Source organism: Enterobacter sp. (genome assembly GCF_977039595.1).
On sequence record NZ_CDRQYH010000002.1, the window covers coordinates 56,579 to 162,265 of the forward strand.

Consider the following 105,687-nt stretch of genomic DNA (forward strand, 5'->3'; position numbering starts at 1 on the left):
CAGCCGCCTGCAAACCATCGTCGAACGCGGCTTTGGTTTGCAAATGCGTGAACTGGACCGCGAGTTTGGCGAGCTGAAAGAAGAAACCTGCCGCATCGTGATCGACATTATGGAGATGTATCACGCTCTGCACGTGTCCTGGACGAATCTCAAAGATCGGCAGTCCATTGACGAGCGCCGCGTGACCTTTTTAGGCTTTGATGCCGCAACGGAAGCGCGTTATCTGAGCTATGTTCGTTTTATGGTGAATACGGAAGGGCGTTATACCCACTTTGACGCGGGCACCCACGGCTTCAACGCGCAGACCCCGATGTGGGATAAGTATCAGCGCATGCTGAGCGCGTGGCATGCCTGTCCGCGTCAGTACCATTTAAGCAGCAACGAAATTCAACAAATCATTAATGCCTGACGGAGGTGCGTGTGCAGTGTAGAGGTTTTCTGTTTGATCTGGACGGTACGCTGGTGGACTCGCTGCCGGTTGTGGAGCGTTCATGGTGCCATTGGGCTGACAGACATGGCATCGACCATCAGGACGTGTTGAATTTTATCCATGGCAAACAGGCCATTACCTCGCTACGGCACTTCCTGGCCGGACGCACTGAGGACGAAATTCAGGCGGAGTTCAAATACCTGGAGCATATTGAAGCCACCGATACTGACGGCATCACCGCATTACCAGGCGCGCGCGAACTGCTTGAGCATTTGAACGAGGCGCAGATCCCGTGGGCTATCGTCACCTCCGGTTCCGTACCGGTTGCCCACGCCCGACACAAGGCGGCAGGGTTGCCGACGCCTGACGTGTTTATTACGGCGGAGCGCGTGAAGCGGGGTAAACCGGAACCTGATGCATTTTTACTGGGCGCTGAACTGCTGGGCCTCGACCCGGCAGAGTGCGTGGTGGTGGAAGATGCGGCGGCTGGCGTACTGGCCGGGCTGAACGCAGGGAGCCACGTCATCGCCGTTAACGTTCCGGCGGGATCTCCCCGCCTGGAGGAGGCAGATTTGGTGCTCGATTCACTGACGGCACTGGCTGTTTCGAAAGCCTCTGATGGTGTTGTAACCCTCTCGCTAAAAATGTAAACCCATGATATAGCCCCACGCTGATGGGGCTTTTTTATGGCAAAATTTCTCATCTCCCACTGACAAGGACATGTTGTGAACGGTGAACTGATTTGGGTCCTGAGCCTGCTTTTAATCGCCATCCTTCTTTTTGCAACGGGCAAGGTACGCATGGACGCCGTCGCCTTGTTTGTCATCGTCGCGTTTGTGCTGAGCGGTACGCTCACGCTGCCGGAAGCCTTCTCCGGGTTTAGCGATCCCAACGTTATCCTGATTGCAGCCCTGTTTATTATTGGTGATGGGCTGGTGCGCACCGGCGTGGCGACCATTGTGGGGTCGTGGCTAGTGAAAGTGGCGGGCAGCAGCGAAACCAAAATGCTGATCTACCTGATGGTGACCGTCGCCGGACTGGGGGCGTTTATGAGCTCCACGGGCGTGGTCGCCATCTTTATCCCGGTGGTGCTGAGCGTTTCCATGCGGATGCAGAGCTCGCCGTCGCGCCTGATGATGCCCCTGAGTTTCGCCGGTTTGATCAGCGGAATGATGACGCTGGTGGCAACGCCGCCGAACCTGGTCGTCAACAGCGAGCTGATCCGGGAAGGATTTGAGGGCTTCAGTTTTTTCAGCGTCACCCCGCTTGGGCTGGTTATTCTTGTAATGGGCGTGGTCTACATGCTGCTGACCCGTTTTGCCCTTAAAGGTGAAAAACAGGACAAAAATAAAGAAGGATGGAAGCGACGCACCTTCCGCGATTTGATTAAAGAGTACCGCCTTACCGGGCGCGCGCGCCGTCTGGCTATTCGCCCCGGATCGCCGATGGTTGGGCAGCGGCTTGATGATCTGAAACTGCGTGAGCGCTATGGCGCGAATGTGATTGGCGTAGAGCGCTGGCGACGTTTTCGTCGAGTGATCGTTAACGTCAACGGGGTGTCGGAATTCCGCGCGCGTGACGTCCTGCTGATTGATATGTCCACCGCGGACGTGGATCTGCGCGATTTTTGCAGCGAACAGCTGCTGGAACCTATGGTGCTTCGCGGGGAGTATTTCTCCGATCAGGCGCTGGATGTCGGCATGGCCGAGGTATCGCTAATCCCGGAGTCGGAACTGTTAGGTAAAACCGTGCGGGAAATGGGATTCCGTACCCGCTATGGCCTTAACGTCGTGGGGCTGAAGCGCGATGGAGTGGCGATGGAAGGGGCGGTAGTCGATGAGCCGATCCTGCTGGGCGACATCTTCCTGGTTGTCGGTAACTGGAAGCTGATAAGCCAGCTCGGGCAAAAAGGGCGTGATTTTGTGGTGCTCAACATGCCTGTTGAGGAGAGCGACGCGTCGCCTGCGCACAGCCAGGCACCTCACGCTATTTTTTGTCTGGTGCTGATGGTGGCGCTGATGCTGACCGATGAAATTCCCAATCCGGTCGCGGCAATCATCGCCTGCCTGTTGATGGGTAAATTCCGCTGTATTGACGCCGAAAGCGCCTATAAAGCCGTTCACTGGCCGAGCATTATTCTCATCGTCGGGATGATGCCTTTCGCCCTGGCGTTGCAAAAAACCGGTGGCGTGGATCTGATCGTTAAAGGCTTAATGGACGTTGGCGGCGGGTATGGGCCGTACATGATGATGGTCTGTTTATTTATCATGTGCGCCACCATCGGTCTGTTTATCTCGAATACCGCGACGGCGGTACTGATGGCGCCTATCGCGCTGGCGATGGCAAAGTCCATGGGCGTATCGCCGTACCCGTTTGCGATGATGGTGGCGATGGCCGCTTCCGCGGCATTTATGACGCCGGTCTCTTCACCGGTGAACACGCTGGTGCTCGGGCCCGGGAACTATAAGTTCAGCGATTTCGTGAAGCTGGGCGTGCCGTTCACCGTGCTGGTGATGGTGGTGTGCGTGGTATTGATACCGGTCCTGTTCCCGTTTTAAGCGTGAGTGCAGAAACGTAGGCCGGGTAAGGCGAAGCCGCCACCCGGCGAAAAATTACAACGGCGAATCCTGACTGATCTCATCCAACGATAAATGGAAGCTCGGTACGAACACCTGCATAAAATAATCCATCTCTTCGCTGCGGCGGGATTCCAGCGTTTTTTCCAGGCGCGTTTTTGCCAGTAAAAATTCGTTATTCCCTGCGGACAACTCTTCGAGACACTTCAGATAGGCGCAGAGCGCGTCGGCCTGTTTGACCAGCGACTTTTCATCTTCCGTGTACTGATGCTCATCGATGAGCGGCTCAAAGATGTCGCGCAACTCATCCGGCACCATGTCGATCAGCTTCTGCTGGGCAATCTTCTCGATGGCCTTATATTCCTGCGCAATTTGCGAGTTGAAATATTTCACCGGAGTAGGCAGGTCGCCGGTCAGCACTTCTGACGCATCGTGGTACATCGCCAGCAGGGCGATGCGCTCTGCATTGACCTGACCGTTGAATTTGCGGTTTTTAATGGCGGCCAGCGCGTGAGCGACCATGGCAACCTGCAGGCTGTGCTCTGACACGTTCTCTGTGCGCACGTTGCGCATCAGCGGCCAGCGGTTGATGAGTTTCAGGCGGGAGAGGTGGGCAAAGAAATGACTCTGACTCATAGGATACCTTTTGTCTTCACTGCGACAGGCGTTCATTGTGCGGGGAGGGGAGGGAAGATGCAAATCAGGCTACCGAAGTAGCCTGATTTTAAGATTACTGATGGTAACCAGAGAGGAAGCGACCAAAGCGGCTGATGGCCATTTCGAGGTCATCTTCGCGCGGCAGCGTCACGATGCGCACATGATCCGGCCACGGCCAGTTAAACGCCGTGCCCTGGACCAGCAGCACTTTTTCCTGCAGCAGGAAATCAAGCACCATTTTCTGATCATCGTGAATATTGAAGCGCTTCGCGTCAATTTTCGGGAACATATAGAGCGCCCCATTCGGCTTCACGCAGGAAACCCCCGGAATATCGTTGATCAGCTCCCACGCGCGGTTACGCTGTTCGTACAGGCGACCACCGGGCACGATAAACTCGCTAATGCTCTGATAACCACCCAGCGCCGTCTGGATTGCGTGCTGTGCCGGAACGTTGGCGCATAAACGCATGGAAGCCAGCATCTCCAGCCCTTCAATATAGCCTTTGGCGTGCTTTTTCGGACCGTTCAGTACCATCCAGCCCTGACGGAAACCGGCCACGCGGTAGGTTTTGGACAGGCCGTTAAAGGTGACGGTGAGCAGGTCCGGGGCCAGCGCGGCGATTGAGTGGTGCTGCGCCGCGTCGTACAGAATCTTGTCGTAAATTTCGTCGGCGAAGATGATCAGGTTGTGCTGGCGGGCGAGCTCGACTATCTCCATCAGCAGCTCTTTTGAGTAGACCGCGCCCGTCGGGTTGTTCGGGTTAATAATGACGATACCGCGCGTGCGGGGCGTAATTTTTGCACGAATATCATCGAGGTCAGGGAACCAGTCGGAGGACTCGTCGCAAAGATAGTGCACGGCCTTACCGCTGGACAGGGATACTGCAGCCGTCCACAGCGGATAGTCCGGTGCGGGAACCAGCATTTCGTCCCCGCTGTTCAGCAGTGCCTGCATCGCCTGCACGATCAGTTCGGAGACGCCGTTGCCAATATAAATATCTTCAACGGTAACATCACGCATGCCGCGTGCCTGGTAATGCTGCATGATGGCCTTACGTGCGGAGTAAAGTCCTTTTGAATCGCAATAGCCTTGTGCAGTAGGAAGGTTGCGGATCACATCAACCAGAATTTCATCCGGCGCTTCAAAACCAAATGGCGCAGGGTTACCAATGTTGAGTTTCAGAACCTTGTTGCCCTCTTCTTCAAGGCGTTTTGCCTCTTTCAGAACCGGGCCGCGGATGTCATAACAGACGTTATCTAGCTTGCTGGATTTTTCGATAGGGGACATGAACCTTTAACCTTTTCGCTATTATTGCCGCTCCCTGCCGTGGAAGTCAGCACGGAATAATGTACTCCCCCCTCGCTTCGTTTTGAAGGGTGTGCAGTAGAAGATTTTGTGCCGGCAGCAAAAAATTGATAAATCTTTTTCGCTGCACATTCGCTTTTATACTGGCTTAAAGTTGCACTTACGGTACCAGGATGGGGCGAATGTGCTATTAATTTGTCAAAATACTGTATATTGTGCTGAATAAAATAAGTGGTGAGCCGGACGACGGTAGCAATCACCCTGAGTGACTTTTCGTAAATCCTGAATGCTTGAGGAATGTTCCTGTAAAAGCATAATGTGGCTAAAAGTTACTCATGTGAAATTAATGTTAAGTGCCATTAATGAATGGTCTTAATCTAAATTAAAATTTATTTATTATTAACCTATAAAATGCAACTTTAGTTAATTTTAATAAAATTAGTTTAGAAGCTTAACATTCTTCTTTAATCCTCAATATTGCAATAAGACTTATAAATAAAGTGGATTTGGGTTAAGATGTCTTACAGGAAAGCAGGGGGCAGATACACGGCTTTTGTATATCTGTAACTGATTTTCCGAATTAATTGATTGTTATTGTTGGAGTTATCTCTGGCTGGAATGTGTCGAACATCTCCTGCTACGTTGACAGCGCTGCGATAAAGATGGCAGAAAAGGTGTTATACCTTTAATGTAATTTACATAAACCTGCGAACATCTAAATATCCTGAACGTTTAAGAGAATAAAAATAACGTCATGAAACGTGCTTTCTGACTGTTGATATAAAGCAGCACAATAACTATCTGTCAGGCAGTCTGCCGGGCCGGGATGCGAGGGAAAACCTTCAGAGGGAATTGCTTAACTGTTACACACAGCTTCAACCCGGGCAGCTCCGCACGAGCAACCTGAAAGTGAATAGATATGATAAATGCAAATCGTCCGATAATGAATCTCGACCTCGATCTGCTGAGAACGTTTGTTGCGGTCGCCGATCTCAACACTTTTGCAGCAGCTGCTGCCGCCGTTTGCCGAACTCAGTCCGCCGTCAGCCAGCAAATGCAGCGGCTGGAGCAACTGGTTGGTAAAGAGCTTTTTGCGCGTCATGGGCGTAATAAGCTCTTAACGGAACACGGTATTCAGCTTCTGGGTTATGCCAGGAAAATTCTTCGCTTTAATGATGAAGCATGTATGTCATTAATGTTTAGCAACCTACAAGGGGTGCTAACGTTAGGCGCATCTGATGAGTCAGCGGATACAATATTGCCGTTTCTTCTCAACCGTATTAGTTCGGTTTATCCGAAGCTTGCACTGGACGTTAGCGTAAAGCGTAATGCTTTTATGGTTGAGATGTTAAATGAGAATAAAGTCGACCTGGTGGTGACTACGCATCGTCCCGGGCAGTTTGATTGCCTGACGCTGCGTACATCGCCTACGCACTGGTATTGCGCAGCCGAATACGTGCTGCAAAAAGGGGAACCGGTTCCGCTGGTCTTGCTTGATGATCCGAGCCCGTTCCGCGATATGGTGCTCACGGCGCTGAATGAGGCCAACATTCCGTGGCGTCTGGCGTATGTGGCTTCCACGTTGCCAGCGGTCCGTGCAGCCGTGAAGGCCGGTCTGGGTGTAACGGCGCGTCCGGTAGAGATGATGAGCCCCGATCTGCGCGTTCTGGGAAAATCCGATGGCCTGCCTGCGCTGCCGGATACGGAATATCTGCTCTGCCACAATTCGTCCAGCCATAACGAGCTGGCAAAGGTGGTGTTCGACGCGATGGAAAACTACCATAACCCGTGGCAGTTCGAGCGCGTTACCTCCGAAGGGGGGGATGATTCCCTGATCGTTGAAGGGGATTTTGAGTGATCGCCAGCTCAAAATTCTGGTAACAAAATGTAAGTGTAAAAAAAGGCCACTCGTGTGATTTTCGCATGCAGTGGCTTTTTTTTAGCAATAATATCCGCTTATAGCATATGGATTTTCAGGATACTCTCTATTTATCAATCAGCTAAATGATTTTGCTTACATATTGTCCGTTTTCCGTTCTAACTTCATCCATATCCCTCTCATGTTAAAAAAACAGGAAATATGTTGCCGTTTTCCTGGTTGAATTAACAAAAGCGTGTCACAGATCAAGAAAATACTCCTATTTGGGGGGAGGAATCGTTGGCAAATCCTGTCAAAATAGGAGGGTTATTTTTTTTACTTCCGAAACGGACACGATTCAACAACATACATTTGACGGAAAGTCATGCACCCACCAGGGTTAAAGGGCACCAAATGTTAATGAGAATCGCTCGATGTAATTTAATGTGAAGAAACCTTTGTTAAAGTTGACAATAGGTTATAGAAAGGAGTAAAAAACCCCATCATTTTGCTGTCTACGTCTCATTTCTGACAGTTAGTGTAAGGTTATTTGTTCCTCCCCATGAATCGATGTGATGCCCATCTGCCAGCAAGAGCAGTGTCGTTGGTATCACTTTTGATGAGTAAGCAATGAGTATGTCAACATCCACAGAAGTCATCGCTCATCACTGGGCATTCGCAATCTTTCTTATTGTAGCCATTGGCCTGTGCTGCCTGATGTTAGTCGGCGGCTGGTTCCTGGGCGGTCGCGCCCGTGCAAGGCACAAAAACACACCTTTCGAATCAGGTATTGATTCAGTAGGTTCCGCTCGCTTACGCCTGTCTGCCAAGTTCTATCTGGTAGCCATGTTCTTCGTCATCTTCGACGTGGAAGCGCTTTACCTTTTCGCATGGTCAACGTCCATCCGCGAAAGTGGTTGGGTGGGCTTTGTCGAGGCCGCAATTTTCATTTTAGTGCTACTGGCCGGTCTGGTTTATCTGGTGCGTATTGGCGCGCTTGACTGGACGCCTGCGCGTTCACGTCGTGAACACATCAACCCGGAAAACAGTATCTCTAATCGTCAGCAGTAACAGCGAGGCAATAAGATGGATTATACGCTCACCCGCATAGATCCTAACGGTGAGAATGACCGTTACCCCCTGCAAAAACAGGAGATCGTAACCGACCCCCTGGAGCAAGAAGTCAATAAAAGCGTGTACATGGGCAAACTCGAACATGCCATGCACGATATGGTCAACTGGGGTCGTAAGAACTCCATCTGGCCTTACAACTTTGGCCTTTCTTGCTGCTACGTTGAAATGGTGACGTCATTCACTGCGGTGCATGACGTTGCGCGTTTTGGGGCAGAGGTACTGCGTGCTTCCCCACGTCAGGCTGACCTGATGGTGGTAGCCGGTACGTGCTTTACCAAAATGGCACCTGTTATTCAGCGTCTTTATGACCAGATGCTGGAGCCTAAATGGGTTATCTCCATGGGGGCATGTGCTAACTCTGGCGGTATGTACGACATCTATTCCGTCGTACAGGGCGTAGATAAATTTATCCCAGTGGATGTGTACATCCCGGGTTGCCCGCCACGTCCGGAAGCTTACATGCAGGCATTAATGCTGCTGCAGGAGTCTATCGGTAAAGAACGTCGCCCACTGTCGTGGGTTGTTGGCGATCAGGGTGTGTATCGCGCGAACATGCAGTCTGAGCGCGAGCGTAAACGTGGTGAACGTATTGCCGTCACCAATCTGCGTACGCCTGACGAAATTTAAATTGCGCCTGTAGGCCTGGAGAACACCTTCGCATATCACTACTCAAATAGCGCGAAGCCAGGCTCAACAGTCACCACGGACCATTTGCAATGGTGAACAATATGACCGACTTAACCGCGCAAGAAGCCGCCTGGCAGACCCGGGATCATCTGGATGACCCAGTCATTGGCGAACTGCGCAACCGTTTTGGGCCGGATGCCTTTACTGTTCAGGCTACCCGCACCGGGGTACCCGTTGTTTGGGTGAAGCGTGAGCAATTGCTGGAAGTTGTCGATTTCCTCAAGAAATTGCCAAAACCATACGTCATGCTGTTTGACTTACACGGCATGGATGAACGTCTGCGTACCCACCGCCAGGGGCTCCCTGCTGCGGACTTTTCCGTTTTCTACCACCTGATCTCAATAGACCGTAATACGGATATCATGCTCAAGGTGGCATTGTCTGAAAACGACATGCATCTGCCGACAATCACCAAACTTTTCCCGAACGCGAACTGGTATGAGCGTGAAACCTGGGAAATGTTCGGCATGACCTTCGACGGCCACCCGCATCTGACTCGCATCATGATGCCGCAGACCTGGACCGGCCACCCGCTGCGTAAAGACTACCCGGCACGTGCAACCGAATTCGATCCGTTTGAGCTGACTAAAGCGAAGCAGGATCTGGAGATGGAAGCGCTGACCTTCAAACCGGAAGACTGGGGCATGAAGCGCGGTACCGACAACGAGGACTTCATGTTCCTTAACCTCGGTCCGAACCACCCGTCTGCGCACGGTGCATTCCGTATTATTCTTCAGCTTGATGGCGAAGAGATTGTCGACTGCGTTCCGGACATCGGCTACCACCACCGTGGTGCTGAGAAGATGGGCGAGCGTCAGTCCTGGCACAGCTACATTCCGTATACCGACCGTATCGAGTACCTTGGCGGCTGCGTCAACGAAATGCCATACGTGCTGGCCGTTGAGAAACTGGCGGGTATCGTTACGCCGGATCGCGTTAACGTGATTCGCGTTATGCTGTCAGAACTGTTCCGTATCAACAGCCACCTGCTGTACATCTCCACGTTCATTCAGGACGTCGGCGCGATGACCCCGGTCTTCTTCGCCTTTACCGACCGTCAGAAAATCTACGATCTGGTAGAAGCCATTACCGGTTTCCGTATGCACCCGGCCTGGTTCCGTATCGGCGGTGTGGCACACGATCTGCCTCGCGGCTGGGACCGTTTGCTGCGTGAGTTCCTCGACTGGATGCCAAAACGTCTGGCGTCTTATGAGAAAGCCGCGCTGCGTAACACCATCCTGAAAGGCCGTTCCCAGGGCGTTGCTGCCTACGGCGCGAAAGAAGCGCTGGAGTGGGGGACAACAGGTGCAGGTCTGCGTGCGACCGGTATTGATTTCGACGTGCGTAAAGCCCGTCCTTACTCTGGCTACGAGAACTTCGACTTTGAAGTCCCGGTGGGCGGCGGTGTTTCCGACTGCTACACCCGCGTGATGCTTAAAGTGGAAGAGCTGCGCCAGAGTCTGCGCATCCTTGAGCAGTGCCTCAACAACATGCCGGAAGGCCCGTTCAAGGCGGATCACCCGCTGACGACGCCACCGCCGAAAGAGCGCACGCTGCAACATATCGAAACCCTGATCACCCACTTCCTGCAGGTTTCCTGGGGGCCGGTCATGCCGGCGCAAGAATCCTTCCAGATGATTGAAGCGACCAAGGGTATTAACAGTTACTACCTGACCAGTGACGGCAGCACCATGAGCTACCGTACCCGCGTGCGTACGCCGAGCTTTGCGCACCTGCAGCAGATCCCGTCCGCCATCCGCGGCAGTCTGGTCTCTGACCTGATTGTGTATCTGGGTAGTATCGATTTTGTTATGTCAGATGTGGACCGCTAATTATGCACGAGAATCAACAACCACAAACCGAGGCTTTTGAGCTGAGTGAAGCAGAACGTGCCGCCATTGAGCACGAGATGCACCACTACGAAGACCCGCGTGCGGCGTCCATTGAAGCGCTGAAAATCGTACAGAAACAGCGTGGTTGGGTGCCGGACGGGGCGATCTATGAGATCGCAAAAGTGCTGGGTATTCCGGCAAGCGACGTAGAAGGCGTCGCCACGTTCTACAGCCAGATCTTCCGTCAGCCGGTTGGCCGCCATGTGATCCGCTACTGTGACAGCGTTGTCTGCCACATCACCGGTTATCAGGGCATCCAGGCTGCGATTGAGAAGAAGCTCAATATCAAGCCGGGCCAGACCACGTTTGACGGCCGCTTTACGCTGCTGCCAACCTGCTGCCTGGGTAACTGCGACAAGGGGCCGACCATGATGATTGATGAGGACACTCACAGCCATCTGACGCCGGAAGCGATTCCTGACCTGCTGGAGCAGTACAAATGAAAACTGTAATTCGTACTGCTGAGACGCATCCGCTGACCTGGCGTCTGCGTGATGACAAACAGCCGGTATGGCTCGACGAATATCAGAGCAAAAACGGCTATGCCGGTGCGCGTAAAGCCCTGGGCGGCATGGCGCCGGACGACATCGTTAACGCGGTAAAAGAGTCTGGCCTGAAAGGCCGCGGCGGCGCGGGCTTCTCCACCGGTCTGAAGTGGAGCCTGATGCCAAAAGACGAATCCATGAACATCCGTTACCTGCTGTGTAACGCCGATGAAATGGAGCCGGGTACCTATAAAGACCGTCTGCTGATGGAGCAGCTGCCGCACCTGCTGGTGGAAGGCATGCTGATTTCCGCGTTCGCGCTGAAAGCGTACCGTGGCTACATCTTCCTGCGCGGTGAGTACATCGAAGCGGCAGAAAACCTGCGTCGCGCGATTGCCGAAGCCACCGAAGCGGGCCTGTTGGGTAAAAACATCCTGGGCACCGGGTTTGACTTCGAACTGTTCGTGCACACCGGCGCCGGGCGTTATATCTGCGGTGAAGAAACCGCGCTGATTAACTCCCTGGAAGGCCGCCGCGCGAACCCGCGTTCCAAGCCACCGTTCCCGGCAAGCTCCGGCGTATGGGGTAAACCGACCTGCGTAAACAACGTCGAAACCCTGTGTAACGTTCCGGCTATCCTCGCCAACGGCGTGGAGTGGTATCAGGGCATCTCCTCAAGCAAAGATGCCGGTACCAAGCTGATGGGCTTCTCCGGTCGCGTTAAAAATCCTGGCGTCTGGGAGCTGCCGTTCGGTACCACCGCACGTGAAATTCTTGAAGACTACGCTGGCGGCATGCGTGATGGCCTGAAATTCAAAGCCTGGCAGCCGGGTGGGGCAGGGACAGACTTCCTGACCGAAGCCCACCTTGACCTGCCGATGGAATTCGAAAGCATTGGTAAAGCAGGCAGCCGTCTGGGTACGGCGCTGGCGATGGCCGTCGACCACGAGATCGGGATGGTATCGCTGGTGCGTAACCTGGAAGAGTTCTTCGCCCGTGAGTCCTGCGGCTGGTGCACACCGTGCCGTGATGGTCTGCCGTGGAGCGTGAAGATCCTGCGTGCAATCGAACGTGGCGAAGGCCAGCCTGGCGATATCGAGACGCTTGAGCAACTGTGTCGATTCTTAGGCCCGGGTAAAACCTTCTGTGCCCACGCACCGGGTGCCGTCGAACCTCTGCAGAGCGCGATCAAATATTTCCGCGACGAGTTCGAAGCAGGCATCAAGCAGCCGTTCAGCAATACCCATGCGATTAATGGGATTCAGCCGAACCTGCTTAAAGCGCGCTGGTAACGACAAGAATTTTGATTAACGCTCGGTTTCGACCGAGCCAACTGGAAGCATGCTAATGGCTACGATTCATGTAGACGGCAAAGAATACGAAGTTAACGGGGCGGACAACCTGCTGGAAGCTTGTCTGTCTCTTGGCCTCGATATTCCGTACTTTTGCTGGCATCCGGCGCTGGGCAGCGTCGGTGCTTGCCGCCAGTGTGCGGTGAAGCAATATCAAAACGCGGAAGACACGCGTGGTCGCCTGGTGATGTCCTGTATGACGCCAGCTACCGAAGGCACCTTTATTTCGATTGATGACGAAGAAGCCAAACAGTTCCGCGAAAGCGTGGTGGAGTGGTTGATGACCAACCACCCGCACGACTGTCCGGTCTGTGAAGAGGGCGGTAACTGCCACCTTCAGGATATGACCGTGATGACTGGTCACAGCTTCCGTCGCTATCGCTTTACCAAGCGTACCCACCGTAACCAGGACCTGGGGCCGTTCATCTCTCACGAAATGAACCGCTGCATCGCCTGCTACCGCTGCGTGCGTTACTACAAAGACTATGCAGACGGTCAGGATCTGGGCGTGTATGGCGCGCATGACAACGTCTACTTCGGTCGTCCGGAAGACGGCGTGCTGGAGAGCGAATTCTCCGGTAACCTGGTAGAAATCTGCCCGACCGGCGTCTTTACCGATAAAACTCACTCCGAGCGTTACAACCGTAAATGGGACATGCAGTTTGCGCCAAGCATCTGCCAGCAGTGTTCCCTCGGCTGTAACACCAGCCCGGGTGAGCGTTACGGCGAACTGCGCCGTATCGAAAACCGTTACAACGGTACCGTTAACCACTACTTCCTCTGCGACCGCGGTCGTTTCGGCTATGGCTATGTGAACCTGAAGGACCGTCCGCGTCAGCCGGTTCAACGCCGTGGCGACGACTTCATTACCCTGAACGCTGAACAGGCGATGCAGGGCGCGGCAGACATTCTGCGCCAGTCGAAGAAAGTGATCGGTATCGGCTCTCCGCGCGCCAGCATCGAAAGCAACTTCGCCCTGCGCGAGCTGGTTGGGGCGGAAAACTTCTATACCGGTATCGCCCAGGGCGAGCAGGAACGTCTGCAGCTGGTACTGAAAGTGCTGCGTGAAGGCGGTATCCATACCCCTGCGCTGCGCGAAATCGAATCCTATGATGCGGTCCTGGTGCTGGGTGAAGACCTGACGCAGACCGGCGCACGCGCGGCTCTGGCGGTTCGCCAGGCGGTGAAGGGTAAAGCACGTGAAATGGCAGCGGCGCAGAAAGTGGCTGACTGGCAGATTGCGGCAATCCTGAACATCGGCCAGCGCGCGAAGCATCCTCTGTTTGTGACCAACGTCGACAACACCCGTCTGGACGATATCGCCGCGTGGACCTACTGCGCACCGGTTGAAGATCAGGCGCGCCTCGGCTTTGCTATTGCCCACGCGCTGGACAACAGCTCACCGGCCGTTGAGCTGGATCGCGACCTGCAAAACAAGGTCGACGTGATTGTTCAGGCCCTGGCAGGTGCGAAGAAGCCGCTGATTATTTCCGGTACCAACGCCGGTAGCGCAGAGATCATTCAGGCGGCAGCCAACGTTGCCAAAGCCCTGAAAGGCCGTGGTGCGGACGTCGGCGTGACCATGATTGCCCGTGCGGTGAACAGCATTGGTCTGGGCATGATTGGCGGCGGCTCGCTGGAAGAAGCCTTAAGCGAACTGGAATCCGGTGCCGCTGACGCCGTGGTGGTGCTGGAAAACGACCTGCATCGTCATGCTTCTGCCGCTCGCGTAGACGCCGCGCTCTCCAAAGCCCCGCTGGTGATGGTCATTGACCATCAGCGCACCGCGATTATGGACAAAGCGCACCTGGTGCTCTCTGCGGCAAGCTTCGCAGAAAGCGACGGTACCGTTATCAACAACGAAGGCCGCGCACAGCGTTTCTTCCAGGTTTATGACCCGGCGTACTACGACAGCAACACCGTGATGCTGGAAAGCTGGCGCTGGCTGCACTCCCTGCACAGCACCGTGCAGAGCCGTGAAGTGGACTGGACGCAGCTCGACCACGTTATCGACGCGGTAGTCGAAAAACTGCCTCAGCTGGCAGGCATTAAAGATGCCGCGCCTGAAGCAAGCTTCCGCATTCGCGGCCAGAAACTGGCGCGTGAACCGCACCGTTACAGTGGCCGTACTGCGATGCGTGCCAACATTAGCGTGCACGAACCGCGCCAGCCGCAGGATAAAGACACCATGTTCGCTTTCTCTATGGAAGGGAACAACCAGCCGTCTGCGCCGCGTTCGCAAATCCCGTTCGCATGGGCACCGGGCTGGAACTCCCCGCAGGCATGGAACAAGTTCCAGGCTGAAGTGGGCGGCTCCCTGCGCCACGGCGATCCGGGCGTACGTCTGATTGAAGCCTCCGAAACCGGTCTGGACTTCTTCACCACCGTACCGGCGAGCTTCCAGGCGCAGGACGGTAGCTGGCGTATTGCCCCGTACTACCACCTGTTCGGTAGCGACGAGCTGTCCCAGCGTTCACCGGTCTTCCAGACCCGTATGCCGCAGCCGTACATCAAGCTCAACCCGGCGGACGCCGCGAAGCTTGGCGTTAACGCGGGTGCAAACATCGCCTTTAGCTATGACGGCCAGACCATCAGCCTGCCGCTGATTGTCTCCGAAAGTCTGACAGCAGGGCAGGTCGGTCTGCCGATGGGTATGCCTGGCATCGCGCCGGTTCTGGCGGGTGCGCGTCTTGATAATCTGCAGGAGGCAAAAGCATGAGTTGGTTAACGCCGGATCTTATCGACATCCTGCTGAGCATTCTGAAAGCGATTGTTATCCTGCTGGTGGTGGTCACCTGCGGCGCGTTCATGAGCTTTGGTGAACGTCGTCTGCTCGGTCTGTTCCAGAACCGTTACGGACCGAACCGCGTGGGCTGGGGTGGTTCACTCCAGCTGGTCGCGGATATGATCAAGATGTTCTTTAAAGAGGACTGGATCCCGCGCTTCTCGGATCGCGTGATCTTTACTCTGGCACCGATGATCGCCTTCACCTCGCTGCTGCTGGCGTTTGCTATCGTTCCGGTCAGCCCGACCTGGGTGGTCGCTGACCTGAACATCGGCATTCTGTTCTTCCTGATGATGGCAGGTCTCGCGGTTTACGCGGTCCTGTTCGCAGGCTGGTCCAGTAACAATAAATACTCGCTGCTGGGTGCGATGCGTGCTTCCGCGCAGACCCTGAGCTACGAAGTGTTCCTGGGGCTTTCCCTGATGGGCGTGGTGGCGCAGGCCGGTTCATTCAACATGACCGACATCGTCAACAACCAGGCCGACATCTGGAACGTTATTCCGCAGTTCTTTGGGTTTATTACCTTTGCCATCGCGGGCGTGGCGGTGTGTCACCGTCACCCGTTTGACCAGCCGGAAGCCGAACAGGAACTGGCCGACGGTTACCACATCGAATATTCCGGTATGAAATTCGGTCTGTTCTTCGTGGGCGAGTATATCGGTATCGTCACCATTTCCGCGTTGATGGTAACGCTGTTCTTCGGTGGCTGGCATGGCCCGTTCTTACCGCCGTTCATCTGGTTCGCGCTGAAAACCGCGTTCTTCATGATGATGTTCATTTTGATTCGCGCAGCGTTACCGCGTCCGCGTTATGACCAGGTAATGTCCTTCGGCTGGAAAGTGTGCCTGCCGCTGACGCTCGTCAACTTGTTGGTAACGGCCGCTGTCATTCTCTGGCAGCAGCCATAAGGGGCAATAGACCATGACCTTAAAAGAATTACTGGTAGGCTTCGGTACCCAGGTACGCAGTATCTGGATGATCGGCCTGCACGCGTTTGCCAAACGCGAAACCCGGATGTATCCGGAAGAGCCGGTATATCTGCCGCCGCGCTACCGTGGCCGTATCGTGCTGACGCGCGACCCGGACGGTTCCGAGCGCTGCGTTGCCTGTAACCTGTGTGCGGTAGCGTGTCCGGTAGGCTGTATCTCTCTGCAGAAAGCCGAGACGGTAGACGGCCGCTGGTACCCTGAGTTCTTCCGCATCAACTTCTCACGCTGCATTTTCTGCGGTCTGTGTGAAGAAGCGTGCCCAACCACGGCGATTCAGCTGACTCCAGACTTCGAGCTGGGTGAGTACAAGCGTCAGGACCTGGTGTACGAGAAAGAGGATCTGCTGATTTCCGGTCCGGGCAAATACCCGGAATATAACTTCTACCGGATGGCGGGTATGGCAATCGACGGCAAAGATAAGGGTGAAGCAGAGAACGAAGCTAAGCCTATCGACGTCAAGAGCCTGTTACCGTAAGGAGAGGGCAATGGAATTCGCTTTTTATATCTGTGGCCTTATCGCCATCCTGGCTACGCTGCGAGTGATTACGCACACCAATCCGGTGCATGCGCTGCTGTACTTAATCATCTCGCTGCTGGCCATTTCCGGGGTGTTCTTCGCACTGGGCGCGCACTTCGCCGGTGCGCTGGAAATCATCGTCTACGCCGGGGCCATCATGGTGCTCTTCGTGTTCGTGGTGATGATGCTGAACCTGGGCGGCTCTGAAATTGAGCAGGAACGTCAGTGGTTAAAACCGCAGGTGTGGATCGGCCCGGCAATTTTGTCGGCCATCATGCTGGTGGTGATCGTGTACGCCATTCTGGGTGTTAACGATCAGGGCATCGACGGCACGCCAATTGGCGCGAAAGAGGTAGGTATCACGCTCTTTGGCCCATACGTTCTGGCGGTTGAACTGGCCTCAATGCTGCTGCTGGCAGGTCTGGTTGTTGCTTTCCACGTTGGCCGCGAAGAGCGTGCTGGCGAGTTGCTGAGCAACCGCACTGACGACCGCGCGAAAAGAAAAACGGAGGAGCGCGCATGATCCCCTTAACACATGGACTGATCCTCGCTGCGATTTTATTCGTTCTGGGTCTGACCGGTCTGGTTATCCGCCGCAATCTGCTGTTTATGCTGATCGGGCTGGAAATCATGATTAACGCCTCCGCGCTGGCCTTCGTGGTCGCCGGAAGCTACTGGGGCCAGACCGATGGTCAGGTGATGTACATTCTCGCCATCAGCCTCGCGGCTGCCGAAGCGAGTATTGGCCTGGCGCTGTTGCTGCAGCTCCATCGTCGCCGCCAGAATCTGAACATCGATTCAGTAAGTGAGTTGCGTGGATGAACATGCTTGCCTTAACCATTATTTTTCCGCTGATTGGCTTCGTGCTGCTGGCGTTTTCTCGCGGCCGCTGGTCTGAGAACCTGTCTGCCACCGTCGGCATGGGCTCTGTTGGCCTGGCTGCGCTGGTGACGGCGTATGCGGGTATCGACTTCTTTAACAACGGGCGTCAGCCTTTCAGCGTGCCGCTGTGGACCTGGATGTCGGTCGGTGATTTCAACATCGGCTTCAACCTGGTGCTGGACGGCCTCTCGCTGACCATGCTCTCCGTGGTCACCGGCGTCGGCTTCCTGATCCACATGTTCGCCTCCTGGTATATGCGCGGTGAAGAGGGGTACTCCCGCTTCTTCGCCTACACCAACCTGTTTATCGCCAGCATGGTGGTTCTGGTGCTGGCCGATAACCTGCTGCTGATGTATCTGGGCTGGGAAGGCGTAGGTCTGTGTTCTTACCTGCTGATCGGTTTCTACTATACCGATCCGAAGAATGGCGCAGCGGCCATGAAAGCATTCGTCGTGACCCGCGTGGGTGACGTCTTCCTCGCTTTCGCGCTGTTCATTCTTTACAACGAACTGGGCACGCTGAACTTCCGCGAAATGGTGGAACTGGCGCCGGCGCACTTCGCCGCAGGCAACAACATGCTGTGGTGGGCAACGCTGATGCTGCTGGGTGGTGCCGTGGGTAAATCCGCGCAGCTGCCGTTGCAGACGTGGCTGGCCGACGCGATGGCGGGTCCAACCCCTGTCTCCGCGCTGATCCACGCTGCGACCATGGTAACCGCCGGTGTTTACCTGATTGCGCGTACCCATGGCCTGTTCCTGATGACCCCGGAAATTCTGCATCTGGTGGGTATCGTCGGTGCGGTCACGCTGGTGCTGGCAGGCTTTGCCGCGCTGGTGCAGACCGACATCAAGCGCGTTCTCGCGTATTCCACCATGAGCCAGATTGGTTACATGTTCCTGGCGCTGGGCGTTCAGGCGTGGGACGCGGCCATTTTCCACCTGATGACGCACGCGTTCTTTAAAGCGCTGCTGTTCCTCTCATCCGGTTCCGTGATTCTGGCCTGCCACCACGAGCAGAACATCTTCAAGATGGGCGGACTGCGTAAGTCCATTCCGCTGGTTTATGTCTGCTTCCTGGTGGGCGGCGCGGCGCTGGCGGCACTGCCGCTGATCACCGCGGGCTTCTTCAGTAAGGACGAAATCCTTGCGGGTGCCATGGCGAATGGTCATATCAATCTGATGGTTGCAGGTCTGGTCGGTGCGTTCATGACCTCCCTGTATACCTTCCGTATGATTTTCATCGTATTCCACGGTAAAGAACAAATTCACGCTCACGCAGGGAAGGGGATTACCCATCACCTGCCGCTGATTGTGCTGCTGGTACTGTCCACCTTCGTTGGCGCGATGATTGTGCCACCGCTGCAGGGCGTACTGCCGGACACCACCGAGCTTGAGCACGGTCGCGTTCTGACGCTTGAAATCACCTCCGGTGTGGTCGCTATCGCGGGCATCCTGATCGCAGCATGGCTGTGGCTGGGCAAACGTACGCTGGTCACTGCCGTGGCCAACAGTGCGCCGGGCCGCCTGCTGGGCACCTGGTGGTACAACGCGTGGGGCTTCGACTGGCTCTACGACATGATCTTCGTTAAGCCGTTCCTGGGCATCGCGTGGCTGCTGAAGCGCGACCCGCTGAACAGCTTGATGAACATCCCGGCGATCCTTTCCCGCTTTGCAGGTAAAGGCCTGCTGTACAGCGAGAACGGTTACCTGCGCTGGTATGTGGCGTCCATGAGCATCGGTGCGGTTGTCGTGCTGGCGCTGCTGATGGTGTTGCGTTGATCGTTAAGTGAATTTTATTCGAATTCGTTGAAAATCAGGCCCCTGCTGGGGGCCTTAAAAAGGAATGTAAATCGCCATGTTACTACCCTGGCTAATATTAATTCCCTTCATCGGCGGCTTCCTGTGCTGGCAGACTGAACGCTTTGGCGTGAAGATGCCGCGCTGGATCGCGCTGATCACCATGGGATTGACGCTCGCGCTTGGCCTGCAACTGTGGTTGCAGGGCGGTTACTCACTGACCCAGTCTGCGGGCATTCCGCAGTGGCAGTCTGAGTTCATCCTGCCGTGGATCCCGCGTTTCGGCATTACGATCCACCTGGCGATTGACGGTCTGTCTCTCCTGATGGTGGTGCTGACCGGTCTGCTCGGCGTTCTGGCGGTACTCTGCTCCTGGCGAGAAATTGAAAAATACCAGGGCTTCTTCCACCTGAACCTGATGTGGATCCTGGGCGGCGTAATCGGCGTGTTCCTTGCCATCGACATGTTCCTGTTCTTCTTCTTCTGGGAGATGATGCTGGTGCCGATGTACTTCCTGATCGCGCTGTGGGGCCACAAGGCGTCCGACGGTAAAACGCGTATCACGGCGGCAACCAAGTTCTTCATCTATACCCAGGCGAGTGGTCTGGTGATGTTGATTGCCATTCTGGCGCTGGTGTTTGTTCACCACAACGCGACCGGCACCTGGACCTTTAACTACGAAGACCTGCTGAAGACCCCAATGTCGCACGGCGTTGAATATCTGCTGATGCTGGGCTTCTTCATCGCGTTCGCGGTGAAAATGCCGGTCGTTCCGCTGCACGGCTGGCTGCCAGACGCGCACTCTCAGGCACCAACGGCGGGTTCCGTTGACCTGGCGGGCATCTTGCTGAAAACGGCGGCCTACGGTCTGCTGCGTTTCGCTCTGCCGCTGTTCCCGAACGCCTCCGCAGAGTTCGCACCGATTGCCATGTGGCTGGGTGTGATCGGTATCTTCTACGGTGCCTGGATGGCCTTCACGCAGTACGACATCAAGCGTCTGATTGCCTACACCTCCGTTTCCCACATGGGCTTCGTGCTGATTGCTATCTACACCGGCAGCCAGCTGGCGTACCAGGGCGCGGTGATCCAGATGATTGCGCACGGTCTGTCTGCAGCCGGCCTCTTCATCCTGTGCGGTCAGCTGTACGAACGTCTGCATACCCGCGATATGCGTATGATGGGCGGTCTGTGGAGCAAAATTAAGTGGCTGCCAGCGCTGTCCATGTTCTTCGCGGTGGCTACCCTGGGGATGCCGGGTACCGGTAACTTCGTCGGCGAATTTATGATTCTGTTCGGCAGCTTCAAAGTGGTACCGGTGATTACCGTGATCTCCACGTTTGGTCTGGTGTTCGCTTCCGTATACTCGCTGGCGATGCTGCACCGCGCTTACTTCGGTAAAGCGAAGAGCGAAATTGCTGCACAAGAACTGCCGGGGATGTCGCTGCGTGAGCTGTTCATCATCCTGCTGCTGGTCGTACTGCTGGTGCTGCTGGGCTTCTTCCCGCAGCCAATTCTGGATACCTCGCACAGCGCGATGGGTAACATCCAGCAGTGGTTTGTTAATTCTGCTTCTACTACAAGGCCGTAATTCGCCATGACAATAACTCCACAACAACTGATCGCGCTGCTACCGCTGCTGATCGTCGGATTGACGGTGGTGGTTGTGATGCTCTCCATTGCGTGGCGACGCAATCACTTCCTGAATGCCACGCTGTCGGTCATCGGCCTGAACGCCGCGTTAGTCTCTCTCTGGTTTGTTGGTCAGGGTGGGGCGATGGACGTCACCCCGCTGATGCGCGTTGACGGTTACGCCATGCTGTATACCGGACTGGTGCTGCTGGCAAGCCTGGCAACCTGTACCTTTGCGTACCCGTGGCTCGAAGGCTACAACGACAATAAAGAAGAGTTTTACCTGCTGGTTCTGATTGCCGCGCTGGGCGGCATTCTGCTGGCGAATGCGAACCACCTGGCCGCGCTGTTCCTCGGCATTGAGCTGATATCTCTGCCGCTGTTCGGCCTGATTGGTTACGCCTTCCGTCAGAAGCGCTCCCTGGAAGCAAGCATCAAGTACACTATTCTGTCTGCTGCTGCATCCTCGTTCCTGCTGTTTGGTATTGCGCTGCTGTACGCACAGTCCGGTAATCTCTCCTTCATGGCGCTCGGCAAGAGCCTCGGCGACGGCATGCTGCATGAGCCGCTGCTGCTGGCGGGTCTGGGCATGATGATTGTTGGCCTTGGCTTCAAACTCTCTCTGGTGCCGTTCCACCTATGGACGCCAGACGTATACCAGGGCGCTCCGGCTCCGGTGTCGACCTTCCTGGCGACGGCGAGCAAAATCGCTATCTTCGGTGTGGTCATGCGTCTGTTCCTGTACGCGCCGGTAGGTGACAGCGAAGCGGTTCGCGTGGTGCTGGGCATTATCGCGTTCGTCTCCATCATCTTCGGTAACCTGATGGCGCTGAGCCAGACCAACATCAAGCGTCTGCTGGGCTACTCGTCTATTTCTCATCTGGGCTACCTGATGGTGGCGCTGATTGCGCTGCAGAGCGGCGAGATGTCGATGGAAACCGTGGGCGTGTATCTGGCCGGTTACCTGTTCAGCAGTCTCGGCGCCTTCGGCGTGGTGAGCCTGATGTCCAGCCCGTACCGTGGTCCGGATGCCGATTCACTGTTCTCCTACCGTGGCCTGTTCTGGCACCGTCCGATCCTGTCTGCGGTGATGACCGTGATGATGCTCTCTCTGGCAGGTATCCCGATGACGCTTGGCTTTATCGGTAAATTCTACGTGCTGGCCGTCGGTGTGCAGGCGCACCTGTGGTGGCTGACCGCGGGCGTGGTGATCGGTTCCGCGATTGGTCTCTACTACTACCTGCGCGTGGCCGTGAGCCTGTACCTGAGTGCGCCTCAGCAGCTCAACCGTGATGCCCCAACCAACTGGCAGTACAGCGCCGGTGGTATCGTAGTGCTTATCTCGGCGCTGCTGGTGCTGATCTTCGGTATCTATCCGCAGCCGCTGATTGATATCGTGCAGCGAGCGATGCCGCTGATGTAAAACAAAAAACCCGCCTCGGCGGGTTTTTTTTAAGGTTTTTGCCCTCTCCCTGTGGGAGAGGGACGGGGTGAGGGCACCAGCCCGCACCAAACTTAAGCCAGCTGCTTCCTGCTTATAAGCGGCCCGTCAATCTTCTTCATCGAGCGGTCCAGCACTTCCTCAATCACCGACGACAGCTCGTTCAGCTCAAACTTCGCCACGTAACCGTCCGCCTTCACCTTACGAATATGATCTTCGTTGGCGTTACCGGAAAGGGAAGAGTGGATCACCACCGGAATGTCCTTTAATACCGGGTCGGTTTTGATTTTGCGCGTCAGCGTAAAGCCGTCCATCTCCGGCATTTCAAGATCGGTCAGCACAAGCGCGATCTTATCGGTGATGGGAACTCCCTCAGCCTGCGCCTGAGCGGCCAGTACGCCAATTTTCTCCCACGCATCTTTGCCGGTGATATGCAGCTGCGCGGGGATCTCCATCGCCTGCAGACCTTTCTCCAGCATCGAGCGCGCAACCTTGGAATCTTCCGCAACGATGGCGACAGCGCCCGGCTTAATATGGAATTTGGTGGTCTTCAGATTCGTGGCGTGCAGATCGTGATTGGCCGGAGTGATGTCGTACAGGATCTGCTCAACGTCCAGCACCATCGCCAGATCGTTGGTATCCGTTTTCTCATCCAGGCAGGCGATGCTGGTGATGTAGCGACCGCTGACGGCGGTTTCCGCCGCGTGCACCTGCTTCCAGTCCAGACGCATGATGTTCTCAACCGACTCCACGGCAAACGCCTGCACGCTGCGCGCGTATTCGGTGATCAGCAGGATATTCAGCCCGGTGGTGGGCTTACAGCCCGCCACGGCGGCCAGGTCGATCACCGGGATCACCTGATCGCGAATATTCACCATTCCCATCAGCGGTGATTTCATCCCGGCGGGTTTCGTGAACTCCGGCATCGGCACAATTTCACGCAGCTTAAAGACGTTAATACCAAACAGCTCAGATTTATTTTCGTTAAGAGAAGTGCCAAGACGGAACAGCAACAGTTCAAAACGGTTCGACAGGGTCAGATTCGCCCTGTCATCAATATCTTTCTGGAAATTATCCATTCTACCCTCGAGAGAAATGCTGACCTTTTAATCGTTATCGGCATCCTGAGGGAAAAATGAAGGACTAAACGCTGACCTGAGCGAAATCTTCGGCCAGCTCACATTCCGGGAACAGCGCGCGGCACTCTGCCAGCAGCTTTTCACAGCCCCGCGCGTCGTAGCGCGAGCTGACATGGGTGACGATGAGTCTCCCGACGCCAGCGTCACGGGCAAGCTGCGCCGCCTGACGCGTAGAGCTATGGCCCCGGCCGTTGGCTTTTTCTTCCATCGCTGTTTCAAGCGTTGCTTCATGCACCATCACATCCACGCCCTGGGCAAGCTGAAGCGCTGCCTGGCACGGGGCCGTGTCGCCAAATATCGCCAGCTTTTTGCCGGGCTGCGGTGCGGCGAGATAATCCTGGCCGTTGATGACGCGCCCATCCTCCAGCGTGACGGCCTCACCGTGCTTCAGGCGCTGGAACAGCGGTCCGGGTTTTACGCCATCGGCCATCAGCGCGGCGGCGTCCAGCGCGCCGGGTTTGTCATGCGCGTCAATGCGGTATCCATAGCACTCGACAGGATGACTGAGCGGCTGAGCGCTCACCTTATAATCGTCGTCATCGAAAACCAGGCCTTCGCTAATTTCAACGACCTCCAGCGGATAATCCGTCCATGACCCGCTAAGGCGCAGCGTGGTTTCAACAAATTCACGAATACCCGCAGGCCCGTAAATCGTCAGCGGGCTGGCGTTACCGGCCATCGAGCGGCTGCACAGCAGGCCGGGAAGGCCAAACAGGTGGTCGCCATGCAGATGGGTGATAAAAATTTTATCCAGCTTGCCGGGGTGGTAAGCGGTGTGTAACAGCTGATGCTGCGTCCCTTCACCGCAGTCAAACAGCCACAGCCCGCCGCGGGTGGGATGCTTAAGATCCAGCAGGATCGCCGTCACGTTTCGTGAGCGGGTTGGCACGCCAGCGGACGTACCCAGAAAAATCAGTTCCATAACGTAATCAGCCCTTTGCCGAACGGGGAGGGGTTTAGTATAACGTGATGAACCCCAGGAAGGAGACTGACATGATCCAGTGGCAAGATTTACATCATAGCGAACTCACCGTTCATTCACTTTACGCCCTGCTGAAACTGCGCTGCGAAGTTTTTGTGGTTGAACAGACCTGCCCGTATCAGGACGTCGACGGCGACGATCTCGTTGGCGAGAACCGCCATATACTCGGCTGGCGGAATAACGAGCTGGTGGGGTATGCGAGGATTCTGAAAAGCGAAGACGATTTTGAGCCTGTCGTCATTGGCCGCGTCATCATCAGCGGCAAAGCGCGCGGCGAAAAGCTGGGCTATCAGCTGATGGAAAAAACGCTGGAGGCGTGCCGGAAACAGTGGCCTGACAAGGCGTTATACCTGGGCGCGCAGGCACACCTGCAGTCCTTCTATGGCCACTTTGGTTTCGTGCCGGTCACCGATGTGTACGATGAAGATGGCATTCCCCACGTCGGCATGGCGCAAGAAGCGAAGCAGGCGTAATAGCGAGTCGTTGGCTATAGTTAGCGGACTGGTGTACTAACATGGAGAAAAATATGTCATTTCAATCCTGGGATACCCGTATCGACGACGACCTGGCCTTACTGAGCGAAACGCTGGAAGAGGTGTTACGTTCCTCGGGCGACCCTGCCGATCAGAAATATATTGAGCTAAAAGCCCGTGCCGAACAGGCGCTGCATGAAGTGAAAAACCGCGTCAGCCATGCGTCTGATACCTACTACTACCGCGCAAAAAAAGCGGTGTATCGTGCCGATGATTACGTGCATGAAAAACCGTGGCAGGGTATTGGCGTGGGGGCTGCCGTAGGGCTGGTACTGGGGCTGCTGCTGGCCCGTCGCTAAACCGCTTAACCACTCCCTATACGTGGGTACTGCTATTTATCGTCAGTACCCCGTATAATACGAGGTTTTAACAGGGAGAGGTTCGCGTGAATTCGATTTTCCTCGCGCTGGAGCAATTGCGTACCCAGCTTTCGCAAGCGTTACCCGCAACACCCGGCTTACGTCATTTCGACGTCTCTTTCCCGTTAAACGACGCCTTCGACCCTCTCGCCTGGCTTGGGGCTCAGCAGTGCTATCCGCAGTTTTACTGGCAACAGCGTAACGGCGATGAAGAGCTGGCTGCGCTGGGGGCGGTTACCCAATTTTCCTCTCTGGCGTTAGCCACGCAGTTTTTGCGCGAGCAAAATGCGGCACAAGATACCCGTATCTGCGGTCTGAACGCCTTTAATCCGGAGCAGGGGAGCCTCTTTTTACCCCGGCTGCTCTGGCGACGTATCGCCGGCAACGCTACGCTGCGCCTGCAGTTGTGGAGCAATTATTCTCTTCAGGAAGATGCCCGCGCCGCGCTGGGTTTTTTACAGCAGCTCCGTCCTGCAAGGCCTATCCGCCCGCTGTCCGTTCAGATAGAGCACGAAACCCATCTGCCGCAGCAGGCCGAATGGCTGACGCTTATCCGCAGGGCGACAGAGACCATTGCGTGCGGTGAATTTGAAAAAGTGGTTCTCGCCCGGGCAACCGATATCCAGTTCACGCAGCGCGTAAACCCCGTCGCGCTGATGGCAGCCAGCCGGGCCCTGAATTTACATTGCTACCATTTCTGCATGATTTTCGACGCCAGCAACGCGTTTCTCGGCTCTACGCCCGAGCGTCTGTGGCGGCGGCGAGGCAAGCTGCTGCGTACGGAAGCGCTGGCGGGCACCGTCGCCAGCCATAGCGATGATAGCCAGGCGCAGCGTCTCGGCGAGTGGCTGCTGAACGATGATAAAAACCAGCGTGAAAATATGCTGGTTGTGGAGGATATCTGTCAGCGTCTTCAGCACTCTACGCAGACGCTCGAGGTACTGCCCCCCCAGGTGGTACGCCTGCGTAAAGTGCAGCATTTGCGCCGCTGTATCTGGACCGAGCTTAAACAGGCTGATGACGAGCAGTGTCTGCTCATGTTGCAGCCGACCGCGGCCGTTGCCGGATTACCCCGACAGCCTGCGCGCGAGTTTATTCAGAAGGTTGAACCCTTTAACCGCGAATGGTACGCCGGTTCGGCCGGGTATTTATCCCCCGAGCAGAGTGAGTTCTGCGTGGCGCTGCGCTCCGCGCGCGTTCAGGAGGACTCCCTGCGGCTCTACGCCGGCGCCGGTATCGTCAACGGATCTGACCCGGAGCAGGAGTGGCAGGAGATTGAAAACAAAGCCGCCGGATTGCGCTCTCTGCTCCTAAGGGATTAATACAGATTCGCGCAATCCCGATTCATATCAAAATTCCAATTTTTTCTATTATTTATACTGTGTCGCATTCTTGATACCGGACAATCTCATGTCAGTAAGTTCTTTTAACCGACGCTGGGCGGCGGTGATCCTTGAAGCCCTGACGCGCCACGGCGTCAGGCACGTGTGTATTGCACCGGGTTCTCGCTCAACGCCGCTGACGCTGGCGGCCGCCGAAAACCGGGCGTTAATTCACCACACCCACTTTGATGAGCGCGGCCTCGGCCATCTTGCGCTGGGTCTGGCGAAGGTCAGCAAAGAACCCGTGGCGGTGATTGTCACTTCCGGTACCGCCGTGGCGAACCTCTATCCGGCGCTGATTGAAGCCGGGTTAACCGGTGAAAAACTGATTCTGCTGACGGCCGATCGTCCCCCTGAGCTTATCGACTGCGGCGCCAATCAGGCCATTCGCCAGCCGGGACTCTTTTCTTCGCATCCTTCGCAGACGATTTCGCTGCCCCGTCCCACCCAGGATATTCCGGCAAGCTGGCTGGTCTCTACCGTCGATCACGCCATGGAGACGTTGCGTAGCGGAGCGTTGCATATCAACTGCCCGTTTGCCGAGCCGCTGTACGGTGAGGTGGACGACACGGGTCTTGACTGGCAGCAGACCCTCGGCGACTGGTGGGAGAGTGAAAAACCGTGGCTGCGCGAGCAGACGCACCTTGAGAGCGCGAAACAGCGCGACTGGTTCTTCTGGCGGCAGAAGCGCGGCGTGGTTATCGCCGGGCGCATGAGCGCCTCTGAAGGCAAGCTGGTTGCCGAATGGGCGCAAACCCTGGGCTGGCCGCTGATAGGCGACGTGCTTTCCCAGACCGGTCAGCCGCTGCCGTGCGCCGATCTCTGGCTGGGTAATGCCAAAGCGGTCACCGAGCTGGCGCAGGCGCAGATTGTGGTCCAGCTTGGATCGAGCTTGACCGGCAAACGGTTACTGCAGTGGCAGGCGACCTGCACACCGGACGAATACTGGCTGGTGGACGCGCTGGAAGGGCGGCTTGACCCGGCGCATCACCGCGGCCGTCGTCTGGTGAGCTCTATCGACGCCTGGCTGGCGCTCCATCCCGCTGAAAAACGCAAGCCCTGGGCGGTGGCCATTCCGGACCTTTCGCGCCAGGCGTGGGAACTAACCAAAGCGCACTGTGAAGCGTTTAGCGAAGCCGGGCTGGCGCACCGTATTCGCCAGTACCTGCCCGAGCAGGGGCAGCTGTTTGTCGGCAACAGCCTGGTCGTGCGGCTGATTGACGCTTTTTCGAAGCTGCCCGCGGGCTACCCGGTGTACAGCAACCGTGGTGCCAGCGGCATCGACGGGCTGATCTCCACGGCGGCGGGCGTGCAGCGCGCCAGCGCGAAATCGACGCTGGCGATCGTGGGCGATCTCTCCGCGCTCTACGATCTCAACGCGCTGGCGCTGCTGCGTCAGGCGTCAGCCCCGTTTGTGCTGATTGTGGTCAACAACAACGGTGGGCAGATTTTCTCCCTGCTGCCAACGCCCCAGAGCGAGCGCGAGCGTTTCTATCTGATGCCGCAGAACGTGCAGTTCGAACACGCCGCGGCGATGTTTAGCCTGAAATACCATCGCCCGGAAAGTTGGGAACAGCTGGACGCGGCGTTAAACAGCGCATGGAAACAGCCGGGCGCGACGCTGATTGAGCTTGTGGTGAACGATGCTGACGGTGCGCAGGCCCTGCAAAGCCTGCTGGCGCAGGTGAGCCAGCTGTGATCCTCTCGGGCGTGCTGCAGGCCGGAAAACCAGGCTATCCCTGGCTGGTCTTTTTGCACGGTTTTTCGGGTGACTGTCACGAGTGGCAGAGGGTCGGTGAAGGACTTAGCGATTATCCCAGGCTATATCTGGATCTGCCGGGGCACGGTGGATCCCGGAATCTGGGTGTGAAGGGGTTTGACGAGATGAGCGCGTTGCTCACCCGAACCCTGCTTAGTTACAACATACTCAAATTCTGGCTTGTCGGGTACTCCCTCGGCGGCCGCATTGCGATGTTCCATGCCTGCCAGCAGCCGAAGGGGCTGCAGGGCGTGGTGGTGGAGGGAGGGCATCCGGGCCTGCAGGATGCCGATGCGCGAAATGCTCGGCTGGCATCCGATCGCCGCTGGGCAACGCGTTTTCGTACCGAACCGCTGGAGAACGTGTTCGCTGACTGGTACCAACAGCCCGTTTTCGCCTCCCTTACGGACGCCCAGCGCGATGCGCTGATTACCCTGCGCAGCCAGAACAGCGGCGCGACGCTGGCGATGATGCTCGAGGCGACGTCGCTGGCCGTGCAGCCCGATTTGCGTGTCGCGCTTAGCGCACGCGATTTCACTTTTGATTATCTCTTTGGCGAACGTGATGAGAAGTTTGCGGCCCTGGCCGCCGAGCTGAACGCTGTTCTCCATGCAATTCCCAACGCCGGACACAACGCCCACCGGGAAAATCCCGATGCGGTTACCGCGAGTCTGGCTCAGATACTGCGTCTTCGCATAAAGGACACTCTATGATCTACCCTGATGAAAACATGCTCTATGCACCGGTTGAATGGCAAGACTGCTCCGAAGGCTACACCGACATTCGTTACCACAAATCCACCGACGGCATTGCTAAAATCACCATTAACCGTCCGCAGGTGCGTAATGCCTTCCGTCCGCTGACCGTGAAAGAGATGATTCAGGCCCTGGCGGATGCGCGCTACGACGATAACATCGGCGTGATTGTCCTGACCGGCGAAGGCGATAAAGCGTTTTGCTCCGGCGGCGATCAGAAAGTGCGCGGTGACTACGGCGGATACCAGGACGACGCGGGTACGCACCACCTGAACGTCCTCGATTTCCAGCGTCAGATCCGCACCTGTCCAAAACCGGTGGTGGCGATGGTGGCGGGCTACTCCATCGGCGGCGGCCACGTGCTGCACATGATGTGTGACCTGACTATTGCCGCCGAGAACGCCATCTTCGGCCAGACGGGCCCGAAAGTGGGATCCTTCGACGGCGGCTGGGGTGCCTCCTACATGGCGCGCATCGTCGGGCAGAAAAAGGCCCGCGAAATCTGGTTCCTGTGCCGTCAGTACAACGCGCAGGAAGCGCTGGATATGGGCCTGGTGAACACCGTGGTGCCGCTTGCCGATCTCGAAAAAGAGACCGTGCGCTGGTGCCGTGAAATGCTGCAAAACAGCCCGATGGCGCTGCGCTGCCTGAAAGCGGCACTTAACGCCGACTGTGACGGTCAGGCGGGTCTGCAGGAGCTGGCGGGCAACGCCACCATGCTGTTCTACATGACCGAAGAGGGTCAGGAAGGGCGCAACGCGTTTAACGAAAAACGCCAGCCGGACTTCAGCAAATACAAACGGAACCCGTAATGCGTCGCGCGCAGGTTTACCGCTGGCAGATACCAATGGACGCGGGCGTGGTGCTGCGTGAACGGCGGTTAAAAACCCGTGACGGCTTCTTCGTGCATCTGCAGCAGGACGAGCAGGAAGGCTGGGGCGAGATTTCACCGCTGCCGGGCTTTAGCATGGAGTCGCTGGAAGACGCGCAGTCAGCATTGCTGGCGTGGGCAGACGCGTGGCGCGAGGGTGCGGATCCGGCATTGCCGGATGTGCCTTCCGCAGCTTTTGGTATCAGCTGCGCGCTCGCGGAGCTGGACGGCAGCCTGCCGGAAGCGGGAAATTACCGCCCGGCACCGCTCTGCACGGGCGATCCGGACGAACTCTTCGCGCTGCTCTCCGCTATGCCGGGCGAGAAGGTCGCGAAAATCAAAGTTGGGCTCTATGAGGCGGTGCGCGACGGCATGGTCGCCAACCTGCTGCTGGAAGCGATCCCCGACCTTCATCTGCGTCTGGACGCCAACCGCGCCTGGACGCCGCTTAAGGCGCAGCAGTTTGCGAAGTACGTCAATCCGGCGTACCGCAGCCGCATTGCCTTCCTCGAAGAACCGTGCAAGACGCGGGAGGATTCGCGTGCGTTTGCCCGCGAAACGGGGATTGCCATCGCCTGGGATGAAAGCCTGCGCGAGGCCGATTTTGAATTTGTCGCCGAACCCGGCGTCAGCGCGGTGGTGATTAAACCAACGCTGACCGGCAGCCTGGCGAAAGTGCGCGAGCAGGTCGCGGCGGCGCACGCCTTAGGGCTGACAGCGGTCATCAGCTCGTCGATTGAGTCCAGCCTTGGGCTAACCCAGCTGGCGCGCATTGCCTCCTGGTTAACGCCTGACACGGTCCCTGGTCTCGACACGCTGAACCTGATGCAGGCTCAGCTTCTCCGCCCGTGGCCGGACAGCGCGCTGCCGTGCCTCGACGTTACGGCGCTGGAGCCGCTGCAATGAGTTTTACCGACTGGCCGTGGCGGCACTGGTGTGCGCAGTTTGCCGATAAGCCGGCCCTGAGTCTTAACGACGAGGTGCTCAGCTGGCAACAGCTGTGCGCGCGCATTGACCGCCTTGCGGCGGGCTTTCACCGTCAGGGCGTGGAGGAGGGCGACGGCGTGCTGCTGCTGGCCCATAATCATCCGCACACCCTGCTGGCGTGGCTGGCGCTGCTCCAGTGCGGGGCGCGTATTCTTCCCGTGAATCCGCAGCTGCCGCGCCCGCTGCTGGACGTGCTGCTCCCGCAGATGACGCTGCGCTTTGCGCTGGTGCTGGACGGCAGCTACGACGCTCTTCCTGCCCTGTGCATGCGCGAGACCACCGATGCGTATAGCGCTGCGTGGCAACCGGCGCGGCTGGCGTCCATGACGCTGACCTCCGGCTCCACCGGGCTGCCGAAAGCGGCGGTCCATACCTGCGAGGCCCATCTTGCCAGCGCGCGCGGCGTTTTGTCGCTGATCCCCTACGGTGAAGACGACGACTGGCTGCTTTCGCTGCCGCTGTTTCACGTTTCCGGCCAGGGGATTTTATGGCGCTGGCTGCAGGCCGGCGCGCGGTTAACCGTGCGCGAGAAACAGCCGCTGGCGGAGGCGCTGTGCGGCTGTACCCACGCCTCGCTGGTGCCAACCCAGCTCTGGCGTCTGCTTAATGCACACCAGCATGTTGCACTGAAAGCGGTGCTGCTGGGCGGGGCGGCCATCCCTGTTGAATTGACCGAACAGGCGCGAGAACAGGATATACGCACCTTCTGCGGCTACGGCCTGACCGAGTTTGCCTCTACCGTCTGCGCGAAAGAGGCGGACGGCGAGCCGGACGTGGGCTATGCGCTGCCGGGCAGAGAGGTTCAGGTGGTTAACGGGGAAGTCTGGATCAGGGCGCAAAGCATGGCCTCAGGCTACTGGCGGGATGGCGAACTGATTCCGCTGACCAACGACCAGGGATGGTTCGCCACACGCGATAGCGGCGAATGGCATGACGGCCGCCTGACGATCCTCGGCCGCATGGACAACCTCTTTTTTAGCGGCGGAGAAGGGATTCAGCCGGAAAGCCTTGAGCGCGTTATCGCCACGCACCCGCAGGTTAACCAGGTGTTTATCGTTCCGCTGGACGACGCCGAGTTTGGGCAACGTCCGGTGGCGGTAGTGGAGTGCGAGCCGGGAACGGATATCACCTGTTTACCTGACTGGGTGCGGGATAAGGTGGCGCGTTTTGAGCAACCCGTCCGCTGGCTGCTGTTGCCGACCGAACTCAAAAATGGCGGCATTAAAGTCTCGCGCCGCGCGTTGCAGGAGTGGGTGAACGCATCGCTGAAGGGATAATAGCCGTTTCAAATAGTTACAATCTACCGTTCTGCCGCACGCAGAGTGCTTGATCCCCGGGATACTCCGGTTAAAATCTCGCGGTTTTGGGACTTCTTTATAATAATTGTGCGGGATCACGACAATGAAAAAAGTGGCATTAGTGGGCTTAGGCCTGATGGTTGTATCTGCGGCGGCTAACGCCATCAGCATTAACGGATCGGCGGGTCAGGATTATACCCACCTTGGCTTTGGCATGGGTACCGAGACTTCGGGTCTGGCGATGACCGGCGGCTGGACGCATAACGATGATGACGGCGACGCGGCCAGCCTCGGCCTGGGTCTCAACGTTCCTCTAGGCCCGTTCCTGGCCACCGTCGGTGGTAAAGGTATCTATACCAACCCAAATGACGGTGACGAAGGGTACGCGGCGGCAGTGGGCGGCGGCCTGCAGTGGAAAATTGGCGACAGCTTCGGCCTGTTTGGTGAGTACTACTATTCGCCGGACTCCCTCTCAAGCGGTATCGAAAGCTATGAAGAGGCTAACGCCGGCGCGCGCTGGACCATTATGCGTCCAATCACCATCGAAGCAGGCTATCGCTATCTGAACCTGGCCGGTAAAGACGGCAACCGCGACAACGCGCTGGCCGACGGCCCGTACGTGGGCGTCAGCGCAGGCTTTTAATCACTCCGGCGCGGCATTCTGTCGCGCCAGTTTCTCTCTTATCCACCCCGCGTTTGCGTTATAGTGTTTTGACCAAATAAGCGGGAGAACATAATGATTAACGTGGAGATGTTATCCACCGGCGACGAAGTGCTGCATGGACAAATTATTGATACCAATGCTGCCTGGCTTGCCGATCTTTTCTTTGAGCAAGGATTACCGTTAACGCGCCGCAATACGGTGGGCGACAATCTTGAGTCACTGGTCGCTATTCTGCGTGAACGCAGTGAGCACTGTGACGTGCTGATTGTGAACGGTGGGCTCGGCCCTACCAGTGACGATCTCAGCGCGCTGGCCGCCGCGACCGCAAAAGGCGAAGGGCTGGTGCTGCATGAGGCGTGGCTCTCGCAGATGGAGCGCTTTTTCTCCGAACGTGGCCGCGTCATGGCCCCCAGCAATCGCAAACAGGCTGAAATTCCCGCCAGCGCCGAGCTGGTCGATAACCCGGTGGGTACCGCGTGTGGATTTGCCATGCAGCTGAACCGCTGCCTGATGTTCTTCACGCCGGGCGTGCCCTCAGAATTTAAAGTGATGGTCGAGCAGCAGATCCTGCCGCGCCTTCGCCAGCGTTTTACCCTGCCGGAACCGCCGCTGTGCCTGCGTCTGACCACCTTTGGCCGCTCGGAAAGCGATCTGGCCCAGAGCCTCGATCACCTTCCGCTGCCGCCTGGCGTGTCCATGGGCTATCGCTCCTCCATGCCGATCATTGAACTTAAGCTGACAGGCCCGGCCGAGCAGAAAGAGGCGATGCTGGCGTTGTGGCCCGAGGTGCAGCGCGTGGCTGGTGAAAGCCTGATCTTTGAAGGTACGGAAGGGTTGCCCGCGCAGATTGCGAAGCATCTGCAGGCGCGTCAGCTCAGCGTGACCTTAAGCGAGCAGTTCACCGGTGGCCTGCTGGCGCTGCAGCTGTCGCGCGTCAACGCGCCGCTGCTGGCCAGCGAAGTTGTGCCGTTCCAGCAGGAGACCCTGGCGCAGACCGCCCGCTGGGCGTCCGAGAGAAGGGTGAAGCATTTTGCCGGTCTGGCGCTGTTTGTCGGCGGGCTTGATGAAGAACATCTCAACTTCGCGCTGGCGACGCCCGAGGGCACCCACGCCCTGCGGGTAAAAATGAGCATTACCCGCCACAGCCTGGCGGTGCGTCAGGAGGTGTGCGCCATGATGGCGCTGAACATGCTGCGCCGATGGCTGAATGGCAAAGAGGTGGCCAGCGAGCACGGCTGGATTAACGTGGTTGAGTCGCTGTTCGTGGAGTAACGCCTGTGCCGGGGCCTTTCGCCCCGGCCATGTTCAGCCGAGCGCCTTTGCCAGCAGCGTAATCGGATGTTCGCAGCGCTTGCTGGTGGACATCTCAATCTGCCATTTGCAGGTTTCGCAGTCCGTCACCACAATATCCGCGCCGCTCTCCTCAATCTGACGAAACAGCGGGGCACCAATCGCCTGCGACGTTTCGTAGTTTTCACGCTTAAAGCCGTAGGTTCCCGCAATCCCGCAGCAGCGCGAGTCCAGCACCGTCAGCTCCAGCCCCGGGATTAACCGCAGCAGCTCCAGCGTATAGAGCGACCAGCCCATCTTCTCCATATGACAAGGTGTGTGATACACCACCTTCAGGGGTAATTCCCTCAGCGGCAACGTCTGCCCGCTATCCAGCTTGCGCCACAGGAAACGTGTCGCCAGCTCGATGTGCTCGCGCAGTCCGGTGTTGTCCACGTCCAGCAGATGCGGGTACTCATCGCGCAGGGTAAAGGTACAGGTGGACGAGGTCGCCAGCACCGGAATACCTTTATCAACAATCGCTTCGCGCAGTGACGTGACATTGCTCTGAGCCTGCCTGCGCGCTTTATCGGTAAACCCGTTGGCGATCAGCGGTACGCCGCAGCACTTCTCTTTATTCAGTAGCTGAACGCCCGTTCCCATGGCGTTCAGCACCTTCAGCAGGTCTTTACCCAGCTGCGGGTGGTTGTAATTCACGTAGCAGCCGTGGAAAAAGGCCACCTGCTCGGCGTACTGCGCCTGTTTCGCCGCGACGGATTTATACCAGCGGCGGAACGTACCGTGAGAATATTTCGGCAGGCTGCGGTGATGGTCTATCTTCAGCGTGGCATCCAGCAGCTGGCGCACCGGTTTGAGGGCGGTCGCGGCATTCACCAGCGGGGCAAACGGCGTAGAGACGCTGCCCATCAGATCGGTATGGCTCAGGATCGCGTCACGCAGCGACGGCTTTTGCGCGCTGTAGCGTGCCCGGGCGCGCTGGATAATGTCGCCAATTTTCACATCAGACGGGCAGGCGACTTCGCAGCGTTTGCAGTTGATGCAGTATTTTAGCGCCTCGTCGTACAGCTTGCCGTCCTTCAGCCGCAGACGCTCGCCGTCCGGTCCGGCCTGCTTTGGTCCGGGATAGCGTGGGTTCACGCCGCTGACCGGGCAGACGGTGGTACACACCGTGCATTTGATGCAGCTTTCAAAACGGGTATCGTTCATTGTTCAGCCTCCGTGCGCTGGCTAATCTGCTCTGCCACATACAGCGCCGTGACGGCGCAGACTCCGCCACCGCACCCCTGAGCAATAGGATCGTACCCGCCCAGCAGCGAGCCGATGGCAAAGAGATTACTGACGGGTTTACCGGCAAGCTGCGGGTGTAACCGGTTATCGACAATCACGCCGAACTGCTGCCAGGGCTGCGGCGAGAAGAAATCACTTTGATACCAGTCCGCGCGGGAGGCATGCTGGCGAACATCCAGTCCCATAATAGCTTCCCGGATACCCTCCCGGCTGCTCAGCAGCCCGTTGCTGAAGAAGCTACCGCTTGCCAGCACCGTATAGCGCGCACGAAGCGGAATATCGTCGTGGTTGCGCGTCCAGATTTCGCTCACCGCGCCGCCGGTCAGAGTGATTTTTTTCACCTCATCACCCGCCATCCACACGCCGCCCTGCGCGACAAACTGGCGCTGGAGCTGGGTATGCAGACGAATGCCGGGTACGGACGGAGGCAGCGTTGGCAGCAGGCCGAGCGAGCACGGCAGACGATCCGAGAGCCAGCGCCAGAGCCGGTTGTCGCGTAAGCCAAAGCAGGCGGGCATCAGCAGGGCGTCACAGCTTTCGCTGAGGGGTCTGAGCGCGTCATACAGCAGCGGCCATTTGTCCTCGTTATCCAGAAAACGGGCTATATTCACCGCGCGAAACTCGCTCGGGTTATCGCGCAGGACATCAAGCTCAGGTAGCTCTATCTCTGCCGTTTCGGCGTTAACCCCAAGGCGACAGAGCGACGCCGCCGCAAGATGGGGCTGAAAATCCAGAAAACCGCTAATACCCACGACCCGAACGCGCGCGGCATTGAAGGGGGCAACGGGCACCTCCTCCGGGCTGAGCCAGGCAGAGCGTAAGGTACCGAGCGGCGTGACGCGCTGGTGATTGAGCCGGGCGCTCCCCTTCAGACGCGCGCCGCAGTCCGCCAGCAGCGCTTCCGTTTCCAGCGCAAAGCGGTCAACGTTGTGCGCGCCAATCAGGTGATAGGGGTGCTCCGGCGGCAGCTTATCGCGGTACGTTTCGTCCACCAGATCCAGCGAGCCCGACGAGAAGTGCAGGGCGCTCTGGCCCCGTGTGATAATGGCGCAGCGCAGCCCCTGCCTGGTGAGCCTGATGCCGCAGAGCAGGCCTGCCAGCCCGCCGCCGACGATTACGGTATCAAATTTCATCGCGTTGCTCCTTCTCAAGACCGCAAAGCCCCTGGTAGACCCAGCGGGTAAATTCGCTTTCGCGCAGGGCATCGCCCCAGGCGACAGGCTGAATGCCTTTCCAGCGCTCGTTTAAAAACGCGCTGAGCTGATCGAGCGACTGGGTGGCGGTGGTGGTATGAAAGCGCTGCAGCAGTCCAACGGCACGACAGGCGCACAGCTCGCCCTGACAGGTCCCCATTCCGACGCGGGTGCGGCGGCGAAGATCGAGCAGGCTGTTAACCGTCAGACTTTCCACCGCGTACTGCACCTCACCGGCGGTGACGGCTTCGCACTCGCACACCAGGCTGCGGCTCAGGCGCCCTTCACCGAGCCACTGCGGCGTTCTGTCGCCGTGGCGGTAAATAGCGGATCCGCGCAGCGGCGCGGGCAGGGAGATGATTTTTTGCAGCGTTTTTTCGGTGGACTGACGCGAGCCGGGCAGGGGTTGTTCTGCCGTCACGCACCGTTCGGTATTGCCCAGCTTGCGGCAGACGGCATCGGTCGCCCACTCGGCCATCAGGCGGTAGGTCATCAGCTTGCCGCCGGTGATGGTGATAAACCCATCCAGCCCGTCACGCTCGGCGTGATCGAGCAGCACAATGCCTCGGCTGACGTTACGCCCGCTCGGATCGTTATCGCTGGCGACCAGCGGACGCACGCCTGCGTAGGCGCGCAGAATACGCGTCTGCGCCATCACCGGGGCCAGTTTTTCCCCTTCGCGCAGCAGGATGTCGACCTCTTTAGCGGTCACGCGGTTGTAGTCAATCTCGCTATAGTCCACGTGGGTTGAGGTCGTACCGATTAATGAGATGGTGTCGCCCGGCACCAGAATATCGGCATCTGACGGTTTGCGGCAGCGGTTAATTACGTGGTTATTGATGCGGTGGTCGAGGATCAGCAGCGAGCCTTTCGCCGGGAACATGCGCACCGACAGGTCCGCGTATTCCGCGATGCGCTGCCCCCAGATCCCCGCCGCGTTGACCACCACGGCGGCATACAGTTCGCTGTGTTCGTTATATTGCGTATCAACAATCCGTACGCCGCAGATGCGGTTTCCCTCGCGGATAAGCCCGGTCACTTCGTGTCCGGTCAGGATGTGAGCGCCATGTTCGCGGGCGTCCAGCATGTTGGCGGCAGTCAGGCGGAAGGGGTCAACGGTGCCGTCAGGCACTTTAACCGCGCCGATAAGCGCCGGGTTAACCGACGGTTCCAGCCGCCGCGCCAGAACCGGATCCATGGCCTCAGCCTGAATGCCCGCTGCACAGCAGGCGGTAATAAAGGTGTCCTGAAAGGTGAGGTCATCTTCGGGAAGAGTGATAAACAGGCCGTCAGTCGGCTCAATGCAGTGGCGGGCGATACGCTTGAGGATCTGGTTTTCAGCAATACATTCGCGCGCGGATTCAGCGTCGGTGACCGCATACCGGGCGCCGCTGTGCAGCAGGCCGTGGTTACGTCCGGTTGCGCCCGTGGCGATATCATGGCGTTCCAGAAGCGTGACGCTTAAGCCGCGAAGGGCGCAATCGCGCGCGATCCCGGCGCCGGTTGCGCCACCACCAATGATTATCACATCACTATAACGAGGATCGTGACTGGTCATTGTTTACCCTCTATGTTCGTTTTTTATCATTTAGCCATATTAATTTTGTGGTTTGTTTGATTTCGAACATAAACGCGCGGAATTCGAAAGTGAAACGTGATTTCATGCGCCTTTTTGCGCATTCTGTCATATTTCTGTAACAATCTGTGCGTTGATTCACAGTAACAATCACCGTGATTTCTTAACATCCCCGCCTCTGGAATTCAGGTGCGAGCCACCTGCTCATTCATTTCAAGGCCACGGAGGCTGTTATGCTCAGTATCTTCAAACCTGCGCCGCACAGGGCGCGTCTGCCAGAGGCAGAAATAGATCCGCTCTATCGCCGTCTGCGTTGGCAAATCTTCCTGGGGATCTTCTTCGGGTACGCGGCGTACTACCTTGTACGTAAAAACTTCGCGCTCGCCATGCCGTATCTGGTGGAGCAGGGCTTTTCCCGTGGCGATCTGGGGTTCGCGCTGTCGGGGATCTCCATCGCCTACGGTTTTTCCAAATTCATCATGGGCTCCGTGTCGGATCGCTCGAATCCGCGCGTGTTCCTGCCCGCCGGTCTGATCCTGGCGGCCGCGGTCATGCTGTTCATGGGCTTTGTGCCGTGGGCTACCTCCAGCATTGCCATCATGTTCGTGCTGCTGTTCCTCTGCGGCTGGTTCCAGGGGATGGGGTGGCCGCCGTGCGGGCGTACCATGGTGCACTGGTGGTCGCAGAAAGAGCGCGGCGGCATCGTGTCGGTGTGGAACTGCGCCCATAACGTGGGCGGCGGTATTCCGCCTCTGCTGTTCCTGCTGGGGATGGCCTGGTTCAACGACTGGCATGCGGCGCTCTATATGCCTGCCTTTGGCGCAATCGTCGTGGCGATTATCGCCTTCGCGCTGATGCGCGATACGCCGCAGTCCTGCGGCCTGCCGCCGATTGAAGAGTACAAAAACGACTATCCGGATGATTACAGCAAGGAGCACGAAGAAGAGCTGACCGCAAAACAGATCTTCATGAAGTACGTCCTGCCGAACAAGCTGCTGTGGTACATCGCGGTCGCGAACGTGTTCGTTTACCTGCTGCGCTACGGCATTCTGGACTGGTCCCCGACCTACCTGAAAGAGGTGAAGCACTTCGCGCTGGATAAGTCCTCCTGGGCCTATTTCCTGTATGAATATGCCGGGATCCCGGGCACGCTGCTTTGCGGCTGGATGTCGGACAAGGTGTTTAAAGGTAACCGCGGCGCGACGGGCGTCTTCTTTATGACCCTGGTGACCATTGCTACCGTGGTGTACTGGCTCAACCCGCCGGGCAACCCATCAGTAGATATGGCCTGCATGATCGTCATCGGCTTCCTGATTTACGGTCCGGTGATGCTGATCGGTCTGCATGCCCTGGAGCTGGCGCCGAAAAAAGCGGCGGGCACGGCGGCGGGCTTTACCGGCCTGTTCGGCTACCTGGGCGGTTCGGTCGCGGCGAGCGCCATCGTGGGCTACACCGTTGACTTCTTCGGCTGGGACGGCGGCTTTATGGTGATGATCGGCGGTAGCGTGCTGGCGGTACTGCTGCTGATTGTTGTGATGATCGGTGAGAAACGTCACCACGCGGAAGTGCTGGCGCGTCGTCAATAAGGAGCATTGCGATGAAATTATCTTACGTAACAACCGGCCTGCTGCTGGCGGGCCTGATGACAGGCTCCGCGCTGGCGGCGGATAAAATTGTTATTGCCCACCGCGGCGCCAGCGGCTATCTGCCGGAGCATACGCTGCCGGCGAAGGCGATGGCCTATGCGCAGGGTGCGGATTACCTGGAGCAGGATCTGGTGATGACGAAGGACGACCAGCTGGTCGTCCTGCACGATCACTATCTTGACCGCGTGACGGACGTGGCGGATCGTTTCCCGGACCGCGCGCGCAAAGATGGCCGCTTCTATGCCATCGACTTCACGCTGGCGGAGATCCGTTCCCTGAAGTTTACCGAGGGCTTTGAGATTGAAAACGGCAAGAAGGTGCAGGTCTATCCGGGACGTTTCCCGATGGGTAAATCTGACTTTCGCATTCATACCTTCCAGGAAGAGATTGAGTTTGTTCAGGGGCTGAACCACTCAACCGGTAAAAATATCGGCATCTACCCGGAAATCAAAGCGCCGTGGTTCCACCATCAGGAAGGAAAAGATATTGCCGCGAAGACGCTCGAGGTGCTGAAGCAGTTCGGCTACACCGGCAAGAAGCACAAAGTTTACCTGCAGTGTTTTGATGCCGCCGAGCTGAAACGCATCAAAACCGAGCTGGAGCCGAAGATGGGGATGGATCTCAATCTGGTGCAGCTGATTGCCTATACCGACTGGAATGAAACCCAGGAGAAGCAGCCGGACGGAACGTGGGTGAACTACAATTACGACTGGATGTTTAAGCCGGGCGCGATGAAGCAGATTGCGCAGTACGCCGACGGCATCGGGCCGGATTACCACATGCTGGTGGCGGAAGGTTCAACGCCTGGTCACGTGAAGCTGACTGCGATGGTGAAAGAGGCGCACGCCAGCAAGATGCAGGTGCACCCGTATACCGTGCGTGCAGACCAACTGCCGCCATATGCCACGGACGTGAATCAGCTTTATGAAGTGTTGTATAAGCAGGCGGGCGTGGACGGACTGTTTACGGATTTCCCGGATAAAGCGGTGACGTTCTTAAAATAGAAAAAAGGGCCGTAAGGCCCTTTTTTACATCTCGATCTCTATATCGCCTTTTGCCCGGCAGCAGCAGGGCAAAATTTCCCCTTCATTGATAAAGGCCAGCGGCTCGGTCAGCCAGTCCACCTGGCCGGCGACCAGACGGCAGCGGCAGGAGCCGCAGTAGCCGGAACGACACTGGTACTCTACTTCTACCTGATGCGCCTCAAGCGCCACCAGCAGAGAAGGGTGCTCCTCCCGACACAGTACCTCAGTGCCGGAAAGACTTAACGTGACGCGTGACATCAGAGCTGGAAGTTGCTCAGGTCGTCGGTGTTGACTTCAGAATCAATCTGACCGACCAGATAAGAGCTCACTTCCACTTCCTGCGGCGCAACCTGCACGTTATCGGACACCAGCCAGGTGTTGATCCACGGGATCGGGTTAGAGCGCGTCTGGAACGGAAGGTCGAGACCAACAGCCTGCATGCGGATGTTGGTGATGTACTCAACGTACTGGCACAGGATGTCTTTGTTCAGGCCAATCATGGAGCCGTCGCGGAACAGGTAGTCTGCCCACTCTTTCTCCTGCTGAGCGGCCAGCACGAACAGGTCGTAGCACTCCTGCTTGCACTCTTCAGCGATTTCAGCCATCTCCGGATCGTCCGTACCGCTGCGCAGCAGGTTCAGCATGTGCTGGGTGCCGGTCAGGTGCAGGGCTTCATCACGGGCAATCAGACGGATGATTTTGGCGTTGCCTTCCATCAGCTTGCGCTCGGCAAAGGCGAAGGAGCAGGCGAAGCTGACATAGAAGCGGATCGCTTCCAGAGCGTTGACGCTCATCAGGCACAGGTACAGCTGCTTTTTCAGCGCGCGCAGGTTCACGGTGATGGTTTTACCATCCACGTGGTGGGTGCCTTCGCCCAGCAGGTGCCAGTAGCTGGTCATCTCGATCAGCTCGTCGTAGTAGTGGGCAATGCCTTCCGCGCGCTTCTGGATCTGCTCGTTGGTGACGATATCGTCAAACACCACCGCCGGATCGTTCACGATATTGCGGATAATGTGCGTGTAAGAGCGGGAGTGAATGGTCTCGGAGAATGCCCAGGTTTCCACCCAGGTCTCCAGCTCAGGAATCGAGATCAGCGGCAGCAGCGCCACGTTAGGGCTACGTCCCTGAATAGAGTCCAGCAGCGTCTGGTACTTCAGGTTGCTGATGAAGATATGTTTTTCGTGATCCGGCAGCGACTGGTAGTCAATACGGTCGCGGGATACGTCCACTTCTTCCGGACGCCAGAAGAAGGAGAGTTGCTTTTCAATCAGCTTTTCGAAGATGTCATATTTTTGCTGATCGTAGCGTGCCACGTTGACCGGCTGGCCGAAGAACATCGGCTCTTTGAGCTGGTCGTTTTTCGTCTGTGAAAAGGTGGTATATGCCATGAGTGTGTCCTGTCTTACGAAATAAAGGCGGGGATATCCCCGCCCTTCATTAGATCTTACATGCGCCGCTTTCGCAGCCATCGTCCTGAATTGACGGTACCAGGTCGTCCTGCGCGTCTTCCGCACCATCACGGGTGTTGTGATAGTACAGGGTTTTCACGCCAAATTTGTAGGCGGTGAGCAGGTCTTTCAGCAGTTGCTGCATCGGGACCTTGCCTGACGGGAAGCGCGTCGGGTCATAGTTTGTATTGGCAGAGATCGACTGGTCGATAAACTTCTGCATGATACCCACCAGCTGCAGGTAGCCGTCGTTGTTTGGCATTTCCCACAGCAGCTCGTAGTTGTCACCCAGCGTCTCGTAATCCGGTACCACCTGACGCAGCACGCCGTCTTTCGACGCTTTGATGCTGACGTGGCCGCGCGGTGGCTCAATACCGTTGGTGGCGTTAGAGATCTGCGAAGAGGTCTCAGACGGCATCAGGGCAGAGAGCGTGGAGTTACGCAGGCCGTGAGTCTTGATGGACTCGCGCAGGCCTTCCCAGTCGAGGTGCAGCGGCTCGCTGACAATCGCATCCAGGTCTTTCTTGTAGGTGTCGATTGGCAGAATGCCTTTCGCGTAGGTGGTTTCGTTGAACCACGGGCACGCGCCTTGCTCTTTCGCCAGCTCGTTGGACGCTTTCATCAGGTAGTACTGAATCGCTTCGAACGTCTGGTGCGTCAGGTTGTTGGCGCTGCCGTCAGAGTAACGCTTGCCGTTTTTCGCCAGCCAGTAGGCGAAGTTGATCACGCCGATACCCAGGGTACGGCGGCCCATCGCACCGCGTTTAGCGGCCGGGATTGGATAATCCTGGTAGTCCAGAAGGGCGTCGAGCGCACGAACCGCCAGCACGGCCAGCTCTTCCAGCTCGTCCAGGCTCTTAATCGCGCCCAGGTTGAACGCGGACAGCGTACACAGCGCGATTTCGCCGTTTTCGTCGTTCACGTCTTCCAGCGGTTTGGTCGGCAGGGCGATCTCCAGGCACAGGTTAGACTGGCGCACTGGCGCAACCACCGGATCAAACGGGCTGTGGGTGTTGCAGTGGTCAACGTTCTGGATGTAGATACGGCCGGTAGAGGCACGTTCCTGCATCATCAGGGAGAACAGGTCTACTGCCTTCACGCGCTGCTTACGGATGCTGTCGTCTTTTTCGTATTTGGTGTACAGACGCTCGAACTCGTCCTGATCGGCAAAGAACGCGTCATACAGGCCCGGGACGTCGGACGGGCTGAACAGGGTGATGTCTTCGCCTTTCAGCAGACGGGTGTACATCAGCTTGTTGATCTGCACGCCGTAGTCCATGTGACGCACGCGGTTGCCTTCCACGCCTCGGTTGTTTTTCAGAACCAGCAGGCTTTCCACTTCCAGGTGCCACATCGGGTAGAACAGGGTCGCAGCACCGCCGCGCACGCCGCCCTGTGAGCAGGATTTTACGGCCGTCTGGAAGTGTTTATAGAACGGGATACAGCCGGTGTGGAACGCTTCACCGCCGCGAATCGGGCTGCCCAGCGCACGGATGCGACCGGCGTTGATGCCGATACCGGCACGCTGGGAGACGTATTTCACGATGGCGCTGGAGGTGGCGTTGATTGAATCCAGGCTGTCACCACACTCGATCAGTACGCAGGAGCTGAACTGACGGGTTGGGGTACGCACGCCAGACATGATCGGCGTCGGCAGAGAAATCTTGAACGTGGATACCGCATCGTAGAAACGCTTCACGTAATCCAGACGGGTGTCACGCGGGTAGTTAGAGAACAGGCAGGCTGCCACCAGAATGTAGAGGAACTGGGCGCTTTCGTAGATCTCACCGGTTACACGGTTCTGAACCAGGTATTTGCCTTCGAGCTGCTTCACCGCCGCGTAGGAGAAGTTCATGTCGCGCCAGTGATCGATAAACCCGTTCATCTGCTCGAACTCTTCTTCCGTATAGTCTTCCAGCAGATGCGTGTCGTATTTGCCCAGCTCAACCATTTTCACCACGTGATCGTAAAGCTTCGGCGGCTCAAACTGGCCGTAGGCTTTTTTACGCAGGTGGAAAATCGCCAGACGTGCAGCGAGGTACTGATAATCCGGTGCTTCGCGGGAGATGAGGTCTGCCGCTGCTTTAATGATCGTTTCGTGGATATCAGACGTTTTGATGCCGTCGTAGAACTGAATGTGGGAGCGCAGTTCAACCTGGGAGATAGATACGTTGTTCAGTCCTTCTGCTGCCCAGTCGAGAACTCGATGGATTTTGTCCAGATTGATACGCTCGGTAGTACCGTCGCGCTTTGTCACCAGCAGACTCTGATTCATGTGGGTTTTACCTGTCCGTGAAATAAAAAATATCCCCCGTTTATCCACAGATCCGTCTTGTGACTAACTCTGTGGATAAATACTACATGTAGGGGGTTTGCGATAAGAAAAACGCTATATGGTGAGTATTCTAGTATCGAATCTTTTCAGCACAAGGGTTGATTTTGGCGTTAAATTGAGGTTGTGAAAGGGTAAAAAAGGCTAAGTCCTCGTACCGTAAGGCCTGGAAGACATGTCAATAATTAAGAAAAAAAATTCAAAATTTGATCGAGTGCTGATTTCTTCAACGGGAGGTCAGAATTGCGCAACATGATGTCGCGCAATCTTTATAAGAATAACGAATGACGTTAGTCGTTTTTGGCGGTTGTGTGCAACATATAGTTAACATCAACGCCCGGTGCGAGTTTGAATTTATTGGTTAGCGGATTGTAGTGCAGGCCGGTGATGTGCTGCTCTTTGAGCCACGTCTGGTCAACCCAGCTTAACAGCTCCGCAGGCTTGATGAATTTCTTCACGTCGTGCGTCCCTTTCGGCACCATGCGCAGTACATACTCCGCGCCAACGACGGCCATCAGCCACGCTTTACCGTTACGGTTGATGGTTGAGAAGAAGACTTGGCCGCCCGGCTTCACCAGTTTTGCACAGGCATGTACCACCGACTGCGGATCGGGTACGTGCTCCAGCATCTCCATGCAGGTCACCACATCGTACTGATGGGCGTGTTTTGCCGCGTGTTCTTCCACGGTTTCCTGCACGTAGTCTACCTGTATGCCAGACTCCAGCGCATGAAGACGGGCAACCTGCAGAGGTTCAAAGCCCATATCCAGGCCCGTGACGTTCGCCCCTTCGCGCGCCATGCTTTCCGCGAGGATGCCGCCGCCGCAGCCGACGTCGAGCACTTTCTTACCGAACAGGCCGCCGGAACGCTCCGCGATATAGCCCAGACGCAGCGGATTAATGCGATGCAGCGGTTTGAACTCACCTTCGAGATCCCACCAGCGGGACGCCACCGCTTCAAATTTGGCAATCTCTTCGTGGTCAACGTTGTGAGCCATCGGGGATTTTTCGGCATTCATGGGCGCTTTTACTCCTTATTTAGCAAGACAAAGGAGTATATCAGGCAATCCCCGTGAATAAAGCGTATAGGTTTACCTCAATCACCTCGGCTGTGTTATAATTTGCGACCTTTGAATCCGGGATACAGTAGAGGGATAGCGGTTAGATGAGCGACCTTGCGAGAGAAATTACACCGGTTAACATCGAGGAAGAGCTGAAGAGCTCCTATCTGGACTATGCGATGTCGGTCATTGTTGGCCGTGCGCTGCCGGACGTCCGCGATGGCCTGAAGCCGGTACACCGTCGCGTACTATACGCCATGAACGTATTGGGCAATGACTGGAATAAAGCCTATAAAAAATCTGCCCGCGTCGTCGGTGACGTCATCGGTAAATATCACCCGCATGGTGATACCGCCGTTTATGACACCATCGTTCGTATGGCGCAGCCATTCTCCTTGCGCTACATGCTGGTAGATGGTCAGGGTAACTTTGGTTCAGTCGACGGCGACTCCGCTGCGGCGATGCGTTATACGGAAATCCGTATGTCGAAAATCGCTCATGAGCTGATGGCCGACCTGGAAAAAGAGACCGTTGATTTCGTCGATAACTACGACGGCACCGAGCGCATCCCAGATGTGATGCCAACCAAGATCCCGAACCTGTTGGTTAACGGTTCTTCCGGTATCGCGGTCGGTATGGCAACCAACATTCCGCCGCACAACATCACGGAAGTGATCAACGGCTGCCTGGCCTATATCGACGATGAAGACATCAGCATTGAAGGGCTGATGACACACATTCCGGGCCCGGACTTCCCGACGGCGGCGATCATCAACGGTCGTCGCGGCATTGAAGAAGCGTACCGTACCGGCCGCGGCAAGATTTACATCCGTGCCCGCGCCGAAGTGGAAGCGGATGCTAAAACCGGCCGTGAAACCATTATTGTTCACGAGATCCCGTATCAGGTGAACAAAGCGCGTCTGATTGAAAAAATCGCCGAGCTGGTAAAAGAAAAACGTGTTGAAGGCATCAGCGCGCTGCGTGACGAGTCTGACAAAGACGGTATGCGCATCGTGATTGAGATCAAACGCGACGCGGTGGGTGAGGTCGTCCTGAACAACCTGTACTCCCAGACTCAGCTTCAGGTCTCCTTCGGTATCAACATGGTTGCGCTGCACCATGGTCAGCCGAAGATCATGAACCTGAAAGAGATCCTGAGCGCGTTCGTCCGTCACCGCCGTGAAGTGGTGACCCGTCGTACCATCTTCGAACTGCGCAAAGCGCGCGATCGTGCGCACATCCTTGAAGCGCTGGCGGTTGCGCTGGCCAACATCGACCCGATCATCGAACTGATCCGTCGTGCGCCAACCCCGGCAGAAGCGAAAACTGCGCTGATTTCCCGTCCGTGGGATCTGGGCAACGTCGCCGCGATGCTGGAACGTGCGGGCGATGACGCGGCGCGTCCTGAGTGGCTGGAACCTGAATTCGGCGTGCGTGACGGTCAGTACTACCTGACGGAACAGCAGGCCCAGGCGATTCTGGATCTGCGTCTGCAGAAACTGACCGGCCTTGAGCATGAAAAACTGCTCGACGAATACAAAGAGCTGCTGGAACAGATTGCTGAGCTGCTGCACATTCTGGGCAGCGCAGAGCGCCTGATGGAAGTGATCCGCGAAGAGCTGGAGCTGGTCCGCGATCAGTTCGGCGACGAGCGCCGCACCGAAATCACCGCCAACAGCGCGGACATCAACATCGAAGACCTGATCAACCAGGAAGACGTTGTTGTGACCCTGTCTCACCAGGGCTACGTGAAGTATCAGCCGTTAACGGACTACGAAGCACAGCGTCGTGGCGGTAAAGGCAAATCTGCAGCACGTATTAAAGAAGAAGACTTTATTGACCGCCTGCTGGTGGCGAACACCCACGACACGATCCTCTGCTTCTCCAGCCGCGGTCGTCTGTACTGGATGAAAGTCTATCAGCTGCCGGAAGCAAGCCGCGGCGCGCGTGGTCGTCCAATCGTTAACCTGCTGCCGCTGGAAGCGAACGAACGTATCACCGCTATTCTGCCGGTACGCGAGTACGAAGAGGGCGTGAACGTCTTTATGGCGACCGCCAGCGGTACCGTGAAGAAAACCGCGCTGACCGAATTCAGCCGTCCGCGTTCTGCCGGTATTATCGCCGTGAACCTGAACGAAGGCGACGAGCTGATTGGCGTGGATCTGACCTCGGGATCTGATGAAGTCATGCTGTTCTCTGCGGCCGGTAAAGTGGTGCGCTTCAAAGAAGACGCCGTCCGTGCAATGGGCCGTACCGCTACGGGCGTGCGTGGTATCAAGCTGGCTGGCGAAGACAGCGTTGTTTCTCTGATTATTCCGCGCGGTGAAGGGGCTATCCTGACCGTGACGCAGAATGGTTACGGTAAACGTACGGCGGAAGGGGAATACCCAACCAAGTCTCGCGGCACCCAGGGCGTTATCTCCATCAAGGTGACCGAGCGCAACGGTTCCGTTGTAGGCGCGGTGCAGGTGGACGATGCGGACCAGATCATGATGATCACCGATGCCGGTACGCTGGTGCGTACCCGCGTGTCTGAGATCAGCGTGGTGGGTCGTAACACCCAGGGCGTGATCCTCATCCGTACAGCGGAAGATGAAAACGTGGTGGGTCTGCAGCGCGTTGCCGAGCCGGTGGATGACGAAGAGCTCGACTCCATCGACGGCAGCGTTGCGGAAGGCGATGATGATATCGCGCCGGAAGCCGACACCGACGATGACGTAGCGGATGACGCTGACGAGTAATGCCTCCTGATGCAAAAAAGGGCCGGATTCCGGCCCTTTTCTTTTGCATTAGCAGATAAGTGAACGTTGCGACCTGGCGCGTTTACCGCTACCTTAACCACATTCTTTTGACCCCGACGGCGGAGCCTCGCCCCCTTGAAATACCTCGTCTCCTTTCGTACTACGCTGAAAGTCTCTCGCTATCTGTTTCGGGCGCTGGCGCTCCTGCTTTGGCTGCTGGTGGCCTTGTTCTCGGTGTTTTACATCGTTAACGCCCTGCACCAGAAAGAAGCGGAGATCCGCCAGGAGTTTAACTTAAGCTCCGACCAGGCCCAGCGCTACATTCAGCGAACGTCTGACGTCATGAAGGAGTTGAAGTATATTGCCGAAAATCGTCTGACGGCGGAAAACGGCATCCTTGCGCTTCGCGGGCGTGATGACAAAACCGAGGTCCCGGACTTCCAGCCGCTGTTCCCGGATTCCGATTGCTCCACCATGAGCAATACCTGGCGCGGGTCGCTGGAATCCCTTGCCTGGTTTATGCGCTACTGGCGCGACAATTTCTCCGCCGCCTATGACCTGAACCGCGTCTTCCTGATTGGCAGCGAGAATCTTTGCATGGCTGACTTTGGCCTGCGCGATGTGCCCGTTGAGCGTGATGATGCGCTGAAAAGCCTGCATGAACGTATTGTGAAATACCGCAATGCGCCGCAGGACGAGCGCGGGAATAACATCTTCTGGGTTAGCCAGGGTCCGCGCCCGGGCGTGGGCTATTTTTACGCCCTGACGCCGGTCTATCTGGGCAATCGCCTGCAGGCGCTGATGGGGATTGAGCAGACCATTCGCATGGAGAACTTCTTCACCCCGGGGAGCCTGCCAATGGGGGTGACCATTCTGGATGAAAATGGTCATCAACTGATCTCGCTTGCCGGGCCCGATAACCGTCTAAACGTCGAACCACACTGGATGCAGGAGCGGTCGTGGTTTGGCTATACCTCGGGTTTCCGCGAGCTGGTCCTGAAGAAGAGCCTGCCGCCTTCGTCGCTGAGTATCGTCTATTCGCTGCCGGTGGATATGGTGCTTGAGCGGATACGCATTCTTATCATGAATGCGATTCTGCTGAACCTGCTGGCGGGGGGCGCTCTGTTCACGCTGGCGCGCATGTATGAGCGGAAAATCTTTATTCCCGCAGAAAGCGACGCCCAGCGGCTCGAGGAACACGAGCAGTTTAACCGCAAGATTGTCGCCTCGGCGCCGGTGGGGATCTGTATTCTGCGTACCCAGGACGGAACCAATATCCTGAGTAATGAACTGGCGCATAACTACCTGAATATGCTGACGCATGAAGACCGGCAGAGGCTGACGCAAATTATCTGCGGCCAGCAGGTTAACTTCGTCGACGTGTTGACCAGTACGCACACCAATCTGCAGATCAGCTTCGTGCATTCCCGCTATCGCAATGAAAACGTGGCGATTTGCGTGCTGGTGGATGTTTCCGCACGCGTGAAAATGGAAGAGTCGTTACAGGAGATGGCGCAGGCCGCAGAGCAGGCGAGTCAGTCGAAATCCATGTTCCTTGCGACCGTAAGCCACGAGCTGCGTACGCCGCTGTACGGGATTATCGGTAACCTCGATCTGCTGCAGACGAAGGAATTGCCGAAAGGAGTCGACAGACTGGTGACGGCGATGAACAACTCCTCCAGCCTGCTGCTGAAAATCATTAGCGATATTCTCGACTTCTCTAAAATTGAGTCTGAGCAGCTGAAAATTGAGCCGCGGGAATTCTCACCGCGCGAGGTGATGAACCACATCAGCGCCAACTATCTGCCGCTGGTCGTGCGTAAACAGCTGGGGCTCTACTGCTTTATCGAACCGGACGTGCCGCTGACGCTGCACGGCGATCCGATGCGCCTGCAGCAGGTCATCTCTAACCTGCTCAGCAACGCCATCAAATTCACCGATACCGGCTGTATTGTGTTGCACGTCTGCCGGGCAGGAGATTACCTGAGCATTCGCGTGCGCGACACGGGGGTCGGCATCCCGGCGAAGGAGGTGGTTCGTCTGTTCGACCCGTTCTTCCAGGTCGGTACCGGCGTGCAGCGTAACTTCCAGGGAACCGGACTGGGGCTGGCGATTTGTGAGAAGCTCGTCAGCATGATGGACGGCGATATCTCCGTGGATACCGAGCCCGGCATGGGCAGCCAGTTCACCATTCGCATTCCGCTTTATTCGGCGCAATATCCGGCTAAAGCGACGGTAGACGGGCTGAGCGACAAGCGCTGCTGGCTGGCGGTGCATAACGCCTCGCTGAATGACTATCTGACGGCGCTGCTTACCCACAGCGGCGTGAGGGTGTGCCGCTATGAAGGTCAAACGCCGGACGTGGACGATGTGCTGATCGCCGACGAGATGCTGGAGCTTCCTTGGCAGGGGAGAGGGTCAGTGCTCTTCTGCCGTCGGCACATCGGTATCCCGGTTGAGCGTGCGCCAGGAGAATGGGTACACAGTGTCGCAACCCCACACGAGCTGTTGAGCCTGCTGGCGCGCATCTACAAAGTGGAACTGGAAGAGAGCGACGGCGCGGGCGGATTGCCGTCACCGGAGTCTCTGGCGTCGGTGAATGACGATATGATGATTCTGGTGGTGGATGACCATCCAATTAACCGTCGCCTGCTGGCTGACCAGCTTGGATCGCTGGGCTATCAGTGCAAAACCGCCAATGACGGCGTGGATGCGCTGAACGTGCTGAGTAAGAATCATATTGATATCGTGCTGAGTGACGTCAACATGCCTAACATGGACGGCTACCGTCTGACGCAGCGCATCCGGCAGCTTGGCCTGACGTTGCCGGTGGTGGGCGTAACGGCGAACGCGCTGGCGGAAGAGAAGCAGCGCTGTCTTGAGTCAGGGATGGACAGCTGTCTGTCCAAACCGGTGACGCTGGACGTGCTGAAGCAGACCTTGTCGATTTACGCGGAGCGCGTGAGAAAAACCAGAATATAAAAAAGGCCCGCAAGGGCCTTTTATGTTTTTCCCCCTCTCCCGGTGGGAGAGGGATGGGGTGAGGGCATCAGGCCGCACACCCGTCGGGATCAATCCTTGTCCGTTGCGCTCAGCGTGACGGAGGAGAGATAGTTCAGCAGTGCAATATCGTTGTCCACGCCCAGCTTCATCATCGCTGATTTCTTCTGGCTGCTGATGGTTTTAATACTGCGGTTCAGCTTCTTGGCAATCTCGGTCACCAGGAAACCTTCTGCGAACAGGCGCAGAACTTCACTCTCTTTCGGAGACAGGCGTTTGTCACCGTAGCCACCCGCGCTGATTTTTTCCAGCAGACGAGAAACGCTTTCAGGCGTGAACTTCTTGCCTTTCTGCAGCGCTGCGAGCGCTTTTGGCAGATCGGTCGGTGCACCCTGTTTCAGCACAATCCCTTCGATGTCCAGATCCAGTACCGCGCTCAGGATCGCCGGGTTGTTGTTCATGGTCAGAACAATGATCGAGATATCCGGGAAGTGACGTTTAATATATTTGATGAGCGTGATCCCATCACCGTATTTGTCTCCAGGCATGGAGAGGTCGGTAATGAGCACGTGTGCATCAAGCTTTGGGAGGTTATTGATCAGTGCTGTAGAGTCTTCAAATTCACCGACTACATTCACCCACTCGATCTGTTCAAGTGATTTGCGAATACCGAACAGTACAATCGGATGGTCATCGGCAATAATTACGTTCATATTGTTCATGTATAAGGCTACCTTGCTACAGCAAGCTTTTGACGTAGGCGTCAATGTCGCTGATGTATTTTTCAATGCCAGAGGCATCTTTCTCACGAATTAGATGTTCCAGCGTTTCACATAACTGCTTGCCGGGAACCAGATTAAGCATGGCAAACACCCCTTTAAGCCGGTGTGCTGTCTGTGCCAGCGCTGCAAAATCATTCGCAGCGGACTCAGTATACAACCGCTTAACATCATCTGGTACTGTATCAACAAAGAGCGAATAGTATCCGCTGGCGTGAAGCTCGGCATTTTCATTACCGCCAAGCGGGGATTCCGCTATCTCTTCCTGCGCCAGCTGCTCTTCTATTAGTTGTAGTACAGCTTCCTGCATCGCATTGCTTATATTAAAGTTGACGCGCAGCTGGCCAGGGCCGATTTTCCGCACGCCTGACTCATCATCGCTTAAAAGCAAGCCGGAGGCAGTAAGATTAGACGGATTATCAGTTAAAAACAGATCAAATTCTTGACTTGCAAGTCTTTCATCCGGCGTGATGCAGGCCGCACCCCAGTTTTCTAGCTGGCGTACGACAATATTGCGGATCTCGTTCGACGTTACATCGACCATCACCACGACATCATCGAGCAGACGTTCTTCATCTTCTTCCTGGGGATTGGCGGCCATTTTCACGTGCAGAGAATAGCGGGTGCCGAGGGATTCGCGGGCCTTGATATTGAGATGGCCGCCGAGCTTACGCGCCAGCTGATCGCATAGCCAGAAGGTAAGGGCATTTGCCTTGCCGTAGCGATCGCTTTGTGTGTCATTCAGGAACGGGAAGTGCAGATTATCAATTTCACTCGTGGTGACGCCTTCACCAGTGTCCAGGATGCGGAACGTCAGGCGGTCTTCTGCCGACTCTTCCGTACTGACTTCAAGGGTGATCTTGCCAATCTGCGTGGTAGTCACCGCGTACTGAATAATCATCAACAGTATGCGGCGCAGCGCTTCACGATCGCCGTGGCGTTCGTCATTTGCCGGGAGATTGTTATTGATCAGCAGCTGCAGACCTTTGCGCTTAATCACGGGCAGGACTTCCGGAACCACTTCATCAATCAGAGCCTGAATAGAGAAAAGGCTTGGCGTTCCCTTCCAGAAATCATTCTCCAGCATGTTCGCCAGCTGGATCTCATCAACCATTCTGACCAGCGAGTCGGCCTGACAGGCAAGCTGGTGGCTTTCTGACGTATTTAACGCCGCCGCCTGGGTCGCCAGCGTTTTTAACGGCTGCTTGAAGGCATCGCCAATGTTCTGCATAAATGCGGCGCGCCCCTGCTGGTTTTTCTCATACAGCCTTTGCGCCTGCTTGAGCTTTTTATTCACCAGCACTTCGCGATCCTGATCGCGGATGATGAAGATTTGCGTGCGTGGAGCCACCTGGCTGCGGAACTGGCGGATCTCGTACAGTTCATTGTTGATGGTGGCCTGAATCACCCCCTGGTGCTGATCCGCCATGGTGGTGATGTTCTGCAGGTTAAGATGCGGCAGCAGATGGTCGGCAATTTTGTTGCTCATCACCGTGCGATTCGCTTCCTGGTCGTGAACTAAGACCCCAAGCGGCAGCACGGAAACAATCTCTTCATTCAGCGCGCGTAATACGCGCAGCTCATTGCTGGTGCCGGCAGGAACCGCAGATGCGTCGCTTTGACGCCCCGACTGGAAACGGAAGGTGCTGTACCCAAACAGGGCCAGCGCCAGCAGACCGATATTCAGCAATAGAGGCAGCAGGATATTTTGCAGGGTATCCAGCAGCAGCGTGCCAAACGGCACCTGCCACACCAGCCGCATACCGGTCGAGTTCAGGGATGAGGCAATTTCGATTTTCGAGCCGTTAAAGGAGATCGATACGCTCTCTGCGGCCTCTTTGTCAGATGCCGCACGCATGTTCTGAGTGCTGCTGTCGGGCTCCAGACGGAAACTATCGAGCGGCATGTCCGGTGGGATTAAATCATTTATCGGTAAATCGAAGGCGACCACCGTCGCCAGATGTCCTGGCTGGTTGAACGTGGTGCGCAGAGTAAAATAATGACCGTTTTGCCATGCCAGACGGCGCAGAGAAGAGAAGCTCTCACGTTCATCAAGCGCATTCGCCTGTTGCAGCATCTCTGCCCGGCGAGAATCGACGATGCTGCCCACGGTGGTCTCTTTAAAACCGGAAGAGAGATCTTTTAACGGCAGCGTTGAGATCAGGATCATGCTGTTGTCCTGACCGTTCAGATAGTACATCGACCATGGCACCGTTTCGGCACCCCAGAGGGTATCCAGATAGGTCGAAATACGCTGCGTCATCTCAAGCGTCGCGCTGTCGTGAGAGCCAAAAATAAGCGCCTCGGTTTTACGCTGCGGTTTTTCGAGGTAATAGACATCCTGCTTAAGCCGCGTCTCCTGAAGTCCATCTCCGGACGAGGAGGCAGGCGCGGCCGCGATATTGTCGTAAATCTGCCATGTGGCGTAGCGCCAGGTATCTATGCGCTTATGGACGGCGTGGGTGATATCGACGACCTGATAGCTCTTATCCTTCAGCCATGCATTAACCGCGCTTTGTACCATCACCCCCATGGTCACTAACAGCACAACGATCAAAAGAAGAAAGAAACGGGTGATGCTCCCGGGAAGGAGGGAGAATTTGCTCGGGGCGGTGGTTTCAGTCTGACTCATTGATATCTTTAACCCGTTGTGGTCGTGCTCTGTGGCGATAGGGCAGTATAAAGGGTAATAACTGAATTTCCAGCGCCACTGTCCGGGAAGAGGCGACTTTTTCACTGGACAATATCGGCGGTGGATGGAGCAATAAACGTGTACAAACTCGCCGTGCGCGTACAAATAATAAGTGCGCTAAGCCAGCAAATAGCACGAATTAACAAGAAATTAAGCGCTATATCATTTGCGTGCCAGAGAAGGATAGCCGGTGAGAAATTAGTTAATAGTCGTTACAATTTCGGATCGGTAGCACAAGAAATGAGAAGTTACGTAAAGAAAGGTAAAAAAAAACCGAATGCGAAGCATTCGGCTCAATTAGGGATAAACAGACATTCAAAATTGAATGACGGTAATAAATAAAGTTAATGATGATAGCGAGAGTTATTTTAGAGATTAGGTGCGATCTTGTTTTGTCATTCAGTGCTGTAACGGATTTTATTGTAACCTATTGATTTATATGTGGTCTATTTTACGTTTGATTATAAGTGCTAATTTTCTAAGCTATTTGTGCTTTGTAAAAGTTCCTTGATATTTACATTTTGAAACATGTTGATAGATAAATGAAACATCTTCAAAGTTTTCGTATCATATTCGCATTGGATTATTCTGTAATTTTGCGGAGAATGAAATTGCCGACTGGTTAATGAGGGTTAACCAGTAAGCAGTGGCAATTATAAGGCATATAACAGAGGGTTAATAAAATGAAAGTTAAAGTACTGTCCCTCCTGGTACCAGCACTCCTGGTGGCAGGCGCAGCAAATGCGGCCGAAATTTATAACAAAGATGGCAACAAATTAGATCTGTACGGTAAAGTTGATGGTCTGCACTATTTCTCTGACGACAAGGGTGCCGACGGCGACCAGACCTACATGCGTCTCGGCTTCAAGGGCGAAACTCAGGTTAACGATCAGCTGACCGGCTACGGCCAGTGGGAATACCAGATCCAGGGCAACACCTCCGAAAGCGAAAATGATGCATGGACGCGTGTGGCGTTTGCGGGTCTGAAATTCGGTGACGCGGGTTCTTTCGATTACGGTCGTAACTACGGCGTAATCTACGACGTAACCTCCTGGACTGACGTTCTGCCAGAATTTGGTGGCGATACCTACGGCGCAGACAACTTCCTGCAGTCCCGTGCTAACGGCGTTGCGACCTACCGTAACCAGGACTTCTTTGGTCTGGTGGATGGTCTGAACTTTGCTCTGCAGTATCAGGGTAAAAACGGCAGCGTAAGCGGTGAAAACGTGGGTGGACGCAGCCTGCTGAAACAGAACGGCGACGGCTACGGTGCTTCCGTGACCTATAACCTGGGCGAAGGCTTCAGCGTAGGTGGCGCAATGTCCTCCTCCAAACGTACCGCCGATCAGAACGGTGCAAGCGTTTACGGTCATGGCGATAACGCAGAAGTCTATTCTGGCGGCCTGAAATACGATGCCAACAACATCTATCTGGCAGCGCAGTACTCCCAGACCTACAACGCAACCCGTTTCGGTACCTCTAATGGCGACAGCCCGACTACCGCTTACGGTTTTGCTAACAAAGCGCAGAACTTCGAAGTGGTTGCTCAGTACCAGTTCGACTTCGGTCTGCGTCCATCCGTGGCCTACCTGCAGTCTAAAGGCAAAGACATCGAAGGTTACGGCGATCAGGATCTGCTGAAATATGTTGACGTTGGTGCGACTTACTACTTCAACAAAAACATGTCCACCTATGTGGATTACAAAATCAACCTGGTTGATGAAAATGAATTCACCCGTCAGGCGGGTATCGGTACTGACGATATCGTAGCGCTGGGCCTGGTTTACCAGTTCTAATCGCTTTATCGTGTGACGTAAGGGGCCTGATGGCCCCTTTTTTGTGCTTCCCCGATTCTCACTACTTACCCGTTTTGGTGTACTCTTGCCGCCCTGGCATGAGGATAATAATGAATGGACATGACTTTTTTACGCGCCAGCTTTCTGGCTATGCTTTTTTTCCTGACCGCGTGTGACGATCCCGCGCCCGTGGCGAAAACCGACGCACCCGCCGCGACGGTGCTCGAAGGCAAAACGATGGGAACCTTCTGGCGCGTCAGCGTGATGAACCTCGATAAAACTCGCACGGATGAGCTTCGCGGCAAAATTCAGGCGCAGCTGGACGCCGATGATCAGCTGCTCTCAACCTATAAAAATGACTCGGCGCTGATGCGCTTTAATCTCTCCACCAGTACCTCTCTGTGGCCGGTGAGCGAGGCGATGGCCGATATCGTGACTGAATCCATACGCGTGGGTTACAAAACTAACGGGGCGATGGATGTGACCGTCGGCCCTCTGGTGAACCTCTGGGGATTTGGCCCGAATAAACAGCCGGTGAAGACGCCTGAACAGGCGGCCATTGATGACGCCCGCGCCCGAACGGGGCTGCAGCATCTGACGGTGATCAACCAGTACGGGCAGCAGTACCTGCAAAAAGATATTCCCGATCTGTTTGTCGATCTGTCAACGGTCGGGGAAGGCTATGCGGCGGATCATCTTGCTGCACTGATGGCGCAGGAAGGCATTTCCCGTTATCTGGTCTCGGTTGGCGGCGCGCTGGTCAGCCGGGGCATGAACGCCAGCGATAAGCCGTGGCGCGTAGCGATTCAAAAACCAACCGATCGGCAAAATGCCGTGCAGGCGATAGTGGATATCAACGGACATGGCATCAGTACATCCGGAAGCTATCGTAACTATTACGAGCTTGACGGGAAGCGTATTTCACATGTTATCGATCCGCAGACCGGGCGCCCCATCACGCATAATCTGGTCTCAGTGACGGTCATTGCCCCCACCGCGCTGGAAGCGGATGCCTGGGATACCGGGTTAATGGTTCTCGGCCCGGAAAAAGCTAAAGAGGTGGTCCGTCAGGAAGGGCTGGCGGTTTATATGATTGTTAAAGAGGGCGACGGGTTTAAAACCTGGAGCTCGCCGCAGTTCAATAGTTTCCTGGTCAGCGACAAAAATTAAAAAGCAAGGTTGCGGGTTTTTTATCGGTGGCGCTCAGGCACGCTCTATGTATGCTTATACGAGGAGCCGATCATGAAAAACCCAACCTTAATAACCGATGAGGATCGCTGGCAGGCCGTGCTGGCCCGCGATCCGCTCGCTGACGATCAGTTTGTCTTCGCCGTGCAGACGACGGGTATATTCTGCCGTCCGTCATGTCGCGCCCGCCACGCGCTGCGTAAAAATGTCCGTTTTTATCCTGATGCCCGGCATGCCGTTCAGGCAGGGTTTCGCCCGTGCAAGCGCTGCATGCCGGACAAACGCGATCCGCAGGCGCAGAAGCTGGCAAAAGTGGAACATGCCTGCCGGCTTCTGGAGCAGGATCCTGCGTTAACCCTGGAGAAGCTGGCGGAGCAGGTCGCCATGAGTCCTTTCCATTTTCACCGTCTGTTTAAAGCCGTGACCGGCATGACGCCAAAAGCCTGGCAGCAGGCTGCGCGGGGTCAGCGTCTGCGCACCGCGCTTGCGCAGGGAGACAAAATTACCGACGCCGTGCTGGCGGCGGGATTTCCCGACAGCAGCAGCTATTATCGTAAAGCCAACGATGCGCTGGGCATGACGGCGAAGCAGTACCGCAAAGGGGATGCGGCAGTGCGTTATGCCATCAGCGACTGCTCGTTAGGACGCTGTCTGGTTGCGGAAAGCGAGCGGGGGATCTGCGCGATCCTGCTGGGTGACAGTGATGAAGAATTAGCCGAAGAGCTTGCCGCGCATTTTCCAAAAGCAGCGCATGCGCCGCTGGAAGAGGATTTCGCACAGCGGGTCAAGCAGGTGATTGCCAGTATCGATCACCGCGATGTACCGCTTGCGCTGCCGCTGGATATTCGTGGAACCGCTTTCCAGCAGCGCGTCTGGCAGGCACTTCGCAACATTCCCTGCGGCGAAACGGCAAGTTACCAGCAGGTGGCGCAGGCGATTGGCCAGCCCAGGGCGGTACGCGCCGTTGCCGGAGCCTGTGCGGCAAACACGCTGGCAATTGTGATCCCCTGTCATCGCGTGGTTCGCAACGACGGCGTGCTGTCGGGCTACCGCTGGGGAACGGCGCGAAAAGCGCTATTACTGAAACGTGAGGCGAAACGCCGGGAGGGATAATGCTCGATCTTTTTGCGGATGCTGAACCCTGGCAGGAGCCGCTTGTGCCGGGGGCGGTTATCCTGCGTCGCTTTGCTCTCTCCCGTGCGGAGGCGTTGCTTGCCGGAATTGAAGAGGTCACAGCGGTTTCACCGTTTCGCCATATGGTGACGCCGGGCGGCTACACCATGTCGGTGGCCATGGCCAACTGCGGCGAACTGGGCTGGGCGACGAACGAGCGGGGCTATCTGTATGCCCCGAACGATCCTGCGACCGGCCAGCCCTGGCCTCCGATGCCTGCGGTTTTTCAGGCGCTTTGCCATGAGGCCGCCGTGGCAGCCGAGTATCCTGACTTTCGGCCGGATGCCTGCCTGATTAACCGCTATGCCGTTGGCGCAAAGCTCTCGCTGCATCAGGATAAGGATGAACCCGATCTGCGCGCGCCTATCGTCTCGGTATCGTTAGGTCTGCCCGCCGTCTTCCAGTTTGGGGGATTACGCCGCAACGATCCGCTCAAACGCATCATGCTGGAACATGGCGATGTGGTGGTGTGGGGCAGGGAATCGCGGCTTTATTATCACGGAATTCAGCCGTTGAAACCCGGCGTCCACCCCCTCACGGGTGAGTACCGCTTTAATCTGACCTTCCGTCAGGCGGGGATGAATAAACTAAAATAAGAATTATTCTTGATGTCCGCGCAGGGCAGTTTACACTGCTGGCTGATTTTTATTGTCCGGATTGCCTGCATGCAACTACTTCTCCTCGTCTGGCGTCAGTATCGCTGGCCCTTCATCGCCGTTATGGCGTTAAGCCTTGCCAGCGCCGCGCTGGGTATTGGCCTGATCGCATTTATTAACGTGCGGTTGATAGAAATGGTCGACACCTCGCTCTCCGTATTGCCGGAGTTTCTTGGCCTTTTGCTGCTGTTGATGGCGGTTACGCTCGGCTCACAGCTGGCGCTGACCGCGCTTGGCCACCATTTCGTTTTTCGTTTGCGCAGTGAGTTTATCAAGCGGATCCTGGACACCCAAATAGAGCGCGTTGAGCAGCTCGGCAGCGCCTCCCTGCTGGCGGGGCTGACCAGCGACGTGCGCGCCATTACCATCGCGTTCGTTCGTCTGCCGGAGCTGGTGCAGGGGATCATTCTGACCTTTGGCTCGGCGGCCTATCTCGCCTGGCTCTCCACCAAAATGCTGGCGGTGACTGCACTGTGGATCGCCATCACCATCTGGGGCGGTTTTATGCTGGTGTCGCGCGTCTATAAACATATGGCGGTGCTGCGCGAAACCGAAGATAAGCTCTATAACGATTACCAGACGGTACTGGAAGGGCGTAAAGAACTCACCCTGAACCGCGAGCGCGCCGAGTATATCTTTAACAATCTCTATATTCCGGACGCGCGCGAATACCGGCACCACATCATTCGCGCCGATACCTTCCACCTGAGCGCTGTGAACTGGTCAAACATTATGATGCTGGGTGCCATTGGCCTGGTATTCTGGATGGCGAACAGCCTGGGCTGGGCGGACACCAACGTAGCGGCAACATACTCACTGACGCTGCTGTTTTTGCGCACGCCGCTGCTCTCGGCGGTCGGCGCGTTGCCCACCTTGCTGAGTGCGCAGGTGGCCTTTAATAAGCTCAAAAAATTCGATCTCGCGCCGTTCCAGGCAGAATTTCCGCGCCCGCAGGCCTTCCCGAACTGGCAGACGCTCGAGCTACGTAACGTCACGTTCCGCTATCAGGACAGCGCCTTCTCCGTAGGGCCGATCAACCTGACGATCCGCCGCGGCGAGCTGTTGTTCCTGATTGGCGGCAACGGCAGCGGTAAATCGACGCTGGCTATGCTGCTCACCGGGCTTTATCAGCCGCAGTCGGGCGAGATTTTGCTGGATGGCAGGGCGCTGAGCGCGGAGAAACCCGAAGATTACCGCAAGCTTTTCTCGGCGGTATTCACCGACGTCTGGCTGTTCGATCGGCTGCTGGGGCCGGATGGGCAGCAGGCTAATCCGGCGCTGGTGGAAAAATGGCTGGCGCAGCTGCAGATGTCGCACAAGCTGGAGTTACAGGACTGGAAGATCCTCAACCTGAAGCTTTCCAAAGGGCAGAAAAAGCGCGTGGCGCTGCTGCTGGCGCTGGCGGAAGAGCGTGACATCATCCTGCTCGACGAGTGGGCAGCGGATCAGGACCCGCATTTCCGCCGCGAATTTTATCAGGTGCTGCTGCCGCTGATGCAGGAGATGGGCAAAACCATTTTCGCCATCAGCCACGACGATCACTACTTCATGCATGCTGACCGCCTGCTGGAGATGCGCGACGGCAGGCTGAGCGAGCTGACCGGTGAAGAGCGCGATGCGGCATCGCGTGACGCGGTGGCGCGTACGGCCTGATGCCCTCACCCAAACCCTCTCCCACAGGGAGAGGGGAGAGATCGTGGCCGTAATGCCGCTTTTTTCTCCATCCCGGCCCGTTGTTTATTCTTATTTACATATCCCCGCGCTATGCTTAACCCCAACTCATTTAATGGATTTATGATTGATGTCGGTATTAAAGAAAAACAGCGCCAGACAGCGTGACCAGGAGCGCGCGCGACTCATCTGGCTCCTTACGACCGATAAAGCGGTCACTTCTACGCTATTAGGCAAACTCACCTTGGCTGAGCAATATGATGTCGGCACTCTGGCCGACGATATTGCTGAGGTAGGTGCGCTGGTTGCTCACTTACCCCCGCCGGATCTGGCGGACACCCTTGAAGCGCTTCCCTCGGAAGAACGTCACGCCCTCTGGCGTCTGGTACAGGATCACGAGCGCGGACGGGTGCTGCTTGAGGCCTCCGAAAACGTCTGGGACGACCTGATCGACGAGATGAGCGACCGGGATATTCTCGACGCTCTGCAAACGCTGGATATCGACGAGCAGATTTACCTCGTTCAGCATCTGCCGCGAAACCTGACCGGTCGCCTGCTGGCGTCACTGCCTGCAGAGGAGCGGGCGCGCGTGCGTCAGGTGATGCACTATGAGAAAAACAGCGTCGGCGCGATCATGGAGTTCGGCGTTATCACGGTGCGACCGGACGTGACGCTCGGTACCGTACAGCGCTATCTGCGTCGCCTGGGCAAAATGCCGGACAACACCGATAAGCTGTTTGTCACCTCCCGGGACAAAACCCTGCTCGGCGAGTTGGAGCTGAAAACCATCCTGCTCAACAGCACCCAGCGGAAGGTGAGCGAGGTGATGGAAAACGAGCCGATGGTCTTCTCCCCGGAAGACGATGCGGAGAAAGCGGCCCGAACCTTCGAACGTGACGACCTCGTGAGTGCTGCCGTCGTGGATTCCGTCGGCAAACTGATGGGGCGTCTGACCATCGACGAGATCGTTGACGTGGTCTACGAAGAAACCGATAACGATCTGCGTGCGCTCGGAGGGATCAGCGCAGAAGATGACGTCCATGCCTCCGTCGGCAAGGCGGTGAAAACGCGCTGGGCGTGGCTGGCCATTAACCTGTGTACCGCGTTTATCGCCTCCCGCGTGATTGACGGCTTTGAACACACTATTTCGCAGCTGGTGGCGCTGGCCTCGCTGATGCCGATTGTGGCCGGGATTGGCGGCAACACCGGAAACCAGACCATCACCATGATCGTCCGCGCGCTGGCGCTGGAAAATATTCAGCCCGGCAACTTCGCCTTTCTGATCTTCAGAGAGATGGGGGTGGCGTTGATCAACGGCCTGGTATGGGGCGGCATTATGGGCGGCATCACCTGGTGGCTGTATGACGATATGGCGTTAGGCGGAGTGATGATGCTGGCGATGGTGCTGAATTTGCTGGTGGCATCGATGATGGGCGTCATTATCCCGTTGACCATGACCAAACTGGGGCGCGACCCCGCGGTGGGGTCGAGCGTGATGATCACCGCCATCACCGATACCGGCGGTTTCTTTATTTTTCTTGGACTGGCGACGATTTTTCTTCTTTAAGCCGACGCTTAATGCGGGCGGGGAGGAGTGCCATGACGATAATTCCGCCCAGCACGCCAATTGCCAGATTGCCGGTTGATACCGTGGCGGCAACGGTGACCAGCATGACGACCGTTTCCGCTATCGGGGCCGTTTTCAGCGTGGTGGGCTGAAGGCTGTGCCAGCTGAAGGTTTTGACGGCGACGATCGCCATAATGCCCGCCAGCACCGCCATCGGGATGTTGGCCATCACCTCGCTGAGCGCCGTCACCAGGATCAGCAGCACAATGCCCGCAGCGAAGGTTGAAATGCGGCTTCGGCCTTTTCCCATCTCCACGTTAACGATGGTTTGTCCTATCATCGCGCAGCCTGCTATACCACCGTAAAATCCGGCCAGAATATTGCCGACGCCTAATCCAATGCTTTCGCGGCGTTTACTTGACGGTGTCGCGGTCAGTTCATCCACCAGCTTTGCCGTGAGCAGGGACTCCAGCAGGCCGACAAAGGCGATGCTCAACGCGCACGGCCAGATAATGCTCAACGTCTGTAAATTGAGGGGGACCAGAAGTTCACTAAGTCCCGGCAAACTGCCGCTCATTGAGCCTTCATCGCCCACGGTCGGCAGGCTTTGCCCGGTTGAAACGGTAAACAAGGTTAACAGCACAATCGCAATCAGCGGGGAAGGGATGCTTTTGATATATCGCGGCACCCAGAGCACGATCAGCAGCGTCAGCACGAACAGGCCCACAATCAGCGGGCTTCGGCTCCAGAAATGCGGCACCTGAGCTAAGAAGATCAAAATGCCCAGGGCGTTAACAAACCCGGTCATGACCGACTGGGGAATAAAGCGCATCAGCCTTGCCATGCCCAGCACGCCAAACAGAATCTGAATCACGCCAGCCATGAGCACGGCGGGAAGAATGTACTGCACGCCGTGCTGATGCACCATCGGGCCAATGACCAGCGCCACGGAACCGGCCGCTGCCGTGACCATAGCCGGACGACCACCGAGTACGGACAGGGCGAGACACAGCACTACGGAAGCGATCAGGCTGACCTTCGGGTCAACGCCCGCGACCACCGAAAACGAGATGACTTCGGGGATCAGAGCCAGGGCGGTAATCACGCCTGCCAGCGTTTCGCGCGTCAGCTTCTTAGGGGAACGCAGCACGTTGGCTACGCGCTCTTCGGGGGATACAGCAGAATGGGGTAAGGACATAACAGTTCGCTGGTTAGGGCAGGCTTCCGTGCGCGCGATCACAAAACGCAACATACTAGCCAGTAAAACCGCGCTTTACCAGACGCATCGCTAATTCCTCACAAACAATCCATCATTAAATTTCACAATTACAATAATTTCGTAACCTTTAAACAATATTTAAAAGTTGTTACCGTGCCCCCGCAGCTTTTTTCACCTGCAATTTCCACGCATCAAGCACTTTTACACTAAGGCATAAATTATGAAAAAAATGACTGCCATGCTCTTTTCTCTGGCCGTGGGGCTTAACACCGTCTCCATGGCGGCGAAAGCTGACGCACCAAAAGAGCAGGAAACGGACGTCCTTTTAATCGGTGGCGGGATCATGAGCGCCACGCTGGGAACCTATCTGCAAGAACTGCAGCCGGACTGGTCTATGACCATGGTCGAGCGCCTTGATGGCGTGGCGCAGGAGAGTTCGAACGGCTGGAATAACGCCGGTACCGGCCATTCGGCACTCATGGAACTGAACTATACGCCGCAGAAAAAGGACGGTTCCATTAGTATCGAGAAGGCAGTAGAAATCAACGAAGCATTCCAGGTTTCTCGCCAGTTCTGGTCTCATCAGGTCAACAGCGGCGTGCTGCACGACCCGCACTCCTTCATCAACACCGTGCCGCACATGAGCTTTGTGTGGGGCGAGCAGAACGTCAACTTCCTGCGCGCGCGCTACGCCGCTCTGCAGCAGAGCACGCTGTTCCGCGGGATGAAATACTCTGAAGACCACGCGCAGATTAAAGAGTGGGCTCCGCTGGTCATGGAAGGCCGTGACCCGAACCAGAAAGTGGCGGCGACCCGAACCGAAATTGGTACTGACGTTAACTACGGTGAAATTACCCGTCAGCTGGTGACGTCTCTGAAGAAAAAAGAGAACTTCAATCTGCAGCTCAGCACCGAAGTGCGCGGTTTCAAGCGCAACGCGGATAATAGCTGGAGCGTGACCGTTGCCGATCTGAAAAACAATGAAGCTGAACACGTCATCAAGGCGAAGTTTGTCTTCATCGGTGCGGGCGGCGCGGCGCTGAAGCTGCTGCAGGAGTCCGGTATTCCGGAAGCTGACGACTACGCGGGCTTCCCGGTCGGCGGTCAGTTCCTGGTGTCCGATAACCCGGAAGTGGTGAATCGTCATCTGGCAAAAGTGTACGGTCAGGCTTCCGTGGGCGCGCCGCCAATGTCCGTTCCGCACATTGACACCCGTATGCTTGACGGCAAACGCGTGGTGCTGTTTGGACCGTTCGCGACCTTCTCCACTAAATTCCTGAAAAACGGCTCCCTGTGGGATCTGCTGAGCGCAACCACCACCTCTAACGTCAAGCCGATGATGGACGTGGGTCTGGATAACTTCGATCTGGTGAAATACCTGATTAGCCAGGTGATGCTCTCTGACGACGACCGTTTCGAAGCGCTGAAAGAGTACTATCCTCAGGCGAAGAAAGAAGACTGGCGTCTGTGGCAGGCGGGTCAGCGCGTTCAGATCATCAAGCGCGATCCGAAAGAGGGTGGCGTGCTGCGTCTGGGTACCGAAGTGGTGAGCGATAAGGATGGCACAATCGCCGCGCTGCTGGGCGCGTCACCGGGTGCGTCTACCGCTGCGCCAATCATGCTGCACCTGATGGAAAAAGTGTTTAAAGATAAAGTCGCCAGTCCGGAATGGCAGGCGAAGCTGAAAACCATTATTCCATCCTACGGCACGAAGCTGAACGGTAACGTGGACGCGACGGAGCAGGAGCTGGAATACACCAGCCGCGTACTGCAGCTGCAGTACATCAAACCGCAGGCTGCGGATGCTGCGCCGAAAGCGGAGCTGAAGCCCCAGCCGGAAAACAAACCGGTTGCGGATATCGCGCTGTAAGGTAAAAGCAAAACGGCAACATAGGTTGCCGTTTTTGCTGCTTTCTCCCTCTCCCGGTGGGAGAGGGCTGGGGTGAGGTCACCAGAGCGCACCCGACCTGGTTTTAACGTACTACCGCTTGTCCGACATTCTCATCGGCCTTCCACACGCGATATTTAACGTCGACATTTTCAGGCGTATAAACCACGATCGGCAACTTGCTGTTGTAGCGCAGCAGGCTATTGTCGCCCAGATACGCTGTCACAAATTTCTTCTCTTTCTTGCCGTCCGGGCAGGCCATCATGGTGGAGACCGGAGAGGTCACTTTATCAAAGACGTAGTAGTCATAACCCCAGCCTTCCAGCGTTTTGCTTTCCAGCTGACCGCCCAGACGATGCTGGTTGCAATCCACTTCCAGCGTCTTGCCAATCAACAGCTCCACTTTGAAATTCGCTTCATCCTGCTGTGCCGGTAGCTGGATCACCTGACGCTTCATCCCTTTATCCGCTTTCGGGTACGGGGCGACTTTTTCCAGCGGCTGCTCTTTAGGTGTTTCGCTGGCGAAAGCACTGGTGCTGACACATGCGGCGGCGATGAGTGCGATGGCAAATTTAGGTGCGTTTTTCATTGTCATTCCTTTATGTCAAAACGATCCTGCACAGGTTAACATATCAATTATGAATGATTGGTGTTATTTACTTACATTTTCAATATTAATAGCGCAATAAACCACATATTTGCCATTTAAGTAGAGATTTGTACTGGCGTGGAGTCCGGCAGGCGTTTGTGTTATTTTAGACCCTCTATAATGTTATTCATCTGTAAAAGGGAAGAGAGATGGTTCGTGCAAAACTGAAAACGCCTGAAGGCCGCAAGTTCCTCCTGGCGCTGCTGGTTGTGTTTATGATTGCTGCCGCGTGCGTGGGGCGTGCCACCATTGTAGGCGTTATCGAACAGTACAACATTCCTCTCTCTGCCTGGACAACCAGCATGTATGTCCTGCAGTCGGCGATGATCTTTGTCTACAGCCTGGTGTTCACCGTTCTGCTGGCCATCCCGCTGGGCATTTTCTTCCTGGGCGGACGTGATAAACACTAGACGCCGATTTGCGATATCGAAGCCATCCTGCGGGGTGGCTTTTTTTATGTCTAATAATTTTTATTCGCATTTCCAGGATATTCTGTTTCGAACAAGACATTTCAACATGAAGCAGGAGATGCGCAATGTTATCCCGGTTTGCAACGCTCAGCCGGATCCCGAAAGGAGTCTGGGTGGTGGGCGGCGTCAGTATGTTAATGGATATCTCCTCGGAGATTATCCACAGCCTGCTGCCGCTGTTTATGGTGACGACGCTGGGCGCCAGCGTTATTTTCATTGGTTTGATTGAAGGTCTGGCTGAAGCTACGGCGCTGTTTATCAAGGTGTTTTCCGGCGCCATCAGTGACTATCTGGGCAAGCGTAAAGGACTGGCGGTTCTGGGCTACGGTCTTGGCGCATTGAGTAAACCGTTGTTCGCTATCGCCTCTTCTTCCGGCATGATCCTTGGGGCGCGCTTAATCGACCGGGTCGGGAAGGGGATACGGGGAGCGCCGCGCGATGCGCTGGTTGCTGATGTTACGCCGCCGGAACTTCGCGGCGCGGCCTTTGGGCTGCGTCAGTCTATGGACACCGTCGGCGCATTTCTCGGGCCGCTGCTGGCCGTAGGATTAATGCTGCTGTGGAACGATGACTTCCGCACGATTTTCTGGATCGCGGTGATCCCCGGCGTGCTCGCCGTGGCGCTGCTTTTCTTCGGCCTGCATGAGCCGAAAACGCCCGTCGAACATAAACGCACGAACCCCATCAAAAAAGAGAACCTCAGGCGTCTCGGGAAAGGCTGCTGGTGGGTCATTGGCCTGGGAGCCATCTTCACGCTCGCACGTTTCAGTGAAGCATTTCTTGTGCTGCGCGCACAGCAGTCGGGGGTGCCGCTGGCGCTGATCCCGCTGGTGATGGTGGCCATGAATCTGCTCTATTTCCTCTCTGCCTATCCGTTTGGCAAGTTATCGGACGGGATGAGCCACACCCGATTACTGCAGTGGGGCCTGGTGATGCTGATTGGGGCAGATGTTGTGCTGGCGCTGAGCACCCACTGGGCTGGAATGCTTCTGGGCGTCGCGTTTTGGGGAGTACATATGGGTATGACCCAGGGATTACTGGCGGCAATGATCGCTAAAACCGCACCGCCCGATCTGCGCGGCACTGCTTTCGGTATTTTTAGTCTGGTCAGCGGCGTGGGATTATTAATCGCCAGCGTGGGAGCCGGCGCGATATGGGAAACGTTTGGCGCGGAATATACGTTTTATGCCGGAGCGGTGATTTGTCTGGCTACGCTGGTGTATCTGCGCAAAACCCCGGACGAGGCGAAATAAAAAAACCAGCCATCAGGCTGGTTTTCAGTATGTTTTTGGTCGGCACGAGAGGATTTGAACCTCCGACCCCCGACACCCCATGACGGTGCGCTACCAGGCTGCGCTACGTGCCGACGCATAAAAAGAATACTACTCGATTCCGTTTTGAATGCAAGGGAATCTGTCGCTAACTGGTTTATTATTAATCAGTTAGCGATGAAGCGCTTCTCATCCGTCAGGACCTGCAGCAGCAGGCTCAGCTGCGGTTTCTGGTCCTTCAACCGTTCACCCTGCAGATTATACGTCTGATAATTCCCGTTACTGTTCAGCACCAGCGTCAGCTTCGGTGTGGTCACCACCAGCGTGTCATTCCCGGCAGCCGTGACCCAGTTATGGCGGCGCGCAGCGCTGAAGAGATCCTGTCCCTGCGAATACTCGTTCGCTGGCGTGCTGACATGCAGCAGGCGTTGCATCAGGGTAGTCATCACATCTTTATGCTCGGTAAGCATATTGATGCGCTGCGCCGGGGTGCCAGGCCAGTGGATCACCAGCGGAACCTGCAGGTTCGGGCGTGACCAGCTCATGCTCTTCGTCTCGTCACCTAACGGGACGCCATGGCCTGCGGTCACGATCACCACGGTGTTATCCAGCTTGCCGAACTCACGTAGCGCGTCAAGCACGCGGCCAATCTGCGCATCAACATCACCCGCCGCGCGGCCATAGCGGCGCGCGAAATCATTCTTATTGCTGTTAGCAAGCGTTGTGCCGTTAAAGGCAACCCATGAGAACCAGCGGTTATCTTCCTGCGCGTAGCGCTGAAGCCAGTTTATCCATTGGCCGGCGGTCTGCGCATCGGACTGATTTTGTGCCGCTGGCAGTGAGAAATCGGACAGTAGTGCCTGGCGGTAGAGCGGGCTGTTAAAGCCATCGGATGAGAATAACCCTAACTGATAGCCCTGCTGATTCAGCCCGGTGATCAGCGCCGCAGGCGTGCGGGTAGAGAGTACGCCGTCCATGTATCCGGCTGAAATGCCATAGAAGAGGCCAAAGATGCCCGCGTCGGTTGTGTTACCGGAGCTCATATGCTGAGTAAACGAGACGTTTTGCCTCGCAAAATCGGCCAGCACAGGCATCTGCTTCTCGTAACGGGAATAGTTCAGGCCATCAACGGTGATCAGCAGGACGTTTTGCCCGCGCCCCATATCGCGATAGCGTAGATCGCTCAGAGGATACTGCACGCTGACGGCTTCCGGATTACCCTGCTCGATAAGACGGCGCTGGTACTCCTGAGCGTCAAGCAGGCCGTGTTTCTCGAGGAAACGACGGGCCGTCATCGGGTACGAGAGCGGCAGGTTCGCGCGCTGCATGGTAATAGGGCGATAGAAGTTCGCATCCGCCCAGATATACATGATGTGCGAACTGATAAAGGAGACGAAAAAGAGCGCGGCGACGGGCTTCGCGTAATGGCGTCGCCGGGTCAGGCTGCGGAGCTTTTGCCAGCTCCACGTCGCAAACAGCATCTCAATCAACAAGATCACCGGGACGCTGATAAACATCAGCTGCCAGTCACGGGCCGTTTCGTTCTGGTCGGGGTTAATCACCAGTTCCCAGACGATGGGGTTAAGATGCAGGTGGAAGCGGGTGAACACTTCACTGTCGATAAGCAGCAGCGTCATCCCCACCGTCGCGAGGATGGCGGATAAGAACCGCATCAGACGCTGCGACATGACGATAAACGTCAGGGGGAACAGGATCAGCAGATAGGTGGCGAAAACCAAAAAGCTAAAGTGACCGACAACGCTTATCCAGGAGTAGACACGCCCGGTTAGCGTTGTTGGCCAGTCTGCGACAAACAGATAACGACTGCCAATGACCGTCGCCAACAGAATGTTGAACAGGGCAAACCAGTGCCCCCAGCTGACCATCTGGGAGACTTTTTCACGGTAGCGCTGACGATTCGTCACCATAAACTGTTGTTCGTATCCCTTAATGGGCCGGGTCGTTGCTGACGGACGACTGTAAAGCCTGGGCGAAAGATTTTGCGATCGCCTGACGCTGAGCCGGAGCAACGCTGGTGTTAATCAGGTTGGTGACCATATTTCCCAAAACCATCAGGGAGAGATCGGTCGGCGTTTTATGTTTTTCCAGTACGTTGACCAGCTCACTGAGCAGTTGTTCAACGTGTTCATCACTGTAGCGGGAATGTTGTGGCATAAATCAAAATCAGTTTGTTGATGAAAGGGCAACATATTACCGTAGCAACAGCTTTTTTTCCCCTTTTTTATCTGTTGTTGCACACATGTCCTGGTGGTGGTTGAATACCGCCCGGTCTAAAAGGAGAGTTTATCATGAGTCTGGAAATCAACCAGATTGCCTTGCACCAGCTTATCAAGCGTGATGAGCAAACCCTTGAAGTGGTGCTGCGCGATTCGTTACTGGAACCCACGGCGACCGTGGTGGAGATGATGGCAGAGCTGCATCGCGTCTACAGCGCCAAAAATAAAGCCTATGGTCTTTTCAGCGAAGACAGTGAACTGGCCGATAGCCTGCGCCTGCAGCGCCAGGGTGAAGAGGATTTCCTGGCGTTTAGCCGTGCGGCAACCGGGCGTCTGCGCGACGAGCTGGCTAAATATCCGTTCGCCGACGGCGGGATTGTCTTGTTCTGCCACTACCGCTATCTGGCGGTCGAGTATCTGCTGGTTACCGTGCTGAATAACTTAAGCAGCATGCGCGTGAACGAGCAGTTGGATATCAGCTCGACGCATTATCTGGACATTAACCATGCGGATATCGTGGCGCGTATTGATTTGACCGAGTGGGAAACCAACCCGGAGTCGACCCGCTACCTGACTTTCCTGAAGGGACGCGTGGGCCGCAAAGTGGCGGATTTCTTTATGGACTTCCTCGGTGCCAGTGAAGGGCTTAACGCCAAAGCGCAGAACAAAGGGCTGCTCCAGGCGGTTGACGATTTCACAGCCGAAGCGCAGCTCGATAAATCTGAGCGCCAGACGGTGCGTCAGCAGGTTTACAGCTACTGCAACGAACAGCTGCAGGCAGGGGAAGAGATTGAGCTGGAGTCGCTGTCAAAAGAGCTAGCGGGCGTCAGCGAAGTCAGCTTCCAGGAGTTTACCGCAGAGAAGGGCTATGAGCTTGAAGAGAGCTTCCCGGCGGATCGAAGCACGCTGCGTCAGTTAACCAAGTTTGCCGGCAGCGGCGGTGGGTTAACCATCAACTTTGATGCGATGCTGCTGGGTGAACGTATCTTCTGGGATCCGGCCACCGATACGCTGACCATTAAGGGTACGCCGCCGAATCTGCGCGATCAGCTTCAGCGCCGCACCTCGGGCGGTAAATAGCAGGCACAAAAAACCCCGCAGAAGCGGGGTTTTTTTCGACAGGTTTGCGATTACGCGCGAACGAAGTCGATGTGAGTCAGTTTTGGCTTGAACGCGTGACGCTGAACAGCCTGAACTTTCACTTTTTCTTCTTTACCGCCAACAACGATGGTCAGAACTTCGCTGTAGAATTCAGCTTTGGTCTGCAGGTTCCACAGTTTGTCGTGATCCAGTTCGATGGCAACTGGAGCAGCTTCGCCACCGTAAACGATAGCCGGGAACTTGTTAGCGGTACGCAGGCGGCGGCTCGCACCCTTACCCTGCACGTTACGTACTTCTGCTTCGATAGTGAACATTGATTTCTCTCTGTATTTAAAACCCTACTACAGGCGACCCAGCAGCAGGTGAGTGTTCTGCCTCACGGATGTGAAGCGGGCGGCATTTTATACTCAAATGCCCCCCACATCAATGAAAAGTCCCGCTAACCGCGCAATTCGTTGGCGCGACGGAAGCGACCTTCGTAGTCAAAGAGTTTCTCGCGCACCTGCCAGAACTGGCCTTTTTTGCGGGCGACCACAAAATCCGGATGGCGCAATAGCACCTGCTGGCGCACGATATCCGCCACGGTGATCCAGCGCAGGGGCACCCCCGGGGTGCGGGTGTGCGGGCGAATAAACAGCTGTTCGAAGGCCGTTCGCTGGGCAGGCGTCTGGAGCCGGAAGCGCTCGCTGACGTCCGCCCCGTCTTCATCGTAATAGGTGATTTTCAGCCATTCGCCTTTTTCATCGACGCCGGGCTGCAACGCCATGCCGGAACAGCGCAGCACCAGCGCATCTTTCAGCTTTAATGCTGCTTTTAGCATGTCGTCCGGGTCAACCAGCACCGTGTCGCACTCCCGACAGCGGCGAGCGGCAATGTCATTTTCGGCGTTGCACTGCGGGCAGTTTTTAAACCGGAAGCGGAAATCGCACTGCTCGCGATGCCCTTCATCATCTTCAAACCAGCCCTGACAGCGGCGGCCAAAATGCTCGATCAGCGTGCCGTCGGCGGTTGTTTTGCCCCAGAATGTGTTGGCAAACCCGCAGGCAGGGCAAAAGACCTGCACGGGCACGTTGTCGCTTTTCCCTTTTGGCGCACCGACCTCAGGCGTATAGAGATCGTGCGGGTTACCGGCATAATCCAGAATCAGGCAGTTGGTTTTCTCCGGCGCCAGGCGCAGGCCGCGGCCAACAATTTGCTGATACAAACTGACCGATTCTGTCGGGCGCAAAATAGCGATCAGGTCGACGTGCGGGGCGTCAAAGCCGGTGGTCAATACTGACACGTTAACCAGATAGCGGAACTGCTGGGCTTTAAAGGCCTCAATCAGGCGGTCGCGCTCCGGGCCGGGCGTCTCGCCGGTGATGAGCGCCGCGTCGCCGGGGGGCAGTAACCCGGTGATTTCTCGCGCGTGCTCAACGGTGGCGGCAAAGATCATCACCCCTTTGCGCGTCGCGGCGAACTCCTCTATCTGGCTGATGATATGCGGCGTAATGCGCTTTTGCTTTTTCAGCTCCTTGTTAAGATCCGCTTCGCTGAATAACCCGTTGCTTTGCGCCTGCAGGCGGCTGAAATCGTACTGCACCACCGGCATATCCAGCCGTTCAGGCGGCGTCAGGTAGCCATGTTTAATCATGTAGCGCAGCGGAAGCTCGTAGATGCAGTCGCTAAACAGGGCCTTGTCATCGCCGCGCACCATGCCGTGATAATGGTAACGGTAGATCCAGCCTTTCCCCAGGCGAAACGGGGTCGCCGTCAGGCCCAGCAGGCGCAGGTGAGGGTTCACCTCTTTCAGGTGGGACAGGATTTGCTGATACTGGCTGTCGTCGTCGTCGCTGATGCGGTGACACTCGTCGACAATCAGCAGCGAAAATTCGCTGCGAAACAGGTCCAGATTGCGGGCCACCGACTGCACGCTGCCAAACACCACTTTGCCGTGGCTCTCTTTACGCTTTAGCCCGGCGGCGAAAATATCGGCTTCCAGCCCAAGTGCACAATATTTGGCATGGTTTTGCGCGACGAGCTCTTTAACGTGCGCCAGCACCAGCACGCGGCCGCGGGCCAGACGCGCCAGCTCGGCAATGACCAGGCTTTTGCCTGCACCGGTCGGGAGCACAATCGCCGCCGGCTCGCGATGTTTACGGAACCAGGCGAGGGTGGCGTCAACGGCTTCCTGCTGATAGGGACGAAGTGTAAAAGTCATGGGGTCTCGGTTTCGTTATTCCGCACATAGTATGCCACGAAACTTTTTCCCTTGAGTGGCGCAACCAGACCATTATACTGAACCGTTCCATACTGCTTCTTTTTTCGGACCTGTTGTCCGACTTCCTGCACCATTAAGGCTAAAAAGATTTCATGCGACTTGATAAGTTTATCGCTCAGCAACTCGGCGTAAGCCGCGCTATTGCCGGGCGCGAAATTCGCGCCAGCCGCGTTACCGTGGATGGCGACATTGTGAGAGACAGCGCGTTCAAACTGCAACCTGACCATCAGGTGGAGTATGACGGCAATCCGCTGACCCAGCAGCACGGTCCGCGCTACTTCATGCTCAATAAGCCGGAAGGCTACGTCTGCTCAACGGACGATCCGGATCACCCGACGGTGCTCTATTTCCTCGACGAGCCGGTGGCGCACAAGCTGCACGCCGCAGGTCGACTCGATATCGACACCACCGGGCTGGTGCTGATGACCGACGACGGTCAGTGGTCGCACCGCATCACCTCTCCACGCCACCACTGCGAGAAAACCTATCTCGTGACGCTGGAGTCACCGGTGTCGGATGACACGGCAGAGCACTTCGCGAAAGGCGTTCAGCTGCATAATGAAAAAGATCTGACCAAACCGGCGGTGCTCGAAGTCATCACTCCGACGGAGGTCCGCCTGACCATCAGCGAAGGGCGCTATCATCAGGTGAAACGTATGTTTGCCGCGGTGGGGAACCACGTTGTTGGCCTGCATCGCGAACGGATTGGTGCGATTGAACTCGATCCCGACCTGGCGCCTGGCGAATATCGCCCGTTAACGGAAGAAGAGATCGCCAGCGTCGGTCTGCCTTCGCACTAATTTCAGGAGAACTCTGTGACCACCAGGCCACACTCGTCGTTCAAAATCGTCTTCATTCTTGGCCTGCTGGCCATGCTGATGCCGCTGTCAATTGATATGTATCTGCCCGCACTGCCGGTCATTTCCGCGCAGTTTGGCGTCCCGGCGGGCAGCGCGCAGATGACGCTCAGCACCTATATTCTCGGCTTTGCCCTCGGCCAGCTGTTTTATGGCCCGATGGCCGACAGCCTTGGACGCAAGCCGGTCATTCTGGGCGGGACGCTGGTGTTTGCGGCCGCAGCGGTTGCCTGCGCGCTGGCGCAGACTATCGATCATCTGATTATCATGCGTTTCTTCCACGGTCTGGCGGCGGCAGCGGCAAGCGTGGTGATTAACGCCCTGATGCGCGATATCTACCCCAAAGAAGAGTTCTCCCGCATGATGTCGTTTGTCATGCTGGTGACGACGATTGCGCCGCTGGTGGCGCCAATGGCCGGTGGTGCGGTGCTGGTGTGGTTCAGCTGGCATGTGATTTTCTGGATCCTGGCCCTGGCCGCGCTGCTGGCCTCCGCGATGATCTTCTTCTTTATTGATGAAACGCTTCCCGTCGAGCGCCGCCAGAAGTTTCACATCCGTACCACCATCGGCAACTTTGTCTCGCTGTTTCGCCACAAGCGCGTGCTCAGCTATATGCTGGCAAGCGGGTTCAGCTTCGCCGGAATGTTCTCCTTCCTGAGCGCCGGGCCGTTTGTCTATATCGAGCTGAACCACGTTTCGCCGCAGCACTTCGGCTATTACTTTGCGCTTAACATCGTCTTCCTGTTCATCATGACCATCATCAACAGCCGCTTTGTCCGGCGGGTGGGGGCGCTGAACATGTTCCGCGCCGGGCTGTGGATCCAGTTTGTGATGGCGATCTGGCTGGTGGTAAGCGCGTTTATGGGCGTGGGCTTCTGGGCGCTGGTGGTCGGCGTGGCGGCCTTTGTTGGCTGCGTGTCGATGGTGTCCTCCAATGCGATGGCGGTGATCCTGGATGAGTTTCCGCACATGGCAGGAACCGCATCTTCTCTGGCAGGGACGTTCCGATTCGGCATCGGCGCTATCGTCGGGGCGTTGCTTTCGATGGCCACCTTTACGACGGCATGGCCCATGCTGTGGGCGATGGCTTTTTGCGCAACCAGCTCGATACTCTTCTATCTTTACGCCAGTCGACCGCGAAAAGCGGCCCACTAAAACGCAGAGAAGGCCCGGAAGGGCCTTTTTTGTTGATGCATATCAACCAAACCCCCGTTCGTTTATTCCGTGTTTGTTTATTTTATGTAAAATCTATTTGTGTAAAAAGTCACATCATTGTATTCAAAAAGGTTGAGTTAGATCGCAGAAACGGGTACATATAGCGCCGACGCGAGCCTGAATACCGATAAAAAAGTGCTGAATAGTGCAGGCTGACGATGATGTGTTACTATAAATGTAAATAAATTGTGAAGTAAATTTTGCTTCCGGGGAACGAACGTGAATACATTACAACTTTCTATTGTCCATCGCTTGCCCCAGAGCTATCGCTGGTCGGCGGGTTTTGCTGGTTCGAAAGTTGAACCGATTCCGCAAAACGTCGCGGGCTGTGAAAACTGCCTGGTGGCGCTCAAGCTGCTGAGCCCGAGCGACGAAAATGCCTGGCGGGTGATGGAGCGTCTCAGTCAGGCCCTGACGGATATCGAAGTGGACAGCTCCGTGCTGGAGTGCGAAGGTGAGCCGTGCCTGTTTGTGAAAAGCCAGGACGAGTTTGCTGCTACCTGCCGCCTGAAAAATTTTGGCGTTGCTATTGCAGAGCCTTTCTCCGGCCAGTATCCATTCTGAGCGCTAGTCTGACGACAACAGCTGGCGCGTGTAGCGCTGCGTTGGCGCGCTAAATAGGCGCTGGCAATCACCCTGCTCGACCACCTCTCCCTGACGCAACACAATCACCTGATGGCATAGCGCCCGCACCACCTGTAAATCATGGCTGATAAAGATATAGGCCAGCCGGTGCTTTTCCTGTAACCCTTTCAGCAGCGCCAGGATCTGCGCCTGTACGGTCCTGTCCAGCGATGACGTCGGTTCATCCAGAATAATCAGCTCCGGTTTCAGGATCAGCGCGCGGGCAATGGCGATACGCTGGCGCTGCCCACCGGAATATTCCGCAGGGTAGCGGTGGCGCGTCTCGGGATCTAGGCCCACTTCGGTCATGACCCGCATGACCTCCTGCTCGCGTTGCTGCGCGCTCAGGCCGGGCTGATGGACGCGCAGACCCTCTTCGATAATCTGTAACACGCTGAGCCGTGGGTTAAGCGAGGAGTTGGGATCCTGAAACACCACCTGCATGCGGGGACGCACGGGCAGCATCTGGCGGCGGTTCCAGCGGTGCAGCGGCATATCGTCAAAGAGGATCTCGCCCTGGGAGGCAATTAAGCGCAGCAGCGCCAGACCGGTGGTGCTTTTGCCCGAGCCGGATTCGCCCACCAGCCCCAGGGATTCCCCCGGGCGCAGCGAGAAGCGGATATTTTTCAGCACCGGGTTGCGATCGACAATGCGGCGCAGAATACCTTTACGGATCGGGAACGAGACGGACAGATCCTCAACGCGCAGCAGCGGCGTGCTGTCCGCATCGAGAGGAACCGGGTCGCCGGAGGGTTCGCTGTCGAGCAGGCGCTGCGTATAGGGGTGCTGTGGGGCACTCAGCAGCGCGGACGCCGTATTCTGTTCAACACAGCGTCCGTTTTGCATCACCGCGACGCTGTCGGCCAGCTTTCTCACAATGCTCAGGTTGTGCGTGATAAACAGCAGGCTCATGTTCAGCTCGTCACGCAGTTCCCGCAGCAGCGTCAGTATTTGCGCCTGTACCGTCACGTCCAGCGCCGTTGTGGGCTCGTCGGCAATCAACAGTTCGGGCCGCGTTAGCAGGGCCATGGCGATCATTACGCGCTGGCGTTCGCCGCCGGAGAGCTGATGCGGAAAATCATTCAGCCGTTTGGCCGCATTGCGTATGCCCGTTCGTTCAAGACAATCCAGAATTTCTCCCCGCGCGGCCTCTTTGCGCATCCCTCGGTGCAGGGAGAGCACTTCATAAAGCTGTTTTTCGAGGCTGTGCAGAGGGTTAAGTGAAACCATCGGCTCCTGGAAGATCATCGCGATTTTGTTGCCGCGAATGCCGCGCAGGGTATGTTCGTCGGCATGCAGCAGCGAACGGCCGTGAAAAAGAATGTCCCCTTGCGGATAGCTCACCGGCGGAGAAGGCAGCAGCCGCAGGATGGAGAGCGCCGAAACGCTCTTGCCTGAACCCGACTCACCCACCAGGGCCAGCGTTTCCCCGGGCTGGATCTGCAGCGATAAATCGTTGACCACGGTGCGCGTCTCACCCTGCTTTGAAAAAGCAATCGACAGGTTATCAATACTCAGAAGAGGCTGGGTCATCTTATACCGCCTTGTTCGGATCAAAGGCATCGCGCACGGCTTCGCCAATAAAAATCAGCAGCGACAGCAGCACGGCCACGGAAAGAAAGGCGGCGATGTCTAACCACGGCGCCTGGAGGTTGTTCTTACCCTGCAGCAGCAGTTCGCCAAGCGACGGGGAACCCAGCGGTAGCCCGAAACCGAGAAAATCCAGCGAGGTGAGCGTGGTGATGGAGCTGCACAGAATAAACGGCAGGAAGGTGAGCGTTGCCACCACGGCGTTGGGCAGCATATGGCGGAAGATGATACTCCGGTCGCTAACGCCAAGCGCCTGCGCCGCGCGGATATAGTCGAAATTGCGGGTGCGCAGAAACTCCGCCCGCACCACGCCGACCAGCGCCATCCAGCCGAACAGGACGGTGATGCCTAATAACCACCAGAAGTTGGGCTGTACGACGCTGGAAAGCAGGATGATCAGAAACAGCGTTGGCATACCAGACCAGACTTCGATGATACGCTGGCCCCACAGGTCAATTTTCCCGCCGTAGTAACCCTGAACGGCGCCCGCCACAACGCCCATCACGCTGGAGAAGAGCGTCAGCATCAGCCCAAAGAGAAGCGATATTCGCGTGCCGTACAGGATGCGTGCCAGCACGTCGCCGCCGTTAGCATCCGTTCCCAGCCAGTTTTGCGCGGAGGGCGGGGAAGGGAAGGGGGCCGTGGTAGCGAAGTTTATACTGTTTGCGCCAAAGCGCACCGGCGCCCAGAGCGCCCAGCCGTGCTGCTCAATCTGCTGGCGAAGCCACGGATCCTGATATTCCGCCCGTGTCGCAAACGGGCCGCCAAAGTCGCTTTCGCTGTAGCTGGCGATGACCGGCACGTACCAGCGATCGTTAAAATGCACCAGCAGCGGCTTGTCGTTGGCGATCAGCTCCGAACACATGCTCAAGGCAAACAGCACGGCAAAAATCCACAGCGACCAGTAGCCGCGGCGGTTGTGGCGAAAACGGGCCCAGCGGGCCTGATTGACGGGGCTTAAACGCGGCATCAGCGGCCCTCAAAATCGATTCGGGGATCGACCAGCGTATAGCTGATATCACTGATGATATTCAGCAGCAGGCCAATCAGGGTGAAAATATAGAGTGTGCCAAACATCACCGGATAATCGCGCGATACGGTAGCCTCATAGCCCAGCAGCCCCAGACCGTTGAGCGAGAACATGACCTCTATCAGCAGCGAGCCGGTAAAAAACATGCCGATGAACGTGGCCGGAAACCCGGCGATTACCAGCAGCATTGCGTTGCGGAACACGTGTTTCCACATGATCTGCTTCTCGCTCACGCCCTTGGCGCGGGCAGTAACAACGTACTGCTTACGAATTTCATCGAGAAAGGCGTTTTTGGTCAACATGGTCAGGGCCGCAAACCCGCCAATGACCGTGGCCAGAACCGGCAGCGTGATATGCCAGAGATAGTCGGTGATTTTCTGATACCACGGCAGGGAACTGAAATCGGCGGAGACCAGCCCCCGCAGCGGGAAGAGGTCAAAATAACTTCCCCCGGCAAAAAAGACGATCAGCAGGACGGCAAACAGAAACGCCGGGATGGCATAGCCGATGATAATGAACGTGCTGCTCCAGATATCGAAGCGGCTACCGTTATACACCGCTTTGCGGATCCCAAGCGGTATAGAGACCAGATAAATAATCAGCGTTCCCCACAGCCCCAGCGTGATCGAAACCGGCAGGCTTTGCTTGATCAGCGTTAACACTGACGCACTGCGAAACAGGCTATCGCCAAAATCAAAGCGGATGTAATCCCAGAGCATTTTGAAATAGCGCTCGTGAATCGGTTTGTCAAAGCCGTAGCGGTGGGTGATCTCGGCGATCACTTCCGGATCCAGCCCGCGTCCGCCGCGATAATGGCTTTCACTGATATTCCCTACGCCGGTTCGCGCATGGCTTGCGCCCATGCCTTCACCGCCGCCGCCGGGCATGCCGCCGCTGTTGCCAAATTCAATGGCGGCAATTGCCTGATCGACCGGGCCGCCGGGAGCAATTTGCACGATAAAAAAGTTAATCGTGATGATGGCCCACAGGGTGGGGATGACCAGCAGGAGACGACGGATAAGATAGGCACCCATGATGATTCCTTATCGCCGCTCAGCGGGAAGTCTGGCGGCTTTGTTAACGTCATACCACCAGGTATCAAAGCCCAGGGAATAGACAGGGCGCACGGCAGGCACGGAGAACTTATCCCAGCGCGCAAGGCGATCTTCGCCCATATACCACATCGGCAGCATGTAGTAGTTCCAGGTTAAGACCCTGTCGAGGGCGCGCCCGAGCGGCAGGAGCTTTTCTTTATCCCCCTGTGCCGCCACGATTTTAGCAATCAGCGCGTCAATCGCCGGGCTTTTTACCCCCGGCGCATTGTACGAGGAGTCGATGTAGCTGGAGGCCCAGGAGATTTGCAGGTCCGTGCTGGGCCACGGTTGGGCGGGCCACAGGCGCTGCATCATGTCGTAATCGCGGCTGCGCATGCGGCTGGTGATCTGCGCGTTATCAACCTGGCGAATGTTCATGGTCACGCCCAGCCGCTCAAGATTGTGCTTAAACGGCAGTACCCACTGGTCGTTGCCCCCGGACGAGAGCAGCAGCTCAAAGCTGAGCGGCTTGCCCGTTTTGGCATCAACACGTTTTTGATTCTTCAGATGCCAGCCCGCGTCATCCAGCAGCTTGCTGGCTTTGAGCAGGTTGTCGCGGTCGTAACCGTCACCGTTTGAAGCCGGCGGCTGAAACACCGTTGTAAACACCTCTGGCGGTACCTCTGCTTTAAGGGGTGCCAGCAGAACCAGTTCGTCGGCTTTCGGATAATCACGCGCGGCATATTCCGTGTTCTGGAAATAGCTGTTGGCGCGGCTGTAAGCCCCGTAAAACAGCGCTTTGTTCATCCACTCAAAATCAAAGGCCAGGGAGATGGCTTCCCGCACCCGGCGGTCATTAAATACCGGACGCTGAATATTAAACGCCAGCCATCGCGTGTCTTGCGCAGACTCATTTTTATGCTCGTCTTTGACGATATAGCCTTTGGCGAAATTTTTGCCGATATAGCGGGTCGCCCAGTTTTTGGCGCTGCTCTCGACCCGCAAATCGAAAGCCCCCGCTTTGAACGCTTCAAACGCCACGTTATCGTCAAGGTAGTAATCATAGCGAAGGGTGTCGAAGTTCCAGCGTCCGCGGTTTACCGGCAGATTGGCTGCCCAGTAGTCTTTGACGCGGGAATAGACGACATATTGCCCCATGCGCCAGTCGGTGATGCGGTAGGGGCCGCCAGCCAGAGGAGGCGTGGAAAGCGGGTCGCTCAGCTTGTGGCTTTTCCAGAACGATTCCGGCATCACCGGCAGCGAGAACAGGCTGAGCATGTTCTCTTTATTTGGTTCGCTCAACTCGATGCGCACGGTAAGCGGCGCAATGGCTCTGACCGACGCGCCTTTATACACGATGCGGAACTGGGGAACGCCTTCGGTCATAAATTTATGAAAGGTGAACGCAACGTCGCTGGCCTTAACCGGCGTACCATCATGAAAACGAGCTCGAGGGTTAAGGGAGATCTCCGCCCAGGCGAAGTTATCGGCGTAACGCACGTTCTCGGCAATAAGCGGATAGTAGCTGCCGGGCTCGTCATCGGAGGTGACAAAGAGCGTATCGTAAAGCGATTCCGTCCGCGCGGCCGCCACGCCGCGCAGGGCGAAGCGGTTGAAGTTGTCGAAGGTTCCCGTGGCGGAAAGCGTGACCTTTCCGCCCTTCGGCGCGGCAGGGTTGACGTAATCGAAGTGCGTAAAATTGACCGCGTATTTCGGCTCGCCAATCACCGCGAAGGCGATATTTTCTTTGATGGCTTGCGCCTGGCTGGACAGGCTCGTGAATGCCAACATCAGCAACATAAAGCGCATAAGCATCTCGCGGCAGCTCCCTCTTTACAGACCGGCTCGGTTAAGCTGAATAATAAGTGACGTCACGGACAATGTGAAATTAATCACCCTCGGCCGAAATATCAGGCCGCCATTCGCGGAACTGTGCCAGCGGCATCGGGCGGCTAATCCAGTATCCCTGCAGGAAATTAACGCCGTGTTCGCGCAGCCAGGCGGCCTGTTCCGGTGTCTCTACCCCTTCGGCGACGGTCGACATATTCAGTCGTCTTGCCAGCGTCAGAACGGCATCCAGCACCGGCGACGTCACCGTCTCAGTCCCTATTGCGTTAACAAATCCGCGGTCTATCTTGAGGTAGTCCATGGTGAAATGCTCAAGGTAAATCAGTGCGCTGTGGCCGGTACCAAAATCATCAATGGCGATTTCAAACCCTTCGTTATGGAGCCATTCGAAGAGGCTATTAGCTTCCCGATGGTTAAGCATATCGCGCTCGGTAATTTCCAGCACGATCTGGAAGTAATCAGGCGGCAGTAGGGCTTTGAAGGTGCGCATATCGTCCTTGAAGCTTTCCGCATGCAGATGCCCCGGCGCGATGTTGATGCCCACCTTTGCGCCCGGAGGTAACAGCGTTTGTAATACGGGAGCATCGTGAATGATAAGGTCAAAAAGATGCAGCGTCAGCGGGACAATGAGCTTCTGCGCTTCGGCAAAATTGATAAACGCGTCGGGCGGAATTTCCCCCATTGTTGGGTGTTTCCAGCGCATCAGTACTTCCAGCCCGGTCATCTGGAGCGATTTAGCATCGACGACGGGCTGATAGACTACATAAAACTGGCCGCGCTTAATCGCGCTTAAAATCTCTTTACCCGGGTTGAGGCGAATGCTGAGGATATAGTAGTTGAGCGAGCCGGCACAAATGCCGCATACCAGCCCGAAGAACAGGGCGTAAAGAATTTCATCGCTGGTCCAGGCGTCCGCATACAGATTTATGGTCAGGGGAACGTCTTTCAGCGTTGCGGTACGGGCCGGCGTTTCATGAAGATCGTGCGCGTTGACCAGCATGCTGGACCGCGTTGACAGCGCATGATCGCCAATGATGATGGCGATGCCGGCAAATTCGTCCTGGCGAGCCGTGTAGAGCAGGTAAGGCGTCAGGTTGAGATTCACTGAGGTAAATACGCCGCCGTCCTTCACTAGCGGGTTACGGTACCAGATGGCAATGGCGGGCTTGTTGGGCAACATCGGAGTGCCGGGAAGCAACGCCATATCAATCTGTTTGTCGATGTGCAGCTCAGGTATCAGCTCCTCCATCGGGGAATTCATCGGACCCGTAGCAGAAGAGCAGAACGCCATTTTGTCTCTGACCAGCAGGAATGCGCGAACGTTAACGCTAAAGGCAGCGCGCGAGGTGAGTTCCTGATTTACGTCGTGGCAATTGTTTAACGTGAGCGGCTGGAGTACATCGATAGAATTTTTTAACTCATCGAAATAGCTCTCCATATAGATGCTCACATCGTGGATCAGGGTGTCGAATTTGACTTCCCGCTTGTGGTAGCTCCAGAAAAATTGCAACGAACCCAGGAGCAGGGCGGCGATTAGGCCTGTGATGATGCTGAGGATCAGTATCTTGCGATTGCTGGAGAAATAGCGGGTGAACATAGACGTCGTAATTCCTGAAATGCCGCTGGATGTATTCAGTGTAACGGGCAAAAAAAAACACTGCCGAAGCAGTGCTTTTTTTCATCATATCGCCAGCCAAGGGATAACCAACGATACGATAGTCATATTAACTGCGGGTCAGTACGCGGCGTGCTTCGTTGTAGCGCTTTTTCCAGTACGGTTCATTCATGCTGGAAATGGTGACACCGCTGCTGGTTGAGGCATGTACGAACTGGTCATTACCAATGTAGATGCCAACATGTCGACCTGTAGAACCGGCACGGAACAGGACTAGATCACCGGTGCGCAGTTTGGTACGTGAAATCGACTTGCCCATCTCCTGCTGTTCATAGGTTGAACGCGGAAGATCTAACCCAAATTGCTCGCGGAATGTACGCTGTACAAAACCGGAACAATCAATACCTGTTTTTGTGCTGCCGCCAAGACGATAGCGCACGCCTTTCCAGTCAGCATACTGGTCCATAATGCGGGACTTCACGTCCAGATTACGTACCATATTTTCAAATTCATCCTGAGAGGCTTGCAGTGACGAGGAATCTTCCATTCCCACAACACGCGTCTCAGGATGCATATTCTTTGCGGTGTTCGATGTACTACATGCAGACAACAGTACCGCGACTGCTATCGCCGGGATCCCCCGTAAGATATATCTCAGAAACGGTTGAGATTTGACCATTTTGTTTATTTTCCCTTGAAGTCCTTAACGACAAATATCGTTATAAAAATGCCAAACGTGACGAGACTAATTATCTGTTCACATTGAGACAATTCTTTCTGGTCACATTTGTGGTACAGCGCACAAAATTATTCGCCAGCGAAATAATTATCTCTATGGGGCAAAACGAGTTCGAGATTAACCGATTGCCTGGGGTATTGCGAGTAAAAAAAGCCTTTTTTTTATAAGAAAATGTGATACAGAAAGTAAAAATCCGTAATTGCTTAAAATGCGGACAGATCCGAGGCTTTATCGCGCAATTGCTTCATTTTTATCATGAATGTGATGACAAGAATATGACGCTGGGAAAAGATCGTGGCGAGAACGCTATCAGGGATCATGTCGATCCCTGATAGCTCACGTTAATTTAGGTTAGTTATTTGTTCAATTATTGTTGCGTTTTATCGGGAAGGTAGCGATCGAACAGCGCTATTATCCTGTCGCTCAGTGGGGTCATCAAACACCACGGCAGCGCAATCAGCGCAACGGAGAGCGAACCGACGGCAATATCGGTGAACCAGTGAGCGCCAATCATTACGCGCGGGAAGGCAAAAACCACAAAAATAATCAGGGCTATGGCAAACGCTTTTCTGCCGAAATAGCGAAGCATAATTGCGGAAAAAATAAGCAACATCATGCCGTGATCGCCAGGGAAACTGTCCTTCGACGCATCTTTTGTTGGAATATGCAGCAGCTCACTGACGCGATAAATATCGGTGAAAAAGAGCGTTGGGCTGGAACGCTTAACCGGAATAATTGCGGTGGCCAGCTGGTTAATGACGACAGCAAACAGCAGCATCACCAGACCGATAATCAGAATACGCCGACGCCCGGCTTTGTCCTCTTTCAGCCAGAAAGAGAGCATCAGGCAGCCCATCGCCAGCAGCGAGAAGCCGTCAAAGGCGCGGTTGTTGGTAATTGCCACCAGCCACAGGAACGCGTTGCTCTTCACCAGCTCCTGATTGAAGAAGTGAAAAATGGCAGAATCCAGCGGGAACCAGAAACCATGATCTGCCGGGATATACCAGGAGAAGAAAAGCGCCAGACCGGCGACATTAAGCAGTAATATCAGGGGAAATCGAGTTGTCATAACGTTCTGCATAGAGTGAAAACTGGGGCAACGTTAGCCGCCCGAACTTAAACGAATCCTCAACAGACTGGACTGGAGGGCATTCCAGTCGGCGTTAACCGCACTAATTAACTCTATACGGCTGTCAGGCGGTGCCACGTTTTGCGTTTCAATAAAGAAATCGTCGCCCTGGCGGTTGATCCGCACCAGTCCGTCCGGGGTGCGCATGATCCCTTTCACGCGATCGACGGGCGCAAGGCGGGCCCACTCCAGGATCCCGATGGTGTCAAAAACGGTTTCAGCATCAAAAATCCATCCGCAGGCCTGATATCCCTGGCCGCTATTCAGATTACGACGCCAGCGCTGGTGTTCCGGCAGATTCAGGGCTGCCAGACCCTGCTTAACCGGATGACTGTGCGAATGCTCCGCGCTGGCAGGCAAGGCGGTGAGGTTCAGACGTGGAAGGTCAAGCAGGGTGCTATCAATATTCCCTTGGGTAGTTTCCACCCGTGTGCGATTGCCGCCAAAATGTTGCCACCACGCATCCAGCGCGGCCTGGCTTTCAGCCGTGGCGCGATCTGCTTTATTCGCAACAATAACGTCAGCGGAGGCGAGCTGATCGCGGAAGTTCTCATTAGCCACCGCCTTGTCATCCAGAAGCTGACGCGGATCGAGCAGGCACAGGGTGGCGCGCAAATCGATCCACGGCTCGTAAACCGGGGCGGTCAGTAAATCGAGGATTTGCTTAGGGTGACCCAGCCCGGTAGGTTCAATCAGCAGGCGGTCAGGTTTGCCCTGACGCAGCAGGGTATTGAGGCCGACCTGCATAGGCAGGCCATTGACGCAGCACATGCATCCGCCGGGGATCTCTTTAATCATCGCGCCGCTGGATGACAGCAACGCGCCGTCAATGCCCACCTCGCCAAATTCATTGACCAGCACGGCCCACTTCTCGGCCGGATCTTTATTCGCCAGCAGGTGGAGAATTGAGGTGGTTTTACCGCTGCCGAGAAAACCGGTGATGAGGTTGGTTTTGGTCACGTGCGCTCCAGATCAGAATTGTGATGCTATAACACTATTCTCTCTATCCTGGCGAAAAACGTGACCTGTGAGAAGGGGAAGGGCAAACGGAGGCCTCATCCGTTCGCGTTAAGAGCAATAATCGTTAAATATTTAACGTTTCGATAACAGCCTGACGTGCGCCGTTGCGGATAATGCGCTGGTATGCCTGGCGGACAGTCTCCACAAAGACGCTGTTTTGTGCGAGATCGTGACCAAAGACCTCACTCAGCCCCAGCAGCGCGTTAACGCGGTCGGCGTCGCTGCTGGCGTTGACGATGGCGCGGATTTTATCGCTGAGGGGATCGCGAACGTCAATCGCATTGCCACGGTCGTCGATACCGCTGACGTAGCGTATCCAGCCGGCCACGCCCAGAGCCAGCAGCGGCCACGGCGTATTTCGCTCAAGATGAACGCGGATCCCGTCAAGCATTCTCTGGGGCAGCTTCTGGCTACCGTCCATCGCGATTTGCCAGGTCCGATGCTGGAGGGCCGGGTTGGCAAAGCGTTCAATTAGGCTATCGGCGTAGGCGGTGAGATCGACATCCTTAATCTGTAACGTGGGGGCCTGCTCGTTCAGCATCAGCCGACGGGCGGCTTCACGGAACGCCGCGTCCTCCATGCATTCATTAATATGCGCGTAGCCGGCAAGATACCCGAGATACGCCAGGAAAGAGTGGCTGCCGTTGAGCATGCGTAATTTCATCTGCTCCCACGGCAGAACATCCTGCACCATCTGGACACCCGCCACTTCCCACTCGGGACGGCCTGCGACAAAATTATCTTCCACCACCCACTGAATAAACGGTTCGCAGCTGATGGCGCACGGATCTTCAACGCCGAGCGCGTCGGTGATTTCCGCAAGCGATGCTTCCGTCGCGGCGGGAACAATTCTGTCAACCATCGTTCCCGGGAAGCTCACGTGGCTATCAATCCATTCAGACAGCGCCGCGGAACGCTTTTGCGCCATGCCCAGCACCGCGTTTTTGACCACGTGCCCGTTATCCGGGATGTTGTCGCAGGAGAGCACGGTAAACGCAGGCAAACCGCGCTCGCGGCGGCGGTGGAGTGCTTCGACCAGGATCCCTGGGGCAGAATGTGGCTCTGAGGGGTTTTCAAGGTCGTGGACGATCCGGGGGTTATTCAGATCGAGTTTTCCGGTCGCGGGATCGATGCAATAGCCTTTTTCCGTGATGGTGAGCGATACAATCGCGACCTGAGGCTCGCAAAATTTCTCAATAATGGCGGGCAGAGAGTCCAGTTTTGCGTTCAGGCATTCATGGACGGCGCCGACGATAATCGCCTCATTTCCATCAGCCCCTTTCTCCAGCACGGTGAACAGATGCTCCTGCGCGCGCAGCTGGCTCATCAGCGCGTCGCCGCTGAACAGGCTAATCTCACAAATCCCCCAGTCGCCGCCTTTTTCATTCAGCACCCTATTTGTTAACAAAGCCTGGTGCGCACGGTGAAACGCGCCAAAGCCAAAGTGAACGATGCGGGAGCGTAATGACTGGCGATCGTAGCGAGGTTGCTGAACCCCGGCAGGAAGGACGGTAGAGGCAATTGTCTTCATGAGATACACACCTGATTAACCATTAATTAACAATGCCAGTGTAAAGTTATATGACAGCAAATAAAATTGGTGAGCCGTAAATATCCCCGTTATGTGAGTTTGATCAATCAATGTGTGGCGGTGTATTGACCCTTCACGGCAAACATGTATGGTAGTCGTCATTGAGGTAATGTATATTGGTATAACAACTTAAGAGGGTGAGGCAATGGAACAAACCTGGCGTTGGTACGGGCCGAACGATCCGGTTTCTCTTGATGATGTGCGTCAGGCTGGCGCAACGGGTGTCGTCACGGCGCTGCATCATATTCCTAACGGTCAGGTCTGGCCGGTAGAGGAAATACAGACGCGTCAGGCGCTGCTGGCGGAGAAGGGATTAACCTGGTCTGTGGTGGAAAGCATTCCTGTTCATGAAGATATCAAAACCCATTCCGGGGATTACCAGACCTGGATTGCTAACTATCAGCAGAGCATTCGTAACCTCGCGGCCTGCGGAATTGATACGGTTTGCTATAACTTTATGCCCATCCTCGACTGGACGCGAACCGACCTCGAATATCAGATGCCGGACGGTTCAAAAGCGCTGCGTTTCGATCAGATTGCCTTTGCAGCGTTCGAGCTGCACATCCTGAAACGGCCTGGCGCCGAAGCGGATTACACCGTGGAAGAGCAGCAGCAGGCACTCGAATGGTTCAATGCAGCCAGCGACGCGGACATCGAAAAGCTGACCCGTAATATTATTGCGGGCCTGCCGGGTGCCGAAGAGGGGTATACGCTGGATCAGTTCCGCGCCCGCCTGGCGGAATACGGCAATATTGATAAGCACCAGCTGCGTGAAAACATGGCGTATTTCCTGCGCGCTATCGTGCCGGTTGCGGAAGAGGTCGGGGTTCGCCTGGCCGTGCACCCGGACGATCCACCGCGTCCCATTCTTGGCCTGCCGCGCATTGTTTCCACAATTGAAGATATGCAGTGGCTGAAAGAGACGGTCGACAGCATCTATAACGGCTTCACCATGTGTACCGGCTCCTACGGCGTGCGGGCAGATAACGATCTGGTGCGGATGATTGAAACCTTCGGCGACCGCATTCATTTTACGCATCTGCGCGCGACCTGCCGTGAAGAGAACCCAAAAACCTTCCACGAGGCGGCTCACCTGGGCGGCGATGTGAATATGGTGGCGGTGGTAGACGCCATTCTGGCCGAAGAGGCGCGTCGCAAGCAGATTGGCGATGTACGTCCTATTCCGTTCCGTCCAGACCACGGCCATCAGATGCTGGACGATCTGCGTAAGAAAACCAACCCAGGCTATTCTGCGATTGGCCGTCTTAAAGGGATGGCGGAAGTGCGTGGGGTTGAGCTGGCGTTGAAGATGACGAAGTATCCGGAGCTGCTGTAAGCTCTGTTGCCCGGTGGCGCTACGCTTACCGGGCCTACAAAAAAAAACCGGCCTGAGAGCCGGTTATTTTATTTTGTAGGTCGGATAAGGCGAAGCCGCCATCCGACAAATGCCGCAATCAGTCAGCGCGGCCCATATAGCGTTTTTCTTCGATATGGATGCGGATCTTCTCGCCAGCGGAGAGGTATTCCGGCACCTGCACAACCAGGCCGGTCGTCAGGGTAGCCGGTTTGTTGCGGGCACTGGCGGATGCGCCTTTGATGCCGGGTGCCGTTTCAACGATTTCCAGATCGACCGTCTGAGGCAGCTCCAGCGCCAGCAGTACGCCGTCCCAGGTCAGGACCTGCATATCAGGCATGCCGCCTTCAGGGATGAACAGCAGCTCTTCTTCAATCTGATCTTTGGTGAAGATGTACGGGGTGTAATCTTCTTTGTCCATGAACACGTATTCGTTGCCGTCGATGTAGGAGAAATCAACATAGCGACGGGTCAGGGTCACGGTATCGACGATATCGTCACCTTTAAAGCGCTCTTCCACCTTCAGGCCGGTACGCACATCGGCGAAACGCATTTTGTACAGCGTTGCTGCACCACGGGCGCTTGGTGCCTGAATGTCGATATCTTTCACAATCAGCAGTTTGCCGTTGTAATTCAGCACCATACCTTTCTTAATTTCGTTCGCTCTTGGCATTGCAGTAATCCTGTTTACGGGAGGTAAAAAATATCGCGCCAAATTACTCGCGCGCGGCCTTTCAGGCAAGAGGAATTCGTGGCTTTTGCTATCAATACGCAAAAGGTGTTACTGTGCGCGCGATGCCCGACTGCGCGGGCGATCGTCAGCGAAGAGAGCATTTATGGATTGCCGTCCCGATTGTGGCGCGTGCTGTACTGCACCGTCCATTTCAAGCCCCATTCCTGGAATGCCCGAGGGCAAGCCTGCCAATACCCGCTGCGTTCAGCTCTCTGAAAATAATCTTTGCAAGATCTTTGGCTCACCGTTGCGCCCGAAAGTTTGCTCCGGGCTTCAGCCCACGGCCGAAATGTGCGGCAGCACGCGCGAGGAGGCGATGACGTACCTTCTTGAGCTTGAGGCGCTCACCGCACCTTAAACGTCTTTAATCCTCGCCAGACAGCCAATCGTCAGCGTACACATCACCAGCGCAATCCAGAATACCGTGTGATAGTTCCAGATTTCTGCCACGACACCGGCCATTGAGCCCGCGATAATCCACCCCACGCGGGTGGTATTAGTATAAAGGGTGGTGGCAGAGCCTGCCTGGCCCGGCATCAAATCCTGGAAATAGAGCATGCCTATCCCCGCGAGAATGCCAATATAGATGGCGTTCAGCAGCTGTAAAGCCAGCAATAGCCCCGGCGTATGTACCGTCAGCATGCCGACATAGAACAGCAGACCGGCGATGGCGGCAATGCGCATTAAAAAACGCTTTCCGAAGCGCTTTGCGTAATAGCCCGCAATGAGCATCGTCGGGATCTCAAGCCCGGCCGCGGTGCCCATCATGATTCCCGCCAGCTTCTCCGACAGGTGCAGTTCATCAATAATAAACAGCGGCATATTGATGATATACAGGCTGTTGGTGCCCCACATCAGCGTGCAGACAACAAACAAGAGCAGGGCATCGCGGCGGTTGCGGCGCGGTGCTTCCAGCACGCCCGTTGTCACTTTCGGCTCTTTGCGCATGGACGGCAGGAAGAACCACACCAGCGCGCCGCATACCACAAACGCGACAGCGGCACTCAGGTACATCACCGTAAAGCCAAAACCCATCGCCAGCGCGTAGGCCAGCGGCGGGCCAATCACCCATGCCAGCGACACCTGAGCACGCAGGACAGAGCTGAACATCACCGCTTCACGTCCGGTATGGTCGGCGTGTTCGCGGGCAAGGGCGAACAGCTGGGGGTTCGCCGTTGAGCCAAAGCTGCTCAGGAATACCCCGACGAAGAGCAGAATGAAATAGTTGCGGTTCCAGGCAAACAGAACGCAGGCCATGACCCCCAGCAGGCAGCAGAAAACGATCAGGCTTTTACGATCGCCTTTTCTGTCGGAGCGTCCCGCCAGAAACTGGCTGACCAGGATGCCGATGATGGCGCTTCCGGTAAAAAAGAAGCCCACCATCGCCGGACGGACGTGAACCTCGTTTGTCAGAAATAGGCTCAATGTCGGCGTCTGTAACGCACCGGCAATGCCCGTGAAGAAGGCAACAATCAGGAACGCCGCTGAGGTCAAATCAAAGGGCTTAGGCGAGACGGCAGCAGGGGTATTATGCATGTTTTATAATTAGCGAGTAGCAGAGAGGGGCGGAGTGTACGCCTGCAGCTAAAAAATAAACAGTGGGTACGGTCAATAACGACACGAAAAATCAAAATGGCATTTCAACTTACACCTTCCCCGGCTGAACTTAGCTGAAACTGACTTGCTGAACTTCAGCAATATTCAGCTAAACGAAGAGGAAATGTGCTGTATCTCTAAATTCTGACATCAGAAAGACGAGTTTACTTGCAAGGCATTGCAGAAAGCGCAAGACTTTTTGAAACGTTTCAGCGCTATCTTGTTTAAACAAACGGAGCAGGCTAGCGCATTTTTTCTCATTAAAGCTGAAACGATTCAATTTCAGCAGGAGTGGAGAACCATGTTCCAGTTATCTGTTCAGGATATCCACCCGGGCGCTCAGGCCGGGGATAAAGAAGAGGCTATTCGCCAGGTTGCCGCTACGCTTGTGCAGGCGGGTAACGTCGCGGACGGCTATGTCAACGGCATGCTGGCCCGCGAGCAGCAGACCTCAACCTTCCTCGGCAATGGCATTGCCATTCCGCACGGCACAACCGACACCCGCGATCAGGTGTTGAAAACCGGCGTTAAGGTTTATCAGTTCCCGCAGGGCGTGCTTTGGGGCGACGGTCAGGTGGCCTATGTGGCTATCGGCATCGCGGCTAGCAGCGATGAACACTTAGGTCTGCTGCGTCAGCTGACGCATGTACTGAGTGATGACGCGGTGGCTGAACAGCTTAAGTCCGCCACCAAAGCGGAAGAGCTGCGCGCCTTGCTGATGGGCGAAAAACAGAGCGAAGCGCTGAAACTGGATAATGAAACGCTGACGCTGGACGTGGTTGCTTCCGATCTGGTGACGCTGCAGGCGCTGAACGCCGGTCGTCTGAAAGAAGCCGGCGCGGCGGATGCCACCTTTGTGACCCGCGTGATTAACGATAAGCCGTTGAATCTGGGTCAGGGTATCTGGCTGAACGACAGTGCTGAAGGCAACCTGCGCAGCGCTATCGCCGTGAGCCGCGCGGCCAATGCATTTGACGTAGAAGGCGAACGCGCGGCCATGCTGGTGACCGTAGCGATGGCTGATGAACAGCCGGTTTCCGTGCTGAAGCGTCTGGGCGACCTGTTGCTGAACAACAAAGCTGAAAAACTGCTGAACGCTGATGCCTCCACCGTGCTGGCACTGCTGACCAGTGATGATGTGCTGACGGATGACGTGCAAACTGCGGAGTTCGTGGTGCGTAACGAACACGGCCTGCATGCCCGTCCGGGTACCATGCTGGTGAATACCATTAAACAATTCGAGAGTGAGATCACCGTGGCGAATCTTGACGGCACGGGCAAACCGGCCAACGGCCGTAGTCTGATGAAAGTTGTCGCGCTGGGCGTGAAGAAAGGTCACCGTCTGCGTTTCACCGCGCAGGGTGCTGATGCTGAACAGGCGCTGAAAGCGATTGGCGACGCCATCGCGGCGGGTCTGGGGGAGGGCGCATAATGAGCAGACGTGTTGCGACTATTACGCTGAACCCGGCTTATGACCTGGTAGGATTTTGCCCGGAAATTGAGCGCGGCGAAGTCAACCTCGTACGTACCACTGGCCTGCATGCTGCGGGTAAAGGGATTAACGTCGCGAAAGTGCTCAAGGATCTCGGTATCGACGTCACCGTGGGTGGATTCCTCGGTAAAGATAACCAGGATGGTTTCCAGCAGCTGTTCAGCGAGCTGGGCATTGCCAACCGTTTTCAGATTGTTCAGGGCCGTACCCGCATCAACGTTAAGCTGACGGAGAAAGACGGTGAAGTGACCGACCTGAACTTCTCTGGCTTCGAAGTGACGCCGTCAGACTGGGAGCGTTTTGTTAACGATTCTCTGACCTGGCTGGGTCAGTTTGACATGGTCTGCGTCAGCGGCAGCCTGCCGTCCGGCGTGAGCCCGGAAGCGTTTACCGACTGGATGACGCGCCTGCGCAGCCAGTGCCCGTGCATCATTTTTGACAGCAGCCGTGACGCGCTGGTTGCGGGCCTGAAAGCCTCGCCGTGGCTGGTGAAGCCGAATCGCCGCGAGCTGGAAATCTGGGCGGGTCGTAAGCTGCCAGAACTAAAAGATGTGATTGACGCTGCCCATGCGCTGCGCGAGCAGGGTATCGCTCACGTGGTTATCTCGCTTGGTGCAGAAGGCGCGTTGTGGGTTAACGCGTCTGGCGAATGGATCGCCAAACCGCCGTCAATGGAAGTTGTGAGTACCGTTGGCGCAGGGGATTCAATGGTTGGCGGCCTGATTTACGGCCTGCTGATGCGTGAATCCAGTGAACATACTTTACGTCTTGCCACTGCCGTTGCTGCCCTGGCCGTAAGCCAGAGCAATGTCGGTATTACCGATCGTACCCAGTTAGCCGCGATGATGGCGCGCGTTGACTTAAAACCTTTTAACTAACAGCAGGAGAGGAATAATGAAAACGCTGCTGATCATTGACTCCGGTCTCGGACAGGCTCGCGCCTATATGGCGAAGACCTTGCTGGGAGCGGCGGCGAACAAAGCACATCTCGAGATGACTGATAACCCTGGCGATGCCGAACTGGCCATTGTACTGGGCGACAAAATCCCGGCTGACAGTGCGCTGAACGGCAAAAAAGTGTGGCTGGGCGATATTAATCGCGCGGTGGCTCATCCGGAACTGTTCCTGAGCGAAGCGAAAGGTCACGCGTCTGTTTACAGCGCGCCCGTCGCGACGGCACCGGCTGCGGCCACGGGCCCGAAACGCATTGTTGCGGTGACGGCCTGTCCGACGGGCGTGGCTCACACCTTTATGGCGGCTGAAGCCATTGAAACCGAAGCGAAAAAACGCGGCTGGTGGGTTAAAGTTGAAACGCGCGGCTCCGTCGGTGCCGGCAACGCTATCACCCCTGAAGAAGTGGCTGAGGCCGATCTGGTGATTGTGGCGGCGGATATCGAAGTGGACCTGGCGAAATTTGCCGGTAAGCCAATGTACCGCACGTCTACCGGCCTGGCGCTGAAAAAGACCGCGCAGGAGTTTGATAAAGCGCTGGTGGAAGCGAAGCCGTATCAGGCAACTGGCGCGCGCCAGACCGCGACGGAAGGTAAGAAAGAGTCCGCAGGCGCCTATCGTCACCTGCTGACCGGCGTGTCTTACATGCTGCCGATGGTGGTTGCGGGTGGTCTGTGTATCGCGCTCTCGTTCGCATTTGGTATTACCGCGTTTAAAGAGCAAGGCACGCTGGCCGCTGCGTTAATGCAGATTGGTGGCGGTTCCGCATTCGCACTGATGGTACCCGTCCTGGCAGGCTTTATTGCTTTCTCCATCGCCGATCGTCCTGGCCTCACGCCGGGTCTTATCGGCGGTATGCTGGCCGTAAGCACCGGTTCCGGCTTTATCGGCGGTATTATCGCGGGCTTCCTGGCCGGTTACGTCGCGAAGCTCATCAGCTCGAAGCTCAAGCTGCCGCAGAGTATGGAAGCGCTGAAGCCGATCCTGATCATTCCGCTGATTTCCAGCCTGGTGGTCGGTCTGGCGATGATTTACCTGATTGGTAAGCCGGTTGCAGGCATCCTGGCGGGTCTGACCCACTGGCTGCAAACTATGGGTACCGCGAACGCGGTTCTGCTGGGGGCAATTCTCGGCGGCATGATGTGTACCGACATGGGTGGTCCGGTAAACAAAGCGGCATACGCCTTTGGTGTTGGCCTGCTGAGTACCCAGACCTACGCGCCAATGGCAGCGATCATGGCGGCAGGTATGGTTCCACCACTGGCGCTCGGCCTGGCGACGATTATTGCCCGTCGTAAGTTCGATAAAGCGCAGCAGGAAGGCGGTAAAGCCGCGCTGGTGCTGGGTCTGTGCTTCATCACCGAAGGCGCGATTCCGTTCGCGGCCCGTGACCCAATGCGTGTACTGCCGTGCTGTATCGCGGGTGGTGCAGTGACCGGGGCGATCTCCATGGCGATTGGCGCGAAGCTGATGGCACCACACGGCGGTCTGTTTGTTCTGCTGATCCCTGGCGCCATCACGCCGGTACTGGGCTACCTGCTGGCCATCGTCGCCGGTACGCTGGTGGCGGGTCTCTCTTACGCGGTGCTGAAACGTCCGGAAGCGGAAGTTGTGGCAAAAGCAGCGTAAGCGATAAATAATAAAAAAGCCGGGTCGCATTATGCACCCGGCTTTTTTTATGCCGCCTGTTCAGCAGTTTGCTGAGCCTTCAGCCAGGCAATCTCTTCTGCCCAGATATCCGGATTAATGGTTTCAAGCACCATCGGAATACCGTCGAAGCGGGCGTCCTGCATGATAAAGCGAAATGCATCGTGGCCAATGTTGCCTTCGCCCAGGCTGTGGTGGCGGTCAACGCGGCTGCCAAAGGCGCTTTTCGCATCGTTTAAGTGCATTCCGCGCAGGTACTTAAAGCCAACAACGCGCTCGAACTCATCAAACGTGTTTTTCGTTGCCTCGGTGGTGCGAAGGTCATAACCGGCGGCAAACGCGTGGCAGGTATCAATGCACACGCCGACGCGGGATTTATCCTCCACGCCGTCGATAATCGCCGCCAGATGTTCGAACTTAAAGCCGAGGTTGCTGCCCTGACCGGCGGTATTCTCAATCACCGCGGTGACGCCTTTGGTCTTGTCCAGCGTGATGTTGATGGATTCGGCAATGCGCGCGAGGCAGGCATCTTCATCGATCTGCATCAGATGGCTGCCTGGATGGAAGTTCAGCAGCGTCAGCCCAAGCTGCTCACAGCGCTGAACTTCATCAAGAAACGCCTCGCGGGATTTTTCCAGCGCCTCTTCAACCGGGTGCCCGAGGTTAATAAGATAGCTGTCGTGGGGAAGGATCTGGCCTGGCCCGTAGTGGTACTTCTCACAGGCAGCTTTGAAATCGTCAATCACCTCGGCGGTGAGCGGGGCGGCGCGCCACTGGCGCTGATTTTTGGTGAACAGGGCGAAAGCGGTCGCCTCAATTTCGGCGGCACGAATGGCGGCATTCGCAAGGCCACCTGCAGCGCTGACGTGCGCTCCAACATATTTCATAAAGGGACTCCTGTTAACCCGAAATGCCTATGATAGCGGGTTAACAGGAGAAGGATGTAGTGGTTTATGCCATCAGGCTATGGACCGCGAGGTTAATCGCGCCGCCGCCGACAATCAGCCAGATGAAGAGTACCAGCGCCATCAGCAGCGGTTTCGCACCGGCTTTTTTCAGCGCGCTGACGTGTGTGGTCACCCCCAGGGCCGCCATGGCCATCGCCAGCAGTACGGTATCCAGCGTCACCAGCATATCCACTACCGATTTGGGCAGCAGGTGGAAGGAGTTAAAGATAGCGACCACGATAAACAGGATCGCAAACCATGGAATGGTGATTTTACTTTTCTGATTACTGTCCGCCGGTGCCAGCTGTTTAACCCGTGCAGCAAGGAAAATCAGGAACGGCGCCAGCATCATCACGCGCAGCATTTTGGCAATCACCGCTGCGTTTTCGGCTTCAGGGTTAATAGCATGTCCTGCCGCCACCACCTGGGCCACTTCGTGCATGGTCGAACCGATATAGATGCCGTAGGTTTCCGGGCTAAACCAGTGGGCAACCAGCGGATACATGGCCGGGTAGAGGAAAATCGCCAGCGTACCGAAGATCACCACCGTCGCTACCGCCACCGTCACCTTGCTGGCTTCGGCTTTAACGACGGGTTCCGTTGCCAGCACCGCCGCGGCCCCACAGATACTGCTCCCGGCACCGATCAGCCAGCTGGTTTGCCTGTCCAGGCCAAACACTTTCTGACCGATAAAGCAGGCCAGTAAAAAGGTGCTGGTCAGGGTCAGGACGTCTATGGCGATCCCGCTCACGCCCACATCCGCAATTTGCGAGAAGGTGAGACGGAAGCCGTAAAGAATGATCCCAAGACGCAGCAGGTGCTGTTTGGCAAAAATCACGCCGCCGTCGCAGGATTTCCAGATATGTGGATAAACGGTGTTACCCACGACCATGCCCAGCAAAATGGCCAGCGTCAGCGCGCTGAAACCTGCGCCTGCGATGGCCGGGATGCTGCCGCCCCATAGCGCGACGGCGGTTACTGCGGCGCTGAGCGCTAGACCCGGCACGAAGTGCCACACTGTACGATGATGTTGTAAGGTGATTTCTGACATAACCTTCTCCTTTGTCTGGCTAAAGGTTACGGCGCTCTGGCTTAAAAATAAAATTGATTATATACTTATAATCAATCTATATAAGTGGTAAGCAACCATGCACATTACTCTGCGTCAGCTGGAAGTGTTTGCCGAGGTGCTGAAAAGCGGCTCGACGACCCAGGCGTCACAAATGCTGGCGCTCTCGCAGTCTGCGGTCAGCGCGGCGTTAACCGATCTTGAAGGACAGCTGGGCGTTCAGCTTTTTGACAGGGTAGGGAAGCGTCTGGTGGTCAACGAGCACGGTCGTCTTCTTTATCCACGCGCGCTGGCGCTGCTGGAGCAGGCTATCGAAATCGAGCAGCTGTTCCGCGAAGACAATGGCGCGATCCGCGTCTACGCCAGCAGCACCATCGGGAACTACATCCTGCCGGAAGTGATTGCCCGCTACCGCCGGGATTTCCCGACCCTGCCGCTGGAGATGAGCGTGGGGAACAGCCAGGACGTCATCAACGCGGTGATCGACTTCCGGGTGGATATCGGCCTCATCGAAGGACCCTGCCATAACGTCGATATTATTGCCGAGCCCTGGCTGGAAGATGAGCTGGTGGTGTTTGCCTCCCCGGCCTCGTCGTTATTGCAGGGCGAGGTGACGCTGGAACGCCTGGCGCAGGCGCAGTGGATCCTGCGCGAGCAGGGCTCCGGCACGCGTGAAATTGTCGATTATCTGCTGCTTTCTCATTTGCCGCATTTCCAGTTAGGGATGGAGCTGGGGAACTCTGAGGCCATCAAGCACGCGGTGCGCCACGGGCTCGGCATCAGCTGTCTTTCCCGGCGCGTTATTGCCGAACAGCTGGAAACCGGATCGCTGGTTGAAATCCCCATCCCGCTCCCGAAACTGGTGCGCACGCTGTGGTGCATTCATCATCGTCAGAAACACCTTTCCAGCTCGCTGCAGCGTTTTCTGCGCTATTGCGAGATGTGAAATCGCCCATTACCTGGCCCTCTCCCCAAAGAGGAGAGGGAAAAATTATGCTTTACTTATAATCCTGGCCCAGTCATGAAGCTCTCTTATAACTGAGTATTTCTGCCGGAAGGAACGCGGATCGTCTGCTACAATCGCGCCTCATTTATTAAATGGACAGCATTTTCATATGGTTTCAGAAATTAAAACCACAGAAGCGCCCACGCTACGTCGTGAACTTAAGGCGCGTCACCTGACGATGATCGCCATTGGCGGCTCAATCGGTACAGGTCTTTTCGTTGCCTCTGGCGCAACGATTTCGGCAGCAGGCCCGGGTGGGGCACTTTTCTCTTATATCCTGATTGGCCTGATGGTGTACTTCCTGATGACCAGTCTTGGCGAACTGGCCGCGTACATGCCGGTATCCGGTTCGTTCTCGACCTACGGTCAAAAATACGTTGAAGAAGGCTTTGGCTTCGCGCTGGGCTGGAACTACTGGTACAACTGGGCGGTCACTATCGCCGTTGACCTCGTTGCCGCACAGCTGGTGATGAACTGGTGGTTCCCGGATACGCCGGGCTGGATCTGGAGCGCCCTGTTCCTCGCCGTTATCTTCCTGCTGAACTACATTTCCGTGCGCGGTTTCGGCGAAGCGGAATACTGGTTCTCTTTGATCAAAGTGGCAACCGTCATCATCTTTATCGTCGTCGGTGTGGCGATGATCGTTGGTATTTTCAAGGGCGCTGAACCTGCGGGCTGGAGTAACTGGACGATAGGCGATGCGCCGTTTGCCGGTGGACTGTCGGCAATGATTGGCGTGGCAATGATTGTCGGCTTCTCCTTCCAGGGGACCGAGCTGATTGGCATCGCGGCCGGTGAGTCAGAAAACCCGGAGAAGAATATTCCGCGCGCGGTTCGTCAGGTCTTCTGGCGTATCCTGCTGTTCTATGTGTTCGCTATCCTGATTATCAGCCTGATCATCCCGTACACCGATCCAAGCCTGCTGCGTAATGACGTTAAAGACATTAGCGTCAGTCCGTTCACGCTGGTCTTCCAGCACGCCGGCCTGCTTTCAGCTGCGGCAGTGATGAATGCCGTTATCCTGACCGCTGTGCTTTCAGCCGGTAACTCCGGGATGTACGCGTCCACCCGTATGCTCTATACGCTGGCATGCGACGGTAAAGCGCCGCGTATTTTCGCAAAACTTTCCCGTGGCGGCGTACCGCGTAACGCGCTGTATGCCACAACGGTCATTGCCGGTCTGTGCTTCCTGACCTCCATGTTTGGCAACCAGACGGTGTACCTGTGGCTGCTTAACACCTCCGGGATGACGGGCTTTATTGCCTGGCTTGGGATTGCCATTAGCCACTACCGTTTCCGCCGTGGCTACGTCAAACAGGGTTATGACGTTAACCAACTGCCGTATCGCTCAGGGTTCTTCCCGCTGGGTCCCATTTTCGCCTTCATTCTGTGCCTGATCATTACCCTGGGACAGAACTATGAAGCGTTCCTGGCGGACACCATTGACTGGGGCGCCGTCACGGCGACCTACATTGGTATTCCGCTGTTCCTCGTCATCTGGTTTGGTTACAAGCTGACGAAAGGAACACACTTCGTTCGCTATAGTGAAATGGAATTCCCGGAACGATTTAAACAATAACCGCACTCCCTCTCTTTTAACCCGCTCATTCGAGCGGGTTTTTTTATTCCCGAACGCTGAAAACAAAGATATATTTTTTAACAATTTAATTGATAATAATTATCGTTTGCTTTATCGTTATCAAAAATAAGCGTGTCACCGACCCACCGCAGATGTGGGCGGCAGGGAAGACGCTGTGAGCAATAATGATTTGATTTAGTTGTATTTACCTCATGGAGATATGGAATGTTTAGGTTGAATCCCTTCGTCAGGGGAGGACTGTGCGCGTCTGCAATGTCCCTGGCCCTGCCTGTTATCGCAGCGGAATCCGGCGACACAATGGTTGTAACGGCCTCCGCGACCGAGCAAAACCTGAAAGACGCCCCGGCAAGCATCAGCGTAATTACCCAGGAGGATTTGCAGCGCAAACCCGTTCAGAATCTGAAAGATGTGTTACGGGAGGTACCGGGCGTGCAGCTCACGAGCGAAGGGGACAACCGTAAAGGGGTAAGTATTCGCGGACTGGACAGCAGCTACACGCTGATCCTGATCGACGGCAAGCGCGTCAACTCGCGTAACGCGGTGTTCCGCCATAATGATTTCGACCTCAACTGGGTGCCGGTTGACGCCATCGAACGAATCGAAGTGGTGCGCGGACCGATGTCTTCTTTGTACGGTTCCGATGCCCTGGGCGGCGTGGTGAACATTATCACCAAAAAAATCGGCCAGAAATGGACGGGCACCCTGAGCGCCGACTCCACGGTTCAGGAACACCGCGACCGTGGAGACACCTACAACGGTCAGTTCTATACCAGCGGTCCGCTGGTGGACGGCCTGCTGGGGCTGAAAGCCTACGGTAGCCTCGCGAAGCGCGAGAAAGACGGTCAGCAGAAATCTTCTACCACGGCGAGCGGTGAAACACCGCGCATTGAGGGCTTCACCAGCCGCGATGCGAATGTGGAATTCGCCTGGACGCCGTCTGAAAATCACGACTTTACGGCGGGCTACGGTTTCGATCGTCAGGATCGTGACTCGGATTCCCTCGACAAAAACCGCCTTGAGCGACAGAACTACTCGCTTAGCCACAACGGCCGTTGGGGCGTCGGCAATAGCGAGCTGAAGGTTTACGGCGAAAAGGTGGATAACAAAAACCCGGGCAACAGCAATCCGATCACGTCCGAAAGCAACGCGGTGGACGGGAAATACGTGCTGCCGCTGGGCGAAATCAACCAGCTACTGACCTTCGGCGGCGAATGGCGTCACGATAAGCTGAAGGATCCGGTCAACCTGACGGGCGGTTCGAGCAGCAGTACGTCGACAAGCCAGTATGCCCTGTTCCTGGAAGATGAGTGGCGTCTCTTTGAACCTCTGGCACTGACCACCGGCATCCGTATGGACGACCATGATACCTACGGCGACCACTGGAGCCCGGGCGCCTATCTGGTCTACAACGCGACCGATACCGTAACGGTGAAAGGGGGCTGGGCTACCGCGTTTAAAGCGCCGTCTCTGCTGCAGCTGAGCCCAGACTGGGTTACCGGCTCGTGCCGCGGTGCCTGTGAGATTGTTGGTAACCCGGACCTGAAGCCGGAAACCAGCGAGAGCTTTGAATTCGGTCTGTACTACAGTGGAGAAGAGGGCTGGTTAGAGGGCGTGCAGGCCAGCGTCACCACCTTCCAGAATAATGTGGATGACCGTATCAGCATCAGCCGTACGGCCAATGCGAAACAGGCCCAGGGCTACACTAACTACGTTGGCCTGAATGCGGACGGTGAACCGATTTTCCGCTACTACAACGTTAACAAGGCGCGCATCCGCGGGGTGGAGACCGAGCTGAAACTCCCGCTGGCGGACGACTGGAAACTGACGCTGAACTACACCTATAACGACGGTCGCGATATCAGCAACGGAGGCAACAAGCCGCTGTCCGATCTGCCGTTCCACACGGCTAACGGTACCGTTGACTGGAAGGCGACGCAGGACTGGTCGTTCTATGTTCAGGGCAACTACACCGGTGAGAAACGCGCGCTAACCAGCAGCGCTCCAACGCCGGGTGGCTATGTCATCTGGAATACCGGCGCCGCGTGGCAGGCGACGAAAAGCGTGAAGCTGCGTGCGGGCGTGCAGAACCTGCTGGACAAAGATCTGAGCCGCGACGATTACAGCTACACGGAAGATGGCCGTCGCTACTTTGTCGGCGTGGATTATAAGTTCTGATGTAGCCTGGATGCCCGGTGGCGCTTCGCTTACCGGGCCTACAAAATCCACGAATGTAGGCCGGGTAAGGCGAGGCCGCAACCCGGCAATCGGCTGCACTTAGCCGAATAAATGCTCCGCATGGAAGCGGAGATGATCCTCAATAAAGGACGCGATAAAATAATAGCTGTGGTCGTATCCCGGCTGGATGCGCAGCGTCAGCGGCCAGTCTTTCTGGCGTGCCGCTTCTGCCAGCACCGCAGGCTGCAGCTGACCGGCGAGGAACTGGTCCGCATCGCCCTGATCGATAAGCATCGGGATCGCATTTGCTGAGCTGCTGGCCAGCATCAGCGCACTGCTATCCCATTCCAGCCATTTCGCTTCATCTTCACCCAGATAGTTCGTGAAGGCTTTCTGCCCCCACGGCACCTGCGTTGGGTTCACAATCGGCGCAAAGGCCGACGCGCTGACGTATTTCCCCGGATTTTTCAGCGCCATGATGAGCGCCCCGTGTCCGCCCATCGAGTGGCCGCTGATCGCGCAGCGCTCGCCAACCGCAAATTGCGACTGCACCAGCGCAGGAAGTTCATCACGAATGTAATCATACATGCGGTAGTGGCGCGCCCAGGGCTGCTCGGTCGCATTGAGATAAAACCCGGCGCCTCTGCCCAGATCGTATCCCGCATCGTCGGCCACATCATCGCCGCGCGGGCTGGTGTCAGGCATCACCAGTGCAATACCCAGCTCGGCAGCAATACGCTGCGCCCCCGCTTTGGTGGTGAAGTTTTCGTCATTGCAGGTCAAGCCTGAAAGCCAGAACAGAACCGGCGGATTTTCCGTCGGCGGCAGGAAAATGCTGAACGTCATCGCACAGTTCAGGACGGTGGAGTCATGCCGCCAGCGCTGCTGTCGACCTTCAAAACAACGGTGCTCTTCGAGCAGTTCCATGCAGGGCTCCTTAATGAGAATGCGTATTCATAAAAACCATAATACAGCCTTTTCATTGACCTGTGAGCAACTTTCACTTTCGCCTGACGGCCAGATGCTGCATCATAAATTTACTTTTCTTTAACAATTGGAGCGGTCATGGCGCTGCGTATTGCGCTCAGTGGGTTTGTCGTTCTGGTGGTGGCGATGGGAATAGGGCGCTTTGCCTTTACGCCTCAGGTGCCGCTGATGATTGCTGCCGGGCAGCTTACGCTGACCAGCGCGGGTCTGGTAGCGGCGATGAACTATCTGGGCTATCTGGTGGGCGCATGGGATGCCATGCGCGCGCACCGCTTTGTGGAAGCGCGCCTCTGGCTTGGCATCACCGGCGCGGTGGCGCTGACGCTGCTCTCCGCGGCGGCGGATAACGCCGTCGTACACGGCCTGCTGCGTTTTGTGATTGGCTGCATGAGCGGCTGGTCGATGGTACTGATTGCCGCCTGGACTAACGAACGGCTTGGGCAGTTGGGTAAACCGGGCCTGAGCGCTGCCGTATTTGCCGGACCGGGGGCGGGCATTGCCCTGAGCGGGCTGCTCGCCGTCTATATCCAGGCGAAGTCCCTGTCGGCCGGGGCGGCATGGCAAATCTACGGCGTGCTGGCGCTGGTGCTGATTGCACTGGTGGCGCGTTACCTGCCGCGATCCGGTCAGCTCCATCGACCGGGCACAGCACCAGAGCCGCTGGTGCTGACGGCGGATTTAAAACGTCTGGTCTGGAGCTACAGTCTGGCTGGCTTTGGATATATCCTCCCCGCGACCTTCCTTTCGCAAATGGCGGCGGTGCGTTTTCCCGGCAGCTTGTTTGCGCAGTTCGTCTGGCCGATTTTTGGTATCGCCGCCGTGGTGGGGATAGCGCTCAGTATTCTTTTACGCCATACCTCAACGGCTAACCGCAGGCTGGCTATAGTCCTGTGGTTACAGGGGGCGGGCGTGCTGGCGGCCTGGCTGCTGCCGGGGATTGGCGGGTTGCTGACGGGTGGGCTGCTGGTGGGCGGCGGCTTTTTGTGTGCCGTGCAGCTCTCTCTTTTATACGGTCGCGAGCTGGCGCCAAACCACACGCGCTATATGGCAGGCCTGCTCACCACCGGGTATGCGATTGGTCAGTTGATTGGGCCGGTCACCTCGGCGTTATCAACCTGGCTTACCCACCGGCTGGAGCCCGCGCTTGGCCTGGCGGGTATGGCGCTGTTCGTTGGAGGAGCGCTGGTCTGGAATCGTCACGCTGAAAGGCAACAGCAATTGCAATAATTATCGTCGTGAATACTGGATTATGTGCGTCGCCTCACGCACAATGAGCGCATACTTTTGCCACAACGAGGGCAAAAGACGCCACACCTGCAGGAGAACAAAATGTCATCACTCAGTAAAGAAGCTGCCCTGGTCCATGAAGCCCTGGTTGCGCGCGGTCTTGAAACGCCACTGCGTCCGCCCGTACAGGATTTGGACAATGAAACCCGCAAGCGTCTGATTGCCGGTCATATGACCGAAATCATGGAGC

At 56.3% G+C, this 105,687-nt stretch carries 86 protein-coding genes, 1 tRNA gene and 1 pseudogene (1 of these 88 running past the window's edge); 54 read left to right on the forward strand and 34 right to left on the reverse strand.

The genetic code is table 11. The features are described 5' to 3' along the window. The 3 genes from ACWYRJ_RS01080 to ACWYRJ_RS01090 form a co-directional block, all read left to right on the forward strand. Window positions 1–409: the 3' portion of a YfbU family protein gene (locus ACWYRJ_RS01080; protein WP_023617380.1), read on the forward strand. It extends 86 nt beyond the left edge of the window; the window shows 409 of its 495 coding nt (coding positions 87–495); its start codon lies off the left edge, out of view; its stop codon occupies window positions 407–409. A gap of 11 nt (window positions 410–420) precedes the next feature. Further along, the gene (locus ACWYRJ_RS01085) at window positions 421–1,080 is read left to right on the forward strand and encodes a sugar phosphatase (RefSeq protein ID WP_455507267.1); all 660 of its coding nucleotides are present in this window, start codon (window positions 421–423) and stop codon (window positions 1,078–1,080) included. 75 nt (window positions 1,081–1,155) lie between these two features. Further along, on the forward strand, window positions 1,156–2,988 hold the full coding sequence (locus tag ACWYRJ_RS01090) for an SLC13 family permease (RefSeq protein ID WP_115875896.1): 1,833 nt from the start codon (window positions 1,156–1,158) through the stop codon (window positions 2,986–2,988). Window positions 2,989–3,042: 54 nt separating this feature from the next. Here ACWYRJ_RS01090 and yfbR read toward each other — a convergent pair whose 3' ends face one another. Continuing rightward, window positions 3,043–3,642: a 5'-deoxynucleotidase gene (gene yfbR, locus ACWYRJ_RS01095; RefSeq protein ID WP_010433329.1), complete on the reverse strand. Its 600-nt coding sequence runs from the start codon at window positions 3,640–3,642 to the stop codon at window positions 3,043–3,045. Between the two features lie 94 nt (window positions 3,643–3,736). Then, window positions 3,737–4,951, reverse strand: coding sequence for an alanine transaminase AlaA (alaA, locus tag ACWYRJ_RS01100; RefSeq protein WP_008500204.1), 1,215 nt, complete (start codon window positions 4,949–4,951; stop codon window positions 3,737–3,739). Window positions 4,952–5,888: 937 nt separating this feature from the next. On the opposite strand from alaA, the gene lrhA reads away from it, so the two are divergent. The 14 genes from lrhA (at window position 5,889) to nuoN (ending at window position 22,398) form a co-directional block, all read left to right on the forward strand. Then, window positions 5,889–6,827, forward strand: coding sequence for a transcriptional regulator LrhA (lrhA, locus tag ACWYRJ_RS01105; protein WP_111965271.1), 939 nt, complete (start codon window positions 5,889–5,891; stop codon window positions 6,825–6,827). A gap of 630 nt (window positions 6,828–7,457) precedes the next feature. Continuing rightward, window positions 7,458–7,898, forward strand: coding sequence for an NADH-quinone oxidoreductase subunit NuoA (gene nuoA / locus ACWYRJ_RS01110; protein WP_014171000.1), 441 nt, complete (start codon window positions 7,458–7,460; stop codon window positions 7,896–7,898). A gap of 15 nt (window positions 7,899–7,913) precedes the next feature. Continuing rightward, window positions 7,914–8,588: an NADH-quinone oxidoreductase subunit NuoB gene (gene nuoB, locus ACWYRJ_RS01115; protein WP_003861482.1), complete on the forward strand. Its 675-nt coding sequence runs from the start codon at window positions 7,914–7,916 to the stop codon at window positions 8,586–8,588. Window positions 8,589–8,677: 89 nt separating this feature from the next. Next, a complete protein-coding gene (nuoC, locus tag ACWYRJ_RS01120; RefSeq protein ID WP_023312537.1) occupies window positions 8,678–10,480 on the forward strand; it encodes an NADH-quinone oxidoreductase subunit C/D in 1,803 nt (600 codons plus the stop codon). A gap of 2 nt (window positions 10,481–10,482) precedes the next feature. Beyond that, the gene (gene nuoE / locus ACWYRJ_RS01125) at window positions 10,483–10,983 is read left to right on the forward strand and encodes an NADH-quinone oxidoreductase subunit NuoE (RefSeq protein WP_006176513.1); all 501 of its coding nucleotides are present in this window, start codon (window positions 10,483–10,485) and stop codon (window positions 10,981–10,983) included. Further along, the gene (gene nuoF, locus ACWYRJ_RS01130; RefSeq protein ID WP_008500209.1) at window positions 10,980–12,317 is read left to right on the forward strand and encodes an NADH-quinone oxidoreductase subunit NuoF; all 1,338 of its coding nucleotides are present in this window, start codon (window positions 10,980–10,982) and stop codon (window positions 12,315–12,317) included. The genes nuoE and nuoF overlap by 4 nt, the downstream gene beginning before the upstream one ends. A gap of 55 nt (window positions 12,318–12,372) precedes the next feature. Then, window positions 12,373–15,096, forward strand: a complete 2,724-nt coding sequence (gene nuoG, locus ACWYRJ_RS01135) for an NADH-quinone oxidoreductase subunit NuoG (RefSeq protein WP_455507268.1) — start codon at window positions 12,373–12,375, stop codon at window positions 15,094–15,096. Further along, a complete protein-coding gene (gene nuoH, locus ACWYRJ_RS01140) occupies window positions 15,093–16,070 on the forward strand; it encodes an NADH-quinone oxidoreductase subunit NuoH (protein WP_008500211.1) in 978 nt (325 codons plus the stop codon). Before nuoG ends, nuoH begins: the two co-directional genes overlap by 4 nt. Window positions 16,071–16,083: 13 nt before the next feature. Then, window positions 16,084–16,626: an NADH-quinone oxidoreductase subunit NuoI gene (gene nuoI, locus ACWYRJ_RS01145; protein WP_003861491.1), complete on the forward strand. Its 543-nt coding sequence runs from the start codon at window positions 16,084–16,086 to the stop codon at window positions 16,624–16,626. A gap of 10 nt (window positions 16,627–16,636) precedes the next feature. Beyond that, window positions 16,637–17,191, forward strand: coding sequence for an NADH-quinone oxidoreductase subunit J (nuoJ, locus tag ACWYRJ_RS01150; RefSeq protein WP_014170993.1), 555 nt, complete (start codon window positions 16,637–16,639; stop codon window positions 17,189–17,191). Further along, complete coding sequence (gene nuoK, locus ACWYRJ_RS01155; protein WP_003861496.1) at window positions 17,188–17,490, forward strand: NADH-quinone oxidoreductase subunit NuoK; 303 nt, start codon at window positions 17,188–17,190, stop codon at window positions 17,488–17,490. The genes nuoJ and nuoK overlap by 4 nt, the downstream gene beginning before the upstream one ends. Beyond that, window positions 17,487–19,328, forward strand: coding sequence for an NADH-quinone oxidoreductase subunit L (nuoL, locus tag ACWYRJ_RS01160; protein ID WP_023325763.1), 1,842 nt, complete (start codon window positions 17,487–17,489; stop codon window positions 19,326–19,328). The genes nuoK and nuoL overlap by 4 nt, the downstream gene beginning before the upstream one ends. A 76-nt stretch (window positions 19,329–19,404) precedes the next feature. Then, on the forward strand, window positions 19,405–20,934 hold the full coding sequence (gene nuoM / locus ACWYRJ_RS01165) for an NADH-quinone oxidoreductase subunit M (protein ID WP_023312532.1): 1,530 nt from the start codon (window positions 19,405–19,407) through the stop codon (window positions 20,932–20,934). Between the two features lie 6 nt (window positions 20,935–20,940). Further along, window positions 20,941–22,398 (forward strand): NADH-quinone oxidoreductase subunit NuoN, encoded by a 1,458-nt coding sequence (gene nuoN / locus ACWYRJ_RS01170; protein WP_023312531.1) that lies wholly within the window; start codon window positions 20,941–20,943, stop codon window positions 22,396–22,398. Window positions 22,399–22,490: 92 nt separating this feature from the next. On the opposite strand, the gene ACWYRJ_RS01175 is transcribed toward nuoN, so the two are convergent. Further along, window positions 22,491–23,495 (reverse strand): chemotaxis protein, encoded by a 1,005-nt coding sequence (locus ACWYRJ_RS01175; RefSeq protein WP_023312530.1) that lies wholly within the window; start codon window positions 23,493–23,495, stop codon window positions 22,491–22,493. A 64-nt stretch (window positions 23,496–23,559) separates the two neighbouring features. Continuing rightward, the gene (gene rbn, locus ACWYRJ_RS01180; protein WP_455507269.1) at window positions 23,560–24,477 is read right to left on the reverse strand and encodes a ribonuclease BN; all 918 of its coding nucleotides are present in this window, start codon (window positions 24,475–24,477) and stop codon (window positions 23,560–23,562) included. A 71-nt stretch (window positions 24,478–24,548) separates the two neighbouring features. On the opposite strand from rbn, the gene ACWYRJ_RS01185 reads away from it, so the two are divergent. The 10 genes from ACWYRJ_RS01185 (at window position 24,549) to ACWYRJ_RS01230 (ending at window position 34,417) form a co-directional block, all read left to right on the forward strand. Next, on the forward strand, window positions 24,549–25,010 hold the full coding sequence (locus ACWYRJ_RS01185) for a GNAT family N-acetyltransferase (RefSeq protein WP_455507270.1): 462 nt from the start codon (window positions 24,549–24,551) through the stop codon (window positions 25,008–25,010). Window positions 25,011–25,063: 53 nt separating this feature from the next. Continuing rightward, complete coding sequence (elaB, locus tag ACWYRJ_RS01190; RefSeq protein ID WP_008500219.1) at window positions 25,064–25,369, forward strand: stress response protein ElaB; 306 nt, start codon at window positions 25,064–25,066, stop codon at window positions 25,367–25,369. Between the two features lie 86 nt (window positions 25,370–25,455). After that, window positions 25,456–26,751 (forward strand): isochorismate synthase MenF, encoded by a 1,296-nt coding sequence (gene menF, locus ACWYRJ_RS01195; protein ID WP_455507271.1) that lies wholly within the window; start codon window positions 25,456–25,458, stop codon window positions 26,749–26,751. An 88-nt stretch (window positions 26,752–26,839) separates the two neighbouring features. Further along, complete coding sequence (gene menD, locus ACWYRJ_RS01200) at window positions 26,840–28,510, forward strand: 2-succinyl-5-enolpyruvyl-6-hydroxy-3-cyclohexene-1-carboxylic-acid synthase (RefSeq protein ID WP_455507272.1); 1,671 nt, start codon at window positions 26,840–26,842, stop codon at window positions 28,508–28,510. Next, window positions 28,507–29,283 (forward strand): 2-succinyl-6-hydroxy-2,4-cyclohexadiene-1-carboxylate synthase, encoded by a 777-nt coding sequence (menH, locus tag ACWYRJ_RS01205; protein WP_455507273.1) that lies wholly within the window; start codon window positions 28,507–28,509, stop codon window positions 29,281–29,283. Before menD ends, menH begins: the two co-directional genes overlap by 4 nt. Further along, window positions 29,280–30,137 (forward strand): 1,4-dihydroxy-2-naphthoyl-CoA synthase, encoded by an 858-nt coding sequence (gene menB / locus ACWYRJ_RS01210; protein ID WP_045402731.1) that lies wholly within the window; start codon window positions 29,280–29,282, stop codon window positions 30,135–30,137. Before menH ends, menB begins: the two co-directional genes overlap by 4 nt. After that, window positions 30,137–31,102: an o-succinylbenzoate synthase gene (gene menC, locus ACWYRJ_RS01215; RefSeq protein WP_455507274.1), complete on the forward strand. Its 966-nt coding sequence runs from the start codon at window positions 30,137–30,139 to the stop codon at window positions 31,100–31,102. Before menB ends, menC begins: the two co-directional genes overlap by 1 nt. Next, entirely contained in the window at window positions 31,099–32,460 is a 1,362-nt protein-coding gene (gene menE, locus ACWYRJ_RS01220) for an o-succinylbenzoate--CoA ligase (protein ID WP_455507275.1), read from the forward strand. Before menC ends, menE begins: the two co-directional genes overlap by 4 nt. A gap of 124 nt (window positions 32,461–32,584) precedes the next feature. Then, window positions 32,585–33,124 (forward strand): YfaZ family outer membrane protein, encoded by a 540-nt coding sequence (locus ACWYRJ_RS01225; RefSeq protein WP_111965282.1) that lies wholly within the window; start codon window positions 32,585–32,587, stop codon window positions 33,122–33,124. Window positions 33,125–33,217: 93 nt separating this feature from the next. Next, window positions 33,218–34,417, forward strand: coding sequence for a nicotinamide mononucleotide deamidase-related protein YfaY (locus tag ACWYRJ_RS01230; protein ID WP_111965283.1), 1,200 nt, complete (start codon window positions 33,218–33,220; stop codon window positions 34,415–34,417). Window positions 34,418–34,450: 33 nt separating this feature from the next. Here ACWYRJ_RS01230 and glpC read toward each other — a convergent pair whose 3' ends face one another. Genes glpC through glpA form a run of 3 tightly spaced genes read right to left on the reverse strand, consistent with a single transcriptional unit; the run spans window position 34,451 to window position 38,473 of the window. Beyond that, window positions 34,451–35,641: an anaerobic glycerol-3-phosphate dehydrogenase subunit GlpC gene (glpC, locus tag ACWYRJ_RS01235; RefSeq protein ID WP_455507276.1), complete on the reverse strand. Its 1,191-nt coding sequence runs from the start codon at window positions 35,639–35,641 to the stop codon at window positions 34,451–34,453. Continuing rightward, on the reverse strand, window positions 35,638–36,855 hold the full coding sequence (glpB, locus tag ACWYRJ_RS01240) for a glycerol-3-phosphate dehydrogenase subunit GlpB (RefSeq protein ID WP_455507277.1): 1,218 nt from the start codon (window positions 36,853–36,855) through the stop codon (window positions 35,638–35,640). Before glpB ends, glpC begins: the two co-directional genes overlap by 4 nt. After that, complete coding sequence (glpA, locus tag ACWYRJ_RS01245) at window positions 36,845–38,473, reverse strand: anaerobic glycerol-3-phosphate dehydrogenase subunit A (protein WP_455507278.1); 1,629 nt, start codon at window positions 38,471–38,473, stop codon at window positions 36,845–36,847. Before glpA ends, glpB begins: the two co-directional genes overlap by 11 nt. A gap of 251 nt (window positions 38,474–38,724) precedes the next feature. Here glpA and glpT point away from each other — a divergent pair, with 251 nt between their 5' ends. Both glpT and glpQ read left to right on the forward strand, forming a co-directional pair. Continuing rightward, window positions 38,725–40,077 carry a glycerol-3-phosphate transporter gene (glpT, locus tag ACWYRJ_RS01250; RefSeq protein WP_032659131.1) on the forward strand — a complete coding sequence of 451 codons (1,353 nt, stop codon included), beginning with the start codon at window positions 38,725–38,727 and terminating at the stop codon, window positions 40,075–40,077. 11 nt (window positions 40,078–40,088) lie between these two features. Continuing rightward, a complete protein-coding gene (gene glpQ, locus ACWYRJ_RS01255) occupies window positions 40,089–41,141 on the forward strand; it encodes a glycerophosphodiester phosphodiesterase (RefSeq protein WP_455507279.1) in 1,053 nt (350 codons plus the stop codon). 24 nt (window positions 41,142–41,165) lie between these two features. On the opposite strand, the gene yfaE is transcribed toward glpQ, so the two are convergent. The 4 genes from yfaE to ubiG form a co-directional block, all read right to left on the reverse strand. Continuing rightward, window positions 41,166–41,420: a class I ribonucleotide reductase maintenance protein YfaE gene (gene yfaE / locus ACWYRJ_RS01260; RefSeq protein ID WP_008500234.1), complete on the reverse strand. Its 255-nt coding sequence runs from the start codon at window positions 41,418–41,420 to the stop codon at window positions 41,166–41,168. Then, window positions 41,420–42,550, reverse strand: coding sequence for a class Ia ribonucleoside-diphosphate reductase subunit beta (gene nrdB / locus ACWYRJ_RS01265; protein WP_111965288.1), 1,131 nt, complete (start codon window positions 42,548–42,550; stop codon window positions 41,420–41,422). The genes yfaE and nrdB overlap by 1 nt, the downstream gene beginning before the upstream one ends. A gap of 49 nt (window positions 42,551–42,599) precedes the next feature. Continuing rightward, window positions 42,600–44,885 (reverse strand): class 1a ribonucleoside-diphosphate reductase subunit alpha, encoded by a 2,286-nt coding sequence (gene nrdA, locus ACWYRJ_RS01270; protein ID WP_045908710.1) that lies wholly within the window; start codon window positions 44,883–44,885, stop codon window positions 42,600–42,602. A gap of 347 nt (window positions 44,886–45,232) precedes the next feature. Next, entirely contained in the window at window positions 45,233–45,961 is a 729-nt protein-coding gene (gene ubiG / locus ACWYRJ_RS01275) for a bifunctional 2-polyprenyl-6-hydroxyphenol methylase/3-demethylubiquinol 3-O-methyltransferase UbiG (RefSeq protein WP_133294841.1), read from the reverse strand. A gap of 146 nt (window positions 45,962–46,107) precedes the next feature. Between ubiG and gyrA the strand changes: the two genes are divergently transcribed. After that, window positions 46,108–48,744 (forward strand): DNA topoisomerase (ATP-hydrolyzing) subunit A, encoded by a 2,637-nt coding sequence (gene gyrA / locus ACWYRJ_RS01280; RefSeq protein WP_111965289.1) that lies wholly within the window; start codon window positions 46,108–46,110, stop codon window positions 48,742–48,744. Between the two features lie 135 nt (window positions 48,745–48,879). Continuing rightward, window positions 48,880–51,726, forward strand: a complete 2,847-nt coding sequence (rcsC, locus tag ACWYRJ_RS01285; RefSeq protein ID WP_127731758.1) for a two-component system sensor histidine kinase RcsC — start codon at window positions 48,880–48,882, stop codon at window positions 51,724–51,726. An 89-nt stretch (window positions 51,727–51,815) separates the two neighbouring features. Here the strand turns inward: rcsC and rcsB are convergent, their stop codons facing one another. Then, window positions 51,816–52,466 (reverse strand): response regulator transcription factor RcsB, encoded by a 651-nt coding sequence (rcsB, locus tag ACWYRJ_RS01290; protein ID WP_003859405.1) that lies wholly within the window; start codon window positions 52,464–52,466, stop codon window positions 51,816–51,818. Window positions 52,467–52,482: 16 nt separating this feature from the next. Further along, window positions 52,483–55,155: a phosphotransferase RcsD gene (gene rcsD, locus ACWYRJ_RS01295; RefSeq protein WP_111965291.1), complete on the reverse strand. Its 2,673-nt coding sequence runs from the start codon at window positions 55,153–55,155 to the stop codon at window positions 52,483–52,485. A gap of 743 nt (window positions 55,156–55,898) precedes the next feature. Here rcsD and ACWYRJ_RS01300 point away from each other — a divergent pair. The 6 genes from ACWYRJ_RS01300 (at window position 55,899) to mgtE (ending at window position 63,266) form a co-directional block, all read left to right on the forward strand. After that, window positions 55,899–57,011: a porin OmpC gene (locus ACWYRJ_RS01300; protein ID WP_033146057.1), complete on the forward strand. Its 1,113-nt coding sequence runs from the start codon at window positions 55,899–55,901 to the stop codon at window positions 57,009–57,011. Window positions 57,012–57,125: 114 nt separating this feature from the next. Further along, window positions 57,126–58,181 (forward strand): FAD:protein FMN transferase ApbE, encoded by a 1,056-nt coding sequence (gene apbE, locus ACWYRJ_RS01305; protein ID WP_133294839.1) that lies wholly within the window; start codon window positions 57,126–57,128, stop codon window positions 58,179–58,181. A gap of 72 nt (window positions 58,182–58,253) precedes the next feature. Then, the gene (ada, locus tag ACWYRJ_RS01310; protein WP_455507280.1) at window positions 58,254–59,312 is read left to right on the forward strand and encodes a bifunctional DNA-binding transcriptional regulator/O6-methylguanine-DNA methyltransferase Ada; all 1,059 of its coding nucleotides are present in this window, start codon (window positions 58,254–58,256) and stop codon (window positions 59,310–59,312) included. Beyond that, the gene (gene alkB / locus ACWYRJ_RS01315; RefSeq protein WP_455507281.1) at window positions 59,312–59,968 is read left to right on the forward strand and encodes a DNA oxidative demethylase AlkB; all 657 of its coding nucleotides are present in this window, start codon (window positions 59,312–59,314) and stop codon (window positions 59,966–59,968) included. The genes ada and alkB overlap by 1 nt, the downstream gene beginning before the upstream one ends. A gap of 69 nt (window positions 59,969–60,037) precedes the next feature. After that, on the forward strand, window positions 60,038–61,681 hold the full coding sequence (locus tag ACWYRJ_RS01320; protein ID WP_455507282.1) for a multidrug ABC transporter permease/ATP-binding protein: 1,644 nt from the start codon (window positions 60,038–60,040) through the stop codon (window positions 61,679–61,681). A 148-nt stretch (window positions 61,682–61,829) separates the two neighbouring features. Further along, window positions 61,830–63,266, forward strand: coding sequence for a magnesium transporter (gene mgtE, locus ACWYRJ_RS01325; RefSeq protein WP_223580016.1), 1,437 nt, complete (start codon window positions 61,830–61,832; stop codon window positions 63,264–63,266). On the opposite strand, the gene ACWYRJ_RS01330 is transcribed toward mgtE, so the two are convergent. Continuing rightward, complete coding sequence (locus ACWYRJ_RS01330) at window positions 63,229–64,518, reverse strand: SulP family inorganic anion transporter (RefSeq protein WP_249576145.1); 1,290 nt, start codon at window positions 64,516–64,518, stop codon at window positions 63,229–63,231. The two genes, mgtE and ACWYRJ_RS01330, sit on opposite strands and share 38 nt — an antisense overlap. Window positions 64,519–64,705: 187 nt before the next feature. Between ACWYRJ_RS01330 and mqo the strand changes: the two genes are divergently transcribed. Further along, window positions 64,706–66,355 carry a malate dehydrogenase (quinone) gene (gene mqo, locus ACWYRJ_RS01335; RefSeq protein ID WP_047652540.1) on the forward strand — a complete coding sequence of 550 codons (1,650 nt, stop codon included), beginning with the start codon at window positions 64,706–64,708 and terminating at the stop codon, window positions 66,353–66,355. A 103-nt stretch (window positions 66,356–66,458) separates the two neighbouring features. Here mqo and eco read toward each other — a convergent pair whose 3' ends face one another. After that, complete coding sequence (gene eco / locus ACWYRJ_RS01340; protein ID WP_223580013.1) at window positions 66,459–66,962, reverse strand: serine protease inhibitor ecotin; 504 nt, start codon at window positions 66,960–66,962, stop codon at window positions 66,459–66,461. Between the two features lie 209 nt (window positions 66,963–67,171). On the opposite strand from eco, the gene ACWYRJ_RS01345 reads away from it, so the two are divergent. Both ACWYRJ_RS01345 and ACWYRJ_RS01350 read left to right on the forward strand, forming a co-directional pair. Then, a complete protein-coding gene (locus ACWYRJ_RS01345; protein WP_010433451.1) occupies window positions 67,172–67,432 on the forward strand; it encodes a DUF2534 family protein in 261 nt (86 codons plus the stop codon). Window positions 67,433–67,557: 125 nt separating this feature from the next. Continuing rightward, entirely contained in the window at window positions 67,558–68,745 is a 1,188-nt protein-coding gene (locus ACWYRJ_RS01350; protein ID WP_223580011.1) for an MFS transporter, read from the forward strand. Between the two features lie 36 nt (window positions 68,746–68,781). Here the strand turns inward: ACWYRJ_RS01350 and ACWYRJ_RS01355 are convergent. The 3 genes from ACWYRJ_RS01355 to ACWYRJ_RS01365 form a co-directional block, all read right to left on the reverse strand. Further along, a tRNA-Pro gene (locus ACWYRJ_RS01355) sits at window positions 68,782–68,858 on the reverse strand. Between the two features lie 72 nt (window positions 68,859–68,930). After that, window positions 68,931–70,691 carry an LPS biosynthesis-modulating metalloenzyme YejM gene (gene yejM, locus ACWYRJ_RS01360; protein ID WP_455507283.1) on the reverse strand — a complete coding sequence of 587 codons (1,761 nt, stop codon included), beginning with the start codon at window positions 70,689–70,691 and terminating at the stop codon, window positions 68,931–68,933. 19 nt (window positions 70,692–70,710) lie between these two features. Then, a complete protein-coding gene (locus tag ACWYRJ_RS01365) occupies window positions 70,711–70,938 on the reverse strand; it encodes a YejL family protein (RefSeq protein ID WP_008500958.1) in 228 nt (75 codons plus the stop codon). A gap of 134 nt (window positions 70,939–71,072) precedes the next feature. Here ACWYRJ_RS01365 and yejK point away from each other — a divergent pair, with 134 nt between their 5' ends. Beyond that, entirely contained in the window at window positions 71,073–72,080 is a 1,008-nt protein-coding gene (gene yejK / locus ACWYRJ_RS01370) for a nucleoid-associated protein YejK (protein ID WP_109845346.1), read from the forward strand. 50 nt (window positions 72,081–72,130) lie between these two features. Here the strand turns inward: yejK and rplY are convergent, their stop codons facing one another. Both rplY and ACWYRJ_RS01380 read right to left on the reverse strand, forming a co-directional pair. After that, a complete protein-coding gene (gene rplY / locus ACWYRJ_RS01375; RefSeq protein WP_008500956.1) occupies window positions 72,131–72,415 on the reverse strand; it encodes a 50S ribosomal protein L25 in 285 nt (94 codons plus the stop codon). A gap of 125 nt (window positions 72,416–72,540) precedes the next feature. After that, window positions 72,541–74,301: a DEAD/DEAH box helicase gene (locus tag ACWYRJ_RS01380; protein ID WP_455507284.1), complete on the reverse strand. Its 1,761-nt coding sequence runs from the start codon at window positions 74,299–74,301 to the stop codon at window positions 72,541–72,543. Between the two features lie 152 nt (window positions 74,302–74,453). Between ACWYRJ_RS01380 and rsuA the strand changes: the two genes are divergently transcribed. The 3 genes from rsuA to ACWYRJ_RS01395 all read left to right on the forward strand — a co-directional run bounded on the left by rsuA (window position 74,454) and on the right by ACWYRJ_RS01395 (window position 76,997). After that, window positions 74,454–75,161 carry a 16S rRNA pseudouridine(516) synthase RsuA gene (gene rsuA / locus ACWYRJ_RS01385; protein ID WP_021241522.1) on the forward strand — a complete coding sequence of 236 codons (708 nt, stop codon included), beginning with the start codon at window positions 74,454–74,456 and terminating at the stop codon, window positions 75,159–75,161. Window positions 75,162–75,176: 15 nt separating this feature from the next. Then, window positions 75,177–76,373, forward strand: a complete 1,197-nt coding sequence (locus ACWYRJ_RS01390; protein WP_455507285.1) for a Bcr/CflA family multidrug efflux MFS transporter — start codon at window positions 75,177–75,179, stop codon at window positions 76,371–76,373. Between the two features lie 279 nt (window positions 76,374–76,652). Further along, window positions 76,653–76,997, forward strand: coding sequence for a YejG family protein (locus ACWYRJ_RS01395; RefSeq protein WP_008500952.1), 345 nt, complete (start codon window positions 76,653–76,655; stop codon window positions 76,995–76,997). 3 nt (window positions 76,998–77,000) lie between these two features. Here the strand turns inward: ACWYRJ_RS01395 and yejF are convergent, their stop codons facing one another. The 9 genes from yejF to ACWYRJ_RS01440 all read right to left on the reverse strand — a co-directional run bounded on the left by yejF (window position 77,001) and on the right by ACWYRJ_RS01440 (window position 88,593). Continuing rightward, window positions 77,001–78,590, reverse strand: coding sequence for a microcin C ABC transporter ATP-binding protein YejF (gene yejF / locus ACWYRJ_RS01400; protein WP_111965301.1), 1,590 nt, complete (start codon window positions 78,588–78,590; stop codon window positions 77,001–77,003). A gap of 1 nt (window position 78,591) precedes the next feature. Next, window positions 78,592–79,617 carry an ABC transporter permease gene (locus tag ACWYRJ_RS01405; protein WP_455507286.1) on the reverse strand — a complete coding sequence of 342 codons (1,026 nt, stop codon included), beginning with the start codon at window positions 79,615–79,617 and terminating at the stop codon, window positions 78,592–78,594. Then, window positions 79,617–80,711, reverse strand: a complete 1,095-nt coding sequence (locus ACWYRJ_RS01410) for a microcin C ABC transporter permease YejB (RefSeq protein ID WP_029740961.1) — start codon at window positions 80,709–80,711, stop codon at window positions 79,617–79,619. Before ACWYRJ_RS01410 ends, ACWYRJ_RS01405 begins: the two co-directional genes overlap by 1 nt. 9 nt (window positions 80,712–80,720) lie before the next feature. Continuing rightward, window positions 80,721–82,526, reverse strand: coding sequence for an extracellular solute-binding protein (locus ACWYRJ_RS01415; RefSeq protein ID WP_249576139.1), 1,806 nt, complete (start codon window positions 82,524–82,526; stop codon window positions 80,721–80,723). Window positions 82,527–82,599: 73 nt separating this feature from the next. Further along, window positions 82,600–84,156: a cyclic di-GMP phosphodiesterase gene (locus ACWYRJ_RS01420; RefSeq protein WP_111965304.1), complete on the reverse strand. Its 1,557-nt coding sequence runs from the start codon at window positions 84,154–84,156 to the stop codon at window positions 82,600–82,602. A 127-nt stretch (window positions 84,157–84,283) separates the two neighbouring features. Further along, window positions 84,284–84,853, reverse strand: a complete 570-nt coding sequence (gene mepS / locus ACWYRJ_RS01425) for a bifunctional murein DD-endopeptidase/murein LD-carboxypeptidase (RefSeq protein WP_008500946.1) — start codon at window positions 84,851–84,853, stop codon at window positions 84,284–84,286. 427 nt (window positions 84,854–85,280) lie between these two features. Next, window positions 85,281–85,982 (reverse strand): phosphatase PAP2 family protein, encoded by a 702-nt coding sequence (locus ACWYRJ_RS01430; protein ID WP_188035085.1) that lies wholly within the window; start codon window positions 85,980–85,982, stop codon window positions 85,281–85,283. Between the two features lie 33 nt (window positions 85,983–86,015). Further along, window positions 86,016–87,002 (reverse strand): CobW family GTP-binding protein, encoded by a 987-nt coding sequence (locus tag ACWYRJ_RS01435; protein WP_149366467.1) that lies wholly within the window; start codon window positions 87,000–87,002, stop codon window positions 86,016–86,018. A gap of 124 nt (window positions 87,003–87,126) precedes the next feature. Further along, complete coding sequence (locus tag ACWYRJ_RS01440; RefSeq protein WP_455507287.1) at window positions 87,127–88,593, reverse strand: mannitol dehydrogenase family protein; 1,467 nt, start codon at window positions 88,591–88,593, stop codon at window positions 87,127–87,129. A 205-nt stretch (window positions 88,594–88,798) separates the two neighbouring features. Between ACWYRJ_RS01440 and uxuA the strand changes: the two genes are divergently transcribed. Continuing rightward, window positions 88,799–89,989, forward strand: coding sequence for a mannonate dehydratase (uxuA, locus tag ACWYRJ_RS01445; protein WP_455507288.1), 1,191 nt, complete (start codon window positions 88,799–88,801; stop codon window positions 89,987–89,989). A 118-nt stretch (window positions 89,990–90,107) separates the two neighbouring features. Here uxuA and yeiP read toward each other — a convergent pair whose 3' ends face one another. Continuing rightward, complete coding sequence (yeiP, locus tag ACWYRJ_RS01450) at window positions 90,108–90,680, reverse strand: elongation factor P-like protein YeiP (protein ID WP_008500940.1); 573 nt, start codon at window positions 90,678–90,680, stop codon at window positions 90,108–90,110. Between the two features lie 163 nt (window positions 90,681–90,843). Here yeiP and ACWYRJ_RS01455 point away from each other — a divergent pair, with 163 nt between their 5' ends. Then, complete coding sequence (locus tag ACWYRJ_RS01455) at window positions 90,844–91,098, forward strand: YkgJ family cysteine cluster protein (protein WP_223579984.1); 255 nt, start codon at window positions 90,844–90,846, stop codon at window positions 91,096–91,098. On the opposite strand, the gene setB is transcribed toward ACWYRJ_RS01455, so the two are convergent. Next, entirely contained in the window at window positions 91,095–92,276 is a 1,182-nt protein-coding gene (gene setB, locus ACWYRJ_RS01460) for a sugar efflux transporter SetB (RefSeq protein WP_223579981.1), read from the reverse strand. The genes ACWYRJ_RS01455 and setB overlap by 4 nt on opposite strands. A gap of 361 nt (window positions 92,277–92,637) precedes the next feature. Here setB and fruB point away from each other — a divergent pair, with 361 nt between their 5' ends. Genes fruB through fruA form a run of 3 tightly spaced genes read left to right on the forward strand, consistent with a single transcriptional unit; the run spans window position 92,638 to window position 96,408 of the window. Then, window positions 92,638–93,768: a fused PTS fructose transporter subunit IIA/HPr protein gene (gene fruB / locus ACWYRJ_RS01465; protein WP_455507289.1), complete on the forward strand. Its 1,131-nt coding sequence runs from the start codon at window positions 92,638–92,640 to the stop codon at window positions 93,766–93,768. Beyond that, the gene (fruK, locus tag ACWYRJ_RS01470) at window positions 93,768–94,706 is read left to right on the forward strand and encodes a 1-phosphofructokinase (protein WP_023312480.1); all 939 of its coding nucleotides are present in this window, start codon (window positions 93,768–93,770) and stop codon (window positions 94,704–94,706) included. Before fruB ends, fruK begins: the two co-directional genes overlap by 1 nt. Before the next feature lie 16 nt (window positions 94,707–94,722). Continuing rightward, a complete protein-coding gene (gene fruA / locus ACWYRJ_RS01475) occupies window positions 94,723–96,408 on the forward strand; it encodes a PTS fructose transporter subunit IIBC (RefSeq protein WP_127731692.1) in 1,686 nt (561 codons plus the stop codon). A 47-nt stretch (window positions 96,409–96,455) separates the two neighbouring features. Here fruA and nfo read toward each other — a convergent pair whose 3' ends face one another. Then, a complete protein-coding gene (gene nfo, locus ACWYRJ_RS01480) occupies window positions 96,456–97,313 on the reverse strand; it encodes a deoxyribonuclease IV (protein ID WP_127731690.1) in 858 nt (285 codons plus the stop codon). A gap of 64 nt (window positions 97,314–97,377) precedes the next feature. Next, complete coding sequence (locus tag ACWYRJ_RS01485; protein ID WP_143345329.1) at window positions 97,378–98,424, reverse strand: YeiH family protein; 1,047 nt, start codon at window positions 98,422–98,424, stop codon at window positions 97,378–97,380. Between the two features lie 97 nt (window positions 98,425–98,521). Between ACWYRJ_RS01485 and yieE the strand changes: the two genes are divergently transcribed. From yieE to cirA, 3 genes are all read left to right on the forward strand, one after another. Continuing rightward, complete coding sequence (gene yieE, locus ACWYRJ_RS01490) at window positions 98,522–99,388, forward strand: DNA-binding transcriptional regulator YeiE (protein WP_047346566.1); 867 nt, start codon at window positions 98,522–98,524, stop codon at window positions 99,386–99,388. A gap of 169 nt (window positions 99,389–99,557) precedes the next feature. Then, window positions 99,558–101,027, forward strand: a complete 1,470-nt coding sequence (locus ACWYRJ_RS01495) for an amino acid permease (RefSeq protein ID WP_008500931.1) — start codon at window positions 99,558–99,560, stop codon at window positions 101,025–101,027. Window positions 101,028–101,252: 225 nt separating this feature from the next. Continuing rightward, complete coding sequence (cirA, locus tag ACWYRJ_RS01500) at window positions 101,253–103,223, forward strand: catecholate siderophore receptor CirA (RefSeq protein ID WP_455507290.1); 1,971 nt, start codon at window positions 101,253–101,255, stop codon at window positions 103,221–103,223. Between the two features lie 99 nt (window positions 103,224–103,322). On the opposite strand, the gene fghA is transcribed toward cirA, so the two are convergent. Then, window positions 103,323–104,150 carry an S-formylglutathione hydrolase gene (fghA, locus tag ACWYRJ_RS01505; RefSeq protein ID WP_455507291.1) on the reverse strand — a complete coding sequence of 276 codons (828 nt, stop codon included), beginning with the start codon at window positions 104,148–104,150 and terminating at the stop codon, window positions 103,323–103,325. 138 nt (window positions 104,151–104,288) lie between these two features. On the opposite strand from fghA, the gene ACWYRJ_RS01510 reads away from it, so the two are divergent. Both ACWYRJ_RS01510 and folE read left to right on the forward strand, forming a co-directional pair. Then, a complete protein-coding gene (locus ACWYRJ_RS01510) occupies window positions 104,289–105,437 on the forward strand; it encodes a YbfB/YjiJ family MFS transporter (RefSeq protein WP_455507292.1) in 1,149 nt (382 codons plus the stop codon). 102 nt (window positions 105,438–105,539) lie between these two features. Beyond that, window positions 105,540–105,687: pseudogene (gene folE / locus ACWYRJ_RS01515) on the forward strand (GTP cyclohydrolase I FolE); the annotation flags it as partial.

Excerpts from the sequence above, each read along its gene's own strand:
- yfbR (WP_010433329.1), bottom strand. The coding sequence starts at position 3,642 with ATGAGTCAGAGTCATTTCTTTGCCCACCTCTCCCGCCTGAAACTCATC.
- alaA (WP_008500204.1), bottom strand. The coding sequence starts at position 4,951 with ATGTCCCCTATCGAAAAATCCAGCAAGCTAGATAACGTCTGTTATGAC.
- lrhA (WP_111965271.1), top strand. The coding sequence starts at position 5,889 with ATGATAAATGCAAATCGTCCGATAATGAATCTCGACCTCGATCTGCTG.
- nuoA (WP_014171000.1), top strand. The coding sequence starts at position 7,458 with ATGAGTATGTCAACATCCACAGAAGTCATCGCTCATCACTGGGCATTC.
- nuoB (WP_003861482.1), top strand. The coding sequence starts at position 7,914 with ATGGATTATACGCTCACCCGCATAGATCCTAACGGTGAGAATGACCGT.
- nuoC (WP_023312537.1), top strand. The coding sequence starts at position 8,678 with ATGGTGAACAATATGACCGACTTAACCGCGCAAGAAGCCGCCTGGCAG.
- nuoE (WP_006176513.1), top strand. The coding sequence starts at position 10,483 with ATGCACGAGAATCAACAACCACAAACCGAGGCTTTTGAGCTGAGTGAA.
- nuoF (WP_008500209.1), top strand. The coding sequence starts at position 10,980 with ATGAAAACTGTAATTCGTACTGCTGAGACGCATCCGCTGACCTGGCGT.
- nuoG (WP_455507268.1), top strand. The coding sequence starts at position 12,373 with ATGGCTACGATTCATGTAGACGGCAAAGAATACGAAGTTAACGGGGCG.
- nuoH (WP_008500211.1), top strand. The coding sequence starts at position 15,093 with ATGAGTTGGTTAACGCCGGATCTTATCGACATCCTGCTGAGCATTCTG.
- nuoI (WP_003861491.1), top strand. The coding sequence starts at position 16,084 with ATGACCTTAAAAGAATTACTGGTAGGCTTCGGTACCCAGGTACGCAGT.
- nuoJ (WP_014170993.1), top strand. The coding sequence starts at position 16,637 with ATGGAATTCGCTTTTTATATCTGTGGCCTTATCGCCATCCTGGCTACG.
- nuoK (WP_003861496.1), top strand. The coding sequence starts at position 17,188 with ATGATCCCCTTAACACATGGACTGATCCTCGCTGCGATTTTATTCGTT.
- nuoL (WP_023325763.1), top strand. The coding sequence starts at position 17,487 with ATGAACATGCTTGCCTTAACCATTATTTTTCCGCTGATTGGCTTCGTG.
- nuoM (WP_023312532.1), top strand. The coding sequence starts at position 19,405 with ATGTTACTACCCTGGCTAATATTAATTCCCTTCATCGGCGGCTTCCTG.
- nuoN (WP_023312531.1), top strand. The coding sequence starts at position 20,941 with ATGACAATAACTCCACAACAACTGATCGCGCTGCTACCGCTGCTGATC.
- ACWYRJ_RS01175 (WP_023312530.1), bottom strand. The coding sequence starts at position 23,495 with ATGGATAATTTCCAGAAAGATATTGATGACAGGGCGAATCTGACCCTG.
- rbn (WP_455507269.1), bottom strand. The coding sequence starts at position 24,477 with ATGGAACTGATTTTTCTGGGTACGTCCGCTGGCGTGCCAACCCGCTCA.
- ACWYRJ_RS01185 (WP_455507270.1), top strand. The coding sequence starts at position 24,549 with ATGATCCAGTGGCAAGATTTACATCATAGCGAACTCACCGTTCATTCA.
- elaB (WP_008500219.1), top strand. The coding sequence starts at position 25,064 with ATGTCATTTCAATCCTGGGATACCCGTATCGACGACGACCTGGCCTTA.
- menD (WP_455507272.1), top strand. The coding sequence starts at position 26,840 with ATGTCAGTAAGTTCTTTTAACCGACGCTGGGCGGCGGTGATCCTTGAA.
- menB (WP_045402731.1), top strand. The coding sequence starts at position 29,280 with ATGATCTACCCTGATGAAAACATGCTCTATGCACCGGTTGAATGGCAA.
- menC (WP_455507274.1), top strand. The coding sequence starts at position 30,137 with ATGCGTCGCGCGCAGGTTTACCGCTGGCAGATACCAATGGACGCGGGC.
- menE (WP_455507275.1), top strand. The coding sequence starts at position 31,099 with ATGAGTTTTACCGACTGGCCGTGGCGGCACTGGTGTGCGCAGTTTGCC.
- ACWYRJ_RS01225 (WP_111965282.1), top strand. The coding sequence starts at position 32,585 with ATGAAAAAAGTGGCATTAGTGGGCTTAGGCCTGATGGTTGTATCTGCG.
- ACWYRJ_RS01230 (WP_111965283.1), top strand. The coding sequence starts at position 33,218 with ATGATTAACGTGGAGATGTTATCCACCGGCGACGAAGTGCTGCATGGA.
- glpC (WP_455507276.1), bottom strand. The coding sequence starts at position 35,641 with ATGAACGATACCCGTTTTGAAAGCTGCATCAAATGCACGGTGTGTACC.
- glpB (WP_455507277.1), bottom strand. The coding sequence starts at position 36,855 with ATGAAATTTGATACCGTAATCGTCGGCGGCGGGCTGGCAGGCCTGCTC.
- glpA (WP_455507278.1), bottom strand. The coding sequence starts at position 38,473 with ATGACCAGTCACGATCCTCGTTATAGTGATGTGATAATCATTGGTGGT.
- glpT (WP_032659131.1), top strand. The coding sequence starts at position 38,725 with ATGCTCAGTATCTTCAAACCTGCGCCGCACAGGGCGCGTCTGCCAGAG.
- glpQ (WP_455507279.1), top strand. The coding sequence starts at position 40,089 with ATGAAATTATCTTACGTAACAACCGGCCTGCTGCTGGCGGGCCTGATG.
- yfaE (WP_008500234.1), bottom strand. The coding sequence starts at position 41,420 with ATGTCACGCGTCACGTTAAGTCTTTCCGGCACTGAGGTACTGTGTCGG.
- nrdB (WP_111965288.1), bottom strand. The coding sequence starts at position 42,550 with ATGGCATATACCACCTTTTCACAGACGAAAAACGACCAGCTCAAAGAG.
- nrdA (WP_045908710.1), bottom strand. The coding sequence starts at position 44,885 with ATGAATCAGAGTCTGCTGGTGACAAAGCGCGACGGTACTACCGAGCGT.
- ubiG (WP_133294841.1), bottom strand. The coding sequence starts at position 45,961 with ATGAATGCCGAAAAATCCCCGATGGCTCACAACGTTGACCACGAAGAG.
- gyrA (WP_111965289.1), top strand. The coding sequence starts at position 46,108 with ATGAGCGACCTTGCGAGAGAAATTACACCGGTTAACATCGAGGAAGAG.
- rcsB (WP_003859405.1), bottom strand. The coding sequence starts at position 52,466 with ATGAACAATATGAACGTAATTATTGCCGATGACCATCCGATTGTACTG.
- rcsD (WP_111965291.1), bottom strand. The coding sequence starts at position 55,155 with ATGAGTCAGACTGAAACCACCGCCCCGAGCAAATTCTCCCTCCTTCCC.
- ACWYRJ_RS01300 (WP_033146057.1), top strand. The coding sequence starts at position 55,899 with ATGAAAGTTAAAGTACTGTCCCTCCTGGTACCAGCACTCCTGGTGGCA.
- apbE (WP_133294839.1), top strand. The coding sequence starts at position 57,126 with ATGGACATGACTTTTTTACGCGCCAGCTTTCTGGCTATGCTTTTTTTC.
- ada (WP_455507280.1), top strand. The coding sequence starts at position 58,254 with ATGAAAAACCCAACCTTAATAACCGATGAGGATCGCTGGCAGGCCGTG.
- alkB (WP_455507281.1), top strand. The coding sequence starts at position 59,312 with ATGCTCGATCTTTTTGCGGATGCTGAACCCTGGCAGGAGCCGCTTGTG.
- ACWYRJ_RS01320 (WP_455507282.1), top strand. The coding sequence starts at position 60,038 with ATGCAACTACTTCTCCTCGTCTGGCGTCAGTATCGCTGGCCCTTCATC.
- mgtE (WP_223580016.1), top strand. The coding sequence starts at position 61,830 with ATGTCGGTATTAAAGAAAAACAGCGCCAGACAGCGTGACCAGGAGCGC.
- ACWYRJ_RS01330 (WP_249576145.1), bottom strand. The coding sequence starts at position 64,518 with ATGTTGCGTTTTGTGATCGCGCGCACGGAAGCCTGCCCTAACCAGCGA.
- mqo (WP_047652540.1), top strand. The coding sequence starts at position 64,706 with ATGAAAAAAATGACTGCCATGCTCTTTTCTCTGGCCGTGGGGCTTAAC.
- eco (WP_223580013.1), bottom strand. The coding sequence starts at position 66,962 with ATGAAAAACGCACCTAAATTTGCCATCGCACTCATCGCCGCCGCATGT.
- ACWYRJ_RS01345 (WP_010433451.1), top strand. The coding sequence starts at position 67,172 with ATGGTTCGTGCAAAACTGAAAACGCCTGAAGGCCGCAAGTTCCTCCTG.
- ACWYRJ_RS01350 (WP_223580011.1), top strand. The coding sequence starts at position 67,558 with ATGTTATCCCGGTTTGCAACGCTCAGCCGGATCCCGAAAGGAGTCTGG.
- yejM (WP_455507283.1), bottom strand. The coding sequence starts at position 70,691 with ATGGTGACGAATCGTCAGCGCTACCGTGAAAAAGTCTCCCAGATGGTC.
- ACWYRJ_RS01365 (WP_008500958.1), bottom strand. The coding sequence starts at position 70,938 with ATGCCACAACATTCCCGCTACAGTGATGAACACGTTGAACAACTGCTC.
- yejK (WP_109845346.1), top strand. The coding sequence starts at position 71,073 with ATGAGTCTGGAAATCAACCAGATTGCCTTGCACCAGCTTATCAAGCGT.
- rplY (WP_008500956.1), bottom strand. The coding sequence starts at position 72,415 with ATGTTCACTATCGAAGCAGAAGTACGTAACGTGCAGGGTAAGGGTGCG.
- ACWYRJ_RS01380 (WP_455507284.1), bottom strand. The coding sequence starts at position 74,301 with ATGACTTTTACACTTCGTCCCTATCAGCAGGAAGCCGTTGACGCCACC.
- rsuA (WP_021241522.1), top strand. The coding sequence starts at position 74,454 with ATGCGACTTGATAAGTTTATCGCTCAGCAACTCGGCGTAAGCCGCGCT.
- yejF (WP_111965301.1), bottom strand. The coding sequence starts at position 78,590 with ATGACCCAGCCTCTTCTGAGTATTGATAACCTGTCGATTGCTTTTTCA.
- ACWYRJ_RS01405 (WP_455507286.1), bottom strand. The coding sequence starts at position 79,617 with ATGCCGCGTTTAAGCCCCGTCAATCAGGCCCGCTGGGCCCGTTTTCGC.
- ACWYRJ_RS01410 (WP_029740961.1), bottom strand. The coding sequence starts at position 80,711 with ATGGGTGCCTATCTTATCCGTCGTCTCCTGCTGGTCATCCCCACCCTG.
- ACWYRJ_RS01415 (WP_249576139.1), bottom strand. The coding sequence starts at position 82,526 with ATGCTTATGCGCTTTATGTTGCTGATGTTGGCATTCACGAGCCTGTCC.
- ACWYRJ_RS01420 (WP_111965304.1), bottom strand. The coding sequence starts at position 84,156 with ATGTTCACCCGCTATTTCTCCAGCAATCGCAAGATACTGATCCTCAGC.
- mepS (WP_008500946.1), bottom strand. The coding sequence starts at position 84,853 with ATGGTCAAATCTCAACCGTTTCTGAGATATATCTTACGGGGGATCCCG.
- ACWYRJ_RS01430 (WP_188035085.1), bottom strand. The coding sequence starts at position 85,982 with ATGACAACTCGATTTCCCCTGATATTACTGCTTAATGTCGCCGGTCTG.
- ACWYRJ_RS01440 (WP_455507287.1), bottom strand. The coding sequence starts at position 88,593 with ATGAAGACAATTGCCTCTACCGTCCTTCCTGCCGGGGTTCAGCAACCT.
- uxuA (WP_455507288.1), top strand. The coding sequence starts at position 88,799 with ATGGAACAAACCTGGCGTTGGTACGGGCCGAACGATCCGGTTTCTCTT.
- yeiP (WP_008500940.1), bottom strand. The coding sequence starts at position 90,680 with ATGCCAAGAGCGAACGAAATTAAGAAAGGTATGGTGCTGAATTACAAC.
- ACWYRJ_RS01455 (WP_223579984.1), top strand. The coding sequence starts at position 90,844 with ATGGATTGCCGTCCCGATTGTGGCGCGTGCTGTACTGCACCGTCCATT.
- setB (WP_223579981.1), bottom strand. The coding sequence starts at position 92,276 with ATGCATAATACCCCTGCTGCCGTCTCGCCTAAGCCCTTTGATTTGACC.
- fruB (WP_455507289.1), top strand. The coding sequence starts at position 92,638 with ATGTTCCAGTTATCTGTTCAGGATATCCACCCGGGCGCTCAGGCCGGG.
- fruK (WP_023312480.1), top strand. The coding sequence starts at position 93,768 with ATGAGCAGACGTGTTGCGACTATTACGCTGAACCCGGCTTATGACCTG.
- fruA (WP_127731692.1), top strand. The coding sequence starts at position 94,723 with ATGAAAACGCTGCTGATCATTGACTCCGGTCTCGGACAGGCTCGCGCC.
- nfo (WP_127731690.1), bottom strand. The coding sequence starts at position 97,313 with ATGAAATATGTTGGAGCGCACGTCAGCGCTGCAGGTGGCCTTGCGAAT.
- ACWYRJ_RS01485 (WP_143345329.1), bottom strand. The coding sequence starts at position 98,424 with ATGTCAGAAATCACCTTACAACATCATCGTACAGTGTGGCACTTCGTG.
- yieE (WP_047346566.1), top strand. The coding sequence starts at position 98,522 with ATGCACATTACTCTGCGTCAGCTGGAAGTGTTTGCCGAGGTGCTGAAA.
- ACWYRJ_RS01495 (WP_008500931.1), top strand. The coding sequence starts at position 99,558 with ATGGTTTCAGAAATTAAAACCACAGAAGCGCCCACGCTACGTCGTGAA.
- cirA (WP_455507290.1), top strand. The coding sequence starts at position 101,253 with ATGTTTAGGTTGAATCCCTTCGTCAGGGGAGGACTGTGCGCGTCTGCA.
- fghA (WP_455507291.1), bottom strand. The coding sequence starts at position 104,150 with ATGGAACTGCTCGAAGAGCACCGTTGTTTTGAAGGTCGACAGCAGCGC.
- ACWYRJ_RS01510 (WP_455507292.1), top strand. The coding sequence starts at position 104,289 with ATGGCGCTGCGTATTGCGCTCAGTGGGTTTGTCGTTCTGGTGGTGGCG.